This window comes from Paenibacillus sophorae (assembly GCF_018966525.1).
Taxonomy (GTDB): domain Bacteria; phylum Bacillota; class Bacilli; order Paenibacillales; family Paenibacillaceae; genus Paenibacillus_AQ; species Paenibacillus_AQ sophorae.
This window is the reverse complement of record NZ_CP076607.1, coordinates 3,392,679-3,508,021: the sequence shown is the minus strand read 5'-3', so window position 1 is coordinate 3,508,021 and position 115,343 is coordinate 3,392,679. Positions and strand designations below refer to the sequence as shown.

Annotated in this window: 113 protein-coding genes, 2 pseudogenes and 1 riboswitch (2 of these 116 cut by a window edge); of the genes and pseudogenes, 37 read left to right on the top strand and 78 right to left on the bottom strand. The window is 51.5% G+C overall.

Translation table 11 applies throughout. The features are described from left to right. Both KP014_RS16565 and KP014_RS16560 read right to left on the bottom strand, forming a co-directional pair. Positions 1-602, bottom strand: the 5' portion of a protein-coding gene (locus KP014_RS16565; protein WP_036599153.1) for an acyltransferase family protein. Its footprint begins 508 nt before the window's first position; 602 of the gene's 1,110 nt are visible here — the first part of the coding sequence; the start codon lies at positions 600-602; its stop codon lies beyond the left edge, outside the window. A 205-nt stretch (positions 603-807) separates the two neighbouring features. Then, positions 808-1,704: a LysR family transcriptional regulator gene (locus tag KP014_RS16560; RefSeq protein ID WP_036599151.1), complete on the bottom strand. Its 897-nt coding sequence runs from the start codon at positions 1,702-1,704 to the stop codon at positions 808-810. 150 nt (positions 1,705-1,854) lie between these two features. On the opposite strand from KP014_RS16560, the gene KP014_RS16555 reads away from it, so the two are divergent. Next, entirely contained in the window at positions 1,855-3,060 is a 1,206-nt protein-coding gene (locus KP014_RS16555; RefSeq protein ID WP_090833942.1) for an MFS transporter, read from the top strand. A gap of 147 nt (positions 3,061-3,207) precedes the next feature. Here KP014_RS16555 and KP014_RS16550 read toward each other — a convergent pair whose 3' ends face one another. The 13 genes from KP014_RS16550 to KP014_RS16490 form a co-directional block, all read right to left on the bottom strand. Then, the gene (locus KP014_RS16550; RefSeq protein WP_051499637.1) at positions 3,208-4,428 is read right to left on the bottom strand and encodes a 2-hydroxyacyl-CoA dehydratase subunit D; all 1,221 of its coding nucleotides are present in this window, start codon (positions 4,426-4,428) and stop codon (positions 3,208-3,210) included. Between the two features lie 27 nt (positions 4,429-4,455). Further along, positions 4,456-5,340, bottom strand: a complete 885-nt coding sequence (locus tag KP014_RS16545; protein WP_051499635.1) for an acyl-CoA dehydratase activase — start codon at positions 5,338-5,340, stop codon at positions 4,456-4,458. Positions 5,341-5,382: 42 nt separating this feature from the next. Beyond that, complete coding sequence (locus KP014_RS16540; protein WP_051499633.1) at positions 5,383-7,413, bottom strand: 2-hydroxyacyl-CoA dehydratase; 2,031 nt, start codon at positions 7,411-7,413, stop codon at positions 5,383-5,385. Between the two features lie 70 nt (positions 7,414-7,483). Continuing rightward, positions 7,484-8,266 carry an ABC transporter permease gene (locus tag KP014_RS16535; RefSeq protein WP_216700376.1) on the bottom strand — a complete coding sequence of 261 codons (783 nt, stop codon included), beginning with the start codon at positions 8,264-8,266 and terminating at the stop codon, positions 7,484-7,486. 50 nt (positions 8,267-8,316) lie between these two features. After that, positions 8,317-9,312 (bottom strand): ABC transporter substrate-binding protein, encoded by a 996-nt coding sequence (locus tag KP014_RS16530; RefSeq protein ID WP_216700375.1) that lies wholly within the window; start codon positions 9,310-9,312, stop codon positions 8,317-8,319. 61 nt (positions 9,313-9,373) lie between these two features. Further along, positions 9,374-10,228 (bottom strand): ABC transporter permease, encoded by an 855-nt coding sequence (locus KP014_RS16525; RefSeq protein WP_216700374.1) that lies wholly within the window; start codon positions 10,226-10,228, stop codon positions 9,374-9,376. A gap of 222 nt (positions 10,229-10,450) precedes the next feature. After that, positions 10,451-11,329, bottom strand: coding sequence for a nitrogenase iron protein (gene nifH / locus KP014_RS16520; RefSeq protein ID WP_036591639.1), 879 nt, complete (start codon positions 11,327-11,329; stop codon positions 10,451-10,453). Between the two features lie 79 nt (positions 11,330-11,408). Beyond that, complete coding sequence (locus tag KP014_RS16515) at positions 11,409-12,284, bottom strand: ABC transporter ATP-binding protein (RefSeq protein ID WP_090833941.1); 876 nt, start codon at positions 12,282-12,284, stop codon at positions 11,409-11,411. A gap of 18 nt (positions 12,285-12,302) precedes the next feature. Beyond that, positions 12,303-13,841, bottom strand: coding sequence for a nitrogenase component 1 (locus tag KP014_RS16510; protein ID WP_090833940.1), 1,539 nt, complete (start codon positions 13,839-13,841; stop codon positions 12,303-12,305). Between the two features lie 46 nt (positions 13,842-13,887). Then, positions 13,888-15,228 carry a nitrogenase component 1 gene (locus KP014_RS16505; RefSeq protein WP_036591562.1) on the bottom strand — a complete coding sequence of 447 codons (1,341 nt, stop codon included), beginning with the start codon at positions 15,226-15,228 and terminating at the stop codon, positions 13,888-13,890. After that, complete coding sequence (gene cysK / locus KP014_RS16500) at positions 15,225-16,181, bottom strand: cysteine synthase A (protein WP_036591558.1); 957 nt, start codon at positions 16,179-16,181, stop codon at positions 15,225-15,227. Before cysK ends, KP014_RS16505 begins: the two co-directional genes overlap by 4 nt. 597 nt (positions 16,182-16,778) lie before the next feature. Further along, on the bottom strand, positions 16,779-17,759 hold the full coding sequence (locus KP014_RS16495; protein WP_036591555.1) for an aldo/keto reductase: 981 nt from the start codon (positions 17,757-17,759) through the stop codon (positions 16,779-16,781). Between the two features lie 69 nt (positions 17,760-17,828). Next, entirely contained in the window at positions 17,829-18,701 is an 873-nt protein-coding gene (locus KP014_RS16490) for an AraC family transcriptional regulator (protein WP_036591553.1), read from the bottom strand. 127 nt (positions 18,702-18,828) lie between these two features. Between KP014_RS16490 and yiaY the strand changes: the two genes are divergently transcribed. After that, positions 18,829-19,983: an L-threonine dehydrogenase gene (gene yiaY, locus KP014_RS16485; protein ID WP_036591550.1), complete on the top strand. Its 1,155-nt coding sequence runs from the start codon at positions 18,829-18,831 to the stop codon at positions 19,981-19,983. A gap of 162 nt (positions 19,984-20,145) precedes the next feature. Here the strand turns inward: yiaY and KP014_RS16480 are convergent, their stop codons facing one another. From KP014_RS16480 to KP014_RS16470, 3 genes are all read right to left on the bottom strand, one after another. Continuing rightward, the gene (locus KP014_RS16480) at positions 20,146-20,487 is read right to left on the bottom strand and encodes a YrdB family protein (RefSeq protein ID WP_051499627.1); all 342 of its coding nucleotides are present in this window, start codon (positions 20,485-20,487) and stop codon (positions 20,146-20,148) included. A gap of 251 nt (positions 20,488-20,738) precedes the next feature. Then, a complete protein-coding gene (locus KP014_RS16475; protein ID WP_036591548.1) occupies positions 20,739-21,518 on the bottom strand; it encodes a DODA-type extradiol aromatic ring-opening family dioxygenase in 780 nt (259 codons plus the stop codon). Between the two features lie 36 nt (positions 21,519-21,554). After that, positions 21,555-21,956, bottom strand: a complete 402-nt coding sequence (locus KP014_RS16470; protein ID WP_036591546.1) for a DoxX family protein — start codon at positions 21,954-21,956, stop codon at positions 21,555-21,557. Positions 21,957-22,176: 220 nt separating this feature from the next. On the opposite strand from KP014_RS16470, the gene KP014_RS16465 reads away from it, so the two are divergent. Continuing rightward, positions 22,177-22,728 carry a helix-turn-helix domain-containing protein gene (locus KP014_RS16465; protein WP_036591544.1) on the top strand — a complete coding sequence of 184 codons (552 nt, stop codon included), beginning with the start codon at positions 22,177-22,179 and terminating at the stop codon, positions 22,726-22,728. 113 nt (positions 22,729-22,841) lie between these two features. After that, positions 22,842-24,527, top strand: a complete 1,686-nt coding sequence (locus tag KP014_RS16460; protein ID WP_036591542.1) for a methyl-accepting chemotaxis protein — start codon at positions 22,842-22,844, stop codon at positions 24,525-24,527. A gap of 117 nt (positions 24,528-24,644) precedes the next feature. Here KP014_RS16460 and KP014_RS16455 read toward each other — a convergent pair whose 3' ends face one another. Genes KP014_RS16455 through KP014_RS16445 form a run of 3 tightly spaced genes read right to left on the bottom strand, consistent with a single transcriptional unit; the run spans position 24,645 to position 27,660 of the window. Then, positions 24,645-25,649 carry a FecCD family ABC transporter permease gene (locus KP014_RS16455; protein ID WP_139210575.1) on the bottom strand — a complete coding sequence of 335 codons (1,005 nt, stop codon included), beginning with the start codon at positions 25,647-25,649 and terminating at the stop codon, positions 24,645-24,647. Continuing rightward, positions 25,649-26,659 carry a FecCD family ABC transporter permease gene (locus KP014_RS16450; RefSeq protein ID WP_090833937.1) on the bottom strand — a complete coding sequence of 337 codons (1,011 nt, stop codon included), beginning with the start codon at positions 26,657-26,659 and terminating at the stop codon, positions 25,649-25,651. The genes KP014_RS16455 and KP014_RS16450 overlap by 1 nt, the downstream gene beginning before the upstream one ends. Positions 26,660-26,670: 11 nt before the next feature. Next, the gene (locus tag KP014_RS16445; RefSeq protein WP_036600662.1) at positions 26,671-27,660 is read right to left on the bottom strand and encodes an iron-hydroxamate ABC transporter substrate-binding protein; all 990 of its coding nucleotides are present in this window, start codon (positions 27,658-27,660) and stop codon (positions 26,671-26,673) included. Between the two features lie 250 nt (positions 27,661-27,910). On the opposite strand from KP014_RS16445, the gene KP014_RS16440 reads away from it, so the two are divergent. Together KP014_RS16440 and KP014_RS16435 are read left to right on the top strand one after the other, a co-directional pair. Then, a complete protein-coding gene (locus KP014_RS16440) occupies positions 27,911-28,330 on the top strand; it encodes a GNAT family N-acetyltransferase (RefSeq protein ID WP_036600660.1) in 420 nt (139 codons plus the stop codon). Positions 28,331-28,370: 40 nt separating this feature from the next. Further along, positions 28,371-28,811, top strand: coding sequence for a GNAT family N-acetyltransferase (locus KP014_RS16435; protein WP_036600658.1), 441 nt, complete (start codon positions 28,371-28,373; stop codon positions 28,809-28,811). A 13-nt stretch (positions 28,812-28,824) separates the two neighbouring features. Here KP014_RS16435 and KP014_RS16430 read toward each other — a convergent pair whose 3' ends face one another. From KP014_RS16430 to KP014_RS16385, 10 genes are all read right to left on the bottom strand, one after another. After that, positions 28,825-29,373 carry a GNAT family N-acetyltransferase gene (locus KP014_RS16430; RefSeq protein ID WP_036600656.1) on the bottom strand — a complete coding sequence of 183 codons (549 nt, stop codon included), beginning with the start codon at positions 29,371-29,373 and terminating at the stop codon, positions 28,825-28,827. Between the two features lie 153 nt (positions 29,374-29,526). After that, complete coding sequence (locus KP014_RS16425) at positions 29,527-30,729, bottom strand: ABC transporter substrate-binding protein (protein WP_051500436.1); 1,203 nt, start codon at positions 30,727-30,729, stop codon at positions 29,527-29,529. Positions 30,730-30,835: 106 nt separating this feature from the next. Next, positions 30,836-31,969 carry a glycosyltransferase family 2 protein gene (locus KP014_RS16420; RefSeq protein WP_036600654.1) on the bottom strand — a complete coding sequence of 378 codons (1,134 nt, stop codon included), beginning with the start codon at positions 31,967-31,969 and terminating at the stop codon, positions 30,836-30,838. 66 nt (positions 31,970-32,035) lie between these two features. Next, positions 32,036-32,623 (bottom strand): TetR/AcrR family transcriptional regulator, encoded by a 588-nt coding sequence (locus tag KP014_RS16415; RefSeq protein ID WP_036600652.1) that lies wholly within the window; start codon positions 32,621-32,623, stop codon positions 32,036-32,038. A gap of 123 nt (positions 32,624-32,746) precedes the next feature. Then, the gene (locus tag KP014_RS16410) at positions 32,747-34,372 is read right to left on the bottom strand and encodes a methyl-accepting chemotaxis protein (protein ID WP_036600650.1); all 1,626 of its coding nucleotides are present in this window, start codon (positions 34,370-34,372) and stop codon (positions 32,747-32,749) included. 39 nt (positions 34,373-34,411) lie between these two features. Then, the gene (locus tag KP014_RS16405) at positions 34,412-34,864 is read right to left on the bottom strand and encodes a chemotaxis protein CheW (RefSeq protein WP_246590517.1); all 453 of its coding nucleotides are present in this window, start codon (positions 34,862-34,864) and stop codon (positions 34,412-34,414) included. A gap of 261 nt (positions 34,865-35,125) precedes the next feature. Beyond that, on the bottom strand, positions 35,126-35,674 hold the full coding sequence (locus tag KP014_RS16400; protein WP_036600649.1) for an HXXEE domain-containing protein: 549 nt from the start codon (positions 35,672-35,674) through the stop codon (positions 35,126-35,128). Between the two features lie 113 nt (positions 35,675-35,787). Continuing rightward, entirely contained in the window at positions 35,788-37,020 is a 1,233-nt protein-coding gene (locus tag KP014_RS16395) for an aminopeptidase (protein ID WP_090833935.1), read from the bottom strand. A gap of 44 nt (positions 37,021-37,064) precedes the next feature. Then, on the bottom strand, positions 37,065-37,823 hold the full coding sequence (locus KP014_RS16390; protein WP_036592910.1) for an exodeoxyribonuclease III: 759 nt from the start codon (positions 37,821-37,823) through the stop codon (positions 37,065-37,067). A 23-nt stretch (positions 37,824-37,846) separates the two neighbouring features. Continuing rightward, a complete protein-coding gene (locus tag KP014_RS16385) occupies positions 37,847-38,455 on the bottom strand; it encodes a DUF1349 domain-containing protein (RefSeq protein WP_036592909.1) in 609 nt (202 codons plus the stop codon). 162 nt (positions 38,456-38,617) lie between these two features. Here KP014_RS16385 and KP014_RS16380 point away from each other — a divergent pair, with 162 nt between their 5' ends. Continuing rightward, positions 38,618-39,289, top strand: a complete 672-nt coding sequence (locus KP014_RS16380; RefSeq protein WP_036592915.1) for a DNA alkylation repair protein — start codon at positions 38,618-38,620, stop codon at positions 39,287-39,289. Positions 39,290-39,349: 60 nt separating this feature from the next. Here KP014_RS16380 and mtnN read toward each other — a convergent pair whose 3' ends face one another. From mtnN to KP014_RS16350, 6 genes are all read right to left on the bottom strand, one after another. Beyond that, positions 39,350-40,390 (bottom strand): 5'-methylthioadenosine/S-adenosylhomocysteine nucleosidase, encoded by a 1,041-nt coding sequence (gene mtnN / locus KP014_RS16375; protein ID WP_246590515.1) that lies wholly within the window; start codon positions 40,388-40,390, stop codon positions 39,350-39,352. Between the two features lie 287 nt (positions 40,391-40,677). Continuing rightward, the gene (locus KP014_RS16370) at positions 40,678-43,140 is read right to left on the bottom strand and encodes a glycoside hydrolase family 31 protein (RefSeq protein ID WP_036592907.1); all 2,463 of its coding nucleotides are present in this window, start codon (positions 43,138-43,140) and stop codon (positions 40,678-40,680) included. A gap of 82 nt (positions 43,141-43,222) precedes the next feature. Beyond that, a complete protein-coding gene (locus tag KP014_RS16365) occupies positions 43,223-44,062 on the bottom strand; it encodes a sugar ABC transporter permease (protein ID WP_036592906.1) in 840 nt (279 codons plus the stop codon). Continuing rightward, entirely contained in the window at positions 44,059-45,405 is a 1,347-nt protein-coding gene (locus KP014_RS16360; protein WP_051499754.1) for a sugar ABC transporter permease, read from the bottom strand. The genes KP014_RS16365 and KP014_RS16360 overlap by 4 nt, the downstream gene beginning before the upstream one ends. A 77-nt stretch (positions 45,406-45,482) precedes the next feature. Next, the gene (locus tag KP014_RS16355) at positions 45,483-46,781 is read right to left on the bottom strand and encodes a sugar ABC transporter substrate-binding protein (RefSeq protein WP_090833934.1); all 1,299 of its coding nucleotides are present in this window, start codon (positions 46,779-46,781) and stop codon (positions 45,483-45,485) included. Between the two features lie 40 nt (positions 46,782-46,821). Next, the gene (locus tag KP014_RS16350; protein WP_036602293.1) at positions 46,822-47,832 is read right to left on the bottom strand and encodes a LacI family DNA-binding transcriptional regulator; all 1,011 of its coding nucleotides are present in this window, start codon (positions 47,830-47,832) and stop codon (positions 46,822-46,824) included. Positions 47,833-48,300: 468 nt separating this feature from the next. On the opposite strand from KP014_RS16350, the gene KP014_RS16345 reads away from it, so the two are divergent. After that, a complete protein-coding gene (locus KP014_RS16345) occupies positions 48,301-49,173 on the top strand; it encodes an ornithine carbamoyltransferase (RefSeq protein ID WP_246590514.1) in 873 nt (290 codons plus the stop codon). A 180-nt stretch (positions 49,174-49,353) separates the two neighbouring features. On the opposite strand, the gene KP014_RS16340 is transcribed toward KP014_RS16345, so the two are convergent. The 4 genes from KP014_RS16340 to KP014_RS16325 all read right to left on the bottom strand — a co-directional run bounded on the left by KP014_RS16340 (position 49,354) and on the right by KP014_RS16325 (position 53,992). Next, positions 49,354-50,976: a glycoside hydrolase family 13 protein gene (locus KP014_RS16340; protein WP_175491812.1), complete on the bottom strand. Its 1,623-nt coding sequence runs from the start codon at positions 50,974-50,976 to the stop codon at positions 49,354-49,356. A 120-nt stretch (positions 50,977-51,096) separates the two neighbouring features. Next, the gene (locus KP014_RS16335) at positions 51,097-52,065 is read right to left on the bottom strand and encodes a sugar phosphate isomerase/epimerase family protein (protein ID WP_090833932.1); all 969 of its coding nucleotides are present in this window, start codon (positions 52,063-52,065) and stop codon (positions 51,097-51,099) included. Between the two features lie 30 nt (positions 52,066-52,095). After that, complete coding sequence (locus KP014_RS16330; RefSeq protein ID WP_051500042.1) at positions 52,096-53,229, bottom strand: Gfo/Idh/MocA family protein; 1,134 nt, start codon at positions 53,227-53,229, stop codon at positions 52,096-52,098. Beyond that, the gene (locus KP014_RS16325) at positions 53,222-53,992 is read right to left on the bottom strand and encodes a sugar phosphate isomerase/epimerase family protein (protein ID WP_090833977.1); all 771 of its coding nucleotides are present in this window, start codon (positions 53,990-53,992) and stop codon (positions 53,222-53,224) included. The genes KP014_RS16330 and KP014_RS16325 overlap by 8 nt, the downstream gene beginning before the upstream one ends. 276 nt (positions 53,993-54,268) lie before the next feature. Here KP014_RS16325 and KP014_RS16320 point away from each other — a divergent pair, with 276 nt between their 5' ends. Then, a complete protein-coding gene (locus KP014_RS16320; protein ID WP_036595152.1) occupies positions 54,269-55,102 on the top strand; it encodes a helix-turn-helix transcriptional regulator in 834 nt (277 codons plus the stop codon). A gap of 125 nt (positions 55,103-55,227) precedes the next feature. Here KP014_RS16320 and KP014_RS16315 read toward each other — a convergent pair whose 3' ends face one another. Continuing rightward, on the bottom strand, positions 55,228-55,701 hold the full coding sequence (locus KP014_RS16315; protein ID WP_036595149.1) for a Fur family transcriptional regulator: 474 nt from the start codon (positions 55,699-55,701) through the stop codon (positions 55,228-55,230). Between the two features lie 273 nt (positions 55,702-55,974). Here KP014_RS16315 and KP014_RS16310 point away from each other — a divergent pair, with 273 nt between their 5' ends. The 6 genes and pseudogenes from KP014_RS16310 to KP014_RS28850 all read left to right on the top strand — a co-directional run. Beyond that, positions 55,975-56,844 (top strand): AraC family transcriptional regulator, encoded by an 870-nt coding sequence (locus KP014_RS16310; protein WP_036595147.1) that lies wholly within the window; start codon positions 55,975-55,977, stop codon positions 56,842-56,844. 76 nt (positions 56,845-56,920) lie between these two features. After that, positions 56,921-57,496, top strand: a complete 576-nt coding sequence (locus tag KP014_RS16305) for a hypothetical protein (RefSeq protein WP_036595144.1) — start codon at positions 56,921-56,923, stop codon at positions 57,494-57,496. A 99-nt stretch (positions 57,497-57,595) separates the two neighbouring features. After that, positions 57,596-58,258: an S-layer homology domain-containing protein gene (locus tag KP014_RS16300; protein WP_036595141.1), complete on the top strand. Its 663-nt coding sequence runs from the start codon at positions 57,596-57,598 to the stop codon at positions 58,256-58,258. A 389-nt stretch (positions 58,259-58,647) separates the two neighbouring features. Continuing rightward, on the top strand, positions 58,648-59,505 hold the full coding sequence (locus KP014_RS16295; protein ID WP_036595139.1) for a pentapeptide repeat-containing protein: 858 nt from the start codon (positions 58,648-58,650) through the stop codon (positions 59,503-59,505). Between the two features lie 27 nt (positions 59,506-59,532). Continuing rightward, the gene (locus tag KP014_RS16290; RefSeq protein ID WP_063619480.1) at positions 59,533-60,546 is read left to right on the top strand and encodes an aminoglycoside phosphotransferase family protein; all 1,014 of its coding nucleotides are present in this window, start codon (positions 59,533-59,535) and stop codon (positions 60,544-60,546) included. Between the two features lie 81 nt (positions 60,547-60,627). Continuing rightward, positions 60,628-60,765 (top strand): annotated as a pseudogene (locus KP014_RS28850) (S-layer homology domain-containing protein); the annotation flags it as partial. Between the two features lie 285 nt (positions 60,766-61,050). On the opposite strand, the gene KP014_RS16280 reads toward KP014_RS28850, so the two are convergent. After that, complete coding sequence (locus tag KP014_RS16280; protein ID WP_036595136.1) at positions 61,051-62,004, bottom strand: alpha/beta hydrolase; 954 nt, start codon at positions 62,002-62,004, stop codon at positions 61,051-61,053. A gap of 615 nt (positions 62,005-62,619) precedes the next feature. On the opposite strand from KP014_RS16280, the pseudogene KP014_RS16275 reads away from it, so the two are divergent. From KP014_RS16275 to thiE, 7 genes and pseudogenes are all read left to right on the top strand, one after another. Beyond that, positions 62,620-63,063 (top strand): annotated as a pseudogene (locus tag KP014_RS16275) (pentapeptide repeat-containing protein); the annotation flags it as partial. Positions 63,064-63,150: 87 nt separating this feature from the next. Next, positions 63,151-63,254: riboswitch (TPP riboswitch) on the top strand. Positions 63,255-63,367: 113 nt separating this feature from the next. Beyond that, on the top strand, positions 63,368-64,129 hold the full coding sequence (locus tag KP014_RS16270) for an ABC transporter ATP-binding protein (RefSeq protein ID WP_036595133.1): 762 nt from the start codon (positions 63,368-63,370) through the stop codon (positions 64,127-64,129). Next, positions 64,110-64,883, top strand: coding sequence for an ABC transporter permease (locus tag KP014_RS16265; protein ID WP_090833930.1), 774 nt, complete (start codon positions 64,110-64,112; stop codon positions 64,881-64,883). The genes KP014_RS16270 and KP014_RS16265 overlap by 20 nt, the downstream gene beginning before the upstream one ends. Further along, positions 64,883-65,938: an ABC transporter substrate-binding protein gene (locus KP014_RS16260; protein ID WP_036605085.1), complete on the top strand. Its 1,056-nt coding sequence runs from the start codon at positions 64,883-64,885 to the stop codon at positions 65,936-65,938. Before KP014_RS16265 ends, KP014_RS16260 begins: the two co-directional genes overlap by 1 nt. A gap of 18 nt (positions 65,939-65,956) precedes the next feature. Continuing rightward, positions 65,957-66,748: a hydroxyethylthiazole kinase gene (gene thiM / locus KP014_RS16255; RefSeq protein ID WP_090833929.1), complete on the top strand. Its 792-nt coding sequence runs from the start codon at positions 65,957-65,959 to the stop codon at positions 66,746-66,748. 32 nt (positions 66,749-66,780) lie between these two features. Then, positions 66,781-67,605 (top strand): bifunctional hydroxymethylpyrimidine kinase/phosphomethylpyrimidine kinase, encoded by an 825-nt coding sequence (thiD, locus tag KP014_RS16250; protein ID WP_036597895.1) that lies wholly within the window; start codon positions 66,781-66,783, stop codon positions 67,603-67,605. Positions 67,606-67,655: 50 nt separating this feature from the next. Further along, complete coding sequence (gene thiE, locus KP014_RS16245) at positions 67,656-68,324, top strand: thiamine phosphate synthase (protein WP_090833976.1); 669 nt, start codon at positions 67,656-67,658, stop codon at positions 68,322-68,324. Between the two features lie 144 nt (positions 68,325-68,468). Here the strand turns inward: thiE and KP014_RS16240 are convergent, their stop codons facing one another. Both KP014_RS16240 and KP014_RS16235 read right to left on the bottom strand, forming a co-directional pair. Next, a complete protein-coding gene (locus KP014_RS16240) occupies positions 68,469-69,419 on the bottom strand; it encodes a methylenetetrahydrofolate reductase (RefSeq protein WP_036590451.1) in 951 nt (316 codons plus the stop codon). Positions 69,420-69,725: 306 nt separating this feature from the next. Further along, positions 69,726-70,670, bottom strand: coding sequence for a nucleoside hydrolase (locus KP014_RS16235; protein WP_090833928.1), 945 nt, complete (start codon positions 70,668-70,670; stop codon positions 69,726-69,728). A gap of 242 nt (positions 70,671-70,912) precedes the next feature. On the opposite strand from KP014_RS16235, the gene KP014_RS16230 reads away from it, so the two are divergent. Beyond that, entirely contained in the window at positions 70,913-72,244 is a 1,332-nt protein-coding gene (locus tag KP014_RS16230; RefSeq protein ID WP_036590721.1) for a DUF2252 domain-containing protein, read from the top strand. A 91-nt stretch (positions 72,245-72,335) separates the two neighbouring features. Here KP014_RS16230 and psiE read toward each other — a convergent pair whose 3' ends face one another. After that, a complete protein-coding gene (gene psiE / locus KP014_RS16225) occupies positions 72,336-72,743 on the bottom strand; it encodes a phosphate-starvation-inducible protein PsiE (protein ID WP_036590718.1) in 408 nt (135 codons plus the stop codon). Between the two features lie 222 nt (positions 72,744-72,965). Here psiE and KP014_RS16220 point away from each other — a divergent pair, with 222 nt between their 5' ends. Further along, a complete protein-coding gene (locus KP014_RS16220) occupies positions 72,966-73,175 on the top strand; it encodes a hypothetical protein (protein WP_036590714.1) in 210 nt (69 codons plus the stop codon). Positions 73,176-73,275: 100 nt separating this feature from the next. On the opposite strand, the gene KP014_RS16215 is transcribed toward KP014_RS16220, so the two are convergent. From KP014_RS16215 to KP014_RS16205, 3 genes are all read right to left on the bottom strand, one after another. Next, a complete protein-coding gene (locus KP014_RS16215) occupies positions 73,276-73,446 on the bottom strand; it encodes a hypothetical protein (protein WP_175491810.1) in 171 nt (56 codons plus the stop codon). A 169-nt stretch (positions 73,447-73,615) separates the two neighbouring features. Next, the gene (locus tag KP014_RS16210) at positions 73,616-74,416 is read right to left on the bottom strand and encodes a hypothetical protein (RefSeq protein WP_139210566.1); all 801 of its coding nucleotides are present in this window, start codon (positions 74,414-74,416) and stop codon (positions 73,616-73,618) included. After that, a complete protein-coding gene (locus KP014_RS16205) occupies positions 74,325-74,843 on the bottom strand; it encodes an RCC1 domain-containing protein (protein ID WP_036590709.1) in 519 nt (172 codons plus the stop codon). Before KP014_RS16205 ends, KP014_RS16210 begins: the two co-directional genes overlap by 92 nt. Positions 74,844-75,479: 636 nt before the next feature. On the opposite strand from KP014_RS16205, the gene KP014_RS16200 reads away from it, so the two are divergent. Next, a complete protein-coding gene (locus KP014_RS16200) occupies positions 75,480-76,151 on the top strand; it encodes a tetratricopeptide repeat protein (protein ID WP_036590706.1) in 672 nt (223 codons plus the stop codon). A gap of 98 nt (positions 76,152-76,249) precedes the next feature. Here KP014_RS16200 and KP014_RS16195 read toward each other — a convergent pair whose 3' ends face one another. From KP014_RS16195 to rpiA, 7 genes are all read right to left on the bottom strand, one after another. Beyond that, positions 76,250-76,978 (bottom strand): hypothetical protein, encoded by a 729-nt coding sequence (locus KP014_RS16195; protein WP_090833927.1) that lies wholly within the window; start codon positions 76,976-76,978, stop codon positions 76,250-76,252. Further along, on the bottom strand, positions 76,975-77,319 hold the full coding sequence (locus tag KP014_RS16190; protein WP_036595892.1) for a PadR family transcriptional regulator: 345 nt from the start codon (positions 77,317-77,319) through the stop codon (positions 76,975-76,977). The genes KP014_RS16195 and KP014_RS16190 overlap by 4 nt, the downstream gene beginning before the upstream one ends. Positions 77,320-77,518: 199 nt before the next feature. Continuing rightward, the gene (locus tag KP014_RS16185) at positions 77,519-80,680 is read right to left on the bottom strand and encodes an MMPL/RND family transporter (RefSeq protein ID WP_090833926.1); all 3,162 of its coding nucleotides are present in this window, start codon (positions 80,678-80,680) and stop codon (positions 77,519-77,521) included. Then, positions 80,677-81,129: a MarR family winged helix-turn-helix transcriptional regulator gene (locus KP014_RS16180; RefSeq protein WP_036603833.1), complete on the bottom strand. Its 453-nt coding sequence runs from the start codon at positions 81,127-81,129 to the stop codon at positions 80,677-80,679. Before KP014_RS16180 ends, KP014_RS16185 begins: the two co-directional genes overlap by 4 nt. 158 nt (positions 81,130-81,287) lie before the next feature. Then, positions 81,288-81,728 (bottom strand): GNAT family N-acetyltransferase, encoded by a 441-nt coding sequence (locus tag KP014_RS16175; protein ID WP_090833925.1) that lies wholly within the window; start codon positions 81,726-81,728, stop codon positions 81,288-81,290. A gap of 6 nt (positions 81,729-81,734) precedes the next feature. Next, the gene (locus KP014_RS16170; RefSeq protein ID WP_036593229.1) at positions 81,735-82,190 is read right to left on the bottom strand and encodes a VanZ family protein; all 456 of its coding nucleotides are present in this window, start codon (positions 82,188-82,190) and stop codon (positions 81,735-81,737) included. Positions 82,191-82,192: 2 nt separating this feature from the next. Beyond that, the gene (gene rpiA / locus KP014_RS16165; protein WP_036593228.1) at positions 82,193-82,870 is read right to left on the bottom strand and encodes a ribose-5-phosphate isomerase RpiA; all 678 of its coding nucleotides are present in this window, start codon (positions 82,868-82,870) and stop codon (positions 82,193-82,195) included. A gap of 81 nt (positions 82,871-82,951) precedes the next feature. Here rpiA and KP014_RS16160 point away from each other — a divergent pair, with 81 nt between their 5' ends. Continuing rightward, positions 82,952-83,149, top strand: a complete 198-nt coding sequence (locus KP014_RS16160) for a hypothetical protein (RefSeq protein ID WP_036593226.1) — start codon at positions 82,952-82,954, stop codon at positions 83,147-83,149. 11 nt (positions 83,150-83,160) lie between these two features. On the opposite strand, the gene KP014_RS16155 is transcribed toward KP014_RS16160, so the two are convergent. After that, the gene (locus KP014_RS16155; RefSeq protein ID WP_090833924.1) at positions 83,161-83,643 is read right to left on the bottom strand and encodes a GNAT family N-acetyltransferase; all 483 of its coding nucleotides are present in this window, start codon (positions 83,641-83,643) and stop codon (positions 83,161-83,163) included. 336 nt (positions 83,644-83,979) lie between these two features. Between KP014_RS16155 and fsa the strand changes: the two genes are divergently transcribed. Next, the gene (gene fsa / locus KP014_RS16150; RefSeq protein WP_036593224.1) at positions 83,980-84,642 is read left to right on the top strand and encodes a fructose-6-phosphate aldolase; all 663 of its coding nucleotides are present in this window, start codon (positions 83,980-83,982) and stop codon (positions 84,640-84,642) included. A gap of 160 nt (positions 84,643-84,802) precedes the next feature. On the opposite strand, the gene bcbE is transcribed toward fsa, so the two are convergent. From bcbE to KP014_RS16135, 3 genes are all read right to left on the bottom strand, one after another. Further along, positions 84,803-86,086, bottom strand: a complete 1,284-nt coding sequence (bcbE, locus tag KP014_RS16145) for a bacillibactin exporter BcbE (RefSeq protein ID WP_036593223.1) — start codon at positions 86,084-86,086, stop codon at positions 84,803-84,805. A 166-nt stretch (positions 86,087-86,252) separates the two neighbouring features. Next, positions 86,253-88,601 (bottom strand): RNA polymerase recycling motor HelD, encoded by a 2,349-nt coding sequence (gene helD / locus KP014_RS16140; RefSeq protein ID WP_036593222.1) that lies wholly within the window; start codon positions 88,599-88,601, stop codon positions 86,253-86,255. A gap of 192 nt (positions 88,602-88,793) precedes the next feature. Next, entirely contained in the window at positions 88,794-89,828 is a 1,035-nt protein-coding gene (locus KP014_RS16135) for an FUSC family protein (protein WP_036593220.1), read from the bottom strand. Positions 89,829-90,002: 174 nt separating this feature from the next. Here KP014_RS16135 and KP014_RS16130 point away from each other — a divergent pair, with 174 nt between their 5' ends. Further along, a complete protein-coding gene (locus KP014_RS16130; RefSeq protein WP_036593219.1) occupies positions 90,003-90,503 on the top strand; it encodes a hypothetical protein in 501 nt (166 codons plus the stop codon). Positions 90,504-90,592: 89 nt separating this feature from the next. Here KP014_RS16130 and KP014_RS16125 read toward each other — a convergent pair whose 3' ends face one another. Continuing rightward, the gene (locus KP014_RS16125) at positions 90,593-91,240 is read right to left on the bottom strand and encodes a phosphatase PAP2 family protein (protein ID WP_036593218.1); all 648 of its coding nucleotides are present in this window, start codon (positions 91,238-91,240) and stop codon (positions 90,593-90,595) included. A gap of 112 nt (positions 91,241-91,352) precedes the next feature. On the opposite strand from KP014_RS16125, the gene KP014_RS16120 reads away from it, so the two are divergent. Further along, positions 91,353-91,574, top strand: a complete 222-nt coding sequence (locus KP014_RS16120; protein WP_025691020.1) for an RNA chaperone Hfq — start codon at positions 91,353-91,355, stop codon at positions 91,572-91,574. A gap of 125 nt (positions 91,575-91,699) precedes the next feature. Here the strand turns inward: KP014_RS16120 and KP014_RS16115 are convergent, their stop codons facing one another. Further along, on the bottom strand, positions 91,700-92,797 hold the full coding sequence (locus KP014_RS16115; RefSeq protein WP_036593215.1) for a lactonase family protein: 1,098 nt from the start codon (positions 92,795-92,797) through the stop codon (positions 91,700-91,702). Between the two features lie 173 nt (positions 92,798-92,970). On the opposite strand from KP014_RS16115, the gene KP014_RS16110 reads away from it, so the two are divergent. Both KP014_RS16110 and KP014_RS16105 read left to right on the top strand, forming a co-directional pair. Then, positions 92,971-93,309: a hypothetical protein gene (locus KP014_RS16110; protein ID WP_036593213.1), complete on the top strand. Its 339-nt coding sequence runs from the start codon at positions 92,971-92,973 to the stop codon at positions 93,307-93,309. 196 nt (positions 93,310-93,505) lie between these two features. Next, positions 93,506-94,618, top strand: a complete 1,113-nt coding sequence (locus KP014_RS16105) for a peptidylprolyl isomerase (protein WP_051499797.1) — start codon at positions 93,506-93,508, stop codon at positions 94,616-94,618. Between the two features lie 171 nt (positions 94,619-94,789). On the opposite strand, the gene KP014_RS16100 is transcribed toward KP014_RS16105, so the two are convergent. Continuing rightward, on the bottom strand, positions 94,790-95,389 hold the full coding sequence (locus tag KP014_RS16100; protein ID WP_036593212.1) for a nitroreductase family protein: 600 nt from the start codon (positions 95,387-95,389) through the stop codon (positions 94,790-94,792). 195 nt (positions 95,390-95,584) lie between these two features. Between KP014_RS16100 and KP014_RS16095 the strand changes: the two genes are divergently transcribed. Further along, positions 95,585-97,003: a metallophosphoesterase gene (locus tag KP014_RS16095; RefSeq protein WP_090833923.1), complete on the top strand. Its 1,419-nt coding sequence runs from the start codon at positions 95,585-95,587 to the stop codon at positions 97,001-97,003. Positions 97,004-97,116: 113 nt separating this feature from the next. On the opposite strand, the gene KP014_RS16090 is transcribed toward KP014_RS16095, so the two are convergent. From KP014_RS16090 to KP014_RS16060, 7 genes are all read right to left on the bottom strand, one after another. Next, complete coding sequence (locus KP014_RS16090) at positions 97,117-98,631, bottom strand: copper amine oxidase N-terminal domain-containing protein (RefSeq protein WP_090833922.1); 1,515 nt, start codon at positions 98,629-98,631, stop codon at positions 97,117-97,119. 89 nt (positions 98,632-98,720) lie between these two features. Next, positions 98,721-99,389, bottom strand: coding sequence for a TraX family protein (locus tag KP014_RS16085; RefSeq protein ID WP_036592227.1), 669 nt, complete (start codon positions 99,387-99,389; stop codon positions 98,721-98,723). Between the two features lie 44 nt (positions 99,390-99,433). Then, positions 99,434-100,423: an aldose 1-epimerase gene (locus KP014_RS16080; protein ID WP_036592225.1), complete on the bottom strand. Its 990-nt coding sequence runs from the start codon at positions 100,421-100,423 to the stop codon at positions 99,434-99,436. A gap of 82 nt (positions 100,424-100,505) precedes the next feature. After that, the gene (locus tag KP014_RS16075) at positions 100,506-101,228 is read right to left on the bottom strand and encodes an MgtC/SapB family protein (protein ID WP_036592224.1); all 723 of its coding nucleotides are present in this window, start codon (positions 101,226-101,228) and stop codon (positions 100,506-100,508) included. Between the two features lie 239 nt (positions 101,229-101,467). Beyond that, positions 101,468-102,262: an ABC transporter ATP-binding protein gene (locus KP014_RS16070; protein WP_036592221.1), complete on the bottom strand. Its 795-nt coding sequence runs from the start codon at positions 102,260-102,262 to the stop codon at positions 101,468-101,470. Next, on the bottom strand, positions 102,246-103,175 hold the full coding sequence (locus KP014_RS16065) for an ABC transporter permease (protein ID WP_090833921.1): 930 nt from the start codon (positions 103,173-103,175) through the stop codon (positions 102,246-102,248). Before KP014_RS16065 ends, KP014_RS16070 begins: the two co-directional genes overlap by 17 nt. Before the next feature lie 65 nt (positions 103,176-103,240). Continuing rightward, a complete protein-coding gene (locus KP014_RS16060) occupies positions 103,241-104,302 on the bottom strand; it encodes an ABC transporter substrate-binding protein (RefSeq protein ID WP_036592220.1) in 1,062 nt (353 codons plus the stop codon). Between the two features lie 325 nt (positions 104,303-104,627). Between KP014_RS16060 and KP014_RS16055 the strand changes: the two genes are divergently transcribed. Then, positions 104,628-105,551: a C40 family peptidase gene (locus tag KP014_RS16055; protein ID WP_036592219.1), complete on the top strand. Its 924-nt coding sequence runs from the start codon at positions 104,628-104,630 to the stop codon at positions 105,549-105,551. A 52-nt stretch (positions 105,552-105,603) separates the two neighbouring features. Here the strand turns inward: KP014_RS16055 and KP014_RS16050 are convergent, their stop codons facing one another. Next, positions 105,604-106,014, bottom strand: a complete 411-nt coding sequence (locus KP014_RS16050; protein WP_090833920.1) for a DUF2500 domain-containing protein — start codon at positions 106,012-106,014, stop codon at positions 105,604-105,606. 169 nt (positions 106,015-106,183) lie between these two features. Between KP014_RS16050 and KP014_RS16045 the strand changes: the two genes are divergently transcribed. The 3 genes from KP014_RS16045 (at position 106,184) to KP014_RS16035 (ending at position 108,367) form a co-directional block, all read left to right on the top strand. Continuing rightward, the gene (locus tag KP014_RS16045) at positions 106,184-106,561 is read left to right on the top strand and encodes a hypothetical protein (RefSeq protein ID WP_036592218.1); all 378 of its coding nucleotides are present in this window, start codon (positions 106,184-106,186) and stop codon (positions 106,559-106,561) included. 63 nt (positions 106,562-106,624) lie between these two features. Further along, positions 106,625-107,119: a cation:proton antiporter regulatory subunit gene (locus tag KP014_RS16040; RefSeq protein WP_036592217.1), complete on the top strand. Its 495-nt coding sequence runs from the start codon at positions 106,625-106,627 to the stop codon at positions 107,117-107,119. A 3-nt stretch (positions 107,120-107,122) separates the two neighbouring features. Continuing rightward, a complete protein-coding gene (locus KP014_RS16035) occupies positions 107,123-108,367 on the top strand; it encodes a cation:proton antiporter (protein WP_036592216.1) in 1,245 nt (414 codons plus the stop codon). 130 nt (positions 108,368-108,497) lie between these two features. Here KP014_RS16035 and KP014_RS16030 read toward each other — a convergent pair whose 3' ends face one another. The 4 genes from KP014_RS16030 to KP014_RS16015 all read right to left on the bottom strand — a co-directional run bounded on the left by KP014_RS16030 (position 108,498) and on the right by KP014_RS16015 (position 113,586). After that, complete coding sequence (locus tag KP014_RS16030) at positions 108,498-108,785, bottom strand: stage VI sporulation protein F (RefSeq protein WP_036592228.1); 288 nt, start codon at positions 108,783-108,785, stop codon at positions 108,498-108,500. A gap of 65 nt (positions 108,786-108,850) precedes the next feature. After that, positions 108,851-110,902, bottom strand: coding sequence for an ATP-dependent DNA helicase RecG (gene recG / locus KP014_RS16025; RefSeq protein WP_036592215.1), 2,052 nt, complete (start codon positions 110,900-110,902; stop codon positions 108,851-108,853). A gap of 13 nt (positions 110,903-110,915) precedes the next feature. Then, positions 110,916-111,776 (bottom strand): DegV family protein, encoded by an 861-nt coding sequence (locus KP014_RS16020; RefSeq protein WP_036592214.1) that lies wholly within the window; start codon positions 111,774-111,776, stop codon positions 110,916-110,918. Positions 111,777-111,807: 31 nt separating this feature from the next. After that, positions 111,808-113,586 carry a DAK2 domain-containing protein gene (locus tag KP014_RS16015; protein ID WP_036592211.1) on the bottom strand — a complete coding sequence of 593 codons (1,779 nt, stop codon included), beginning with the start codon at positions 113,584-113,586 and terminating at the stop codon, positions 111,808-111,810. Between the two features lie 189 nt (positions 113,587-113,775). Here KP014_RS16015 and rpmB point away from each other — a divergent pair, with 189 nt between their 5' ends. Next, a complete protein-coding gene (gene rpmB / locus KP014_RS16010; protein ID WP_025334690.1) occupies positions 113,776-113,964 on the top strand; it encodes a 50S ribosomal protein L28 in 189 nt (62 codons plus the stop codon). 85 nt (positions 113,965-114,049) lie between these two features. On the opposite strand, the gene spoVM is transcribed toward rpmB, so the two are convergent. The 3 genes from spoVM to rsgA form a co-directional block, all read right to left on the bottom strand. Next, the gene (gene spoVM, locus KP014_RS16005) at positions 114,050-114,130 is read right to left on the bottom strand and encodes a stage V sporulation protein SpoVM (RefSeq protein WP_036592208.1); all 81 of its coding nucleotides are present in this window, start codon (positions 114,128-114,130) and stop codon (positions 114,050-114,052) included. A gap of 125 nt (positions 114,131-114,255) precedes the next feature. Beyond that, a complete protein-coding gene (rpe, locus tag KP014_RS16000) occupies positions 114,256-114,915 on the bottom strand; it encodes a ribulose-phosphate 3-epimerase (protein WP_036592206.1) in 660 nt (219 codons plus the stop codon). Positions 114,916-114,918: 3 nt separating this feature from the next. Next, a protein-coding gene (gene rsgA / locus KP014_RS15995) for a ribosome small subunit-dependent GTPase A (RefSeq protein ID WP_036592204.1) crosses the window boundary here: on the bottom strand, positions 114,919-115,343 show its 3' portion. Its footprint extends 481 nt past the window's final position; the window shows 425 of its 906 coding nt (coding positions 482-906); the start codon falls outside the window, past its right edge; it ends in the stop codon at positions 114,919-114,921.

Below are 115,343 nucleotides of genomic sequence, written 5' to 3'. Positions count from 1 at the left end.
TCCATGGGACCCGTGCCCAACGGAAATATAAACCGAGTAAGGAAAGCGGCGAGCCCGCTTCCAAGCGCGAATCCCAAAAGCCTTGCTCCTGTCGGGAAAGCGATGGAACGTGCTGAGGCGTCTTCACTTTTTTTGAAAATCATAAGGTAAAGCACATAGAAAAAAGCGAAATAAATCAACGCCTCCGCGAACCAGAGGGGTCCGAAATTAATAATCTTAAAGTGCAATATAGATTCCCGGAAAAATTCAGTATACGTTTGTTCATGCCGATATTCGGCAAGATAAATGGTAGAAGGGCCTATCCATAACATATAGAGCACCATGGGAATGCCTAACCGTAGCAAGCGGTCAGACAAAAATCGGAATGGCCCTTTTCGGTCATACGATTTTGGCGTAAAGTAACCAGATATGAAAAAGAACAGCGCCATAAAGAAAGCTTGGCAAACCGCCGTGAAAATAGTCAGAATGACCATCGTTGCATTTAATTGGGATTTATCTACATCCTCAAAATACCAAGACCCAGATCCGCCATATGCGATAGACGTATGAAAGACGATGACAAGCATAGTCAGAAAAACACGAAGATTATCGAGATAATACATTCTTTTTAGCATAAATCCTCGAGCGATATGTATCCTTCCCCCACGAACTATTGTCGGGTATATTTCCAAATATATCAAGCTGAAATTTAAGACGGTTGAGAAAAAGCCCATCCAGCTTGATGATCCGATAAGCAAGTATTTTCCGCATCAAAAGGGTGCGGGGCAAATAAATTCGGATGGCGGCTTTTGGGGCTAGGACTTGGCCTTATATATATCCGCATTGTTCCTTCGAATAATAGTCCAGCACAAATTGTTTGAACCGTTCTGCCGCCGGGGACAGAAACCGGTCTTCCATCCACGCGATTCCTATTTCTCTGCGGCAGGATTGGTCTTCTATTGACACCCAGAATAACTCTTCCTGATCCAATCCGCTGTATTTTGGCAAAATGGCAACGCCAAGTCCCGCGGCGACCAGCCCGGCGACGGTATCGACATCTTCCCCCTCAAAAACGATAGGCGGAGATATGCCCGACTCTTGCAGCAGATTATCGGTTATGATGCGTAGTCCGTACCCCTCTTTAAAAGAGATCAAAGGTTCCTGACCTATTTCGCACAACGCCACCTGCGATGAACCTGCAAGCCGATGTCCGGCTGGCACCGCTATGAATAATTCCTCCGACCACAATCCGGCCCAGCGCATACGCAAGTTGGCATCCTGAGGCGAAGCCATGCACAGATCAATCTCGCCGGAGATGAGTTGTTCCAGAAGATGCTGTGTGCTGCTCTGATAAAGCTGAAACCGGGTATGGGGATGAGTACGCCGAAACTTGCCGATTAAATCTGGGATGTGGTGAATTCCTAGCGTGTGCAGAAACCCCAGAGAGACTTCTCCTTGCGACGGATTCAGCAGAGCGTCAATCTCATCCTTGGCCATCCGGTATTCCTCAAGAATACGTTCAATATGGCTTAGAAAAAGCTGGCCATAGCGGTTAAGCCGGATCGACCGCCCCTCCCTTTCAAAAAGCGGAATGCCAAGCTCCGTCTCAAGTCTGGCGATGGACCGGCTTAGAGCCGGCTGCGTAATGTTAAGCGTCTGAGCCACCAACGTCATGTGCTGCAAACGCGCGGTTGCTTCAAAATATTCGAGCTGCTGCCATTCCACGGTCTTATTCCCTCACTTCTATTACATAAAATATATGAAAGCAATGAAAATAATGCATTATACATTTAGGTTCTCTTCATTTTATACTTGCTTTGGCTAACTAAGAAAGATGAAAAAAGCCAGTATGTAGACGGACGGGAGAGAATATGCATGAACGTGATCGAAATCGGAAGCTCTGACCATCGCAGGGCTTCGGCAAGCATGTTGATGGGAAGCATTGTAGTTTTCGCTGTTTTATACAGCCCGCAGCCGCTGATCAGTCTCTTTTCCAAGGAATATCATATTTCGCCGGCAACGGCGGGAGCCTCTATTTCCCTCGCCACAATCGGTCTGGGTATCGGCCTCATTCTGATTTCTGCGCTATCCAGTGCTCTGGAGAGAAAAAAATTAATGAGCTTATCCCTGCTGCTGACATCCTTCCTAACGGTTTTATCCGCTTTTTGTCATCAATTTACCATATTTCTGATCATCCGGTTCTTGGAAGGCGTCTGTATTTCAGGGTTCCCCTCAATTGCGATGGCGTATCTAAATGAAGAATTTCATTCGAAGGACATCGGGAGAGTCATGGGGAGCTACATTGCCGGAACGGCCATCGGCGGATTTGTCGGACGCATCGTTATCGGAGCATTAACCGACTTATTTGATTGGCAGATCGCGATGATGATTCTTGGTATGATAAGCTTGCTGCTCAGCCTCTCCTTCTGGATGTATCTTCCGGAATCGCGAAATTTCCATTCACACAGGCAGTCTTTTAAACTGTGGAAGACAGGGATGATCGGCAACTTGCTTCACAAGCGGCTGATCATGCTGTTCATCACCGGATTTTTGTTGATGGGCGTCTATATCATGATTCTGGACTATATCGGCTATCCGCTTACATCCAAGCCCTACTATTTAAGCCAAACCGTCTTCGGATTTCTGTTTGTCGTCAATTTGGTCGGAACATGGAGCTCCGTGTGGTTCGGCAAATTGGCGGATCATCATCCGCGTTCGCAAATCATCGCCATAGCGATCGCAATTTTTGCGACGGGGACACTGTTTACTCTGATTCCAAATTTGGCCGTCAAAATATTAGGAGTCGCTTTGGTCGCCTTTGGCTTTTTTGCCGGACATTCGATTGCAAGCGGATGGGTAGGATTGGTGGCGGATTCCGAGCACAAAGCGCAGGCCTCCTCTCTTTATTTGCTCTTTTATTACGGAGGTTCCAGCGTGGTCGGATGGTCGGGCGGCCTGTTTCTTCACCATTTAGGCTGGACTGGCCTGGTTTATTATGCCTGTGTTCTACTGGCAGCCGCTATTGTAGTTTCCTCGCTTGCGGGAGGAGCCATCCACCTGCGGCGTTTGCAGTTAAAGTAGAAACTTCACACATTCGGCCCCGGCTTTATAATCGGATAAGTAAAAGGGACGTGCCCGATACCAGGCCGTCCCTATTCTCTTACACTTGCACATTGGTCAAAATGGCTGTGCCAAGTCTCATACCCGCGAACCGTTCCTCTCTTTTGATCAAGACAACATCTCGATAAAGGCTCTAATGCGGGTTAGGATTTGTCCGCTTGGCGGTCCGACCTGGAAAGTTCCTTCCAGATTAATGCTCGGAATGCCTTTGTTATGGAAATACTCTCTGTACATCTCCCTGGTGACACTGCCGAACGAGCAGCCCAGGTACCCGTACAGAATCAGGCCGCGGGCGCCAATTTTGTCAATCTGCTGCTCGATGACGTGACGCCGGTAGATCGAGGCTCCAGCCATCTGACTCTCAAGCTGGAAGCGGGCGAGCGATTCGATCGGATCGATATCTTCGTTATAATCCTTGGCATAAGGTGAGCTTACAAATCCGAGCAGCGCCCCGCCAGCATTATCAATGGCGTCGTAAATCCCGAACTCCTGTCCGTTGCCTCCTGTCCAGATCAGCGGAATGGCCCGTCTTTGATCGGCCTCGTTCGCCTCAAGCTGCGATAACTCCTCAACCAGACTGTCCAGAACCTCGGTATATTCTTCGGGTTTGCCGAAGTAATGGGTAAGCCCGTTCAGCAGATACATGATTCCGAGGCTTTTTACATAGAACGGGTGATTCAGCCGCAGGTCCATGATTTCCCGTATTCTGCGCATGAGATAGTTCTTGCGGATAATCTCCCGCTGCAGGCTGTCCTTATCAATCTCCTTAGTTCCGGTCAACCATTCATTGAATTCCCGGATTTCGTCCACAAAATAATGGACCAGCTCCTCGTAACGCTCACCATTCACCCCCGGCGCCCGGTAGACCACATCGCTAGTATAGACGTCGAAGCCTTCCTTCTTCATCACTTCCCAAGCCAAGTTGTACGGCTCGCAGGCGGAGGATGAACCGAAAATACGTGTGATTGAGGAGCCTGCCTGCTTCCGCAGATACCACTCGCCCGCGGTTGCTTTGACCATCGAGCAGGTCTCGGCAGGCATCTGATAATGGTCCTCCGAGATCGTTATCGCTTCTTGTCCGCTGATCCGGCCCACCTCCGAGAAAGCGACCGGGATGGCTCCGGTAGAGTAGATCAGCGGCATCGCCCAGGGCACACCGGCCCATATGACTTTTTTGCCGCTACGTCCGGCTTTCTCCGCATCGTCCACATAATCGATGACCAGATTGAACAGCTTTTGGATCGCAGGCGAATAAGCATGAACGACATCCCGGCTGTGGCGGATATGATTGAGCTGTTCCTGGGCCTCGCTTGTCAGTATCGTCGACATTGACATTTTCCTCCTCAAGAAAATGATTTATTTTGTATTCAACAGGGCAAAATCGTTCAAATCCGATTCGCTGCGGGATGCCGCCTTCTGAGCGAATATGGCCGCTCCGAGCGCTCCTGCATAGATCGTGTCGAGCTTGACCTTGCTGATCGGATGCCCGAGCAGCTCCTCCAGCGCTTTCGTCATACCGGGGTTGTTCGATACCCCTCCCGAGAAGACGAGATCCGGTTCGAGCCCGATCCGATTGACGAGATTGCGGACGCGGCGCGCCGTAGCCAGGTGGATGCCGGCGGCAATATTGGCGGCGGATACGCCTTTTGCTTTCAGGGAGATTACTTCGGATTCGGCAAAAACTACACATTGGCTGCTGACATCGGCGGGAGCATCAGCATTCAGCGCTTCAGCACCGAGCTGCTCCAGCGTCAGATCCAGCAGGTGAGCGACTTTCTCCAGAAACCGCCCGGTTCCTGCTGCACATTTGTCGTTCATAATAAATTCGATAACCTTGCCTGTAGCCGGGTCAACCCGAATCGCTTTGGAATCCTGGCCGCCGATATCCACAATCGACCGCACCTTGGCATTCAGGTAATGAGAGCCCATGGCGTGGCAGGAGATTTCGGTCACGATTTTGTGCCCGATCTCGCCGAAGCTCAGCGCAACACGGCCGTACCCCGTGCCGACAATGTAGGCAATATCCTCCCTCGCAACCTTCGACTGCTTCAGCAGTCTGTCCAGCAGCTTGTCCGCCGTCTCTTGCATGTATACACCCGTGGGGGTAATCGCCGTATACAGCTTGCCTCCGGCCAGCAGCACGCCTTTTCCCGTTCTGGACCCCAGATCCAGCCCGACCGCGATATCTCCGGTAATCGTAGACACCAGGTCTCCGTCGATGATCTCTTTCCAATCGCTCATACGTTCATCTCCCTTTCAAAAATATGCGGTTCATATTGTTCCTCAAGCCGTTCCGATTGCGGCCAGACCTTTACGCTCCCTCAGCACTTCGATAAAAGCCTCAAGCCGGGTCTTGAGCTGGCCCTGATCGCTCTTGGAATAATCGATCGGCAGTTCAAGAACCGGAAGACCAAGCTGCTGATAGTGCCGGAAGAATTCATTCTTGACCTGTCCGTAGCACGGGCAGAATTTGAGATAAGCGTACAGCACGCCATCCGCTTGATACTCGGTTGCCAGCGCTCCCGAAATCTCCACGCGTTCCTGGAGCGGCTTCATTCGGGCGCATGGAGTCTGATCGATATATCCTTCCGCCAGAGCCCGGTAAGGATCACCTTCCTCACTGATATAGCCGGAGGCGATTTTCAGCCCGGTGCAATGATCCTCGGCGACAATTCTGGCCCCGAGTTCATCCTCGATCAGCTCAATCAGCTTCCGGTCGCCGTCCGCGATTATGCCCCCCGCCATGAACAGGCGGATCGGCCGGTCTTCACGGACAGGCACCGCAGCCAGTTTGTCATAGATTCCCTGGTACAGCGGGAGAAGCTCTTCAGCGGGCAGATAATAGAAGGCTTTGATCAAGTCGAGGTAATCTTTGCCCGAGATCGGCGGATTGGGACGTTTGCGCAGTTCGGAGATTTGGGTCAGCAGCTTGCGCACCTGGTTATACAGCCGGATCTGTACGCTCAGCTCGCCGTCAGTGATGATATTGCCTGACAACTGCTCTAAATCGGCTTTGAAGCTTAGAATTTGGGAATTGTAGAAATCACGTGAAGACGGCTTGTCCTTAATCCGGGGGAGTGTATAAATGTCAGCCGACGTAAAGAACTCCCCTATGGCTTCACCAATGGTTTTGATGCAGTCGCAGGTGTAGAAGGTGTAGATTTTATCCAGCGAAGTGTACAATGGATCTTCCTCTTTGAAGGCGCCGAGAATGCTCTTCGTGAAATCGCAGAATACGCTTTGCGTGATCTGTTCGCCGCTTGCCACCGTTTCAGTATTGCCCGCTTTGAACAACCGGATATGGTTGACACCTGCGGCGCTGATCATTTCAAGCGGCGTATAGGAGCACAGATAACCGACTTTTTTGCGGTCGTCGGCATTGGCAACCAGTTGTTCCTGCCGTTCGGCAATCCGGTTCTCCACGCCGGTGAGGTCAACCCGGAACACGTCCTCCGCTTCTTTGACCGAAGTGACGGCAGCCTTGGAATAATTAAGAGCATGAATCGAAGCTCCCAGAGCACCTGCAAAGATCGTGTCGATTTTGGCTTCAATCAGAGGATGGCCGGAAAGCTCCTCAAGCGCCTTCCTCATGCCGACATTATTCGAGACGCCTCCGGAGAAGATCAGGCCCGGTTCGATCCCGACCCGTTTAAGCAGGTTGCGGACGCGCTTGGCCGAGGCGAAGTGAATACCGGCGGCGATATCCTGCCGCGTCGCGCCTTTGGCCCGGAGGGAAATGACCTCCGACTCTGCAAACACGACGCATTGGCTGCTGATTTCGGAAGGCGCATCAGACTTCACTGCTTCTTGCCCAAGCTCATCGATGGACAGCTCCAGAATTTCAGCGACCTTCTCCAGAAAGCGTCCGGTACCGGCTGCGCATTTATCGTTCATGACGAATTCGACAACGCTTCCGGTCAGCGGGTCTACCCGAATGGCTTTGGAGTCTTGACCCCCGATATCCACGATCGTCCGGACATCCGTGTTCAAATAGTGGGCGCCCATAGCGTGGCAGGAGATTTCGGTTACGATCTGGGTCGGAATGTCAGTATACTGCAAAGCGATTCGTCCGTATCCCGTACCAACGATATAGCTAATGTCCGAACGTTCGAGACCCGATTTGTCCAGCAAATCCTCCAGCAGCTCGTCGGCCGTATCCTGCATATTGATCCCGGTATAGACCGAGCTCGTGTACACCTCCCCGCCGGACAGAAGCACCGCTTTGCCGGTTCTCGACCCGATGTCAATGCCAATCACAGTGCCGCCGTTTAACGTATCCAGCAGCCTTTCATCCACTACATCTTGAATCCGCATGTTTAACACCTCGTATTATGGAATTGAAATACAGTTACTGCGTTGTATGGTACGGAACTTCCGGGACGTATCACGACCCGGAAATTTCCTGTTTCCAGCGTGTGATTCGCTTCTCCCAACGGACCAGAAGGAAATTGACAAGCACTCCCAGAAGGATCAGGACAATAATACCGGCATACATCTGTTCCACCTTGTAGTTCTGTTCGGAGGAGAAGATCAGAAACCCGAGACCCTTGTCCGCTCCGAGCATCTCGGCAGCGACCAGAATGATGATCGAGCGGGAAGCGCTGAGCCGAATGCCGGTAAAAATGAAAGACAGAGCAGACGGCAGAATAATCCGGAAGAACAGCGTCAGCGGCGAAGCGCCCATGGAGCGGCCGGACTTGATAAGGAGCGGATCTGTTCGGTTGACTCCTTCCACCGTATTCATGAGGACGGGCCACACCCCGCCCCAGAAAATAATCGCCACCTTCGACAATTCGCCAAGCCCGAAGACAAGAATGAACACGGGATAGAGTGCCAGTGTCGGCGTATTGCGCATGAACTGCATGACTGGGTCCAGCACCCGCCGGACTCTCGGCGACCAAGCGGTCAGGAACCCGAGCGGGATAGCGACCAGAACCGAGATCGCGAAGCCGGAGGCAGACCGCTGCATGCTGGCCCCGATGTCGGGCCACATCTGGCCCGTAACAAGCAGCTGGAACAGCTTATAAACGACCCGGGTGAATGGAGGAAGGATGAAATCCTTGACCATGCCGCTCCGGGAAACGGCCTCCCAGGCAATACATACCGCCACAATCGCCGCCCACCGTTCGGAAGCGGACTTGAGCCTTGTTATGGCTTTTATTTTCACTGACGGACCTTCCTTTCCTTATTGGTGTGCAGCAGGTCAGGCAGGACGGATCATTTCAGCGTATCGTTGAATTCGTTGGTGAAAATATCCTCAGGCTTGATGCCCGGCTTGATCTCATTGAATTTGGTCAACAGGTCGATCCAGACCTTTGCCGATTCTTCTTTGATTTCACCGTGGGGGGCGTAATAGTTCGCCCTGATTTTGGCCGGATCAATATCGCCTCGTTTCGCTGTAATCTCAATCGCTTTTTCCGGATTCGCATTGACATAATCATTGGTCTTGCTGATGACATCCACGAAGCGTCTGACCACATCCGGCTTCTCCTTGATGAATTTCTGGGAGAAATAGAGAGGTGTGGCGCCTCCGATGGTATTCCAGACGTCATAATCTGTGAAGACGACTCTCAAATTGCCACGCTTGATAATTGTCGACGGATTCTCATGCAGACCGATAAGATCGACATCGCCCTGCAGCAGCGCCTGCTCCAGCTTGATTTCGGGCGCAATGACAATTTCGAATTTGCCTTTGGGGTCCTTGATGCCATTTTTCAGCAGATAAGCATAAGGCGTATACTCATTGCAGCCACCAAATTTGGCGATGCCCACCTTCTTGCCGACAATATCCGCCGCTGACTTGATCGGGCTGTCTTTGGTGGTTACGAAGCTCATATGCGGAACGGCCTCAGTCGTTTCGGTCTGGGCTACAACCGCCTTGATTTTGGCTCCCGCGCTGATACCGGCAATGGTTCGGTTGATATGAGCGCCGCCGACATCAAGCTTGCCCGCGACTACCGACGCAACCAACTGTCCGGGTTCAACGGCTCCGATAAAATCGAATTTCAGTCCGGCATCCTTCGCAAATCCCAGCTCATCAGCCACATAGTAGGTGGAGATGCCGGTCAGATTGGTCGGTGTGGCCAGCCGCACGACATCCAATTGTTCTCCAGAACTTCCCGCTTTCGCGGAATCCGTGTCATTGCCGCAACCCGCAAGAATGGTCGCCCCGGTCATCAGCAAGAGAAGCGCTCGCAGTGCAATCGGTTTCACAGGTCTGATTCTTTTTAGATTCAGCATGCTCTCCTATCCCTCTTTTCCTGTTCTAGTCTTGCTAACCTTTGACTGTCCGCTCCTTCCAGCGGGTCATCCTGCTCTCCAGACGGACTAAACAATAGTTGATCAGGACGCCCAGGACGGAAATAAAGATAATGCCTCCGAACATTTCGGGGATGGCGTATCTCTCCTGGTAATAAAAAATCATGAACCCAAGCCCCTTATCCGCGCCAAGCATTTCGGCGGCCACCAGCATCAGAATTGAGGTAGCGGCACTGAGACGGAGTCCTGTCAGAATGGAGGGCAGCGCCATTGGCCAGACGACCCTGAGAAACAATCCGGTTCGGGAAATACCCATGGATCTCGCCGATTTAATGAGCAGCGGATCCGCTTCCTTCACGCCGGATATCGTGTTCAGCAGAATCGGCCATACGGTCCCCCACAGGATGATAGCGACCTTTGATGTCTCACCCAGACCGAAGAACAGAATAAAAACCGGATACAATGCAAGAGTCGACGTGTTGCGGCATACCTGAAGCAGCGGATCAACGATTCGCTCGATCCGTTTGTTCCAGCCCATGAAGGTGCCGACCGGGATGGAGAAGGCAACGGCAGCGATAAATGCGAGTCCCGAACGTCCAAGGCTTATAGTGATATGCCGGAACATCTCACCCGACTGGAACAGGCGCAGCAGGCTTATGACGGCTTCGCTGAACGGCGGCAGCAGGAACGGATCAACAAGTCCAAGACGCGGCAGCGCCTCCCAAACCGAGATGATCAGCAGCATGATAGCGGATTTCTCGGCGGCACCCTTCAGGAAAGTGAGGGCGGCTGTCGTTGTGCGGGCAGACTTATGATGAATCCGGTTTCCCTGATAAGACCGGAGCCTGGTTCCATCGTCGATCTCTGACATTTAACATTCACTCCCTTTTTGTAAAATTAAAAAAGGTTAAGCTCGCCGGTTGGGGAACGGCTGCTTAACCTCTTTTGGAAAAGTGGGTTGCAGTACGAAACTTGCTGCATTTGCACCTGAAAGACAAAGAGGTTAAAACTCCGCCGTTAAAGCGTCGTTTTAACCTCTTCCTAAAAAGTCGGTTTAGAGAATATCGATTATTCAATTGATATTATTGATATCTTACAAATTGCCTGCCGCCGCTGGAGATAACACGCCGGCTTCCAATTCCACCAGTTGTTTACCCCAATTGGAAGCCCACTCTCGCAGTTCGCTGGTTTCCAGAGGAACTGGAACTTTAGACTCGGTATGGTTTACGATTTTCTGGGCCAGGGATTTGTAAATCTGCGCTTGCTTGGAGTCCGGGTCCGCTTCAATGGTCGTCTTCCCTTGCAGCTCAGCCTGCGTCACGGATACCGAACGCGGTACATACTCCATCACCTGCGTATGCGTACGGGCAACGAAATCATCAACGATCTCCTTGGCGTAAGGAGCGTTGATCGAATTGGCAATAACCCCGCCAAGCAAGGCACCGCCCTCGGTAGAGTATTTATGAATTCCTTTAAAAAGGTTGTTAGCCGCATAAAGTGCCATAAAATCGGCGGAGGTAACCGTAAATACGTGCTCGGCAATGCCTTCCCGTACAGGAACGGCAAATCCCCCGCAAACTACGTCCCCAAGGACATCATAAATGACATAGTCCAGATCAAGCTCTTCGAAGACTTTCTGCTGTTTAAGCAGAGAGACAGATGTGATGATCCCTCTTCCCGCGCAGCCGACACCCGGAGCCGGTCCGCCCGCTTCCACGCAGTAAATTCCATTAAACCCTTCAAAAATAACGTCATGCGCTCTCACAATCTGCTTATCCCTTAACGTATCTAGTACAGTGGGAATATATTCGCCGCCGCGCAGCGTGTTGGTAGAATCACTCTTCGGGTCGCAGCCGAACTGCATTACCTTGTAGCCTGCCACCGACAGAGCCGCGCTAATGTTGGAGGTTGTCGTTGACTTACCTATTCCCCCCTTGCCGTAGATTGCGATTTGTTTTATTTTTTTAGCCATGAAGTAGCACTCCTTCTTTGTTATACGCATTTTAAACATTGGAATGGGACAACGCCTTACTGTTATTCCCCTTGCCGGATTATAGTGCCGCCGATGAGGAGAGCTGCTCGGCAAGCTCAAGCGGCGCTTGGGCCACGGCTGGCTTGGCCGGCGGTTTGGCTGCGGCCGTCTCTCCCTGCAGCAGTTCCCATACCCGGTGCCGGATCCAGCTGAAATCGGCGGTGGATTGCACATCTCCTACACTTCTCGGACGAGGCAGAGAAACGGGAACGATTTCGCGGACCCTGCCGGGATTCGGAGACATCACCACAACACGATCGGCAAGAGCGACAGCTTCATCGATACTGTGGGTAACAAAAATAATCGTCTTTCCGGTCTGTTCCCAGATCCGCAGCAACTCATCCTGAAGCGTCTCGCGGGTCTGGGCATCCACTGCCGCAAACGGCTCGTCCATAAGCAGAACTTCAGGATCATAGGCCAGAGCCCGGGCAATGGCTACCCGCTGCTTCATCCCGCCTGACAGTTCATACGGGTAACGGTCTCCATAATTGCTTAACCCGACAAGCTCCAGAAACCGGTCACTGATGGCTTTCCGGTCTTTTTTGGGAACCTTCTTGATTTCAAGACCAAACTCCACATTGCGGCGAACCGTCCGCCAAGGAAATAAGGCGTAGCCCTGCATGACGATTCCCCGATCCAGAGCGGGGCCGGTAATTCTTTTTCCATCAATATACAGTTCGCCTTCCGTCGGTGTGGCAAGCCCGGCTATAAGATCCAGCAGTGTTGATTTTCCGCAGCCGCTGGGTCCTACGATGGTCAGGAACTCACCGGGTCTTACTTCCAGATCCACGTCCTGCAATGCGGTAAACTGCTTCTTCTCCTCATCTTTATTCAGCCGGATCGAATATCTGCGGGTGACCCCGCTCACCGTAATTTTTGCTTCAGTTGCGGCCATTTCCCATTCTCCTCTCTGTTATCCAATGCGGGCGGCTACACTAGCCGAATCGTCAATATACGTGAACGGGTCCTGCTCATACCAGCTATCCCGGTAAGGCAATCTCGTGTTGCTGCCAAGATTTTTGTTAAAAGCCGGATTTTTCAAAATGCGGCTGACCCGTGTAGCTACTTCAAACACGCCCTTGTATCCAAGGTAATCGTCACTTTGCCCAAACAGCGGGAAAATCGGATATCCCTGCTTGGCTGCAGAGCCGTTAACGCCGATATGGCCAACGAATAAGTCAGGAGTGATCTTGCTGAGCAGATTGGCCTGCTCGAACACTTGGCCCGAACCGATATTAAAGATCGCTTTTTCCGAATTAGGAACATCTTCCAAATATTCATCCAGGAGAATCTCGCCGTATTTGTCGAAATGATAGCCCCGCAGGCCCAGGATCTCAAATCCGAGATTATGCAGCAGCTCCGCTGTGGTCAATATCCGAACCTCACCGCCGGTAAGAAACGCCGTTTTCCCTTTGAACTCAGCTTTAAACGGTTCAATCGCCTTGTTCAGCTCCGCCGTCTCTGCGGCAATCAGTTTCTCAGCCTGTTCTTCGATGCCGAAGAAGGAAGCGATATCGCGCAGCCATTTATTTGTATTGGCGATACCGATTGGAATCGTCCGCATTACATAAGGAATACCGTACATTTGCTGGAAATGCTCCACGAAATAATCATCATGCGTTGCGCAGATGCTTACATTGAGGGCCGCTTCATGAGCATAGGTAAAATCATCGGGATGCGAATAAGAAGGCAGGATTCGTACATTGAGATCAAGAGCCTTGAGCAGCCGCACCAGTTCCTCCTCATCAATGCGGCTCATCGACCCGACATTGAGCAGATTAACCGTCTTGCTGATTACAGCCTGGTGTTCGGCTTCTTCCTCTAGCGTGCGAACGACTTCCGGCTTTGAGCCTTTGTCTTCACCGACGAGATTGCGGATCAGACCGTGATAGACGGAATCATAGGCGGTTGCCTGAATTTTGGTCTTGAAGCCTTCGCAGTGGATCGGGACGATCTTGGCCGATACCTGCTTCTGCAGATCATCCAGAATACCGTCAATATCATCGCCGATCAGGGCCGGCACACAGCTGTTAAATACAAGAATGGCGCTCGGGCGGAATTCCCGCTCGGCTTTGAGCACGGCCTGCCGCAGCTTGGCTTCGCCTCCGCTGATTACATCCACTTCGCTAAGGTTGGTGTTAATCCAGCGCAGGCCAACCGCCGATTCCTGACGAAGCTTCTGAAATACTTTATTAATCCCGGCGTTCTGGATTAGATTGCCGCCGCAGCCTATCGGACTGTGAATGACCATCACCGCGTCGCGCATCGAGCTGATCATACCCAGACTAAGGTTCAGCTGGCAGCCCTGGGTCTGAGAGAAGGTGCGCTTGCTGGCGTAAAGGCAGCCTTTCTTGGAATCTTTGGATAGATCACCACAGGTTCCTCCATAAGCTTGGCAGGCCATCAGGCGATCTTCACGCACCGGCGGTACTTTATGTTTGATATAATCCACTTTCGCAAACCTCCTAATGTATATGAAATAAGAAACAAACCGCTTGTTAACGATGCGCGACAACCAGACTCAGAACATCCTCGGCAAGAGTAAGTCCGCCCGTATATCCGGCGTAGGCCCGATTCAGCACTACTCGGTTTGATATAGGGTAAGTGACCGGCAGCAGCGGCGCTTTGAATTGTTCCGCCGTGTCGCGTTCCATGACGCTTCCCAGAATAACGCCGGGCGCAAACCCTTTATAATATTTCTGCCCCTGATTCTGCGGCCAGTGACGGTTGATGTATCCGCCGACACTTGAGGCATCCTCATCGAACACAATTTCCGGACGCAGCCCGGATTCGTAATCGCCGAACGTGGCAAGAACGCGTTCCTTCTGTTCCTCCCCCAAAATGTCGGTAATCACAACCAGCTCCGGCAGCCAGCCCAGATCGTCAGCAAGAAACCGCGTCAGCGCCTGTGTGTAATTGGGATCGCCGACCACGGTGGCATAGCGCTGGAAATCGAGGTCATTGTACACATCAGCCAGTCGCTCCAGGTAAGGGTAATACGCTTTTCTTTCTTCCTGGATCAATTTCTCGATCTTGATGTCATCGACGCCGAGAGCCTTGCCCACTGTACGGAGGAAACGCGAAGTGCCGTGATCGCCAACCGGCAATTGAACCGTCAGATAAGGAACACCGTGTACCTCTTCGAATACTTTAGCCGCTTCGATCCCGTATGCGTCCGACACAACGATGTTGAGGCTTGCCTTGGCGGCATTTTTCAGGTTGTCCAAAGTCTCGCCTTGACCGAAGAACGTATTGGTCTCAAAGCCCAGCTTCTTAAGCAAATTCTTCAGCACACCAAGATTGCCTTTCCAGAACACATCCTGCATCGGAACGACGCCCCACAAATTGACCGTCTTAGCGTCTTTTTCCGTGGTCTTTTCCACAAAATCTCGGAATAAGGTCTCAAGGACCAGCTCGTAACCGTAATAGGAGTTTCCTTTGAAGCTGACCGTTTCCGCTGCCAGTACTGGTAATTCTCCGCCCTTGAAGCGTTTGGTTACCGCATGAACATTGTCGCCGATCATTTCAACCATGCAGCCCGTAACTACAAAATACAAATCCCCATCCATTACCTTCAGCGTGTTCTCGATCTGCTCCTGCAGCCGGCCTTCGCCGCCGAACACAATGTCCCGCTCGGATACGTTGGAGCTCGGGAGCGCCTGGCCGCCGCAATAATTGCCGCCGTTATACCCCGAAGCTCCGCTTAAGGCTCCCGCCAGATTTCCGCCGCAGCCGGATGAGGAATGAAGAATCGGAATCGCCCGGGGCAGTGACTGGATGGTGCCGATCGCGCCGCCAAGGGCGCATACATAACGCGGTCTTTCAATTACTTTACTCATGATAAACCTCCTGTTTGCGCCGGTTCCTGAAACAACACGGTCGATAAGTAGCGTTCGCCGGTATCCGGCAGCAGTACGACAATATTTTTACCCTTGTTTTCTTTCCGTTTGGCCAACTGAGAAGCTGCAAAGACCGCTGCGCCTGAGGAGATGCCTACCAGCAGCCCTTCGCTGCTCGCCAATTCCCGCGCTGTTTCCAGAGCTTCTTCGTTCCGTACCTTGTACACCTCGTCGATGATTTCCCGGTTCAGAATGAGCGGAACGAATCCGGCGCCAAGTCCCTGAATTTTGTGCGGACCCGGATTTCCGCCCGAGAGAACCGGAGAATCAAACGGCTCTACAGCCACAATCTTCACATCCGGATTCCGCTCTTTCAGGACTTCTCCTACTCCGGTTATCGTCCCCCCGGTTCCGACTCCGCTGACGAAGATATCTACTGTTCCGTCTGTATCCCGCCATATTTCCTCGGCAGTCGTCTGACGGTGGATTTTAGGATTGGCCGAATTATTGAACTGCTGCAGGATGAACGAATTCGGGGTAACCGCCGCCAGCGCTTCCGCCTTGCGGACAGAGCCCTTGATGCCCTCCGCACCAGGAGTCAGCACCAGCTCCGCGCCCAGCGCCTTCAGCAAATTGCGGCGTTCTATACTCATCGTGTCCGGCATCGTCAGGATCAGCCGGTATCCGCGGGCCGCAGCTACAAAAGCAAGCGCGATTCCGGTATTACCGCTTGTAGGCTCTATCAGAACGGTCCCAGGACCGATCAGGCCCTGTTCCTCCGCATCCTTGATCATCGCATATCCAATCCGGTCCTTTACGCTCCCTGCCGGATTGAAGTATTCCAGCTTTGCAATTACCGACGCACCCAGCTTATTTTCCTCACTGAAGGCCTTGAGCTCTAGCAGCGGAGTGTTGCCAATCAGATCCGTAAGTTTACTAGCGATTCTTGTCATTCCATGTTCCTCCATTTCAATTTGCACAACAAAAGTTGCAGGTTATAAAAAAGAGACTTGCCCCCGCCATCAATGGTCAAGTTCAAGCCTCCAGTGAACTGGTTGGCATACGAGTGTAAATGAAACAGCAATATATGTGATAATAATCACAATCAAGCGGATAAAAAAAGGAAGCTAAGCGCTCCAAAGTCATTGGAGGCTCAGCTTCCGGGGGTCCGGTCAGCTTATTGCTAAATTCATATTATTTCAATGTGAATTAATGGATAATGTGGATTATAGAGAAGATTGCCCAGTCTGTCAATGAACTTTTTTCAAATTCTTTCAATTATGGTTTCAACTAAAGGGAATTTTGAAAATATCGCGAAATACAAAGTAAATCGAACTGAGAGGTGTCGCTATGGGTTCATGGAAATTATCGGCAACTGCTGTATTTATATAGACGGAACCAACGGAGAGATCGGTTATTGTAATAGGCATGACGAAAGAGGGGCACTCGAGAGAGCATATAAACATAAGAGGAGTGTGGCAGGACTCTTATCTCTATTCGAATGAGTAACGCAAAAAAGCGAGGCAGCGAACAGCGGCCCCGCAAAATTTTTATAAGTTCACGCCTTTCATGGCCGTCTCCGGGTAGCGTTCCCCGGATGCGGTGCCTTTAGGGAGCGCTTCTTCGATGAGGGCCAACTCTGTTTCAGTCAGCATTATGTCGAGAGCGCCAACATTTTGCTCCAAATATTTTCTGCGTTTCGTACCTGGTATCGGCACGATATTCTCTCCTTGGGCAATCAGCCAAGATAGCGCAAGCTGAGATGGCTCGCAGCCTTTTTCTTTGGCGATTTCCCGAATCTTTGCGACGAGATCGAGATTTTTCTGAAAATGTCCTCCCTGGAAACGGGGAGAGAACCGGCGGTAATCATCTTCCGCCAAATCTTCGAACTTCTGAATTTGTCCAGTCAGAAATCCCCTTCCCAGCGGGCTGTAGGCAACGAAACCTATGCCCAATTCACGGCAAGTCGGCAATATTTCGTCCTCCACTTCCCGGCTCCAAAGCGAATATTCCGTCTGCAAAGCTGTGACCGGATGAACAGTGTTAGCGCGCCGTATCGTAGCCGGAGCCGCCTCGGACAGCCCGATGTACCGGACCTTTCCCTCGCGCACCAAATCCGACATTGCGCCGACTGTTTCTTCGATAGGGGTATCGGGATCGACCCGGTGCTGGTAGTAGAGGTCGATATAATCGGTGCCAAGACGGCGCAGACTTGCCTCACAGGAGGATTTGATATACTCCGGCCGGCCGTTTGCGCCGAGAAACGCATCGTCAGCACCGCGCACAATGCCAAATTTCGTCGCGATGACCGCTTCGTGGCGGTGCCCTTTCAACACTTTTCCGAGGAGTTCCTCGTTCTTCCCGATTCCGTAGTCAGCGGCCGTATCAAAGAACGAGACGCCCAGTTCCAAAGAACGGTGAATGGTGCGAATGGACTCTTCTTCGTCCCGTCCGCTGTAAAAATCCGACATGCCCATGCATCCGAGCCCAAGTATGGAAACTTCAAGTTCGCCGAGCATTCTTGTCTTCACTCACAATCACTCTCCATTCTATTTTTTCGCTCCTACTATCACGATGTTCAGAACACCTGAGAGGTGCAATTATAGCACATTTTCAGGCTGGCGGCTGATCTGGTACTGCTTTGGCGTAATGCCGAACTGTCTTTTGAACAAGGCGATGAAGTGGGAAATGTTGTCGTAATTCAGGTGCATCGCCGTCTCCGTAACCGTGCGCTCCTGAAGCAGCTTACTAGCGAGTTTCATTTTTTCGCGGGTGATGTATTCGAGTGGGGCAAGACCCGTTATCTTTTTGAACAGATGGGTAAAATGAGTGTGCGACATATTATAGCTGCCTGCCAGCTCTTTCACAGATGCAAGCGTTAACAATTGCGAGTGAATGTCGCGGATGGCGCGGAACACGGGATGCTTGCTGTCGTTATGCAGACTCAGCCGGAAGGCCCGGATGCGCAGCAGATGATAAGCCAGCTCCTGCGCCGCAAGGTCGACCAGAAAGATTTTGCTGTCTCCTGGGTATGCCATGTAGGTCTTCATTCTGCTGATTGCCTTGACCACAGGGTCCATCTCATTGGTCTTCAATCCGCACCGTACGACATCTCCGACCGTCGCTTTCTCCGCAAGCCCGAACTCTTCGCCCACCACCGGCTCCAGGCGCTCGATCAGCTCGTCACCCAGCTCGAACACAAGCGCTTTCGTCTGGCGCTCTATGGACATTTCGACCGAGGAGTGCGGCGGAAGCAGAATCATTTCATCAGATCCATATTGAAAGCTCTCCGTTTTATTAATCCGCACTTCCTTCTCCCCGTCCAAAATCGTGCACAGCTTGGAGCATTCATACGAAGAATACTGCTCGTAATAACGCTCCGGCAGATCATAATATAAAATCCGGATCAAATCGGTTTGAAACCCATAGTGCAGTTCATCGTACCGGCTAAAGTTCTTCAAAAGCTTTTCCATGCGCTCCTCCAGAAATTCCGTGTATTTTACCGCAGTTTCGGTTAGTTTTTTGGTGATCAAAACCTTATCGTATTAATAGAGCAAGGATAACACAATATTTTCCAACCAACAAATAGCGAGGTGCCAAATGACAGGTAAAGCGAAATTTATGATGCCGGGAATGAGCCTGATGGGATCTGGAGCGCTCTCGGACGCAGGTGAAGAAATCAGTAAGCTCGGTTACAAAAAAGCGCTTGTCGTCACCGACAAGCCGCTCGTAGACATCGGACTTGCCGCCAAAGTCACGGATATGCTGAATCAAAATGGAATCGGCTCCGCTGTATACAGCGGAACACAGCCTAATCCCACAGTAACGAATGTGCGGGAGGGTCTGCAGCTCTACAAGGATTCCGAGTGTGACTGCGTCGTCTCGCTCGGAGGCGGTTCGCCCCATGACTGCGCTAAGGGCATCGCCCTTCTGGCCGGGAATGGGGGACAAATAGGAGATTATGAAGGCGTGGACAAGTCCGCACAGCCCGCCGCTCCGCTAATCGCCATCAACACGACGGCCGGAACAGCCAGTGAGATGACGATGTTCTGTATCATCACCGATGAGGAACGCCATATCAAGATGGCGATAGTCGACAAACATACGACGCCGCTGATCGCGGTCAATGATCCCGACCTGATGATGGCGATGCCAAAATCCCTGACCGCCGCCACCGGCATGGATGCGCTGACGCATGCGATCGAAGCTTATGTCTCAACGAATGCGACGCCGATTACCGATGCTTGCGCCCTTAAGGCGATTAATCTTATCCGGGATTATCTCGTCCGGGCCGTAGATGACGGATCAGACAAGGAAGCGCGAGAGCAGATGGCGTATGCCGAATTCCTGGCCGGCATGGCGTTCAACAACGCAGGCCTTGGCTATGTCCACGCGATGGCGCATCAGCTCGGAGGCTTCTACAATTTGCCGCACGGGGTCTGTAACGCCATTCTTCTGCCTCATGTGGAGCGGTATAATTCGGTCAAAGCCGCGGCGCGGCTGAAGGATGTGGCGCAAGCGCTTGGCCGGAATGTCGACGGCGTCACCGCAGAAGAAGGCGCGGCGCTTGCGCTTGAGGCCATTGAAGTGATGGCGGAGCGGGTCGGCATCCCGTCCGGACTGTCGGTGCTGGGTGTGAAGCGGGAAGACTTCCCGGTGCTGGCGGCGAATGCGCTGAAAGATGCATGCGGCGTCACCAATCCGATCCAAGGCTCGCACGACGAGATCATGGAAATTTTCGAGCACGCCATGTAACTTCGAGCACGCCATGTAACGATGTAAGCAGTACTTAAAACAGCTCGTCCTCCTCTCTAATATATATATGGACGAACCCATCCTCCGCAAATGGGAGGATGGTTTTTTTCGAGTGACCGAACCTTGAAAAGAAATTACCCAGCCGGGAGTAACCCTTCCGTTTCACTGATTCCAGACGATCATCAGCACCTTATTGGCGAGGACAACGGCTCCATATAACACTGCAAGTGCAGGATGGTTCATTCGGAACAGCAGAATCACCGGCAAACCGAACATCATCAGTTCCAGCAGTTGATGCAGCGGGGCCGGCAAAGCAAAAGTCGCCTTGGGAGAGCCCAACAGTCCCCAGAGAACAGCCGCAGACAGCGGCAGACCGATGCAAAGCGCCCTTGAACTCCATGCACTCCACCCTATCCGGTAACCCCAGAATCCATAAACGGTCAAGACAATCAGTTCCAGCAAAAAACGAAGTCCAAGGTTGAGCATTTGCAGCATTTCAATCATGATATCATTCCTCTCCAGTCTTCTTATTGATGAAAAATTCCGTATAAAAAACAAAAACTAATGATATTAGTTTTAATATAAACTAATAGCATTAGTTTTGCAAGTCTATTTTTATCAGGTTGAAGGTCATCTCATTGCGGAGTGAATCCCCGAGCCGCCGGTACAGGTTTGAGCGGCCTCCCCTGACAGCTATGAACCACTCTTGTTCTGCCAGGGGCGGAAGGCGAAATGGCCTCTGTCTTCGTTCCCTCTTAGTTGAATCTCCATGCCGTCAGACTCAAGCTCCCCCATTGGTAGCTTCGGTGAAGAAGCTCCGCTTTCCGGACCGCATCCCCGCTTCCCATCGCCAGCAACAGCGGAATGAAGTGCTCGGTTGTCGGGACGGCCCGGTCGGCGTGTGGCGCAAGCTCCCGGTAGCGGAACAGCTCCTCCAAATTCCAGTCCTCCAGGCGCTTCTCAATCCAGGTGTCGAATTCCGATGCCCATGCATCCACGGATTCGGGTCCGGCGCCCCACTTGATTTGCCGAAGATTGTGGACGATTCCTCCGCTGCCGATAATGAGAACGTCCTGCTCCCGCAGCTCGGCGAGCGCTTTTCCAATCTCATACTGCTTTGCATTGTCCAGATACCGGTTCACCGACAGCGCCACGACGGGAATGTCCGCGTCCGGGTAGATTAGCTTAAGCACCGCCCAGGAGCCATGATCGAGCCCCCGGTTTGTGTCTGGTAAGGCTGGAATTCCCGCGCTATTCAGCAGCGACAACACCTGTTCGCTAAGCGAAGCGTCCCCGGAAGCCGGATACGTCATCCGGTACATTTCCTCCGGAAATCCGGAGAAATCATAGATTGTACCGTGCGTGTTGACCGAACTGACTTGCTGGACCTTATGCTCCCAGTGGGCGGAAAAGATGACAATTGCCTTCGGCTTTCGCGGCAGCGTGGCGGCAATATTTTTCAAGAACGATGTATACTCATGATCTTCAATCACAAGCGACGGCGCGCCATGCGCAAAAAAGTAAGACGGCATCATATTGGTTCACCCCTTTTTATTCGTATGGGATATCCATCAGTTTTGTTCACTTTTGCGAAAGAGTACGCGGTCCAGCGACAAGCCTGATGAGCCCGCAACAGCCAGATACAAAGCGATCAAGATATAAGTCAGATCCAGTTCATATCCTGCGGATTGTCCATTGCCGAGCAGACCTGCTGACAGCTTCGCGGTAAAGACCGCGCCAAGGAGCACGATAACCAGCACGACCGATACGTAGCGTGTGAGCAGACCCAGGATCAGCATGATCCCGCCAACGAGTTCAATTCCCGCCACAACATAAGCCAAAAAGCCGGGAAGGCCAATGCTGTCGAACCAACCAGCAACGTTGTCCAGTCCCATCTGAAGCTTGCTGACCCCATGAGCCAGGAATAAAACGCCGAGTACCACTCTCATCAAAATCGTCACTGTGTTTTTCATTATTCTTTTCTCCTCCCAAAATATAAGTAATATGAATTATTATTTTATGTAAATAAACATAATCGAAGAAATGCGTTTTGTCAATAATAAATATAGTTACTGATTATTTGTAATCTATTAACCGATTTTCCGAGTGCTTATTCAATTGGATTGGTCTTACCGCAGCCGAAAATGCTAAAATATTTGAATCACTACATAACTTGTAACGAGGTGACTGCCTGTGGATATCGGTTCCACGATCCGCGCCATACGCAAGCGCAAAAATATTACAATCGCTCAAATATGCGAGCAGACCGGGCTGTCGCAAGGATTCATGAGCCAGGTTGAGACGAATAAAACTTCTCCGTCCATCGCGACACTTGAAAGCATTGCCCTGGCGCTCAAAGTGCCGCTGGCCTACCTGCTGCTGCGAAAAGAAGAAAAAATGCACATCGTCCGGAGCCAGGAACGCCGGGAAACTTCCAGCGGACCCGAGCAATTAAAAGTATCCCATTTGAGCAGAACGAAAAATATGCGGATGGTGCTCGTCGAGTTCCCTCCCGGGGCATCCACCGGCGAAGCCCCCCACGCCCACGAAGGCGAGGAGACACACCTGGTTATCCGGGGCAAGATTCTTGCTGAACAAGGGGAAGATACGGCCGTGCTGGAAGAAGGCGACGCATTCAGTTGGAATGCCTGCACTCCCCACAAGGTCCAAAATATAGGTGAAGATACCGCCCTTGTGCTGGTCGCCGTATATACCGAGGAGCAGGAGGACTGGAAGCTGATGTAGCGAGCGCCTTGAAGCGGGTCGGATGCTCTGATGAATCTTTCAGCGCTGTGGTGTAACAAAGCGGGTAACACCTCCCGATATAAATAAGAGTATTAAGACCGGGAGGAATGGAAATGAAAGTCAGGAGTAAATTAATCGTATTGGTGGCACTGCTGATTGCAGCGCTCGCCGGAAGCAGTATTTTGGCTGTAACATCAATCCGTGGAATTGCGGAAGAAGCACAGAATCTGCGCGAGCTAAATGAACTGCAGCGGGACATGAAGCAGGTTCAATATCTGCTTGCCGGTCTGGCAAATGACGAGCGGGGATATTTGCTTACCGGCCAGACGGAATTCACCGGGGAAATGCAAACGAAGATGGGCAATATTAACAAACTGCTTCAAACTATGACCCCGGCTCTTAAGAGCAAGTATGGCTCCGCGATGCAAGAGATCGAAGGCGCTCTGACGAAACTGTTCCAATTGAACAGCGAAATGGTGCGCCTGCGCGGCAGCGGCTCTGTGCAGCAGGCCGAAAATTTACATTTCGAACAAGAGCGAAGTCTGCGGAAACAAAATGTAAATCCGGCCGTCGAAAAGGTGGTCAAGCTTCTTGCAGAGGAGGCTGCTCCGGTCGAGCAGCATATTAAAGAAAACTCTGCCCGCTCTCAAACCATTTTGCTGACGGTCGCCATTTTAAGCGTGATTCTCGGAACGGCCGCCTCCATCCTGCTTCTGCGAATCATTTTGAAACCTTTAAGACTCCTTAATGAGCAGATGAATGAAATCGCGGCGGGTGAAGCCGACCTTACAAGAACGATTCGGATCGCTCAAAAAGATGAATTTGGCATGCTGGCGGGAAGTTTCAACGCTTTTATCGCATCCTTAAGGGAGATCGTCGGAAAAGTCAGCGAAGCCACCAGCCATCTCTCTTCTGTATCGCAGCAATTCTTCGCAAGCGTCGAGCAGTCCAGGTCCACATCGCAGCTTATCGCCGGATCCATGCAGACCATTGCCGACAGAGCTTCCGAACAAAATAGACTTGCTGCCGTTAATGCTAACCAGACGCGTGAATCATTGGAACGGATTGAGTCCATTTCTCACCACTCCTCGGATATGGCCTCCGCTTCACTCAGCATGCATGAACGGGCCGGTGCCGGCGAGCAGACCATTGCGCGGATGGTTGAGAAAATGAATGATATCAAGCGGGCGGTTAATGAAGCCGATTCGAGATTAACCCTGCTCTCCGGGCAGACGGTGAAGATCGCGGAAATCACCTCGCTGATCAACGAAATTTCCGAGCAGACCCATCTGCTTGCTCTCAACGCATCGATCGAAGCAGCACGAGCGGGTGAAGCTGGCCGCGGATTTGACGTAGTGGCCGGAGAAGTGAAAAAGCTGGCCGGATATTCTGCCGAATCGGCCAAAGAAATCAGTGAATTGATCGGGAATATTCGCGAGAATGCAAATCTGGCGCTCAGCAGCATGACTGACGTCAAAGCCAGAACCGCCGAAGGGAACGAAATAACGAGCCATAGCTTGGATCAGTTCCAGGAGATCCTTCGATCTATCAGCGAGGTATCCGGCAAAACATCGGAAATCTCCGGCTCGGCGCAGCTTATGCGCAGCCAGTTCACAGTCGTATCGCAATCCATGGAAACCGTCGGTATAGGAACAAGCGACATTTCGGCGGGCACTCAAGAGATTGCCGCGGCAACCGAGGAGCAATTGGCTTCCGGAGAAGAAATGCGTTTCGCAGCCGAATCTCTAAGCGCCATGGCAGGAAACCTCCAGTCGCTGATTTCCCGCTTTAAAATTTGATGGCCGCACCCCTCCATTAAGGAGTAAAAGCGAAAGGCTGCGCCGCGTTAGAGTACTCTATCGCGGCGCAGCCTTTTATGATTCTGTGTAGCTCCGGGCGCAGCCTTTGCCCAGGAGTTATTTTCGCAACAGCAAATAGGCAAAATACGGCGCGCCGATTAAAGCGGCCATAACACCGGCCGGAATGCCGTCCGGAGCTGCAAGGTTATGGCCGACAAGATCGGCGGTCAGCAGCAGCCAGCCGCCGAGCAGCAGCGCGACCGGGACACACAGCTGATGCCGGGGACCGACCAGCGATTTCGCAATATGCGGTGCAACAAGTCCAATGAAAGCGATTCCGCCTGTTATGGAAACCGCTGCTGAAGCCAGCGCAACCGCAGCAGCCAGCAGTCCAAGCCGTTCAGGGGTGAGTCTGACACCTACCCCGACCGTTACCTGCTCGTTCAGGGCCAGCAGGTTCAGCGTCCGCGATTTGTAAAAAATGTAGGGGATCAGGATGACGAGCCAGGGTACAAGCGCGGTTATGTACGGCCAATCCGTACCCCAAATGCTGCCGGCCAGCCATTTGGCGATAAATTCATACTTCCGCCGGTCGGTGGATGAAATGATGAAGATCATTGCTCCTGACAATGCCAGTGAGCAACCGATCCCCGTCAATACAAGCCGGATCGGCTGAAGCCCTCCGCTTCTGCTGTAAGACAGGAGATAAATCAGCGCCGAGGCGAGAAATCCTCCGGCAAATCCGACGATCGGCAGCACATAAGCAAACGAACCGGCGTCGACCGGAAAATAGAGGAAGAAAACCGCAACCGCGACCCCGGCTCCCGAATTAATCCCGATGATGCCGGGATCAGCCAGCTCGTTCCGGGTAATGGATTGCAGAATCGTTCCGGACAGCGACAACGCCATTCCGGACAATAGAGTGACGAGCATGCGCGGCAGCCGGATCGAGAACAGGACAAATTCATCCTTGAAGGAGCCATCACCGAGCAGAGTCGGCAGAATACGGCCGTAAGAGACGGATGAGCTGCCTGTCCCCATACCGATGAACAGCGTTGCCGAGATCAGCAGAAACAGCATCAGAAGCACTGTTCGCTGACTTCTGAGTTTAGAACCCGCGATCATGACAGAAACTTCGCTCCTTTCCGCACGGTGATCAGGAAGAACGGCAATCCCATCATCGCAACAATCGCCGCGACTGGCGTTTCAAACGGCGCGTGAACCATCCGTCCCAGCGTATCGGCCAGGAGCATGAATGCCGCTCCGCAGATGGCAGACAGCGGCACAATAGTCCGGTAATCGGTTCCGGCGAATGTCCTGACAATATGCGGAATCATTAGCCCGAGAAACGCCATATTCCCTACAAGTGCGACCGAAGCCCCCGCGAGGACAATGATCATCGCATAGAGCGCGGTCTTGATTTGTGTTGTTCTCATACCAAGGCCAACCGCGGATGTTTCGTTCAGGCTGAGGATCGTAAGCGACCTGGATAGAGCCGCTGAAACCAAAACTCCGACAATAATAAACGGGGCGATGGTGCGAACCTGCCCCCAGGAAGTGCCGACAAGACCTGACGCCGTCCACATGGATACATCTTTGGAAATTTTAAAGTACAATGCGACTCCTTCGGCTATGGCAGTCAGCAATGCCGACATCGCCGCGCCTGCAAGCACCAATTGAACGGAGGAAAGACCGCTCCTCGAAGCGGCCCCAAGTCCGAATACGAGCAGGGCTCCGCCGGCGGCTCCAAGAAAGCAGGCCACGGTCATGCCGAAATAGTTCAATGAGGGAATGAATGCGAGCGCGCAGGCCAGTGCCGCGTTTCCGCCTGAGGTAATGCCGAGCAGGCCGGGATCAGCCAGCGGATTCCGCGTCAGTCCCTGCATGACCGCTCCCGCTACGGCGAGCGCGGCGCCAACCAATATGCCCGCCGCTACACGCGGCAGGCGGATTTCACGGATCATGGTGATATTGTCACCGGCGGCCTGCGATGTCAGCGCGAGCCAAGCTTCGTGAAGCGTTGTGCTCTTCGCCCCGACAATAAGAGAAACGGCAAAGGACAGGATAAGCAATAGAGAAGCCGCCAGCAGCTTGCCCCAAATCGCTCCGGAATGTGCAGATTCAGCTTTCATCGCCGGCCCGCTTACTTGCCCAGAAGATTCCGGGTGATGAAATCAAGCTGGTAATCCAGCGTCAGCGCGTCATTGAAGTAGAAGGCTTTGGCGTCCACTTCATAGACCTGATTATTCTTGACCGCCGGAATATTCTTGTAGGTTTCGGTCTGCTGGAAGGCATTGTCCATAGCGGAGCTGCGGCTGAAGATCACATAGTCGCCCATATATTCCGGCATCACTTCCTGCGAAAGCGCGTACCATCCGTCTTTAGCCACCGCGTCCTTCACCTTTTGCGGCATATTCAGCTTCATGCCCTGATACAGAATCTCCGTGCCGCGTCCCCAGTGATCGCCGAACACATAGAATTGCTTAGCATCGTTTTCAATGACCGAAATAGTCTTGTTGCCGATTTTTGCACGGATCTCCTCGCCTGCTTTTTCCATCCGATTCTTGAAGTCGTCAACCCAAGCCTGAGCCTCTCTCTCCTTATTCAGCAGCTTGCCGATTTCCAGATGCTGAGTCAAATAATCAACTTTGGCGTAAGTGTAAACTACGGTTGGGGCAATTTGCTTCAGCTTGTCCACATTCTTGACATTGTCAAGCCCGATGATCAGGTCAGGTTTCAGCTCGATAATCTTTTCCAGGTCCTCATCGGATACGGCTTCCACATTTTTCAGCTTATCCTCAAAGTTCGGGTTCATCTTGCTCCACGAATCAACGCCGACCAGGTTAACTCCCAGCGACAGTACATTACCTGCAAATGACGACAGCACGATAACGCGCTGCGGATTCGCCGGAACTTCAACCGGACCGCTCTCGGACTGGTAAGTAATCGTGCCTGTGCCGCTTTCCGTACCGGTTTCAGCCGTTGCGGAGCTTTCGGGACTTGCCGTCGCCGAAGCATTGCCTGAAGTTGGACTGCTCCTCGCCGCCGCGCCGCCGGAATTACCGCTGTTACTGCCGCATGCGCTGACAATAATCGTCATCAGAATCAGAACCGGAAACCATAATTTCTTCATTTCTCTTTCCTCCTAGGGTTGAATAATAGATATGTATTAGTGATAATGATTATCACTATCAATTATATAAACTTTAAATTCTTTACTTCTGGCTGTCAATAAGTAAAAGACACTTTTTTTGCGGATTTCCTCCGGCATACCTTGAGTCCGCCATACAGTTGAAGCTAGCGCGGCTCACGTGGTAATTTATAACTGGTAAGTATAGCGGTTATTTGGAATTCGCAGGATGCTGCATTGGGAGGAAGAGTGCATGAACAACTTGGCTATAAAGACCTGTTCGGAGACCGATTTGGAGCTGCTGGCGGAACTTAACCGGCAGTTGATCGAAGACGAGAAGCATGATAACAAGATGGATACCGTTCAACTAAAGGAGCGTATGAAGAATTTTTTGGATGGGGATTACCAAGCGTATCTGTTCTTGGAGGACGATGATGTCAAAGGCTACGCCCTTGTCCACCATGGCAGCAGCCCGCTGTATGTTAGGCATTTTTTTATTTGCCGGCACTGCAGAAGACAAGGCTACGGCCTGGCTGCTTTCCGTAAGCTGTCGGGGTTTTTGGACACGGACAGGCTGGATATCGAGGTGATGTACTGGAATGAACGAGCCTATGCATTTTGGAAGTCGCTCGGATTTAGAGAGAGAAGCGTTTATATGAGGTTGGAACCTTGAGACTGACGAGGCAATTCTCTGGGAGGAGCTGATACTTTTGATGAAACAGATTACTCTTCGTCAATCCCAAAATTCAGATGTTGAGACAATTGCTAATTTACGAGTAATTGTACTGCGTAATGATTTATCCAGATTAGGAAGGTTTGATGAAGAGAAGGTTCGGCAACGCTTCCGTAATACATTTGACCCCGATCATACTTGGATCATTGAGATAGATTCTTCTTTTGTTGGCTGCATCGCTTTAAAACCGGCGGTCGATGGTTATTTACTGGAGCATTTTTATATTCATCCTAATTACCAAGGTAAAGGGATCGGCAGTCAAGTATTAAAAAATCTGCTTGAACAAAATCATGTAAAAGGAAAAAGTGTAGTATTAAATGTCTTGCAAGGGAGCTCCGCCAGACATCTTTATGAACGGTTTGGTTTTAAAGTTGAAAGTGAGGATCTCATAGACGTTTACATGTCTTTGGAAGTAGAGTGAAATTCCAGATTCATCAGCCATTAAATCTTCCCATAACAATGGTGTTATAGTATTTACCGTCCGAAAGAACTTTGTCCTTTTTTAAAATCCCTTCGATTTCAAACCCAAACTTTTTATAAAGTTCAATGGCTTTATCATTTGTTTCCAGCACACCATTTAAAGTTATTTTTTTAATACCGTTTGAGTCAGCCCAAGAAATCGATTCTTTTAACAGATTTTTCCCAATGCCATATCCCCAATAATCTTTTAATACGCATATTCCAAATTCTACTTTATGAGAGAATCGTTTCAACTGATTTCCTTCGCATCTTGAAAATCCAACGATCCTGTCCTTAACTGCCGCCACTAAAAAAAGGTTTCTCATGCTTTCGGTATCCGTCTTAATAATCTGTTCAAAACCGGGTATATCAATGAACGCCTCCCCCGGCTCTCTGTCTAAATTTTCAGTCTCTCCGTCGATCTGCACTCTTATTTCGGACAAAGCTTGTGCATCGTTAACATTTGCAGATCTAACTGTATAGCCCAGCCCATTTACGCTGAATTCCTGTGGGTTAATTTGCATTTCATACTCCTTTTAAACTTTAGTGGATGGGAAAAATTGAACATAACAGCGATTGGAGTAACGTTCCGCTTGAGGAGTGCCCGCAAAAAGAGTGTCTTAACCGCCATTCGCATGGCTGCTGAGATACTCCCTTTTAATCACACAGTATACTCCTTATTTGGAAATCTCCACGCGGGAGTTTCTCTTCCAATTCTGCTGAAAGAGCGATTGGGTATGGCCCTTCAGCTGCTGAAGGTCGATGGAACGCAGGTATTCCCAGCCCAGCCATTTCATCTTCGCATGCGCCGGCAGTCCGTTGTCCACCTCGGCATTAAGCGCCGGGAAGGAGCAGGCGGCAACCTCGCGGCCAAGCTGCGGACCGGTCATATAGCGCGCAATCGGCTCAAGATCGCGGTAACGGTCCTTACGGACCAGCATGAACAGCGGATTCGAGATCGCTCCGTCCTCCGGCCACACGATGGTTACTTTATCCGGTCTCGGACTATACCGGGCAAAACCTAAAGGCAGCACATAAATCGCCGCGCCTTCTGTGGAACCGCTGCCCGCGGTCTTCGCCATCTTGGAACCATGCCATCCGTCCTTGATTGTCACGCCGAGCCGGCGTATCCCTTCGTCGCCATGCTCTTTATGCGTGTACATCAGCAGCAGCTCCGATACTTTTTCGGTGGAACCGATGACAATGACATTATTTTCGTAGACGGGATTCATCAAATCGGCCCATTCTCTCGGACGCGGCAGCGAACCGATCCGGGTCTCGTCGATCATCATCACATAGGGATAGATACCATACAGCGTGTAAGCCCCAAAGGGATCAATCAGTTCCTGGGAAAGTGAAGCATTGATCGGCATGTCGACGGATTGGAACACATTCTTTTTCAGCAGATTGTCCCGGAACTCGGCACGGAAAAAATCGCTAAAGCCGCACCCGCTCACAATTCCCGGGAAGTCACGGACGTTCTCAGCCAGCCATACGTTCCGGTACGGATTGCCGCTTCCGCAATTTCGGGGCAGGTAACAATTGAAGGCTCCGCCTGTCTCTTCCCTGTAATCCGTCATCCAATCATCAAAACAAGCCTGAAACCGCTGGCGCATCAAACAGATGGTCATTCCCAGAAAGTCCAGGTCTCCCGCTGCCGGCAGCGGCCGGTCTTCCTCTCCCTCATTAAGCAGCGATAGCAGGGTATCCGCGGGTTTCGCTTCGCTCTTCAGCATCCGGTTCAGGTAAGAATCCGCTCCGTAACGGGTAAGCAGTTCCTCTGACGAGCCCGCATCAAAAAATTCCTTGAGCACACCCTCTTTGTCCGGATAACGTTCCAACAACTCGCCAAGCTTCAAATACGTTCTGATTGCGCCCATTTTCTGGCCTCCTTTAGCTTGTTATGCCTCCTCTATGATGACTTTTCATGTTTCATTAGATTTTCTTAAAAATTTTACAAAAAGGGCGTGATTAATATCACAAAGCTCAGGATTTCAGATTTTTCAAATCATAAGTGGTGCCGCGCCAGGTCATGCCGCCTCTTCGGGAAGCACGGAAAGCGCCGCGGAGTCCGCCAAACATAAGGCAAAGCCCGATTAGCGGGTGGGCGATGCCGTACCACCGGCCGCCGCCGGCATGGCGCGCATAAACGAAGTACAGCCAAAATACCGACAGCAAGCTCACCGCGCAGAGTATTCTGGGAACCATAGGACCGATAAAGAGACCGGCCCAAGGGTAGAGCATCGTCAGCAGACAGGATAAGGTTGTGGTTAGCGCGTTCCGAAAGCTGAACACCGACTTTTCCACACTCCCGATTAACTGTCCCAGACTCTCATACCAATTCCAGACTACGATCATCCGAGTACCGTACACGGCATCCTGGCGGCAGCCCGCTTGTTTGATCTTTTTGCCGAGTGCATTGTCGTCCGTTGTGACGTAGGAGAAAGACGCATGAGTTCCGATTTTCTCGTAAGTGCTGCGCTTGACCAAATTAAAAGCACCGACGCCGAGCGATTGCGGCGCTTTCGGATTCTTCACCTTCCAGAGCATGCCGAAGGACGACGCACTGAGAAAGATAAAGGCGCCGTACAACTTGGAGAACAAATGATTGCCGTGGAAATCGGGAATAAGGGTTAAATGATCGAGGCTCCCTTTTCGGCAGTAGGCCTCCGCCTTGGATACACATTCCGGTTGAAATAGGATATCCCCATCCGTAAAAAGCAGCCATTCCCCGTTCGCCAGCTTCACTCCCTCGTACAAAGCATGGCTTTTTCCCATCCAGTGCTCCGGCAGCTCTTGAATGTATACTCCGGATACATTAGGGTACTTGGCTGCCATCTCTTCGATAATCGCCTGGGTGTTGTCTGTAGAGCGGTCATCTACAGCGATAATTTCAAGGTTCGAATAGGTCTGACCGGCAAGCGAGCGAATGCAGCGTTCCAGCGCTTTATGCTCATTTCTGGCGGCAATGATCACCGAGATCAGCGGCGGCTCTTCAATCGGCATCGCCTCCGTCTTGTACAGCTGGCCGATCTGTCCCACCTTGGCCGTATATAATAACGCCACGCCTCCCCACATCAGCGCATTCAATCCTGATAGCAGCCAATACAACCATTCCATGCGGCATCCCCATTTCACCCTAAATTTGTACGAACGTTCTAATCTTCCGAAAAAAATACGGGATTCCTACTCGGAAATCGCCCGTAAAAACAAGGACGCCGTCTCCCTGTACAGATCTTGCAGCGTCTCCTTGTCCAGCGTGTGCACATACACATTAAGCCCGCCGAGCCATCCGCCAAACAGCAAGCTGAGCCGATCCGCGTCCCCTCGTTTGAAGTCGCCGTTTGCCATTCCTTCCCCAATGATTTCGCGGTAAGCCCCCATCGGCGTACTTGCCAATCCATATAGCGCCTGCAAGGTCGACGGCTGTACATCAGGGAGCGCCGCCAGCTCCTGCCCCGCTTTCAGCAGATCCTGCTTATAGTTGTTCATCACGAAATCGGCAATGGCGTACAGTTTATCCGAAGGTGAGGAGCAAGTTAGAGCGCGCTCCCGCCAGCGCTCCCCCCAGCTTCGCATCGTCTGCTGTGCCAAAGCAACGAACAGCTCCTCTTTACTCTTGAAGTGATAATATATATGACCTTTGCTGTGCCCAGTCGCCTTGGAAATATCCGCGATCGAGGTGGCGGTATACCCTTTTCGCGAGAACAGCCCTTCGGCTTCCTTCAGCACATCCTGCCGGACCCGTTCGCTGTCGTAGCTTCTTTTGGCCACTATTCCTCACTGCTCCCCTTAGATATAGAACGATTGTACTAAAGTGATCATAAAATAAATTCCGCTTTTTGGCAAGCTGGAAGTAACCGGGAGACTTCCCGCCTCCCATCCCTTCCATTATTTCTACTGCGATTCCCGCTCAGTCTCCTCATGACGGTCAATCTTAAAAATACTGACAGATTTCTGCAATTCATCCGCCATTTGAGCTAAGGTTTGAGCGGTCGCCGCCATTTTTTCACTAGCTGCTGCCGCTACTTTCGTTGCCGCCGTGATACTCTCAACAGCATCCCATGCGCCAGCAGCCTGAACGGATTGCTCTTCGCTTGCAGCGGCGATGTTCGTCACCTTCGCTCCCGTTTCACTGACTATTTTTTGAATATCCCCAAAGGTCTCGGCAGTCCTATGGGAATAAGTCACGCTTTCCTCTACGGCAGCTACACTGAGCTTTATTTTTTCCTGAAGGCCCTTAATCATGCCGATGATCTCTTTCTCAGCCGAACTGCTGCTTTCCGCAAGCTTCCGAACCTCGTCGGCAACTACTGCAAAGCCTCTTCCCTGCTCTCCGGCTCGGGCGGCTTCGATAGCCGCACTAAGGGCAAGCAGGTTGGTCCGGTCGGCGATATCCTCAATCATTTCGACAATGCCGCCGATCACAAGCGAGTTTTTCTCAAGCTCCGCCATATGGACACGAACGTCATTCATGCTGTTCATCGAGATGTTGACTACTTCCGTACCCTTATCGATTATTCTGGCGCTTTGTTCGGAAAGCTCGGCAGCCTGTTTAGTATTCTGCGCTACCGAGTTAATGACATCGGTCAATTCTTTGAACAATACATTGATCTTGCCTTCAGACTCTGCCCGATTGCTATTGCTTCCGGCAATTTCCTTACTCGTAACAGAGATTTGCTTCGAAGCGGCCTCCAAGCTTTCAGCGTTGAGAAGAATACGGTCTACTACTTTTCGCACATTTAGGATCATCGTATCCACAGCGTTTGCTATTACTCCAACCTCGTCTGTTGTGCCAATGCCTGATGCGATTCCCAGTTCTCCCTCTGCAGCTTGCTTGGCAACGCTCCCTATTTTTCGAAGAGGTCTAGATATAATGCCGGAAACAAAAATACCCGTAACGATAGTTACAGCCAACGCCGCTGCAGTAATCCAATAAACAAGCTCCCGGCCTGAGGCAAACGCCTCTTTCCCTGCCTGCTCGGCCCTTTGTGCTTCGCCTGCGTTGATATCAATCAGCTTATCGAGCGCGGCTAAGGTGTCGTCTCTTCCTTGGGCATATACTCCGTTAGGATCATTAAGCAGTTGAATCAGCTGGTTGTTTTGATGGCTTGACGCCATTTGAATGATTTCATCAACAGACCGATTGTAGCTGTCCAGAGCCGTTTCCAAAACCGGCAATTGTTCCTGGGATTCCGCAGTAAGCTCTGTCCTCTTGAATTCCTCCAGTCTCTCGCTGGCAGCAGTCATGTCGTCTCTCAGTGATTTGATCGTTAATGAGCTCTCGCTTCCGCTATTCATATATAATTTACGTAATTCATTTCTCGATTGGTTGAACAAATCTTTAGTTTCCATGAGCGGCTTGATTGCCAGGAGATGATTCTGATACATGTCATTCAACCGGTTATTCATTTCCTCCTGCTGCTTAATACCGTTTAGACCTACGAACACTACCATAATGCCAAGAACGGAAAAAGCAAGCAGGAGCTTAACAGCGGTCTTAAAATTATAGAACCATTTCATATGATTTCCTCCCAGGCTAATCACTTTGTTGAATTATTTCTAACTCCCTAGTAGCCCTTCCAGCTTCAGTATGCCAATAAGCTGCTCGCCTCGGCTCGCAATTCCTTGAAACACTCCATGACTGCTTTCTTCATATGCCGCGCTCAACGGAGAATGAATCTCTTCATATGTCGTGATGTGATTGACTTTGTCTACAATTAATCCAATGAGCTCTTCATGACGGCATATAATGATTATTCGTGTTGTTTTGGTGAAAGACTCATCCGGCATCCCCAGCAGGTTCCTAAGACTCATTACCGGAACGATCCCGCCCCGAAGATTTATTACGCCTTTGACTGCGGGTTTGCTGAATGGAATCTCGGTTACGCCCTGCATTCTGATTATCTCGTGAATGTCTTTAATACGAAGTGCGCATGTTTCTGATCCAACTGAAAGCTCAATAAACTGCTCGCCCTGTAAAGTGTCTATGTCTTTTCCCTCCCTTTTAATCAAGACCTTTCTCAGACTGATCTCAAATTTTCAGCAATTCATATTGTTTTAGGGATGGCCTTCAGCCCTAAAATATGATTTAGCCGATGAATTTGTGAAGATCGTGAAGATCGCTTCCTCGAAATCTTGAAAACCGATTTATTAGCGGACACCTGCTGCCGAGTATGTGCGGCTGGGCTGCTAAATTGAAAAAGGCAAGCCGTCCATACAGACATCTGTCTGTAATCGGCTTGCCTTTGATAATATTTGGTATCAGTTGATCGCCTACTGACCAGCAGCCTTCGCTCTCCCTTTTAGTAGCAGCCAGAGTAAGGGCGGCCCGGCAATCGCTAGTAAAATCAGGCTCTGGCCGATATCCGCCCAATCAACGATGTTTGCGGCAAGATACCGGTAAAAAGTGTACGCTGAATAGGGAAGCGCGATGAGGACGGCGCTCCAGACGCCGGGCGTATACATTTTTAAATACAAGGCCTGAAAAGCATGCGTAAACGAGTGGATGAAGAACAAAGATAGGGCCGCCAGAAACGGCAAGTAGAAAGAGAAGAACACGGCGAGCACGGTTGAAGCAACGATGACGGTAAATACATAAAGCACATCTTGGGCAAATTGGCGGGTGTCACAGTTGAACGAAGCGGACAACGCCTTGCGGGCAAAGGGCGGCATTGCAGGGAGCACCTTGTCCCTATGTTTTACGGCCCATGCTTCAACCGTCAAGATTTCCTCGAAATCATGGAACATAAATAATACGGGAAACAGCCACAGCAGACTGGGCCAACCAATCGCCTCATTCAGGTGTTCTATCAAGCGAATCACTCCTTATCCTCGAAAAGGCAAGCCGTTATCGCAGACCTTGTCTGCAATACGGCTTGCCCTTATTCAAATTTCGTATTTATCAACTGGCGTTTCTTAGCTGTGTACCGCCCCGCTTACGCCCAGTTTCCTTGTCTGAATACCGGCTCGACCGTTCCGTCCGGCAGCTCGCCGTCAATATCCAGCTCCGCCGATCCAATCATAAAGTCCACATGCGTCAGGCTGATATTTGCCCCCTTCGCCAGCAACTCCTCCCGGCTGAGCTTCGTTCCTCCCTCGATATTGACGGGATAAGCGCTGCCGAGAGCGAAGTGGCAGGAGGCGTTCTCGTCGATGCCCGTATTGTAAAAAATCCGGTTCAGCCGCGATATCGGCGAATCATACGGTACAAGCGCCATCTCGCCCAGGTAGGATGCGCCTTCGTCCGTCTCCAGCAGCGAGGCCAGATGCTCGCGTCCGGTGGAAGCGTCAAATTCTGTTACCTTGCCTTCCTTGAACGTCAATTTAATGCCGTCCACAAGCCGTCCGTTCAGATTAAGAGGCATTGTACTGCTTACGGTTCCGTTCACTCCGGTGCGGTGCGGCATCGTGTACACTTCCTCCGTTGGCATATTCGCGACAAAATATACGCCTTGTTCATTCTCTCCGCCTGCGGCCCGCCATAAATGTCCTTCCGGCAGCTCGACGCGCAGATCGGTTCCCGGGGCGCGGTAATGCAGACTTTTGTAACGCTTGGCGTTCAGCTTCTCCTGGCTTTCTTTCAGATTGGCGATATGCTTCTGCCAAGCGGCGACGGGATCACCCTCCGCTTCAACCCGGTTCATCAGGAAGATCGCCTTCCACATGGCGTCTATGCGCTGTTCTTCCGGCAGATCAGCGAACACTTTGTCGGCCCAGGCCCGGGTCGGCGCCTTGACCAGCGACCAGCTGATCCGGCTGTTTCGGGTATAGGCCTGGTACTTCTGGCGGGCGACCGCCGCCGCTTTGACCGCTGCCGACACTTTGGCCGAATCAATGCCGCGCAGCAGCTCCGGATCGGGTACTTTGATATGCAGGATCGCGCCGCCCTCTTCAGCGAATTTCTCCAGCATATCCGCATGCCACTGCGGGTAATACCCAAAGGAGTCCTCCGGCGCTTTCTCGTAACGGATTCGGGACACCGCTTCATCGTCCCAATCCATGATGACGTATTTGGCGCCCGCTTCATAAGCCTTGGCTACAATCAGCCGGGTCAGCGCGGCGGTCTCCAGCGGAGCATGGACCATTAGTACTTGCCCGGGCTGAATGTTCACACCCACTTTGATAACCAAATTCGCGTATTTGTCCAACATCTGTTCAAATGAAGTCATACTTGCTCATCCTCCGATTGTTCTGTTTTGAACCGCAAAGTTTCTTAAAATCCGTTCAGCTCCAGCACGACCGGACAATGATCACTGCCCATGACCGCGCACTCAATCCGGGCATCGGCAATAGCAGGAGCCAGCCTTTCCGATACAAGAAAATAGTCAATCCGCCAGCCCACATTCCGCTCCCGCACCTTCGGCATGTAAGACCACCAGGAGTAGACGTCTTTTGTATCCGGATGCAGATGCCGGAACGAATCGATAAAGCCCGAGGCCAGAAGCTCGGTCATCTTCCCCCTCTCCTCAAGCGTAAAACCGGAGTTGCCGTTGTTAGACTTCGGATTCTTCAGATCGATTTCTTGATGCGCGACGTTAAGATCCCCGCATATCACAACAGGCTTTTGCTTGTCGAGGCGCTTCAGATGGGCGCGGAAACGGTCTTCCCATTCCAGCCGGTAGGCCAGCCGCGAAAGGTCGCGCCGGGCATTGGGGCTGTATGCGTTAACGAGATAGAAGCCCTCGTATTCCAGGGTGATGACTCTCCCCTCCGTCTCCTCCACGCCCTCAATGCCGATGGAGACAGAGAGAGGTTCTTTTTTGGTGAAAACGGCGGTTCCAGAGTACCCTTTCTTCACGGCATAATTCCAGTACTGTCTATATTTCTCCCCGTGATCCAGAGAAATTTGCCCTTCCTGAAGCTTCGTCTCCTGCAAGCAGAAGATATCCGCGTCTTCTTCCGCAAAATACTCATTAAATCCTTTGTTCACACAGGCTCTCAGCCCGTTGACATTCCATGATATCAGCTTCATGATTTCTTAAGCTCCTTAGTTTCTCATGCTTCTGCGGGCGGATCGGTGTGGATGTCCTCATCGGGACTTGTGAGCACCCAGCGGGTAAATGTAACCTGGAACCCCGATCTGGTGGGCGCGCATAGAAAAGGACCGGCCTGAACATCAGCCAGATAAGGAAAACGGGCAACCCTGACGGTTCGCCAAGCATCCCGATCCGCTCTCGCTCTGATGATTACGGCATCATTCAGCCGGGATGCACGAATGGTGATCTCTTGTCCAGCCCACTCAGGAACAGGGGACAAAGACCAGTCCGAGTATGTATCGGTGACAACGGCGCCAATATGGGGAACGCCATCGTTTATTTCAATCCCCGATTTGATCCACTGGGACGGGCTATGCCATAACATTAATCCCGCCTGATCGTATAATTCGGAGAAATGGTCCAGCTTAAAGCTGGCCTCAGCAGCATATTGCCTCTCCCATGAATGAAGCAGCGCATGGCCGCTGTCATGCTGAAAGCCATACATCGTTTGCTGCCAATAGTCGCTGTGCTCCGCGGCTTCAACAATCAGTCTTTCGCGGTCAACGCGGCTGGATACAGGCTGGTTCGTCCAGATTCCGTCCGGCCAGTTTATTGTTTGGATGGTCATCTTACATTCCCCCTGACCCTATTAAGAATAGCAGTTTTCCATTGTTACTTCCATTATCTGTGGAATGCTGGAGTATGGCAATCACACCCGCTCATGATACAATAATTGAACTATGCCAATAAGGAATACACCGAACTCTTCATGGAGAAAGGAACGAAAATCATGAACGAAGACCTTAAGCTGCTGGCCCGGGAACTGGAGGAATTGCGGGACCCGGACGCGGCGGCGGCTATGAGCGCGTATCAGCGGAATCAATTTCCTTTTTTGGGCGTCCGAACTCCCCTGCGAAGACAAGTTCTGAAATCCTTCCTGGCGGCGCATCAGCCGAAAAAGGAATGGATTCCTCTGCTGTGGGAAATGCCTGAGCGTGAGTATCAATACTGCGGGGTGGATATCGCGCAATCCCTGCGAAAAAAGCTGGAACCCGCCGACCTCCCTATGATCGAAACCTGCATTACTCGGCACTCATGGTGGGATACCGTCGATCTGCTTGCCGCGAGCGTCGCAGGGTTCCTGCTGCGCAAATACCCCGAGCTGCAGCCGGAATATGGCGAGAAATGGCTCTATTCAGACAATATGTGGCTCAACCGCACGGCAATCCTGTTTCAGCTTCATTATAAGGAAGCGACGGACGAGAGGCTGCTGTACAACTATATCCGCGAGCATGCGTCGTCCAATGAATTTTTCATTCAGAAAGCGATCGGCTGGGCTTTGAGGGAATATTCCAAGAGTAATCCGGCGTCAGTCGCGGCGTTTATCGAGCAAGAGGAACTGAAGCCGCTGAGCCGGCGTGAAGGCCTGAAATGGCTGATGAGAGCCGAAAAAACAAAGTAGAGCCCTCCCGGGAGGGAGAGCTCATCATGAACCGCAGAACGGTTAGGACGTGAGTATCAGTTATTCATAAATGTATACACTCGAACCAAGGACATCTGTCTTCACCCCGAATATCTTTTGCAGCGAGTCCACTTCGATCCATGCTGTGCCCTGCTTGACCATCGTCTCGCTAGCTTTGACCGGAATGTGCTTGCCGCTGTGAACGACATGGATTTGCTTCTTGGCGCTGTCCCATGTCACTTCCGATCCAAGGCTTTCCAGAGCACCCCGCAGCGGAACCAGCGCTTCACCGTTCACATATTGTCCGAGAAGCCCAACCACTTCTTTGCCATCCGCATACACCTGCAGCTTGTCCGAGAAGGTCACGCCGCTCTCGATTTCTTTGATCACTTCAATGACGAACTCGGAGCAGTAATCAGCCGACTTCGGATCGAAATCCTCTGCATACAATTCGGAATTCGACAAGATCCGGATACCCAGAAAAGGAACATTGAACGTTTTGGCTACCTCGGCAACCGACGCGGTCTCCATCTCTTCCGCACTTGTGCCCAAAGTATCATGCAGTTCCTTAATGCGGTCGAGTTCTCTGTTCCATGCATCCGAGGTGCCAATTACTCCAGAGACCACTTTACCATGTTGATACCGGTCCGCTACGCTCATTGCCGTCTTATATAGTTCAGGGTCCGGCTCGACCGGCTCCGTAAGCACCTTCCAGTTTCCGGTATCAACTCCCGCCCCGGCGTCCCGATGTGCAGATTGGAACCAGCCGTAATTAATGCTTTTCGCGCCAACCACGATGTCGAACTTATGGAGTGCCGGGTCGTGGCCGCCCGCCGTTCCCTGATTGATGATCGCTTTCGGATGATATTTCTCGATTAAGAGCGTGGTCGAAGCGGAGGCGTTAACCATACCGATATTTGTTTGGGAGACGACAACCGGAACGCCCGCGATTTTGCCGGAATAAAAATGATATGAACCGAATGTTTCCGTCTTATAATCACCCATTTGCTTCAGGAAGTAAGCGACTTCCATGTCCATCGCGCCTTGAACGGCGATTGGCCGAACCTCTTGACTGCTCGCGGCCTGGACTTGCAGAGGCATAAGGATCAAAAGGAACGCGGTACTCCATAACAACCATTTTTTCATCTGCGATCACCTCATAGAGTTATATTTTCAACATCTAGAAGATAATCGCACGTCAGCTTTAGCGTCAATTACATAACATGCTTTATGTCAAGCCGCACAAAAAAACAGGTATATTTTGTTATTCAATCTAAACTTTGTTGTAAACTTATGGATTATTATTGTTTTCGTGTAATTTTTATTCACGCAATAATGCGCAAAAGTTAACACGTCTGATTAGCACAGGCCGCGTTCATTCCGGCTTTTTATAGAGCATGAATGACCAGCTCCAATTCCTCCAAAGGCTGATTCATAACTACGGTCAGTTCTCTGGCAGCTCTATCGAAATGCCATCCCTCGGCGAGCGCCTCCAGTTCTTCACTTTCCAACGCTTCTGTCCCGAAATCCAGATGGCACCCGGCAAACCGGAGATGCTTGAACGTTACGGTCCATCTCTTCCAGCCCTCGGCGTAGCCGTGACTAGCGGGATGAATGCGGAATTTGACGGTTCCATCCGCCCCTTCCACCGTCAACCGGTACAGATTGTAGGAGTTTTCCTTAAATGCATAAGTCGTTCCATCGTCATCGTACAGATCAAAGGCGCCTGCGCCATTCTCCGGTGTATAAATATCCAGCAGCAGCTCCTGCGACCGAAGAAATTCTGTCGATGCGGCAGATGCGATACGGGGGATCATTGCTCCTTCTTTGACGTACAACGGCAGAGTATCCAAAGGAGCATGGGCCATAAGGTGGCTGCCCCCTACCCTTCTTTCACCCGTCCAGTAGTCGAACCAGTTTCCTTCAGGCAGATAGACGACACGGTGATACGTATCGGGGCGATAAACGGGAGCAACCAGCATCTGATCTCCCACCAGGAATTGATCGCACAGATTCGCTGTATTGGGGTCGTCCGGGTATTCCAGCAGCAGCGGCCGGATGACCGGCATCCCCGTTTCGGCAGCTTCCCGGAATACGGAATACAGCAGCGGCATCAAGGAGTAGCGCAGGCTGATGTAATCCCGGCAAATATTCTCCACATCAGTTCCGAAGGACCAAGGCTCCTGGCGAACGGTGTCAATCATGCTGTGATTCCGGCAAAAAGGGAACAGCGCTCCCATCTGAGTCCATCTCGCCAGCAGTTCTCCCGTCGTATGGTGACCGAACCCGCCTATATCGGGGCCCGCGAAGGCTACGCCCGACAGCCCCAAATTGAGCACCATCGGTATGGCGAGCGCCATATGCTCCCAATAGCTGCGGTTGTCGCCCGTCCAGACGGCCGCATAACGCTGGATTCCGGCGTAGCCGGCGCGCGACAGCACGAATGGCCGGCGACCGTCCAGATTATTAGCCATTCCTTCCGCGGTCGCTTTGGACATCATCATGCCGTAGAGATTGTGAATCTCTCTATGCGTGACCGGATGGCCATTGTTGCCTTGAAGCGTATCCGGCTCGATCGTCTTGCATTCGTTGAAGACCGAAGGCTCGTTCATGTCGTTCCAAATGCCCTCGATCCCCATCTCCGTAAAGAAACGATGGAGACTCCCCCACCATTCGCCGACCTTCGCTTCCGAGAAGTCGGGGAATGCGCTTTGACCCGGCCAGACCGGACCGATAAATAGAGTGCCGTCCGGCTTCATACAGAAGAAACCCGAATCCGCCCCTTCTTGATAGACGTGGTAGTCCGGATCGAGCTTGACCCCCGGATCAACGATGGGCACAATTCGGATGCCAAGGCTTTTCAATTCCGCAATCATCGCTTTCGGATTGGGGAACCGGACCAGATCAAACGTAAAGACACGGTATTCGTCCATATAATGAATGTCCAGGTGGATGACATCGCACGGAATTTCTTTCTCACGAAAAGTGCGGGCCAGCTCCAATACTTCCTCCTGATCCATGTAGCTGTAGCGGGATTGGTGATATCCAATGGACCACCTTGGCGGCAGTTGAATCCGCCCGGTAAGGGCGGTGTAGCGACCTACCACATCCTTGATTTGCGGTCCGGCGATAAAGTAATAATCCACCCCGCCCGTTTCCGTATGGATCGTGAACGCCTGCTTAGAGCCTCGCATGTCGAATACCGATCTCCCCGGATTATCCAGAAAGATCCCATAGGTATTCCCCGGCTCGCCCACGATTAAGAAAGGAATCGACTGGTACAGCGCTTCAATTTCCGGCACATGCGGGGAAAAGTTATCGGAGTTCCACATTTCGTAGCGCTCTCCCCGTTTGTCCAGAAAGCCTGTCTTCTCGCCCAGTCCGTAATAATGGGTATTCTCCGTTGCCTGGAACAGAGCAGCAGCAGCCATCTCCTCGTTCCAGGCGAGCAGTGGATTATGAGCCAGGATCTGCCTTGACTCATTCAGGAACCGGATACTGCTGTCTTGTTTGGCGACTTCAACCGTTATGCCGTCCATTTCAATTATATAGGCGGATTCGGTGTCCCGTACTTGCAGTTCCGCTTCTTTCCCGCCGGGATTCTCCTCATACCCGATAACCGCCTCCGTGGTGCGCATATGAATCGGGTCGCCAGAATCGGCGCCGGCGAACAGCTTGATCCGGATGATTCCTGTACGAACCCTGCCGACAGCGAGTTTGCCTTTTTCAGAAGTAAAAAGTACAAGCCCGCCTTCCACAGTAACGGCCTGAACGCGTCCGAGCGTCTGCGTGAACGCGGCTGCGTAATCGGCCTGTATTTTATCGGGACTGATCTGTTCGCTGGTTAACATGTCTTGATCCTCCTGAACGTTAGTTGAACGTTAATATCCTTGAAATTCACTTCATGGTTAAAATTACATTTGGAGCATGTACTCATCCTTTATCGGCCCCAGCCGTTAATCCTTCTACCAGAAAGCGCTGCATCAGGATGAACAAGATGGTAACCGGAACGGCGGCCAATACGCAGCCTGCGGCAAACATCGTAAATTCATTCGAGAACCGGTCGCCGATCATGTCGAACAGACCGACCGCAAGAGTCTTCTTATCCGGCGAACGCAGGACCAGCTTGGCGAAGATAAAGTCGGTGAAGGCCCCGGTGAAAGTCATAAGCGCGGTGTACACAATCAGCGGGGTCGACAGCGGAAGCACGATTCGAAAGAAAATCGGCATATGTCCGGCTCCGTCAATCCGCGCGGCTTCAACAAGACTTCGGGGAATCGTGTCGAAATAGCTTTTGGCGAACAGAAAATACAGCGGCGCTCCCGCCGCATACACGATGACGACGGCGGTGTGCGTGTTCAGCAGATTCATTTGATTGAGCAGAATATAGATCGCGATCATGCTCATAAATCCGGGAAACAATCCGAGCACCAGCAGGATGCTCATCAGATTTTTGCGTCCGGAAAAACGGAATACCGAGAAGGTGTAACCGGTGAGCAGGGTAAGAATCGTCCCGAGAATCATGCTGGAGACCGCAATTTTCAGCGTATTCATGTACCAGACGCCGAACGGATGCTTGGCGAACAATTCGGTATAATGGCTGAAAGTGTATGAGGTCGGCAGGATCGTATCGCTGAACAACGCGTCTCCGGTACGAAAAGAAGACATCAACACCCACAGGGCCGGATAGGCGCAGAAGGCTGTAAGAAGAATAAGCGCGATATAGCTGAATGACAGCCGGATCGTCGTTCTCGCTTTGTTTCCGGGTCTCATGAAGCATCCTCCTCCTTGAACGCTTTGGTGCGGCGGACATTCCATATGGCGAATACGGAGAGCACGATAAAGATGAAAATCCCGATTACCGACGCATAGTTGTATTTCCCCTGCTCCATGGACAGCTTGAACAGCCAGGTGATCAGGATATCGGTATGCCCGGCGAACTGGAAGTCACCGTTAAGCGGCTTGCCGTTCGTCAGCAGATATACAATATTGAAGTTATTGATATTAGCTACGAATTGCATAATAATCAGCGGCGCCATCGAATACATCACCATCGGAAAAGTGATCAGCCGCGTCTTCTGGGAGCCGCTCGCACCGTCGATATCCGCCGCTTCATACATATCCTTCGGTATGGTGGACAGGATTCCGATAATCATCAGCATGGAGACCGGGAAGCTCAGCCAGAAATTAACTATGATTAGCGTGATTTTTGCCCAGAGCGGATCGGACAGCCAGGGAGCCTTGGCGATCCCGAGCATCCCCAAATATTGGTTGACAGGTCCAAATTGGCCGTTAAAGATGTTGCGCATGATCAAGGTGGAGACGAACATCGGGATGGCAAAGGGCAGGATGAAAGCCGTCCGCCAGAAAGATTTGAACCGGATTCCCTTGGACTGAACAAGCAGCGCCGCCGCGAATCCGCCGAAATAGCCCGTGATTGTCGCAAAAAACGCCCAGATAAACGTCCATAGCGTCACACTGTAAAAGGTATGGCTCCATGCCTTGATGCGCAAAAGCTCCTTGAATGCCTGAAGTCCCTCCCAGTTGATCAGATGGGCAGGCGGCATGGTGTCTCGGGTAAAGTCGGTAAAAGCTACCAAGATCATAAAGATGATCGGCATCACCGTAAAGAACACGACACCAAGCATCGGAATCGCCAGCACGATATGCGGGAAGCGGTATGCCGCCACAAAGCTAAGCGTCTGCTTGAACGTATTGGGCCTAACGCCTTCTTCCCGCAGCTTGCCAGTCCGGTAAGCATCCTTAATGCCGGCTATATAGAGCCAAACCATCACAAGCATGATAAACACCGTGATCAAGCCCTCGATCATCAGAAAAATCGAATGGTCGCCCATGACCTGCTTATACAATCTTCCGACTTTCTGCAGGTGGGTCTCCGTTTCGCCAAGCGTGGCGAGCGCCCAAAGCGCATGGGGAAGACTCGTCACTGCGGTATATATTCCGTACACATAAAAGGCCAGCATGAGGAACCCTTTGGCATACTGCCGGTTATAGATCTGGCCCAGTCCCATCGCGATAACCGATAGCAGGACGGCCTTTTTTCTGAACTTCTTGGAATGTTCGGGATACTTTCGTTCAATCGCCAGCTGCTGCATCTCCTTTCAACTCCCATCTAAGTTAGGGGGATCACCCGGATAGCCCCGAATGACCCCCTTTTTTCATTTATCTCCGACTACTTCGTCCCAATGCTTGTCTTCATGCCTTCCGCGGCTTTGTCAAGCGTCGCCTTGACGTCCGCGCCGTTCCAGATCTCATCAAACGCAGGGCCCATATAGTTCCAGAAAAATTCCATTTCCGTCCGGTTCGACATCATCCGGCTGTGTTCCATCTGTTTGAAGAAGCCCTGCATGATAGCATCCTTGCGGATATTCGGATCATTATCGATGCCCTCTGCCGCCGGAATGATACCGGTCATTTGGTTGTCTTTAATCTGCATCTCTTTGGATGTGATGAAATTGGCGAACATCTTGGCTGCATTCGGATATTTGGAGTACGAGCTTACATAATAGGAAGTGTTGCCCGCAAGCACGATGGTGTCGCCGCCTCCCGGCATGGCCGGCAGGGGAAGAACTTCCACTTGGAACGGTAGTTTGCCGTAATTGCCGATGTTCCAGCTGCCGTCCATATTGATCGCAAGCTTGCCGTCTTCCCATAGTCCCGTCTTGACGTCCCGGGTAGCATCGGACAATTTAAGCGGCATTATCTCTCTTAGCTTTTGGAAGAACTCCATGCCTTTTATCGAGCCTTCATTGTTGACCCCGATATCATGCGGATCGGTCTCCTCGCTGCCGAACACATAGCCGCCGTAGCCGGTCATAAACGCAACATCATAGAAGGCATTGCTTCCTTCGAACATAAATCCGTATTTATTATTCTTCACGTCATTAAATTTCTTGGAGAAAGCGATGATATCATCCCAGGTTTCCAGCTTGGCGTCTTTTACGAGATCTTTGTTGACATACAGGGAGTACGTATACACATTCCGCGGATATCCGTACAGAATTCCGTCGATTGTGGAGGCATCCACAGCCATTTTCCGGTTGATGCTTCTCGTCTCTTCTTCATAATAGTCGTTGGGCAAAATAACGCCCGCTTTGACGGCTCCACCCAGCCCGTCATTATTGATACCGAGCACATCCGCCCCCGTACCGGCCGGACCGTCCGTCGTCAAACGGGCCACACTATCCCAGTAGGCCACATCTTCAACCGTTACCTTGATGCCATATTTCTTCTCGAACTCCGCAGCCGCATAATCGGTAAAATCATCCTTGATCGTCCAGAAAGTCAGCGCCGCGCCCGGTTCCGGCGTTAATTCTTCCGTCCCTTCCGCTGCCGCTTCCTCCCCGCTGTTACCGGTTGTATTGGCTGTATTGGTTGTAGTTTCCGCCCCGGAACCGGTCTTGCCGCCGCACGCCGCGAGCATTACCATCAACATCATACATAGTACGAGAACTCCCAATTTCTTAGTCATCGCTTATCTCTCCCTCGGATTGTAAAATGGATATGAAAGGTCAGTTATTCAGCACCCGGCAGCTTTCTCTTTCAATGATCTCATGAGGAAGAATTTTAGCTTCCCGAATATAATTATCTTTTTCACGAATCTGTTTGAGCAGCATCTGCGCCGACCCAGCACCAAGATCGTAGACCGGTTGGCGGATCGTTGTGAGCGCTGGCCGGTAGGCTCCGGCAATCGGGATATCGTCAAAGCCCATAATGGACACATCCTCCGGAACGCTGACTCCGCTGTCTTCCGCCGCCCGGATCGCCCCGATCGCAACCATGTCGCTGACACAGCAGACCGCCGTAGGCTGATCCTCCTGCGCGAACAGCTCCATCCCGCTCTTGTAGCCTGACTCAATGTTATAGTCTCTAGCAAAAAGCCATTTTGTCTGGAACTCAATCCCGTAATCGGCCAAAGCCTGCTTATACCCGTCAAACCGCCGGATCGTCTGGTAGTACTCCATCGGTCCGCAGAAAAAGGCGATGCTGCGGTGACCCAGTCCGATCAGGTACTTGGTGGCATCATAGCTGGCTTGGTAATCATCAATATTAATGCATGGGAACCGGCTGTCCTTGTCTGTATGACTCGAAAAGATAACGGGAATATCATGATTGTTAAAGAAATCGATTTGCTCCGGCTTTGGAGCGGAGGTTAACAACACAACACCATCTACATACTTTTCGCGAAGCAGATTCAGATAGTGGAGTTCAACCTTCGTATCACTGTTCGTATTGCAGAGCAGCGCCGTATACCCTTGCTGGAAGAGTTCTTTTTCAATGCCGCGTACGAACATTGAGATAAATGTATTGGCGATATCCGGGATAAGAACGCCGATCAGCATACTCTCCTTCATAATCAACGTTCGGGCCACAGGATTCGGATTGTATCCGAGCTCGTCCACCACTTTCATGACTTTTTCACGCACTTCAGGACTGACAGGCTTGCTCCGGTTCAGCACCCGCGATACCGTGGCAATCGAAACATCGGCCAGTCTGGCCACATCCTTGATTGTAAATGACATGCTTTCACCCCCCCTTGTCATAATCAGGAAAACCTTTTCCTCGTTCTCAAAAAAAAGAGAGAACCTTTGATGAACTTCTGCTTAGTAAATCCGGCGGAACGAGTTTAACCCAACCAGGAAAACCTTTTCCCGAAAACGAAAACAACCTTTTTGAATTTTACTTCTTCGTTGCAGCTGTTATTAGCGATAATAATACTATCGAGCATAAAAGAATGTCAATATAAATGACACACTTTAATTAAAATTTTAAGTTAATTCAGAAAAAACCTCTGCATCACAACTGATTTGTTATCTTTTATAACATATATTGATAGGGAGATAATGCACGCAAACTAGCCAGCGGGAATGGAAGATACGGCATCGGCGCCTCCGATTTAATTCGGAAAACAGGCTGAAAATAGTGTATACTAATACATATATTTGTATATTATTTCATTGTTCAGACTCACCCATCTTGTATAAAAGGACGTGATCACCCTGAATTTTCTGGATATTGAGGAGTGGAAGCCGGAACAGATCCAAGATATTTTTGGCTTGACCGACCGGCTTTGTCAGAACCGCGAACAGCCCCTGCTGCAAGGAAAAACGTTCATTTTATTTTTTCCCGAATCCAGTCTTCGCACTCGGGTAAGCTTTGAGAAAGGCATCCGCGATCTGCGGGGTGAGTATATTTGCATGTCCCCAGAAGCTCTGAATAAGAGAGAAGATCTCGCTGATGTCATGGGCTATATGGAGAATTGGGCAGACGCGGCCGTAGTCCGGCATCCGGAACTCCATAAACTTCGGGAACTGTCGCGGTGTGCTTCGATCCCTGTCATCAATGCCATGACTTCGGAGAACCATCCGTGCGAAATCATGTCCGACCTCTATGCAATTAGCAGACGGAGACCGGATTACAAAGACCTGGTCTATACCTTTGTGGGTCCGGCGGGCAACATCAGCCGAACATGGATGAGCATGGCGAAGACGATGAATTTAAACTTCCACCATGTCTGCTCCGAGGGCAATGCGCTTGGGCCGGAAACCGCCAATTATTCGTTTCATACCGAACTTGACGGGATTTTGCCGGACAGCGACATCCTGCTGACCGATTCTTTGCCGGAGGAATACCGTACTGCTGAATACATAGGGAAGTACCAGCTAAATTTACAGCGGATGCAGACGGCCAAGCCCGGTGCACTGCTCAATCCGTGTCCGCCCTTTTTCAGAGGGGAAGAAGTCACAGCGGATGCCATCAACTCGGATTATTTTGTCGGATATGAATTTAAAAAATGTCTACTGTATGTCCAGCAGGCCATAATGCTGTATTGCCTTTATCACTCTGGGCATACGGCTTCTTGACGCTGCCAAAAAGCGCCGGTCCTCTTAGCAAGGCTCGGCGCTTGTTCCGCTTTACGGCGATGACTGCGATCAAATTATAATAAAGATCATACAGCTCTTTGCGCGCCTGTACGCCGGGACTGTCGAATACGACGCCATATCCCTCGCGAAAGGCTTCCGAATTTTCAAACTTATTCAAACTTATTTCAGCAGGTACATTCTTGCCTCATAAGGACGCAGCGTACCGACGGAAGCTTCATCACTATAGTTGGAGATCAGCAGTTCCTTTTCTCCAGCCAATTCTTCGGGGAGTTCGAATGAAACGGTATTTCCATAAAAATTGCACAGCACGAGCAGCGTGGTATCACCCAGCGAGCGGGTATAACCGAACAAGTCCTTATCTTCAGGAAATAGCAGCTTGTAGTCTCCGTATACGATTACGTTATGTTCCTTACGCAGCCGAATCAGCTTCTTATAGTAATGAAATATGGAGTCCGGATTGTCCAATTCGGCTGCCGCATTGATCTCCGTGTAATTCGGATTGACCCGAATCCAAGGCTGGTCCGCTGTAAATCCCGCATGTTCGGAAGCATCCCACTGCATCGGCGTACGCGCATTGTCGCGGCCTTTGGTGTAAATCGACTCCATGATATCTTCGTGGTCGTATCCGCCTTCTATCCGCTCTTTGTACAGGTTCAGCAGCTCGATGTCCCGGAAATCTTCAATAGGATAGCGCACATTCGTCATGCCCAGCTCTTCACCCTGATAGATATAAGGGGTGCCCTGCATGCCATGAAGAAGGGTGGCCAGCATTTTGGCCGACTCCACACGGTATTCTCCGTCATTCCCCCAGCGGGAGACGATACGCGGCAGATCGTGGTTGTTCCAGAAGAGGCTGTTCCAGGCTTCGCCCTTCAGTTCCGTCTGCCATTTGGACAGCACCTGCTTTAATTTCAAGAAATCCAGCGGCGCAAGATCCCACTTCCCTTTCCCTTCCTGCTCATCCAGCATGATATGCTCAAACTGGAACACCATGGAAAATTCACTGCCGTCCGGATTGCTGAACAGCTTGGCGATCTCTGGAGTAGCGCCCCAGGTTTCGCCTACCGTCAGCAGATCTCCCTTTTGAAAAGTTTCCCTGCTGAGCTCTTGAATATACTTATGAAGATTCGGACCGTTGGCGGTAATTTTCCGGTCGGGCTCTTTGGCGATCAGGTCGATTACATCAAGCCGGAAACCGCCCACTCCCTTGTCCATCCACCAGTTGATCATGTCGTAAATCTCCTGCCGGACCTTGGGATTATCCCAGTTGAGATCCGGCTGCTTCACGGCAAACTGATGCAAATAATACTGTCCCAGCTCCGGAACCCATTCCCACGCGGACCCGCCGAAGCAGCCCCGCAAATCATTAGGCGGCGTTCCTTCCACCCCGTCTCTCCAGACGTAGTAATCATGATACGGATTGGCCTTGCTCTTTTTCGCCTCCAGAAACCACGGATGCTCATCGGACGAATGATTCAGCACTAAGTCCATGACAATTCGGATGTTTCGTTTCTTGGACTCGTTAATAAGCGTCTCCATGTCCTTAAGCGAACCGAACATCGGATCGATATCCTGATAGTCGGATATATCGTAGCCATTGTCATCCTGGGGCGATTTGCATACCGGGGAAAGCCAGATGGCCCCGATTCCAAGCTCCGCCAAATAATCCAGTCTGGAGATAATTCCTTTCAGGTCCCCGATTCCGTCTCCGTTCGTATCCTGAAAACTGCGGGGATAGATTTGATAGACTACCGTTTCTTTCCACCATTTATTATTTCCCACTGTAATCCTCCTTACTACCTGAAACTCTCGAAATAGAAAGCACACCGGTACCAAATCTGCTTTGGCCCCGGTGTGCTCGAATACGCCTCCGGCTAAATCAGTCCTGTCAGGATCAAATCCTTACAGCCACCACATTTCGCCGAGCTGCTCTTGAATCAGCACCTGATTCAGATTGTCGACTGCTTTGGAGAAACCTTCGTTGATCGACATCAGCCCGTCTTCATGCTCAATGCTGACGACGTAATCATATCCAACCAGGCGAAGCGCGCTGACAATATCCGCCCAAGTCTTCAGATCATGGCCGAAGCCGACGGTGCGGAACTGCCAGGCGCGGTCCAGCATGTTGTCATAGGTCTGCATATCAGTTAGACCGTACTTGTTCACATTGACTGGATCAATGACCGTATCCTTGGCATGGAAGTGATGAATCGCTCCGGCACGGCCTAGGATATGAATAGCCTGTACGGGGTCGATACCCTGCCACCACATATGGCTCGGGTCCAGATTCGCGCCGATCACTTCGCCCGCCGCTTCTCTCAGGCGGAGCAGAGTTGCAGGTGTATGGACCGAGAAGCCGCCGTGCAGCTCAAGGCCGACTTTGACGCCATGCTCCGCCGCAAAAGCCCCCGTCTCCGTCCAGTATGGAATGATTTTATTCTCCCACTGCCATTTCAGCACTTCCTGAAAATCATTCGGCCAAGGTGCAACCGGCCAGTTCGGATATTTCGCATCCTCATGGTCTCCGGGGCAGCCGGAGAACGTATTGACAACCGGAACTCCCAGCTTCTCTGCCAGCTTCACCGAGTTCAAGAAATCCTCGTGATCCTTATGCGCCAGCGCTTTTTGCGGATGCAGCGGGTTGCCGTGGCAGCTGAGCGCGCTGATGATAAGCCCTCTCGACTCCACCGCATGCTTGAATTCCTTAAGTGCCCGCTCGTCTTCAAGCAGCAGCTTCGGATCGCAGTGTCTTTTTCCGGGATTGCCTCCCGTGCCGATCTCCACCGCTTTAACTCCTTTTTCCGCCACATAGTCCAGTGCATCCTCCAGCTTGCGGCCCCCGAACAGTACCAAAAATACGCCAAGTTTCATGGATTGTGTTTCCCCTCTCCGTTTATCGTCTTATTTATGCAGCACCGCTTGAGCGGCTTCCTGGGGCTCATTGTCCTGGGTTCCGTCAAAATATACGGTCCGTCCTGTGCGGGCGGATTCGTAAATGGCCTCCAGAATTTGCGTAACCACAAACGCCTGCTCCGGCTTAACCAGCGGTTCCTTATCCAGAGCCACCGCTTCGAGCCACAGACGCGCTTCGCGGTCCGCCTCGCTCTCTTCATCGCCCGAATAAAAAGCGACTCCGCCCGGAGTAAGCTCGATATTCGTCTCATACAGACGGCCGGAGCGTTCGCCGTTAATGCGAAGCCCGTCGGTCATGTCCGCGCCTGCTTCGGTTCCGCACAGCAGCGTCTTCGCTTCGCCGTACTCGGCAACGTTCAGCGCCCAGCTCGATTCCAGCGCAATCGTCGCTCCGTTCTCCATCGTAATGAAGCCGAACGCGGAATCCTCAACCTTGAACTTCTCCGGGTCCCACGGTCCGAATGCATTGGCGGCGTTCTCCCGGTGTCCGAGCTTATGGAACACCGAGCCAGTTACGCTGCGCGGCTTGTAGTTGTCCATCATCCACAGCGTCAAATCGAGCGCATGCGTGCCGATGTCGATCAGCGGGCCTCCGCCCTGCTTCTCTTCGTCCAGGAATACGCCCCAAGTCGGCACCGCGCGGCGGCGCAGTGCGATTGCCTTGGCATAGTAAACCTCGCCCAGCTCTCCGTTCTCGCACATTTCCTTCAAATATTGGCTGTCGTTGCGGAAACGGTTCTGGTAGGCGATAGACAGCTTCTTGCCGGTCCGGCGGGCGGCGTCCAGCATTTCCTGCGCCTGAGCCGTCGTCTTCGCCATTGGCTTCTCGCACATCACGTGGCAGTCGGCTTCAAGCGCGGCAACCGTAATTACCGAGTGGCTGTCGTTCGGCGTACATACATGCACCACGTCGATGCCGCCGGCTTCAAGCAGCTTGCGGAAGTCCGTATACACCTTGGCGCCTTCCGCGCCATACTTTTCTGCGGCTTCCTGCGCCCGCTCTTCGATAATGTCGCAGAAAGCGACCAGTTCGGCGTTCTTTTGGCGCGAGAGACTTGGCAAGTGCTTGCCCTTCGCGATACCTCCGCAGCCGATAATTGCGATTTTAAGTGTTTTAGACATGAATATTGCCTCCTTGTTTATAGTTTGTTTCAAGCCACTTTATACTATCCGCCACGCTGTCCAGCGGCGGTCGGCTGCAGAAGTCTTGCTCCACAATGGCCCACTTGACGCGAGCCTGTTCCGACGCTTTCAGAATAGCGGCAAGATCCACTTCACCTTCGCCAAGCACCACCGTTTCAGCGGAACCGTCTTCCAACTGCTTCATATCTTTCAGATGAACCAGGGGAAGCCTTCCCGCGTACTTGCCGATATACTGCACGGGATCGTAACCGCCGTAATACACCCAGCAGGTATCCATTTCAACCTGGAGAAAATCTTCCGGCACTTCCCGGTACAGATAGTCGAATGCCGTCAATCCGCCGCTCTTCTCCCGCAGTTCAAAATCATGGTTGTGATATAGCAGTATGGCGCCTTTCTCCTTACATTTCTCTCCGAGAGTCCGTAAATTGGCCGCAACACTGCCCCAATCGCTCCGCTGTTCCTCAGTTAGGTAGGGCACGATCAGATAAGGGCTGCCAATCTTCAGTATGTAGTCGATCTCGGCATCCGCATTCTTGAGTAGAACATCATAAGGTCTGTGCGCTCCTATAGCGGTCAACCCGGTTTCCTCAAGCAGTGCTTTAACTTCTGCAGCGCTCCGGCCGAAATAATCAAAAAATTCGACGCCGCTGTAGCCCAGTTCGGCCACCTTGCGCAGAGTGCCTTCGAAGTCCCTTTCCAGTTCTTCTCTGAGCGTATAGAGCTGCAAACCGATCTTCACCATTTTTGTAATCACTCCCGCAGAATGTAATTGAGCATTGTTGTCTACCTGAACAAAAAGAGCTAATCTATACGGCATCAGCACTCTTGATCCTCCCGGGAGCAAAACGCCAAGGCACGCAGGTTCCCTTGGATTTTTGGGCAGTTTTTGCGTTTTTTTGAATTTTTTTCGCTGCCCGAGAACTAGTATCATCGTAATCTGAAAGCAAATATAATAAAATGAATAATATGATTAAAACATGAACAATCTGATTATCTTTTAACTAAATTAGGAGGACTTATGACAAGCGACGCACCTTGTACTATTTTAACCGCCGGATTCTCCTTCCATCATAAACCTTTCCAGATGTCGGAAGCGGAAGGCTTCCCCCATTATCTCATTCGTCTTCAGACCGAAGGGGGCTGCAGCGCCCTGATTGACGGCGAGATCACACGTGTGGAGAGCGGCGGCCTGATGCTCATTGCGCCAGGCGTTCCGTACAATCTGATTATCGACAAAGAGAAATATCCGCTGGGCGAGCCGCGCGTTGAAAGCGGGGATTATCATATCTTTTGCCGGGGGGAATGGATTGACCGGTGGTGGAACAGCCGCCTTCGGCCTTCGCTTATGCATATCCCGCTGAATGACGCATTAATTGGACTATTCCGCCAGCTCGTGCTGGAGCAGCGCCGCCTGTCCGATTTTTCCCCGGAAATTTCAAGCTGTTACCTGCAAATTCTGTGCATGGAAATCGACCGTCTTACCGTGGACCGCCCCTCCGTCTCTACAAGGGGATATCTGGCTTACCGGATGAAGCAGTTTGTTGAGGAAAATGCGGCACTTTCCTTCCATCTGGAAGACGTCGCGGACTATGTCGGCATCTCCGTCTCGCGTGCCGTCCATCTGTTCAAGGAGGCCTTCGGCACAACCATCGTCAAATATGTAAATGAAGTCCGTCTGGAAATGGCTCGGGAGCGGATCGTATACAGTCCGATGCCCTTGGAGCATATCGCAGAAGCCTGCGGTTTCGTGAACTATACTTATTTCCACCGGCAGTTCCGCAAACGGTATGGCATGTCGCCAAAACAGTTCCGCACGCATAGCAGGGAGATGGATGCGCCTGCGCTTATGTAGGGTAGGATGGGCCAGTGATTTTAAATAGGCAAAAAAAAGGGGGCGTCCTAGCCTTTCCGGCCGAACACTCCCTCTTCCTCATAATCTTCAAGTATCGAATGATGGCTTCTCCCGGTTATGCCTGCTTACGATATCGCCTGACCTTCCTTCGGGCGTTTGCATCCGCTGCCGGTGCAGATCCGGTAAGTGCCTTTGAAATCGAGGCGGTGATCAGTTACGGAGAAGCCGTATTCTTTCTCCAGTTTCTCCTCCAGCTCCGCAAGCCAGTCGTCCTTGATCTCAGCCACCTTGCCACAGGAATCGCAGATTAGATGATGATGCATATGATCATGATCTTCGCTGCGCAGGTCGTATCTGGAGACACCGTCGCCGAAGTTCATTTTCTCAACGAGATGAAGTTCGCATAACAGTTCAAGCGTCCGGTATACTGTCGCTAGTCCAAGCTGCGGATAGCTCCCCTTAACGAGCATATATACCTCTTCGACACTTAAGTGATCCTTCTCGTTGTCTAGAAGCACCTTGACGATGGCTTCGCGCTGCGAGGTCAGCTTATAGTTATGCGCGGTAAACTGCTGGGTGATCGTATCCATAGGATTCATGACAAATTCCTCCCTTTCGGACGGTAAAGTCTTGCTCGCCTCTGACGAAGCATGTTTTAGTCTGGTTAAATTTCCTAATGTCTAATCGTAAAACTTTAATCGTAAAACTTCCTAGATAAGAATTATTATAATAAGCATATCAAATGCACAGCAAAAAGGAAAGAGGCAAGCCGCAGCAACCGCTCTAAAGGACCGCATTTCAAGTCAAAAAAACCGCGAGCGCTCCGCTTATAATGGTCCTAAATCCAGAAAATCGCAGAAAGGACTGCCGCCATGCATTACTATCAGCAAATTCAAAAAGCCGTGGATTATATCGAGCGGAATCTTCAAAAGGAAATCGGGATGCGGGACATCGCTTCTTCGGCCTCCTTCTCCCCCTTCCACTTTCAGCGACTTTTTCTCGCTATATCGGGCTTTACCGTACAGGAGTACATCCGCAAACGCAGGCTCACCGAAGCGGCCCGCCTTCTATTGGATTCGGATGAAGGCATTCTCAAGGTTGCCCTGGCCTATCAGTATCATTCGCAGGAGGCCTTTACGCGCGCTTTCGAGAGCTTTGCCGGGATGACGCCAGGGAAATACAGGAAGAAGAATCCGACCTTCGCCGGGCAACCTCCGATCAGCTTCCTGAATGATCCCGGAAGTAAAGACCAAGAATTCGAGATGGGCAAACCGGAAATTGTCCATTTGAACCGCATATGGGTCATCGGATGCGAATATTCAACTGATCTGAATGAAGGACGGCATTACCGGGACATTCCCGGCTTTTACGATGAATTCGGAAGGAACGGCCGATATCTGCATATCCCGTACAGACTGGCGCCCGATAGGGTCTACGGGATTTCCTGCAGCTTTCAGGATGATGGCGGATTCTCCTTTATTGTAGGTGAGGAAGCCGGGGAATGTGCGGACGCGCCGGACAGTCAATACGTCAAATTCGATCTGCCGGAAGGAAAATACGCCGAATTCAAAGCCTATGGCCCGGCAGGGCAAATTCAGAAGATACGGGACTTCATCTACGGCGTATGGCTTCCCCATTCCAATTACGATCGCGGGGAAGGACCTGATTTTGAAGTGACCGATGTGCGGAACTCCACGTTCCCAGATGACATGAGGATCAAAATATTTATTCCGCTTGCTTAAGCAAAAGCCCATACGGATGTGTACCCGGAGCCCATACCTTATAACAGATCAGTATCTGTAAGGGAGGATCAACCGGATGCTTTTTAAGAAGACGAAAAAAAATGATGCGTTCGTTACAGCGGACATATTGGTCAAAGTAGCGAGGGGCATGCTGCCGTTCTACCGGGCAATCGCCGGGAACCGGAGCTATGCAAACGCTTGGTCCCGCGCGGTCGTCGGCGCCGACTTGAGACTTATGGCTTCTCTGCTGAAGCTTGTGGCGCCTTTGGCTGCACGGCAGGGGTACGGTACGAACGCCATCGGTTATTTTATTACCTATACATTTCCGCTGCCGATTGCGTCATATACGAACGGTACTACCATCCCGCCGGGATTGGTTCAGTTTACGTTCAGTACTAAGATTCACCGCCGGATTGCCCGCGCTGTCCTGCCGCTGTACCGCGAGCTGGCCTTTAACCGGAATTTCGCCGCCGCTCTTGCCCGGGCCATTCGCCGGGGTGACCGCAAGGCTGTTGCATGCATGGTTCGCGGCCTGGTCTGCACCCGCTCGCTGCGGTCGGTGAAGATTGAGGAGTCGGGAATTGCTCTCCTGTTTAAATACAGCGGTTCCCCTTACCCTTATCGAAATCTTTTGTTCCGGGAGTTGGATTAATTAACCTTTCCGGGCTCCCTCCCGCAACCTTTCCGGCCTGTCCTCCGTTTAGGGAATATGACGGCTTCCTAAGCCGTACTCAGCAGGAGGTGCAGCAATATGTTATCGACAAAAAAATCTTTCGCAGCCTTTTCAATCAGCGCAATAATGATGCTCTCGGCAGGAGGCGCGAGCTTTGCCGCCGGCAGCGAATTCACTGATATCGATTCGATTCAGGGTAAAGCGAAGATCGCAAGTCTGAAAGACCGCGGACTCGTTAAAGGAGTATACGGATTGTATTTTATTCCCAAGTCTGTCATAAGCTCGGCGGAGGGCATCCAGTTTATTTCGGGCGGTCTGGAGCTTAATCTTGACGCCATTAAATTCGTAAAGGCTCCCGTAGCAAGCGATATTTTCACCAAGGTCAAGGATGACTCGTGGTATGCCCAGGCTTTTATTAACGCGTACTATAACGGTGTTGAAATCCCTGAGGATATCGATCCCAAGGAACCGATGACCAAAGAGCAGTTCACCGTTCTTCTCGTTCAAGGGCTCGAAAAAGGCAACATTCTGCCGATGATCAAAATTGCTCCGGCGGAAATCACCGATGAAGACCAAATCAATCCTTCGAACCAAGGCGCTATTCAGCGGTCCCTCGTATACAAGATCAACACGCTGGATAAGGATGGGAAATTCAATCCGGGAAGCAAGCTGACACGGGCCGAGGCGGCCGTTATGCTCTATAATGCGCTGGAGTATTTTAAGGCTCACGGGAATAAGTAACTCGTATGGATAAGGCTAATCATTTTCATTTTATTTTCTTACGAAACATCAATTAGGAAATCGCCGAACCAAATATTTGACCTGTATTTTTTGGATTCCTTATTATGCGCTATATATTTATATCTTTGCTTCGTTATTTCCAATTACGAATCCCGGAGAAAAGCCGCTTCCAGCAGTTGGATTGGTATTGATTGGTGCATGTATAGTTTTTCCTTTTTATATTACTTTGGTAAATCTAATTTCCGCTAAAAAAAGTGCATAAAAAACCTGTATGGCAGCTTCAGAGGGTCTCTCTCATCTTCTGTTCAGGAATAAATGAAAGATTGTTTACTTCCAGCACTATTCCTTTATAAACTATAAAGTAGTTTCTCATAAAGGAAGTGTTGGCAATGTCTAATCAAAGAACTCCTAGCGGCAACACGATTAATCATTTAAGCGCAGATTGCGAACAATGCTTTGGTTTGTGCTGTGCAGCTTTGCCGTATGCCAAATCGGCCGATTTTGCCGTGGATAAAGCCGGGGGCACTCCCTGCCCAAACCTTCAGTCCGATTTCCGCTGCGGTATTCATAAAGACCTTAGAACAAAAGGCTTTCGAGGGTGCGCCGTATATGAATGCTTTGGTGCGGGTCAAAAGGTATCCCAAATCACCTATGCGGGAAACGATTGGCGGGATCATCCGGTGTTGGCTCAGGAAATGTTTAAGGTATTCCCTATTATGCAGCAGCTGCATGAAATGCTAAGTTACTTGGATGAAGCGCTCGGTTTGGAAGAGACTCTGCCGATTCATAAAGACTTGCAGAATGCTCTCGAACAAACGGAAGATCTCACCCGTCTGAATCCACGCTCGATTCTAGAGCTTAACGTCCCCGCCCATCGGGCGATTGTTAATGTTCTGCTCCTGCAAGTAAGTGAACGAGTACGGGCAAAAGCTGCACCGGGGCATAATAAAAGCCAAAAAATGCAGAACAAAATACGCAAGGGAACTGACTTAGTTGGTGCAAATTTAAGAGGGACGGCCCTTAGAGGAGCTAACTTAAGAGGCGCTTTGCTTATTGCATCCGACCTGAGAGATGCTGACATGAGAGTGACGGATCTGATCGGCGCTGACTTTAGAGATGCCGACTTAAGCGGCGCTGATCTCACAGGAAGTATTTTTCTTACGCAAGCACAAGTTAACTCAGCTAAAGGCGACATGAATACCAAGCTTCCGCCTTCTTTAAGGATTCCTGATCATTGGTCAAAATAATGGTGCGATCGAAGGAGGCTCCAAACGATGGATGGCAGTGTTGCAGAAAAAACACTTCGCAGCATTCCTTTTTTGCACACCGGAGCAACCATCATACCGATAAATAAAGGTTATTCCGGCGATCATAAATATCGGGTGATGCAGAACGGCAGCAGCTATCTGCTGAGGATCTTCGATGGCGGACTATATCGGAATAAGCAGACTGAATTCGAGGTGCTGAAAACGATGGAAGCCTACGGCGTCAAATGTTCAAGGCCGCTGGAAATCGGACGATTACCGGACGCCGGGCTCGGCTACTATGTTCTTACATATATAGAAGGCGCAGATGCCGAGGATCAACTGCCGCTTTATTCGGCTGAAGATCAATATCGCATCGGATACGGAGCGGGAAATGAACTAAGAATCATTCATCAATGCAAGGCGCCGCCCGGAATGTCCTCGTGGGCCGAACGAAAAACGGCAAAGCATCGGCGCTATATGGAAGAATACGATAGACTCGGGCAGCGTATCCGCGGCGGCGACAAAGTGATGGAGTTCATTGAGAGCCGCCTTCCGCTGATGAAGGAGTCGGCCAACCTGCTTCAGCATGACGACTTCCATACGGGAAATCTTATCGTCCAAGATCGGCGTCTGGCGGGCATTATCGATTTTAACCGGCTGGACTTTGGCGACCCTGTGCATGAATTCATCAAAGTCGGTTTATTCAGTTCGGAGGTCAGCCACCCTTTTTGCATAGGGCAGATTAAAGGATATCATCAGGGACAAGAACCGGATGAAATGTTCTGGCAGCTGTATTCCCTCTATATGGCGATGGCCCTTATATCGTCCGTGGTATGGAGCATTAAGTTCGTACCTGAAGAGACAGACGGTATGATGGCCAGAATCCATCGCGTGATGGAGGATCATGCCGGTTTCGGATCCGTTAGACCCAAATGGTACATTGAATTGTCTGCTGCCGCTGGAGATCAAAGGCCGGACCGGCAAGGACGGAGTGCCCAGGGTATGGGACATGATGGAGCGTTTCGGACTCGCCGGGTATGAACTGGCCTACCCGTATGAGTAGTTCGGCGGAATGTACCAGCGGGCCGCTTTTCTCCGCACATTTTCATACCAAGGCGGCATCAGCGTTCCCTCGTCTACAAGATCAACACGCTGGATAAAGACGGGAAATTCAATCCGGGAAGCAAGCTGACTCGGGCCGAGGCGGCGGTTATGATGTATAATGCGCTGGAGTATTTGAAGGCTCACGGAAATAAGTAATCCATATTAGTATTACGATTCGCGGGCCGCGAAAACGGCCTGATTCGATGTCCGCCTAGATAAATAAGGCTTGTCTTTCCTGAAATTCGCAAAAATCGCGACCATCATAGTCATTTTTCAATTAGGATGAAAAAAACTGATACAAACAGACCTGATAAGGAGTTTCCTCATCAGGTCTATTGTTTATGAAGGACTACTAACACTGAGTTATTAAAAAATTGTAGCCTGTTGGTCCGAATTTATTGCACCGATGCAAGTTAAGATACATCCCCCTCATTGGCAGGGTTATTGAAACCCGTCTTTTAGCCAAGCGCTGGCCAGAGATATTGCACTTTTGGCTGCGGCAGTGTCTGATAATGCATTCAACATAACGAAGTCATGGATTATTCCTTGATAACGTACCGCAGTGACATCAACACCAGCCTCTCGAAGTTTATTCGCATAAGCTTCACCTTCGTCCCGCAGGACATCAGCTTCGGCTGTAATGATCAGAGCCGGCGGAAGACCGCGAAGCTGCTCGGTAGTTGCCCTCAGCGGGGAGGCCGTAATCTGGTTTCTTTCCTCAGAATCGCTTGTATACTGATCCCAGAACCACTTCATCCCGTCCCGGCGTAAAAAGTATCCTTCGGCGAATTGATGATAGGATTCCGTATCAAATGAAGCATCCGTAACCGGGTAGAAAAGGAGCTGTTGTCCAATAGCAGGACCACTGCGCTCTTTGGCCAGCAGCGTGATTGCCGCAGTCATGTTGCCGCCGACACTATCGCCGGCTACGGCCAAGCGATCCGAATCAAGCCCGTGTTCTTTGCCGTGCTCTGCGATCCACTGCAGCACAGCATAGATTTCTTCAATAGCCGTAGGATACTTCACTTCAGGGGACAGACTGTAATTCGGGAATACAAGTGCAGCTCCACTCTTCACAGCCAATTCACGGATCAACCGATCATGGGTGTGTGCGTTGCCGAACACCCAACCTGCACCATGTATGTACAGAATGACAGCCAGGTTCTTCTCAGCAACGTGTTTCGGACGTAGAATCCGAATGGATACGTGGCCGCTTGGACCACCTGTAATACTGATATCTTCAATGTCCACGTCTGGCTTTTGAACCTCGCCCGCCTGGGCTTCATCGACCGCAATCCGCCCCTGTTCAGGTCCTAAATCAAATAAAAATGGCGGATTGGCTGTTGCCTTAACAAAATTTTGTGCTTCCGGTTCAAGAACAGGTTTTTTCTCCATGTTTTTTCATTCTCCCTCTATCATTTTATTTTGGCTAACTAGCTTCTTGATGAATGTTCCAAGCCAATCCGGCTGAGAAAGCCCCGTTAGAAACTGAAAATCAATGGCACCAAGTCCCATTCCGGCGGCGATCATTTTGGCGAACCCACTGGAGACAAGAGGAAAAGTATAGTGTACCGAATGAAGCTGAGAATATCGTTGCGGAAAGATAATCAAGTGCCAACATTAACTCGGAAACAGCGAGCAGGATTAACGCTAATCCCTTGTATCTGTTATTGTTCATGTTTAAACTTCCTTTCTTTTTTTGAATCAGACCATCAGAAACGTACAAGTACGGAGTTGTTACAGGAAGGTAATTTCCCACTTTTATAGATCAATCAATCTAAAATGACTAAAATATTGGTAGCTTGTTTATCGCTTCAACTACAGATGCACTAAAGAAAAGACAGCGCTCAGGATCAGACCATGTATGACCGGCTGATGTCAGCCGATCCTGCGAAAGCGGCAAAGATTGATGATAATGCGGCTTTGCAGCTTTAACTTGAAGACCGGATAAACGAGAAATGCCATTTAAAGAGCACCCACAAGACAGTAGAGCGTTCATTTTGGTCATAGCGGAATGTTCTTGAAAAAACGGAAGAGCTCACCCGTCTGAATCCGCGCTCGATTCTGGAGCTTAACGTCCCCGCCCATCGGGCGATTGTCAATGACCTGCTTCTGCAAGCAAGCGAACGGGTACGGGCCAAAGCTGCGCCAATGCCTAATAAAAATCAAAAATTACAGAACAAAATCCGTAGGGGAAGCAACTTTATAGGCGCAAATCTAAGAGGAGCCGGCCTTAGAGGCGCTAACTTGAGAGGCGCTTTGCTCATTGCATCCGACCTGAGAGATTCCGACATGAGAATGACTGATCTGATCGGCGCCGACTTTAGAGATGCCGACTTAAGCGGCGCTGACCTCACAGGAAGCGTTTTTCTCACGCAGGCGCAAGTTAATTCAGCTAAAGGCGATATGGCTACCAAGCTGCTGCCTTCCGTAAGCATTCCCGATCATTGGTGACTTCGAATCCGTTAGACCCAAATGGTACATTGAGGGAACGGCCCGGAATATGGTATAGTTGATAAGTTCATAACCGAATAAAGACCGCAATTTCACTAGGGGAGTCGTCCGACTGAGACGAAGCCGCGAGCTTCGGACCCTTGGAACCTGATCTGGATTATACCAGCGGAGGGAAGTGGAACCTGAAGCTTACCTATCTACGCCCCGTACGGCCAGCGCTTGTACGGCGGATAATTGGGGGCCCGTCCATTTCCTTCCGGATTTGGACGGGCCTTTATTCATTTATAAGGAGGGTTGACCGACTATCGAAGAGCTTTTATCTCTCCGCCGCCTTTCTTTTTCGTTTCCGCAGCAGAAGCTCGTATTCTCGGATCTTTCGTTAACGGTCCGCCAGGGTGAATTCGTCAGCATTATTGGCGCCAGCGGCTGTGGCAAAAGCACGCTGTTCAAAGCGATAGCCGGACTGCTTGCCGAGGCGCAGGGAGAAATCGCGCTGCAAGGCAGCGCCCGCGGTGAGAACCGGCTCGGCCAAATCGCCTACATGCCTCAGCAGGACCTGCTGCTGCCCTGGCGGACGGTGCTGGACAACTGTCTGCTGCCGCTAGAGATCAAAGGCCGGGCCGGTAAGGGCGGAGCAGCTACGGTATGGGAAATGCTGGAGCGTTTCGGACTCGCCGGTTATGAGCTTGCCTATCCGCATGAGCTATCCGGCGGGATGCGCCAGCGGGCCGCTTTTCTCCGTACACTGATGACCGGCGGAGAGCTGATGCTGCTTGATGAGCCATTCGGCGCGCTTGACGCCATGACGAAGCGGGACATGCACCGCTGGCTGCTGGAGCTGTGGGGAGAGCTGGGGCGGACCGTTATGTTCATCACGCATGATCTGGAGGAAGCTATTCTGCTCAGTGACCGCATCTTTCTGATGCCGTCCGGCAGCGTCGGCCCCCTTCAAGAGCTGAACGTGGGACTGCCAAGACCCCGGCGGCTGGAAATGAATTACGAGCTTGGCTTTGTCTCTTTGCGGGCCGAGCTGGAGCGGAGGCTGTATGAAACGCGCACCGTTTAAGGAAGGATCTCGCCGCTACGGAGCCTTCCTTCTCCTGCTGCTGTTGATTCTCGCCGTGTGGGAAGCTTCCGTACGCTCAGGATATGTTCCGTCCTTTATCCTCCCTGCACCCTCCGTGGTCTGGACCGCATTGGTACAGAACGCCGGACTGCTGCTGGGCACGCATCTGCCAGCCACGCTTGAAGAAGTGGCTGTCGGCTGTCTGATGTCGCTGGTTGGCGGCATTCTGCTCGGGATCGGCATGCACCTTTCCCGGACATTAGAAAAAGCGCTCTATCCCTTTATCATCATCAGCCAGACGATTCCGCTGATTGCGCTCTCCCCCATTTTTATTATGTGGTTCGGTTATTCGCTGTGGAGCAAGGTCGCCGTCGTCTTTCTGACCGCATTCTTTCCAGTCGTCGTCGGCGTATACGACGGGCTCGCCAAAAGCGGCGGCGCCTATAAGGAGCTGCTGCTGACTATGGGCGCGAACCGCAGGCAGCTGCTGGTCAAGGTCGGCATTCCGCTTGCGCTCCCCTCCTTTTTCTCGGGGCTGAAGCTGTCGGTGGTGTACTGCGTGATCGGTGCAACCATCGGAGAATGGCTGGGAGGAACGCGCGGACTTGGTTACTACAGCCGCCGCATGGCGGGAAGCCTGCACAGCGCCGAGATGTTCGCAGCGATTGCTCTCCTGTCGGGTCTCGGTGTAGTACTTTTCCTGGCCGTACGGCTGCTGGAGCATCAGATTCTTAAGAAAAGAGGTTCTAATTGATGAAATCTTTTACCCGTATTAAAAATTTATTGCTTCTGCCTGCTATCTCGCTTCTTCTGTTAACGGCCGCTTGCGGCGGCTCCGCGCCATCCGGCGATTCCGCGGCCTCCGCTTCTCCTTCGCCTGCCGCTTCTCAAACCGAAAGTCCGGCGGAGCCTGCGCACAAGCTGACGCTTATGCTCGACTGGTACCCGAACGCCGTGCATTCTTTTTTGTACACCGCTCAGGAAAAGGGCTTCTTCGCCAAACGGGGAATTAATGTGGAGATCCAGATGCCGGCGGACACGAATGACGCGCTGAAGCTCGTCGCGGCAGGCAAGGTCGATCTGGCGCTGAGCTACCAGCCGCAGGTGCTGATGGCCCGGGGGGAGAAGATTCCCGTGAAAGCACTGGCCTCCATTGTCCGTCATCCGCTGACTCACCTGATGGTCCCTGCGGACAGTTCCGTACATACGCCGAAGGATTTGGCTGGCAAAGCGGTGGGGTATTCTTCCATTCCACTGTATGAAGCGATGGTTAAGACGATGGTCAAAGCCGATGGCGGAGATCCGGAGAAGGTGAACTTTGTGGATGTGGGCTATGACTTAATTCCGGCCATTTCCACCGGGCAGACTGACGCCATAATGGGCGGTTTCATCAACCATGAACAGCTCATTTTGCAAAAAGAAGGCCATCCCGTCACCTCCATTGACCCTGCAAAATATGGCGTGCCGGATTATTCCGAGCTTGTGCTGGTTGCAAGCGATGAGGGAATTAATCAGCATAAAGATGATTTCATCAAGTTTCTGACAGCGATGCGGGAAGGCCAAGCATACGTGAATGAGCATCCCGATGAGGCGCTGTCCATCCTGCTTGCGCATGAAGACGGGACCGCTCCGCTCGACAAGGAAATTGAGACGCAGAGCCTGAAAGTGCTGCTGCCGCTGATGGACGCGGGAGATAAGGATTTCGGATTTCAGGATGCGGAAAGCTGGGATAAAGTGCATCAGTGGCTGGAAGGCAACGGACTGCTGCCTGCGGATATTAAGGCTGAGGACGCTTTTATTAATTTATAAAAATAGGAGGAATTCCAAATGTCTTTCATCACTAAGCTTCGGGAAAATAACCCGCTCATCCACAACATCACGAATATTGTCGTCACTAACTTTACCGCCAACGGCCTGCTGGCTCTGGGAGCTTCGCCGTTTATGGCGGATGCGCATGAAGAGGTGGCGGATGTCGCCGCGATGTCCGGCGCTGTCTTGATTAACATCGGAACGCTTAACGATCACTCCATTAAGGCTATGCTGCTGGCTGGCCAGTCGGCCAACAAACACGGTGTCCCGGTGGTTCTCGATCCGGTAGGAGCGGGCGCTACTGTCTACCGGACGGAAGTAACGCATCGGCTCGTTTCCGAAATGAAGATAACCGCGCTTCGGGGCAATGTAGCCGAGGTTGCCAATGTCATCGGGGAAACATGGTCGATTAAAGGCGTGGATGCAGGCGCAGGCGACGGCGACACGACCGCAGTCGCCCAAAAAGCGGCGAAAAAGCTCGGATGCATCGCCATTGTTACGGGGAAAGAGGATATTATCACCGACGGTAACAAAACGTATATCGCAGCCAACGGCAACCCCATTTTGACCAAAGTAACCGGAACCGGCTGCCTGCTAAGCTCTGTCGTAGCCGCTTTTCTGGCAGTTGCCGGGGATTCCCCGCTGGAAGCAGCGGCCGAAGCCCTCTCCTTTTACGGAGTCGCCGCCGAAATCGCCGCCGCCAAGACGGCTGAGCAGGGTCCAGGCAGCTTCCAGATCGAACTCCTGAACCAGTTGGCGCTTCTTACGCCGGAGGAATACGGGAAGTTGTCGAGAATCCGGGAAGTTTAAACAGGAATGATCCAGCAAGGGAGACGAAAAATATGAACGTATACAAGGCGTTAACAATCGCCGGCTCTGACAGCGGCGGAGGTGCGGGCATTCAGGCTGACCTTAAGACGTTTCAGGAGCTGGGGGTCTATGGCATGTCGGCGCTGACCGCGGTAACGGCGCAGAATACGCTCGGGGTCCAGGGCGTGTATCCGCTTGATACGGAAGCTGTGGCGCGGCAGCTCGATTCCATTGGCGAGGATCTGACCCCGGATGCGGTCAAGACCGGTATGCTGTTCAGCGGGGAAATTATCCGGACCGCCGCCGGCAAAATCCGCCAATACGGATGGGACAATCTGGTTGTAGATCCGGTCATGGTAGCCAAAGGAGGGTCCTCCCTTCTTCAGCGGGAAGCGGTGCAGTCTCTGATCCAGCATCTGCTTCCACTCGCTCTTGTAACAACGCCGAATATTCCGGAAGCGGAAATCATTGCCGAAATGACGATTGCCAGCCTGACAGACTGCGAGGAAGCGGCCAGAAGGATCGCGCAGATGGGTTCGCGTTATGTCGTCGTTAAGGGCGGCCACGGCAGCGGGAACGGCGCCGTTAGGGATGTGATGTATGACGGTAAGAATTTCGTCTACATGGAGAGTCCCCGCATCGATACCCTGCATACGCATGGAACGGGCTGCACCTATTCAGCCGCGCTGACGGCGGAGCTGGCAAAGGGCCAATCGGCGGAGGAAGCCGTTCGGACTGCCAAGGCATTTATCCGGGCGGCGATCGAGGACGGACTCGGCATCGGGGCGGGACACGGGCCGACCAATCATTTTGCGTACGGCCGCAGGCTGCGCGCGGAAGGGAATGAGATACGATGAGCGAACGGGATGCATTCTCCAGCTTACCTTTGATCGGCTCGGGCGATCCTATGACTGGAAATGACAGCAGACTGGATAGCGAATACGTGCGCAGCCAGCTTCGGGTGTATTTCATTATGGGCAGCGTCAACTGCCGCCGTCCGGCCGCCGCAGTGCTTGAGGAAGCGATTGCCGGAGGGGTCACTATCTTTCAATTCCGCGAAAAAGGCCCCGGCGCGCTAACAGGCGAAGACAAGTTTAATCTTGCACGGGAGCTGCAAAGAATATGCCGGGCTCACGGCGTTCTCTTTATCGTCAACGACGATATCGATCTGGCGATTGCGCTGAATGCGGACGGGGTGCATGTCGGTCAGGACGATGAGCCTGCTCGGGTTCTCCGTGAGCAGCTAGGCGGCGGTAAAATCATCGGCGTATCCGCGCATACACCGGAGGAGGTGCGGCAGGCGATTGCCGATGGAGCTGACTATCTTGGAATCGGACCGGTCTACCCTACAGCCTCCAAAGACGATGCAAGACCGGTACAGGGCACGATTCTGATCAGCGATTTGCGAAGAGAAGGAATTACCATCCCTATTGTCGGCATTGGCGGCATTACCGCGGACAATGCCTCACCCGTCCTTGCCGCAGGCGCGGACGGTATCTCGGTCATTTCGGCCATTGCCGGGGCCGAGCATCCGCAGGCAGCGGCGGCGGCGTTTGCCCGGCTTGCCGCCCGGTAAGTCGGGCTGCCCGGCAGGGCCGCAGGGGATCATTGATCTTCCATTCGTTCCGCTCTCGTGAGGAACTATAATTTGACAAAAAAATGACATTCAAACCAACAACGGTTTGAATGTCATTTTTGCGTTTGCGGCGGCTTGTCCAACTTAGATTACAGCGGCTGGGCTCAGCTTTTTCTCTATGATCGATTTGATATCCTTAACCAGTTGTACTGATGCTTCTATTTCTACTTTCCTTGTCGAAACACTCTCTACACTGCATCCGACAGGTATCCCCTTCTCCAATCCAAATTCCAATAGTTCCGCAAAGATTTTTTGAGTCAATCTTATCGACTTGTCCAATACATCACTGGAGTATTTCAGGTCGTTCTCCAACCATTTCGGAATGCTTATGCCCAACCATTTCATAAATTCCAGCGTTTTTGGGGAACCGCAAGGTGCGATATTAAATAAAATAGGCACCATTTCCAGCCCGTTATTTGTACAGTAGTAAAAATAATCAGACAAGAAATTTTTCGATGCCTCTACATCATAAGTAGCCTGTGATACGAAAAAGCTGCATCCGCTTTTTACTTTATTGGCAACGCGTATATGCTCATCATTCTTTTTCATATGTCTTTCAGGAATCACAACTCCCCCAAAAGTTAAATCTTGATTATGTTGTTTGCTTAAACGATAGGCTTCTGTCAAATCCAATTTAACCTCTTGCTGACTGGAAGAACTGCCTACAAACACAGAAAATCTGTCCTGATCCAAGTCGGATTTTATCCAATCCACCAATTGCGCTTCAGAATACTTGCCAACGCAGCGATAAATAATTTTTGGAACGGATAATGTGTTTAGAAATACATTACTATACGTAGTCGGGTCAATGGTCGACAAATAGGGAAACGGTCTTTCTTGTTCAATTCGATCCGCTTCTTCCTGAACATCGTAAAGAATTAAGGCGTCTATGTCCAGATCTCTAATTCTTTCACACTGCTTTTGTGAAATTTCTGCAATCTTTTCCGGGGGATGAGTTGCCTTGGGCGGCGTCATTCCATATGTTAAAATGCCGGTCTCTTTATTCATTATTTTTTCTTTCAACCTATTCTCCATATCTTTAACCTGCCAATCTCTTATTTAGATGAACTTTAAGATTTTCTCATCAGATATCAGTCGTAACTACGAGGAATGTTTGAACTTCCGGCCGCTGCCCATCTCCAGATTTCTTGTTTGAAACAGTTCCAAACTTCCCCTTCGTTACTCCTTACCCTGATGTCATTATTCAAGTTCATCAATAATAATTCAACTCAAATTACTCATATCCTTTGATTGTCGCATTATTCAGGCCATTTGGACTCTACTTATGTTATCATGACAAATGAGAGAATTTGGAAGCTAAGATTCCTAGTTATTTATATATCACCGCTGCTTCAGCAGCGAAAATACCATCTCCCGGAACAGCTCAAGGTCCGCCTCAAGACACACCTCGGCATTCGGCTCTTTTTTTAGAATATTGTTCTGGTCGACAAGGCTGTAGCCTTTGGTCAACTCGCTCTTATGTTCTACATCAATATAGAAGCGCTTTGACCGGGCCATGACCCGGTTGTCGATAGCCATGGCTACCGTAAGCGTATCCGGATGGGACAGCCGGCGATATCCGTACTGCTTAAGCCCCCGTTCCATATTGGTCCGCAGCACCTTCATGTAGAAACGGGCGAACTCGGTATCCATGGCCTCGATCAAGCGGAGATGCTCCTCCGCCATGACCGGCAGCCGGTGGCACACATCCCAGCCGACCATCGTCAGATTGAAACCGGCATGAACAACGATATGCGCCGCTTCAGGATCGACGAGGAAATTGAATTCCGCCGCCGGGCTGTCATTGCCTATATAATTATTCGCTCCGCCCATCACCCAAAGATGCTTCAGCTTTCCGGCAATGGACGGATCAAGCGAATAGGCAAGCGCCAGATTTGTCAGCGGCGCCTGCGCGATCATCTCGATTTCACCCGGATACTCATTGATCAGCCGGACAATCGCGTTGGCCGCATGCTCCTCCAGGGGCTTGAGCGAAGGCTCGGGAAAGTTCGAGCCGCCCATCCCGTCAGGGCCATGAACATGCTCGGCTGTGAACAGCCCCCGCATCAGCGGTTTAACCGCGCCGGGATAGACCGGCACATCGGGACGCTCCGCCGTTTCCAGCGTGGTCAGCGCATTGCGCGTACACAAAGACAGCGGAATGTTGCCCGCAACCGTCGTGATGGCCTTAACTTCCACTCCCGGCCAGCGAAGCGCCAGCAGCAGAGCGGTGCAATCATCGCCGGCTGTATCGGTATCAATCATCAGCATTTTACGTTTATCCATGTATTTCTCCACTCCATCCGATTAATATCAGCATCTCTCCTGTAATAAAATGTGACATTTACTACAGTTATCTCTATGAATTTTTGCTCAATCGAAGCCTATTATAGCAAGGAACGAATAGTTTATAAACTATTTTGCTTAAAAACCAAATACATGTGAGCTTATATAGCACCTACTATCTTTTTGCGAAATAAAAACAAAAAGGATACGATAGATTCAAACTACTGTCAGGGAGGTCCCGCATGATCGACAAAAACATCACCGAGGGAGTCATTCGCACACGCACAAAGCTGCGGCAGCAAGCGCTAATCTCAGTTTTTAATGAGTTTGACGGTAAGATTATGAAGCTTGATGCCGTCAATCGAGCGGAAAAATACAACAAAATGCTGCTCAGTCCTTTCTCTTTTTTTCGGGGAAGCGCATATTTGTTCTATTTTGACGCTACACGCCAGTATTTCCCCTACCACTCCTCTCCGGAGCGCCCTACCTGGATTCAGGGAGACCTGCATTTCGAGAATTTCGGCGCTTTTCGGAGCGAAGACGGAAATCTGGTCTATGATGTCAATGATTTTGACGAAGGCTATGTGGGCTCCTACCTCTACGACCTCCTGCGGATGTCCGTCAGCATTTCGCTAGTCTGCCGGGAGCTCGGCTACACCCTTGAAGACCAATGGGACTGCGTTGAAACGTATATTAAGGAATATTACAGACAGATTCAGGCCTTTAGTGATGAAAAGGATGATCCGGGCAAATTCATCATAGATGAGGATTCGGCCAAAGGACCGGTCAAGAAGCTGCTGAAGAAGCTGGAGAAGCGCAAGGCGGCACATTTTCTGGACAAAGTGACCTCGCTAATGCAGGATGACCGGATATTCCTTGAAACGGAGGAACTGAAAGTGCCCGGCGCGGCCGAACAGGAGATGCTGGAGCATGCTTGGCCGTTCTATCAAGACACGCTGAATTCCCGAAAAAAGGCTCCCGAACATTACAAAATCAAGGATATCGCGGTGAAGCACGGTTCAGGGACGGCATCGATCGGATTGGACCGCTATTATATTTTGATCGAGGGTGAAGGACAAAAGGGCGCGGAGGACGCGGTTCTGGAGGCCAAAGAGGTGCGCGTCCCGGTTCCGGCTTATTTCATGCCCTATTCAGAGTCCTTCTGGCATTATTTCGGGCATCAGGGCAAGCGTGTCACGGCAACACAGCAGGCCATGCATCATAAAGCCGACCCTTACCTCGGCTTCTTCACCATGGATGACAGACATTTCTATGTCAGAGAGCGTTCGCCCTACAAAAAAAGAATTAAGCTGGAGGATATCGAATCGTTCGAGGACATGGAGCGCACACTCATTCTAATGGCCCGGCTTACGGCCAAGATGCACGCCAGGGCGGACGCCGATGTGAACAAAGGTCTCCTCCCCTATCACAGCGAAAAAGAAATTGCCAGAGCAATGGGACCTGACCCCGATCTCCCCGCCCGCCATCTGTCGCATTGGGCCTCCGCCTATGCCGACCAGGTAGAGATAGATTTCGAGCTGTTCAAGGAATGGGCGGAAGCAGGCGGCTATTGATCGTGTAGCGAATTGGAATACAAAAAAACAGAACGCATACCAGCTCCGGTAAGCGTTCTGTTACAAATATGCGGCGTTTATAAGCGTCTTGTCAGCTCTCTCGCTTAAGGAGTTTGCTGTTGGCAATATACAGCGTGACCACCAGCACCAGGATCGCGCCGGAGTAGATCAGTGTGTCCGACGGACTTTCATGGTCGACAATAATCAGACGGATCATCGCCGTAATGCCGATATAGACGAAGTAGCGGAGCGGAAAATGATAATGCGCTTCAAAGTACTTGATTATCAGGGCAATGAACTCGAAATACAAAAAATAAATCAGCAGAGCCTCCAGCAAGTCCAGTTTGGTCAGATGCTCGCCATCGTTGATGAAGCCGAAAATATAAATCGTCTCCTTGCCGAGAAGGATGACAAGGATAATCGCTAATACGACTAGCGCCGCATTCAGTGCCCATTGCAGAATAATAGGAATGTACGCGATATTATTTTTTGTCTTCACAAGATCACCTCCCGCCTGAAAGTTTCCACAAGTATAAAGGAGATTTCGTTTTCAAAGCAAGTTTATGTTCACACGCGGAATGAGGTGAGGGCTTTTGATATCCAATTTTTCTCTGGCGGATGCAGCGCGGTTTACAGGCAAACTGGCATTGCGGACGGTTCGAAGATATACTGGTTGTACCTTTCAAATGCTCATTATCACGTCAAAAGGGGAACTTTATTTATGCCGATTAATCGACCTTTGATCACCGACCACGACTTTCAGGAAGCGATGGAACGGCAGCTGCCCGTCCGCGTGTTCCAGAACGACCACTTGATCAATTCAGGTGCGACGGTGATCCGTTTCACGGATACGGACGTTATCATCCAGTCAAGAGTCAGCGACCTGACCTATTACTCGAGAAGAGACTGCGAGTTCTTCGAGGTAAGGTAGATTATGTAGGAAAGAGGCCCGCAGTCTGCGAATGATGCGCTGGACAGCAAAAAGCCGACGGTCCGCCATCACAGCGGGTCGCCGGCCTATTTATTTGAGTTTACCGATTATTCTTATTCAAATCTGCCCCGCCAGAGCGCATCTTCTCATTGAGGATGTCCTGAAAGCTTTGGCTTTTATCATTGATGATTTCCCGCTTTTGGGCGACAGATGGATGCGGTCTGAAATACTGCTGATTGAATGCCGTAATGTTATGTACCGATAGGTTCATTGCCGTCGACCTCCTTTGATAATCGCTCCCTGCTTGCGTTGTTATTACCCGATTATTTCCAATCCTAAACATTTTTAATGCATATCCGGAAAAATAGTTGCATAGTCACAGACACCGTATTGCAGCCTGTCCGCGAGTCCTAGACCCTCTTTCCTGGGCGGTTAGTCGGTTACTGGGCGCCGGTATTAGTAAAGGAAATTTCATAGCTTTTGCTGTCCCATTTAAGCGAAGAACCAAGGCTTTGCGCCAGCTTTCCTGCCGGAACAAGCAGCGTATAGCTGACCTTAAAGGACCCGGCGGCCGGCACAACGACGCTCCGACCATGCCCTGTTAGGGCAATAGATCCGTCATTTGCGGCTTTGACCGTAAGACCCAGCCCATCAGCGACGTTACGAAGCGGAACGAACACCTTTCCGTCCCTATAGAGGGGCGGCTGTGTTGGATTCAGCAGTACACCGCCTACCCGAAGCGAAACTGGCTTTACAATCGGTGAAGCCGTAAAAGGACGCGATTCGTTCACGCCAATACCTAGCTGACCGAACAGATTCGTTCCCCAGGACATTGCCGTTCCATCCGCAAGTACGGCGTAGCGGCTGTTCTCACCTTCCGCGAAGGAGACAGGCTCGTAAACCCCCTTCATTTGACGGGGTCTCGTAAAGGCCAGCTTGTCAGATAAGTAATCCCGTTTCCAGGTCCACAGCGAGCCGTCCTTCCTGACCGCCGCAAGCCCTCCGAAATTTAGCGTCAGCCGGGAAATACCGCTTAAGGCGGTCACTTTCTGCAGTGACTTCTGGTTCGTCCCCGCTTCCCAGAGCCGGTATTCGCCTTTTCCATTCTTCACAAGGTTGAAGCCGTAACCGGTCTGGATCGATACTATTTCAGATAGTCCTGGCACTTTCTTCAACCGGTTCAGAGCCGCATCCTCCGCACTTAACGATGCCCAGACCGTCCCGCTCTTCGTTAATGCCAAGATGCCGCGTTCTCCGATCACAACGCTCTGCACATTCTCCGGTACGCAGAACAGCACCCCATGCCTTCACGGTACCGTTCTGATTGAGCGCCATATAGTAATTTCCTCCAAGGACAAGCTTCTTCGTGCCTTCAAGTCCGGCGACTCTATGCGGCGCATTGCTCCAATTCGCCGGCCCTGCGGTTCCGTTCGCAAATTGACCGGAATAATTGCTTCCCCATGACCAGACTGTGCCGTCTATACCAAGAGCAAAGGCGCTGCCGCCCCAAAATCCGGGCTCAGCCGCAATTTCCTTGATCCCTGACAGCTTTGCCGGGGAGTACGCCTGAACCTGCGCCGCCTCCGTAGAAACCGGCAATGCGGAAAATATTACGGCAGAGGCGAGCAGCAGACCTGACAGATGTTTCATCCGATTCTTTATAAACATCTGTCTCTCTTCCCTCCTTTACGCCATTGCAGCAGGAGTTGCTTTAATCTGTAGACGCGGCGAAGCGGAACAAGTTTCCCGATTCAGCGCAAAACCGTTCTTTCGGCTCATCAGGAGCCGACAAATGAACTACGATCAATGATCAGGGCAATGGGATTCGGATTTTTTTGAGGGTAAGTTTTCACAAGATAAGATGGTACATTTGTATGAGTAGAGGTCCTAACCGGAAACAACTAAGGGTGGAGTAACCGGGATGATGTCAAGTTGGTCGTTATTCTATGTGCAGTGTCTTGCAAAACAGCTATAGTACAGGTTTTTTCATCGAAAGCGATTGTGAGCAGGGAATTCCTGCCATCTTACAGGCATATGTAACTGTGCTGACTGAAATGAGGATTGAACGGGGCAAAAAACTGCACTTTCTCAGGTATGTTATTCATTAGAGTGTTGAAGACGATAAAAAGATGTACCGTTTCAGGTTTTCTGCATTATTCTACTCATCGCTCCCCGCTGCAGTTGGAATCGAAGCTATGGCCGCAATTACGGTTACCATTTTCTGCCGCTGAAAAGGATGATATAATGATGTGAATTATTGCCTATCGCAGGTAAACCGGCATCACTATTTTTTGGAGGGAAATCATGGTTAAATTTATCGGTTTTATGCTTCTGTGGAATTTGGTGGGGAATCCGTTTCTCGCGCTGATTATCCTGCTTGCGGTGCTGTATTTTATCGACCGCCGTTATGTGGGGATCTTCCCGAGTATCGCCCGTCCTTTTCGCAGAGCAAGACAGAGCTCCAGACTCCGCACGCAAATCTCGCTTAACCCCAATGATGTTTCTTCCAAGTTCGAGCTGGCCCGTCTATTGGCCGAACGCAAGAAATTCCGGGAAGCGCAAGAGCTTCTGCTGCAAATAGGGGACCGCTACGAGCAGTCCGCCGAATATTGGGTCGATCTCGGATATGCGAATATTAAGCTTGGGCAGCTCGCAGAAGGGGAAAGCCAGATGCTTCGCGGACTGGAGATCAACCAGAGAGTGCAGTACGGACAGCCCTATCTCCGGCTTGCGGAGGGCTTCCGGCAGAGTGACCGCGATAAATCGCTCCATTATTTGCACGAGTTCAAGGAGATTCAGTCTTCCTCCAGTGAAGCGTATTATTTGCTCGGCTCGATGTACAAGGCGCTCGGCCAGAGTGCCGAAGCGAAGCAGGCTTTTGCCGAGTCCGTCGCCGTCTACCGTTCGCTGCCGAAATACAAGAAGCGTCAAGAGCGCGGCTGGGCGCTGCGCAGCTTCTTCGGAAGAATAAGCTAGTCCTTAATCCGTTGATCAATCCGTTACAACACACAAGAACCTCCGCTGCCTCGCCTGAGGCATTTGCGGAGGTTCTTGTTCGTCATCAGCCATACCGGCTATGATTTAAAGCTGCGCAGCCACCTGGCCACACCTGGAAAGGCTTCCTCCAGCAGCCTGCGGAACTGCTCCAGCGAGAATCCCCCGGGATCGGCTGCGCTTAAGGTATACTTTCCGATTACGCTGCCTCCGATGGCGATCTTGCCGATGGCGAGGCCCCCCAGCGCTATCTTCCCCACCGCTACTCCGCCGACAGCAAGGAGGCCTACGGCAGCTCCTCCGGTCGCAACGGCCCCGGCTGCGGCTCCTCCCAACGCAAGGACCCCGGCAGACAAACCTCCGATACTGATTCCGCCTGCCGCTATCCCTCCGACGGCAAAAGCGCCGAGCGCCACATCGCCAATAGCAATGATTCCTTTGGCGACCGCAGGCGCCCCCCCAAAGAACCAGCCCCGTCTGCGGAGCTTAATATGCACCAAAGGCAGATCAAGAACCGTTAACGAGGATTTGTATTCGTAATAATCGCCGGAATCTATGCCGAGATCATCGTCAGGAAATTGATTACCATCAGACCCCGGCCCGGCCCCGATTCCGTACAATCCGTCCATATAATCACGGGCCATTTCCCCGGGCGCTCCCGACTCGGCCAGCACCCGGCCGACGCTGCTGCGCTCCGACCTTTCATTTAATGTAGTCAGCAAATCTTCCGCAATTCTTCGTTTCGTTACAGGGTCCGCATCAATTCCCGCCATTACTTCGCTAACATAGAGCTTCAATCTTTGGCTCATAAACTCTCATCTCCCATAATCTTGTAAATGGAATGATAAAACAGCGCAAGCTCTCCGGTCATTTCCTGCAGCCAAACTTTACCCGCTGCGGTGATCCGGTAGTATTTGCGGCGGACTCCGCGCTTGCCTGTGTCCTGCTCCCAATAGCTCTCCACTAGACTGGAATCTTCCAGCCGGTACAGAACCGGGTACAGGGTCCCTTCTTTAAGCTTGAAATAACCGCCGCTTCTTTCATCCAATTCGCTGATCAACTGGTATCCGTACAGATTTCCACGGCTAAGCAGATGCAATACCAGGATCTCAAGAACCCCCTTCTTAAGCTGGCTTGCCGGATCGCTCATCACATCACCTTGCTAACCTTATTATTTAGTATTACTAAGTATAGTCTGCATTCAATTTATTTCAATGTCAATATGCAATTTCCGGAGTGTAAATGAACATTTGAACAAGCGGATGCAATGAAAAAAGCCAGCCCGAAGGCTGGCTGAATCCCGCCGCTTAAACAGGCGGCGGGCAACAGAATTTTGACTGGCGCTAATGTTACATCTGGATATTTCGGTCCGCCGCTGCCTCCGGCTCCTTTACTCCGAACGGCCACCAGTTGGCTCTGCCGAACATTTTTACCATGACAGGCACGAAGAACGGCAGGAACAGGAGCGCATACAGCGCAAGACCCGACAGCACGACGGTGGCAATCTGCATCATTGACAGCACGCCCGAAGGATACATCGAAGCGAATGTACCCCCGAGAATGATGACCGCCGACAAAATGACAGTGCCCATATTCCGCATCGCGTGCAGTATGGCGTCCTTGACATCCCAGGTTTGAGTCTCGTTAAACCGCGCCATCAGGAAGATGCTGTAATCGACGCCAAGGGCGATTAGCATGACGAAGCTGAAGAACGGAGTCGTCCATGTAATTCCCGAATATCCCAGCAGATTGACAAAGATCGCTTCCGTTACACCCATCGCCGTAAAGTAGGTCAGCACAAGTGACAGGATCAGGTAGACCGGCATGATGACAGAGCGGAGCAAAAAGACCAGAATGATGAAAATACCGCCCAGCATCAGCATAACCGTCCGTGAATAGTCCGCATTGGAAATGGCCTGCAGGTCGCTGAAGGTGCTAGTTACCCCGCTCATGGCCACTTCCGCATTTTCAAGCTTCGTGCCCTTGACTGCCCGGTCTACCGCCGCCTGGATATCGTCCACCTTATCGATGGCAGCGGTACTGTACGGATTGTCGGCAAAAACAACGTCTATTGTCATCACCTTGCGGTCGCCCGACAAATAATTATCGAAGACCTGCTTGATATCATCCGACTCCAGCGCTTCCGTCGGAATGAAGAAACCGCTCAGCTCGTCGTCTCCGGCGGCCTGAACCTGACTCAGATAATCCTGAGCGGAGCCGAGACCGCTTGTAATCTGTTCCAGACCTTTCGCACTGTCGCTGAGACCCTTCGTGAGCTCGCCGATCTGACCGCTCAGCTCACCGAAGCCATCCGCAAGCTGCCGCTGTCCGCCCTGCAGCTCGTCAAGCCCGCTTGTAATGGATGGAATCTTGCCGACAATTTGAGCCTGCCCGCTGGCTGCCTGATTCAGACCGGACTCCAGCTGTGCGATGCCGGATACCAGCTTCTGCAGCCCCTGCGCCAGCGCATCCTGCCCGGCAGCAGCCTTGGCATAGCCTGCGTTGGCTTGGTCCAGCCCCGCCGCGGCGCCTTTCAGCTGCTCCGAGATTTGTCCGAGCCCGGCTGCAAGCTTGGCCGCTCCTTCACCGGTCTGGGTAACCGTCCCTTTGATGGTCTGATAGTCCGCGTCCTGCAGCAGCTCGGGGTGGCTTCCCTCCAGACCGGTAAAGTTCGAACCGAGCCCGTTCAGCGCCGCCGCTACGCCGGACAGCTGCTGCTGAATCTGACCGATGCCGCCGTCCAGCGCATCCAGACCTCCGCCAATCTGCTTATATCCGGCCAGCAGCTTTTTGTGGGCATCCGCCAGCTGTTGCGCGCTCGCCGCGGCCTGCTCAAGTCCGCTCTTGATCTCGCCCGCTCCCGCCGATCCGCTCTCAATGCCTTTCTGGATGCGGGTCAGACCGTCTCCCAGCGCGGTAATACCCGATTTCAGATCCGCCGTACCGCTTACGAGCTGTTCCGCTCCGGAAGCGGCCTCTGTCAGCTTCGGTTCATTCTGCTTGAGCTGGTTGCTGGCATCCGACAAGCCGCTCTGGATTTTATCCAGGCCCTCGCTGCTCTTGTCCAGCCCTTCCGACAATGTTCCGACCTGCGTCGGGATCAGGAAATCGTTGATCTGCTCGCCAGCCGGACGGGTCATGCTGCGGACTGTCTTCACTCCGTCGACCTGCTCAACCTCGCGGCTGATTTTCTCGGCGAGCCCCATGTATTCCGCGTTGTCCATGCGGTCATCGTTCTTGATCACAATCTTGCCCGGCATCGATTCGCCCGGGCCGAAGCTGTCCGCGATAATATTGAAGCCTTTGACCGATGCGTAACGGTCGCCGATTTCCTCCAGGCTGTTGAACGACAGCTTGCCGCTGTAGGTCAGCAGAAAAGGAAGCACGACGGCCGCCACAATCAGCAGCGCCGCCCAAGGTCTTTTTAAGGAAAAAGAACCTGCCGCGCCCCAAATCCGGCTTTCACTGTGCTCCAGACTGCCGCGTGACGGCCAGAACAGCTTCTTGCCCAGCACCGCCATAAAGAATGGCACCACCGTAATAAGCGCAATCAGCATAACCGCGATTCCGACGGCGACCGCCACGGCCGAACGGTATAGAATGAATTTAGACAGACCGATGACGACGAAGCCGACAAATACGGCCAGGCCGGAATAGAACACCGTTCCGCCCGCCTTGCGGTACGTCTCAATAATGGCGGATTGAGTATCCTCCGAGGCGGCCAGTTCTTCTTTAAACCGGCTGATCAGCAGGATGCAGTAATCCGTCCCGATACCGAACATGACCGCCACCATGAAGATTTGCGTGAATGTGGAGATCGGGAAATCGAACCGGTCCACAAGAAACGCCACGATCGACTGCGAAGCGATATAGCTGAGCCCCACAGTCAGCAGCGGCACGAACGGAGCCACGAATGAACGGAACACAACGAACAAGATCAGCAGAATAAAGACGACGGTAATGTATTCCGACTTCTTGAGCCCCGTTTCGGAGCTAAGGATCGTATCCTCGGTAATCAAGCCTTCGCTGGTCAGGTAATGATCGGTGTCCACGTCTTTCAGCAGCGCATCCACCTTCTCAGGCAGCGCCTTGACGACATCATCCCCGCCCTTTACCGACAGAGCAACCATAATCGTCTTGCCGTTCTTGGCAATCAGGACATCCTTTAAGGCCTCCTGGGAAAAAGGGTCCGTAATGCTCTCCACACTGAGCGACTCCTTGTTCTCGCTAAGCTTCTCCACTCCTTGGCGGATGCTCTCCGTCTCCTCCTTGCCAATTCCCTGCGGCCTGTTGAATACAAGCGCTACCTGGTGAAGCGTTTCTCCGCCTTTGGCGTTGGACACTTCCTGCAGAATCTCGGATGCTCTAGAGGACGTGTAACCCGGGGGAACCGAAACTTGGCCTTTTTCCCGAACCAGATCGGGGAACGACGGAGCGGTCATGACCAGAACCACAGCCGCTGCGAGCCACACCGCAATAATCACCCATCTTGCTTTCAAAATACCTCTCATTCGTTTCTTCCTCCCGGGTCCTGCATTAATTGCGCCAATCTCTCGAACATGGTGATAAACTGCTCGATCTTGTCCTTATCGAAGTTCATTAAATAGGGAGAGATGACCTCCAGCACCTTTTCTTCCGCTGTTTCATATATGGCGCGTCCATTCTCACTGATCGCCAGATAAACGAGCCGCCGGTCGTTCTCGTCCCGGGTCCGCTCAATGATGCCCGCCTCCGCCAGCCGGTTGATCATTGCGGTAATGGAACTTTTGCCCACGCATAAAGCTTCCGACAGATAAGTCGAGGTGCAGCCGGGCTGCCCGTCAATCAACCTGAGAATCTGGAACTGTTCGCTCGTCAGACCCAGGTCAAAGCTTTCTCTCATCCGGGCGTTGATTCGCCGGGTAACAATCTGATAGGCGTCGATATAGCGATTAATCCACTGTTTGGCCTCGTCGTTCAAAATAATCGCCTCCTCCCGATAATAGTTCGCTTGTAGAATAGTTTTATTGTAAAACTATATTTCGATCAGCTGGAAAAGTCAAGCGCAGTCCTATCCGGACACAAAAAGGGACTTCCCGCCGGCCATCGTCGATGACATGCGGGAAGTCCCCTAAAACCTTATTCTTCGTCCTCCGAATCCTCCACCTCGTAAACGCAGCGAAGCAGCTCGATACCGGAACCGGTCTCTCCCAGAGAGTACACCATAAAGCCCAGACTGCGGTAAAAATCAGCCACCGTCGCGTCCTCGGTTTCAGCGATCACATACCGGGGATTGCGGGCTGTCAGCAGCTCCAAAATCATACCGCGAGCATAACCTTTTCCGCGGTTCTCCGGGAGCACGGCAATGTGCCGGATATCGATAGAGCCGTCCTCGGTCTCTTCAAAGCCGATCAGGCCGACCAGCAGTTCCTCATCCTCCCAGCCATACAGTTGGAGGGCTGCTTCAGCCCTGTATTCCGCACGGGCCGATTCGAGTTCTCCGGGATCGGATATGACGGCGTAAGACAATAATTCTTCCACCTCAATAGAATCCAGCCTGGATTTAATATCGGTAAGCATCTCTATTCACAATCTCCTTCTTTTCATTATGCAAGGCAGCCGCAGCAGTCCGAAGCCGGTCCACACTCCCAGCAGATTGAGCAGAATGTCATCGACATCAAAGCTCCCGGCGCGCAGTAGCATTTGCAGAATCTCAAGCGCAGTAATGCACGGGATAAACAGGACGGCCAGACCAGCGGCCGAACGCAGCCGGCCAGTGACCGCAGGCATCAGTATGCCAAAAGGAATGAAGACGGCGACGTTGCCCAGCAGGTTGACCAGCCGTACGGATAATGGCATTTTACCGCCAGCCGAAAGATAATACCATATCGTTCTTAGCGGAACAAGACTGTATTGCATGGGCTGGCTATAGCGCGCAGTTCGGCCAAAGCCGAGGAACATCCAGTAAAGCAGGCAGGCGGAATAGACGATGAGGCATGCTGTCGCGGCCCTCCTTATCCAGACTTTATAAGAGATGAACATGCTTATGCTGTTCCGCTATTGATGATTTGCAGACTTCCGTCGCTTTTTCCGACTATCGCCATATCCGCTATCCCAATAAACAGGCCATGCTCAACAACACCTGGAATGGACTGAAGAGCCAGAGCCAGCTCGGGAGCAGATTCAATGATTTCAAACCGGCAGTCTGCTATGTAATTTCCATTGTCACTCTTATATAAGTCTCCCCCGTCGCGCCGAAGCTCCGGAACGCAGCCGAGCTTTGCCAGATCCGCGACAGTCCATTCCCAGGCAAACGGCACGATTTCCACCGGCAGCGGAAATTTCCCAAGCGTCCGGACCACCTTGCTCTCATCGGCGATTACAATCATCCGGTCGCTGCCTTTTGCTACAATCTTCTCCCGCAGCAGCGCTCCGCCTCCGCCTTTGATGAGCTGAAGCTCTCCGTCCAGTTCGTCCGCGCCGTCGATAGTTACGTCCAGACGGTCAATCTCGCCAAAAGACACGAGCGGGATGCCAAGCTCTCTTGCCTGCTGCTCCGAAGCGCGTGAAGTCGCGACTGCAGTTATCTTCAATCCTTCGGCGACGCGTTCGCCCAGCTTGCGGATTGCCCAATAGGCCGTGGACCCCGTGCCGAGTCCGACCTTCATACCGTCCTGTATATATTCAACCGCCGCTTCCGCCGCCAACTGCTTCGCGTTCATTTGGTTACACCCCTATTTGCCGTTATAATAGTTTAGTATCTGAGTATTGCCTAATTTCATCACTTTCAGGAGGATTTCCGGATGAGAACCGAAAATCAGATCAAATCCAAAATTAACGAGTTGACGCTCCAGCGCAGATCTTTGGAATCGCGTATCGCTCCCTTAAAGGAAGACGATTCGGGGCGTGCGGGTCTGACCTCACAGCTTGCCCGGCTGGATGATATGATCATGATGCTGGAATGGGTACTGAACGAGCCTGTCGGCAAATATCACGCCTGACGGACTGTCGATCAATCCAGGCTTTTGCCGAAGCAAAGACAAGCCGGATCATCCGCATAAGGGCCGAACCGGTCAATCGGCCGGTAGCGGTGCTTCATATATAACGCAATCGCTTCCGGCTGCTCGCTGCCCGTCTCCAGCCTCATTTCGCGGAAACCGGCCGCGCGTGCCCGGTCCTCGAGGAATCTCAGCATGCCGGCGGCAATTCCCAGCTTGCGGCTGCTGCGGTCCACGAAGAACCGCTTTAGCTCGACTGCAGACGGTTCCGCGCCTTCCAGCGGACGGATTCCTCCGCAGCCAATCGCTTCACCCTGACAGCGTGCGATAACAAAGGTTATCCTGCGGACATCGGGATGATCGAAATCGACCCCGTAAATCCGCTCCTTCGGATATCTTTCCAGAAGCTCCTCGTCCAGCCTGGCGACTAAATGCCGCAGATCGGGATCGCCGGAGTCTACAATTACATATTCCACTTCGGTGTTAACCACTTCCATCTTCCTTTCCGCCGTCTCTTAACGGAATTAGCCATGCCGATTAATCTTAACACGACAAGCCCCGGGCGAAAATGCCCCTTATGTCAAACGGCGATTTTTTTCTGCAAAAAATGTGTTTTTTTCCCCTTTCGCACCGTCTCGCCGCTCTACTCCCATTCCTGCGCAGCGGGCAGTCTCTGCAGAATATCCGGTCATCAACATGAAAGCGATACCTATATTATAAAAGTTAGTTTGAGATAATCAAAATAACAGTTGAATCTTTCACTGCCATGTCTCATAATGTAGTTATCCAAACTGCTTTACATTCTATCTGGAAATCAGAGGAGGATACAGGAAATGAAATTTTTCTTGGACACCGGAAATATTGATGAAATAAAGCGGATTACACGCCTTGGCTTGGTGGACGGCGTTACGACAAACCCATCGCTCATCGCCAAGGAAGGCAGACTGTTTAAAGACGTTATCAAAGAAATTGTTGAAATCGTTCCCGGTCCTGTCAGCGCCGAAGTAATCGGTCTGAAAGCGGCGGAAATGCTTGAAGAAGCATACGAAATCGCCGAATGGGGCTCCAATGTGGTAATCAAGCTGCCGATGACGGAAGATGGTCTGGAAGCCTGCTATGAGCTCACGAAGAAGGGCATCAAAACGAATGTAACCCTGATCTTCTCCGCAGCCCAAGGCCTTATGGCCGCCAAGGCGGGCGCTACCTTTATCAGCCCGTTCGTCGGCCGTCTGGACGACATCGGAGTGGACGGCATGAAGCTGATTAAAGACCTGAAGACCATCCTTACCAACTACGGTCTTTCCTCGGAGATCATTGCCGCCAGCATCAGAAATATCGCTCATGTAGAGCAGGCCGCCCTCGCCGGAGCGCACATCGCCACGATTCCGGGTTCCCTGCTGCCTTCTTTGTGGAAGCACCCGCTGACCGACAATGGCATCGAACGTTTCCTTAAAGACTGGGAGACGGTTCCCCAAGTTGCCAAACAGCCGAAATAATTACTGAACCGCATTCCAAAAAGCTCTTGCCCGAACCGCCGGGCAAGAGCTTTTTATGTCGAGTTCACAATGTACCTGAAAAAAAGCATCATCGCAGTGTCACGGAACTTCGGGCCATGAGAAAACGATCTGCCCGCGATACTAGCGATGTTCCCGAAGCTTAGACCGGGGACCGGTTCTTGCGCCCAAAGGCAGCCTTTGGAACGGTCGGGTCCGCCTTGTAACGGGAGATTTTCTCTCCCTTTTCCCCTTTGCTCGGTTTGATGGCGAATAAGGTTAACAGCCCTCCTACAGCTCCGACTGCCGCCATAGTGCCGAAGAGCGCCCAGTGACCGGCGCCCATCAGCAGAGAAACGGCCGGAGGCCCTAGCGACACCCCGATAAACCGCATGCTGCTGTACAGGGAGGTTATAGTGCCGCGGTTCTCTTTTTCAATACTTTCGGTGATCAGAGCGTCCAGGCAAGGGAGTGCGGCGCCAATGCCGATGCCGGCAAGTCCAAGAAATCCCACCATATAGTAAATCCCTTTATTAAAGCCTGTGATCACCATGGATGCCGTGAGCAGCACCATACCTCCAAATCCGATCCATTTCATCAAGTTTTTGTTTTTGCCGATTATTTTTCCGGCTCCGTAAGAGGACAGGCATAACAGTGCGAGCGGAATAGCCAGCACAAGGCCTTTCAACACACCGCGCAGCCGGTACACCGATTCAAGCGTCTCCGACAGGTAGAAGAGAACGCCGAACGTGACGAACATGCAGATGCAGCCTACGGCAAATATGGCGTACAGCCAGCGGCCTTTTTCATGCAGCACGCTTCGGATGCCCGCGAGAAACTGTGGAACAGTGGAGGTTTCGCTTTCTTTTATCTTTGGACTTTTGACCAAAAACACGACCAGGAGAAAAGACATCAGACAGAGCGCAGGAATGGCGATAAACGGCAGGAACCATAGAAGTGTCCCCAGAAAAGCGCCGAGAATAGGACTGAGCACTTTGCCGAAGGTATTGGAGGTTTCAATCAGTCCGAGCCCTTTGCTTACCTCCTCTTCATCCTTGAACATATCTCCGACAAAAGGCAGCACGATGGGAAATGCCCCCGCCGCTCCGATCCCCTGCAAAAATCGCCCGCCCAGAATCACCCAGTACGCGGAGATCCCATCCATTAACCATGCGGCCACCGCAGACACGCCTCCGCCGAGAGCGGCGATTATCAGACTGGGAAGGATGACGGCTTTGCGCCCGAACCGGTCGGAAAGATACCCGGCAACGGGGATCATAATAATCGCGACGACACCGTATACCGTTATGATCATGCTGACCTGAAAGGAACTGATCGCAAGCTTTCGGGATATTTGAGGAAGCACGGGCAACAGCATCGAATTTCCAAGCGTCATGATCAGAGGGATAGACGCCAGCGCCAGCAGATCCCATTTTTTATCTTTCATCTTCGGACCACCTTTGCTCTTGGTTCAAAACATTATTTATTGTGGTTCGTTCCGGCCCAATTATTCATATTGCATTTGAGGGCATGAAGCGGGACCCTTCAACAGCAAGAAGGCCGTTCCCGAATAATCAGGAACAGCCTTATTTTGCAGCTTGAGAAACCCCGGTTTATTGGACATGAGTACCGGTCTCCAGCGATTTGACGGGTATAAATCGGCTCGGTTTCCCAAGGTAAAAAATGTGCAGGATATGCATCGCCCGTGTGCAGGCCGTGTAGAACAGCTTCCGCTCGCTCTCTCTGCCATAGCTTTCCTCGGAGCCGTCGCAAATAATCACCGCGTCGAACTCGACCCCTTTTGCCAGATAAGCCGGCAGAACCAGCGTTCCTTTCTGAAAATTCGGCGTATCTTTGGTCACAAGCTGTATCGATAGTTTATCTTTAAGACCCCCATATATTCGGGCGCTTTCCTCAGCCGTCTTGCAGATCACCGCAACGTAATGATAGCCTTGGGAGTGCAGGTCCAGAATATCCTCTTCCACCCGGGAGATCAACTCTTCCCTATCGGATACTTCCATTAACAAAGGTTCTTCCCCTCTTCGGTTGAATGGAATAATCCGGTCGCCGCCAGGGATCATCGAACGAGTAAACTCAACAATTTCATAGGTGGAACGATAGCTTTGCGTCAGGGACACAACTTCCGTATTTTCTTCCCCGTAAATGCTCACCAGTCCCGCCAGCTCGCCAAGCGCCTCTCCCTGGGCATAAATCGCCTGGTTGAGATCGCCCAGCACAGTCATTTTGGCCCTTGGAAACATGCGCCGCATAAATTCCAGCTGGAACGGCGAGTAATCCTGTACCTCATCCACGAACACATGGCGAATGACGGTATTGGTATGAAATCCCTGACTGAGCTCTTTCAGATATAAGAACGGCGTGGCGTCCTCGTACGAAAGATTGCCATCCGCCAGCGCATTCATTGTCTGTCTGCTGATCACATTCCAGCTCTCCGGAAGCGCGGTGCCGCCGTTCAAGCTTTCGAGCAGCTCTCTGTCTTGAAACAGCCGGGAATATAACCCTTTGGCGTCGACAAAACGGCCGCGCTTGACCCAACCCCGCAGCGGCTTGAGGCGCTGGCTGACCACATAGCGGGCGAGCATTTCCTTTTCCATCTCAAAATCGTCGAACGTCTCCTCCTTGCCCCGCTGCTTACGCCTCATCATTTGATAAGCGCGGTGGTACTCACCGGAGTCCAGCAGCTCGATCTGATCCTCTACCCAAGCCGCACTGCGCTCCTCACTGCTAAACACAGCGATCTTCTTCAGCAGCCAGCCGGTCATAAGGTCGATCCGGTTCGCCAGCCTGATGGAAGGGTCATAGCTGTAGAACTTTCTCTCCATCTCATCTTTCCCCACAATGGCCCGGCCCTGGAACATCAATGGCTTGAAGAGCATCCCTTCATGCTCCAGCCTGAACGCATAGCTGCGAATGACATCAAGAAACGCAACCGAGGACTTATAGGCGATTCCGTCCCTCCGGGCGTCCGTCTCGGGGCCTTCCGGGCTGTTCAGCAGCGTTTCCGTCTGGGTGAATACATCCTCTAGCTGAAATTCTTGACCCAGTCGGTGCTCCAAATATATCTGGAAGGTCGTCTGCTGCATATTGTCCTCGCCCAGTTCGGGTAGAACGGTGGACACATAGCTGTTGAACAGCGGATTCGGAGAGAACAGAAGGACTTGATCGGCCTGGAGGGTGTCGCGGTATTTGTACAGCAGATAGGCGACCCGCTGGAGCGCAGCGGATGTCTTGCCGCTGCCGGCAGCCCCCTGGACAACAAGCATTCGGCTGCGGTCGTTGCGGATAATGGCGTTCTGCTCTTTCTGAATTGTGGCCACAATATTCTTCATCCGGTCGTCTGCGCTGTGGCTGAGCACCTGCTGAAGCAGCTCGTCTCCTATCGTAACGCCGGTATCGAACATCACCTCAATCTTTCCGTCCACGATGACGAACTGGCGCTTTGTGCTCATTTCTCCACTTACGGTCCCTGCCGGGGTCTCGAAGGATGCGGCTCCCGGCGCGCCGTCATAATACAGACTTGAAATCGGCGCCCGCCAGTCATAGATCAGAAAAGTGCCGTCATCTTCCATGAGGGAGCCTATGCCCAGATAAATGCGTTCCGTCTCCCCTTCAGGCGCTTCAGCGAAATCGATGCGTCCGAAGTAAGGGGATAGGACAAGCTTCTTATATTTTTTCAGCGCTTTGCTGGATTGCAAATGATGGCGTTCGCGCTCCGACAAGACCTGAGCCTGCTGCCGCAGACTTGTGGAGGTCTCGCCGAGATCGTCGGGGCTGCTGAAGTTGACGGTTACCTCTTCCCAGAAATCCTTGCGAAGCTCAACCACATCGCTGCGGTGCAGTCCCAGCTCCTCCGAGAGGGCCCGGATATGACGTTTCAGAAGTCCGGTAACGCGGTCTACCCGATTCTGTTCTTCTTTCCATTCGGTTTCGTTAATGGACACTGCGACTCATCCCCTTTTATAGGTTGACACCACATATAAAGCATGTTATAATCTTTAAGAGTATCTATGTAAAATAACTCTCGCTTTATATGGCATTTTTCCATTTTAACAATTTTCACCGTTCTAATCAAGTGATCCGGTCCCCGATGGGAACCGGATTTTTTTAGCATAGTTTTAGCTGCTCCCGCTCAATCACAGCTTGTCTTTTTCCTCTGAGCCCCGGTTAATTTGATCCGCGACCCTGTCGAGACGTTCCAACTGGTAGCCGTAATCATAGACCGCACCTGCGACAACCGCCAGCCGAAGCCGGCTTGCGTTGCCGTGTTTATTACCCTGAACCACCGACTCCAGAAAGCTGTCATTATCATCCCCAAGCGGCCCCGTCTCCGAAATGCCCGGTTTGATCTTATCCTGAAACTTCAGCAAAATATGCTCATGGTATTTGATCAGCAGCTCCAGGTGCCGGTCGAATACTGCATTGGTCTCCACGCTCCGCTCCGCCTGAAAGTAATGTCTGTCAATCGCATCCAACACTTCATAGCCTTTTTGCAGGGATGAAAGCAAATTTTTATAAACCACCATTTGTCTGGTCTCACTGTACTTGGGCTTTCGCAGCTGTTTCTGTTCTTCTTCAAAGAGGGCGTATTTGTCCGCTAGAGAGCGGATCGAGCCTTCGAGGGCGTTCTTTTCATCCCGGAACACGCTCTCTTTCATTTCATGCGAGACGGCGGTCCGCAGCAGCAGGGACAGGCTGGAAAATACATTCTCGATCTGATTGATATACTGTTTCCGCGGCTTCGGAGGAAAAACCAAGATGTTAATAACGAAAGAGGACACGACCCCCGTCATCAGCAACAAAAACCGGTTAAGCGCAAACTCCCACTGCCCGGATGCATCCATCACGGATATGACTGTGACAAGGGTCAACCCGATGGTGTCCGCCCGGTTCATCTTCATGCTGAGCATGATAACCAGAATGCAGACAATCCCTACCGCAATAGGCTGATTGGATAGCAGCATGCCGCCAAGCAGCGCCATAACCGCACCGATTGTACTGGTCTGAATCTGATCGACAAAATGCCGCCAGGACCTGTAGATGGACGGCTGTAATGCGAATATGGCCGCTATTCCCGCACCTGTCGGCGAGGGGAACTTCAGCAGCGTGGCCAGATATAGGGCAAGCGTTACCGCAAGCCCCGTTTTAAGTACGCGGGCGCCAAAATTCACGGCCCATCCCTCCTCTTGTTTCTTGTATCAGCTTGTGCAAACGTGATCTTATTATTATTACCCATGAGGTAAGATGGCGAAATTTAACGGAATTTAAGTATTTTTTCAGTGTCTCTTCAGGTTTCTGGAAATACTGAAAGCGTAAGATCATTTTCAAGCAAAAGAGGTGAAACTATGAGCGCATTTGTCAAAAAAGCGCTGGCGCTGTCTGCCGCCTTGCTGATCGGGCTGTCCTATAGCCATTACGCCCCCGTCGCGGGAGCCGAAGGGGCACCCGGCAGCGGCCGGACCGCCGCAGCTCCTGCGAGTCCGAGCGGCGATACGCATGAAGGCCATCAGGGTAAACGACACGGCAAAGGACATTTCATCCTTAAGGAAAGCGCCAAGCTGTTCGATATGGACTGCTCCACTCTCTCCGAAAGCCTGAATTCCGGAAAAAGCCTGGCCGGTATCGCCAAGGAGAAGAAAGGCTGGAGTGAAGAGCAGTACGTGCAGAAGCTTGCGGAAGCGGCCGGTGAACGCATTGACAAAGCCGTTGCCGAAGGGCGCTTCACTCAGGAGCAGGCCAAGAAGCTTAAGGATGAGCTCCCTGCCCTGCTGAAAGCGCGGGTAAACGAGAAAGGTTCGTTCCCCGAACATCTTCCATCCCGGAAACCGCCGGAAAACAACGGGTAATACACCGTATTCCCGCTTGCTTGCGGCTAGATAGTTAAAGCCGGATATCCTTCCCCCGGGTATCCGGCTTTTTCGCGTCTCATATTGCCTTATTTCTTGTGCTTCTTCAGGTATGAGCGGAGAGACTCGAACAGGGCGATGGACAGCATCAGCCAGGCGCAGCTGGCGGCGTATCCGCCGATTACATCGCTTGGAAAATGCACGCCGAGATAAATTCGGCTCCAGCCGATTGCAGCCGTCATAAGGAAGCAGGCAGCGACCAGCAGAACCCTGGCGGCGGAGGAATGCAAATGGCTCCATAGCAGAAAGGTCAGCGCGCCATACACCGAGAAGGCGGCCATCGAATGGCCGCTGGGGAAGCTGAAGCCCGTCTCCTCGATAATCCGATGGATACTCGGCCGCTCCCTGTGAAACCAATTTTTTAGTATGGTGTTGAGCAGATTTGAAGTTACACCCACCCACAGAAACAGCAGCAATTCCAATCGGTGCTTGAAAAATAGGAACAGGGCAGCCATAATAACGAGCGATAGATTGATGACGATTTTTGACGATCCGACCAGCGACAGAGCCTTGGCCGCAGAGGTAAGAGCAGGCGATTCGCCGGACTGGACGAAATGAATAATCCGTTCATCAAACACTGCCGTGTAATTATATGCGACCAGAACGGCAATCAGCCCGAAGATGCCCGCAAACAGCAGGAAAAGCTTGAAACCTCTGGACCAATGCCAAGAAGTCATTCTCTATTGCCTCCTAAATACATATAACGAACGGAGCCCGTTTCCAGTGGATACCTTCTCCATGCTATACTTAGTGAAGTAGTCAACTATAAAAAGATGGAGTGCTGCCAAAGTGGAAATCCAAAAGCTTCAGGAACGCTTGTTGAGCCAGTTCGTTCAGACTAAGGTTCCGCTAACAATCTTTACAACTAACGGAGTGAAAATCCAGGGCATTTTGACCGCGTATGACGCTTACACATTAACCTTGCAGGGTCAAAACGACGGCAGACAGAATGTGCTGTTTAAATCTGCTGTATCCACCATTGTGCCGTTAAGGCCGGTATCACTAAGGTAGCGTTCCTTGCGTGCCATCTTACTCTCTTCTGTTGTTTCATACAGTTTCAGCAGGAAACGCCGGTCTTATTAGTCCGGCGTTTCCTGCGTTGTTCTACAGCATGCTGCCAATGATTGACGGGTTTCCTAGAACAAAGCCGGTTTTACGCAGACGGGCTTTGATACCGCAGCTTCATTTCCGGTAAAGGTCAGCCGCCCGCTTTCAATGTCCCGTGCAAAGACGACCAGATTATTGGCGTCCCGGTTGGCAACGATGAGATAATCGCCGTCCGGCGTCACCGCAAAATGGCGAGGATGGCCGCCGCGGGTGGACACATGCTCAACAAAGTCAAGCTCTGCCGTTGCTGGATTGACCGCAAATACGACAAGGCTGTCATGCCCGCGGTTTGATCCATAGAGGTATCGTCCGTCGGGGGAAAGCGCGATCTCCGCGCATGTATTTTCAAGGGTGTAGTCTTTCGGAAGAGTAGGCACGGTGAGCACGGTTTGAAGCGCGCCGCTATCCGCCTCATATGTAAAGGAAGTAATCGTTGAATCGACTTCGTTGATGACATATGCCGAATGCCCGTCCGGGTGAAAGGCAAAATGACGGGGACCAGCACCCGTGTGCAGCTTAGTGTCCCCGTGCAGTTCAAGGGTTCCCTTCTCATAGTTAATGGAGTAAGCCCTGATCACGTCAAGCCCCAAGTCGCAGACAAACAGAAAACGTTCATCCGGACTGAACGTCGCCGAATGCGGATGAGGCCGATCCTGCCGTTCCGGATGGGGACCATGCCCCGTATGAACAGCGCTATCGGTCAGCCGCACCGTTTTTCCTTCGCCGTCAAGGGAGACAAGTCCAATCATTCCACCATGATAGCTTGTTACGATGAGATACCGGTCGTCTGCATCCCTGGTAATATGGCATGTGGTCGTCTGCGTCTTTCCTTCGGCTGGCATCGTTCCCGTCCGGCTGATCTCCGTCAATGTCCCGGATACCGGGTCGATTGAATATGCAGCCACTTCCCCTTCCTTTACTCCTTCTTCGTTCAGCTTCTCGCCTATGGCATACAGAACATGTCCCTTCGCATTAACATTGACAAATGTCGGATTCGCGATCCCCTGTACTTCGTCAAGCAATGTCAGGGCGCCTCCGCTTGGGTCCAACTGAAATACGTGAATACCGCTCTCCCCGGCCCCGGAGTAAGATCCTGTGAACAGCAGCAGCTTGGATGGTTCAGTCATATTATTAGTCCTCCTCTTTGTTTGAGCTTTGCTTTTTATAATTTACATTTTTTCTTCCTGAATGACAAATCGTATGGGTATAATTACAACAATTATTTTAAAAATAAACCTTCTCAGGAAAAGAACCTCATGTTATAATGGAAGCGCTAACATCACTAAAAGGGGGAACAGGAATGAACAGCATTCTACTGGAAGCCGGAAATGTATATGAGGACTTCGAGGTGGAAACGAACGTTCTGTTCTTTAAGGTCGGCAATCATGACCTGGTCATCTTTCACGGCAGAAACTATAATATCAAAAAAAGAATGTCTGCCGAGCAGTTGAACCGGCTGCTAAAATCTTCGAGCTATTTTCATGTCCAGGGCGGAGTTTATGTCAATCTGAACAAGATCAGCTCGATTGAGGACGACTGCATCTATTTCGGGGAAAAGGGCGGATACGCTAAGCGGGTACGCATCCCAAAAAGAAAGCAGGAGTCCATCCGCCAGCTTCTTGGCGACTGGGTTTCTTGAAGCAGCTGCCGTATTTAACCTCTTAAGGCCGGAAAATCATGGGAAACCGTGGTTTTTCGGCTTTTTTGGCGTTTATTAAAGCTTTCTTAAAAAGAAAATCCGTTTTTTTATGCTTTCTTAAGGTTTGGAGCGCTGAATTCTGGTAAAGTTGTATGAAGACAGGCAACACCTATAACTGAAGGGAGTCATTGTTACAATGGATGAAAAGAATTTGAACGAGAGAGAACATCAGGATATCCCCACGGAAGCGGAGGAAGTTGCAGTCGATAATACTGAACAGGAAATCCCTGTTATGGACAAGGTCGGCGAACCGCCGGCGAACGTACCGGTTGCATCCAAGGGCGGCAAAGGCTGGATGATCGCCTCGATCGTGCTGGCGGCCGCGCTTATTATTGTATTGATTTATCCGCAGTTCCAGAAGGCGGACGGTGAAGCTGCAGTCGCGACCGTAAACGGCCATGATATTACCAAGAATGAGCTGTACGACAAGCTGGTGCAAGCCGGCGGAGAGTCGACATTGCAATCCATGATTACCGAGCAGCTTGTCGATCAGGAAGCCGCGAAAGCCAAAGTTACCGTTACCGATGCCGATATTAACAATGAAATCGAAGACCTCAAGAAGCAGTTTGGCGGCGAAGAAGGACTGAACTCCGCACTTTCCCAAAGCGGTATGACGATGGACGCTCTCAAGGAGCAGTTGCCGCTCCAGGTTAAGGTACGCAAGCTGCTTGAGCCAAAAATCACGATTACCGATAAAGACATCCAAACGTATTTTGATCAAAACAAAGCATCGCTCGGTTCGGAAGAGCAAGTTCGCGCTTCCCATATCCTAGTTAAGACGAAAGAAGAAGCCGATGCGATTGAGAAGCAGCTCAAAGCTGGCGGAGACTTCGCAGCATTGGCCAAGGAGAAATCGGGAGATACAGGCTCCAAGGACAAAGGCGGCGATCTTGGTTTCTTCAAGCGTAGTGATATGGTTGCCGAATTCTCGAACGCAGCTTTCAAAATGAAGGTTGGTGAAACAAGCGAGCCTGTTAAGAGTGAGTATGGCTACCACATCATCAAAGTAACGGACCACAAGGACGCCGTTACACCAACATTGGAAAGTTCGAAGGAAGAAATCCGCAAAACGCTGATTTCCCAGAAAGTGAACGAAATGTCCGGTACTTGGATGCAGGATTTGACCACAGGAGCGAAAATTACGAACACGCTGACCGACGCCAAGAATGCGGAAGCCTCTGCAGCGCCTGATGCCTCTGCAGCGCCTGATGCCTCTGCTGCGCCGGAAGCAAGCGCCGCTGCTCAATAAGCAAGCCCATTACGAAAAAGACAAGCGATCCGTCGCCTGTCCTTTTTTGCATATTTTATACTGAAAATCCTAAGCGAGGTAGCTTAATCAATGCTGCTCTTTCCGGATTCTCTTGCCGAGATGTTCGCCCCACTCTTTGGCCTGCGCGGTAGCAATCAAAATCGCCCGGTCTTATTTAAACACCTTTACACGTTCTTCCACAGGTTGGAACTCTTTCTCGCCGGGAGCGGTCACGATGCCGCCGAAAGGCATTTGAGCGATCAGCTTCCATTTTTCTGGTAATCCCCATGTGGACTTCACTTCTTCGTCGATCAGCGGGTTGTAATGCTGAAGGGAAGCGCCTACGCCGGCTTCTGCCAGAGCGGTCCATACGACATGCTGCAGTATACCGGAAGATTGATTTGACCAGATAGGGAAATTATCCGCATAGGCAGCAAAGTTCGCTTGCAGATGCTCAACAACGGCCTGATCTTCAAAGAAGAGAACCGTACCCGCTCCGGCTTTGAATGCAGCCATTTTTTGTGCGGTGCCTTCAAATTGGTCGGTGGGCACGATTTGGCGCAGCGTACTGGAAGTGATGTCCCACAGTTTGTCGTGCTGCTCGCCGAACAGGACAACGGCTCTGGCGCTTTGGGAGTTAAAGGAGGACGGGCTGTGCAGAACCGCCTGCTCTACGATTTCCTGTACTTTTTCTGCGGATACCGGCAGTTCCTTGCTGATCGCGTATACGGAGCGTCTTTTTTTCACAGCATCAAAGTAATTATTAGACATAAGATTAATTCCTCCATTTTGTTTAGTTACTTACTTTTATATATCTTAATACATTTCTTGCGACAATGCAATGCTTCCGTCTATTTTTTTAAATTTACATAGCGGCCTTTATTTTTCTCCTGCATCTCAATATTATGCGAAGTCTCCTGTACACCTTTTATAAAATTCGGATACAATAACAACTACGTTACATAGATGGAGGTTAACCATATGCTATACTCTCTAACCCATATTCGGCACAAAAGAAACAGGCGCCTCTTACTTGCCATTCTTCTGCTCTCCGGTTTATTGAGCGGCTGTGAAGGTGGGACCTTGGAGAACAGTGCAGCTATTCCTGCCGGCGGCTCCCTGAGCACAGTTCAATTCTGGGAGGCCACGGATTTGCACTATCTCGATAAAAGCCTTCATGACGGCGGAAGCGCTTTTCAATCGTTCGTATCTTCGGGTGACGGCAAGCAGCTTCCCTATATGGACGAAATTTTGGATGCATTCGTCTATGAAGCCAGCATTAAGAAACCGGATTTTATTATTTTAAGCGGTGACTTAACTAATAATGGGGAACGCGCAAGTCATAAGTCGCTCGCAAGAAAGTTGGCGCGTATTGAGGAAAAAGGAACATCTGTATACGTTATACCGGGCAACCATGATTTGTTCAATCCGTGGGCTAGGGCTTTTAAGGGTGATCGGCAAATCATGACGGATAGTATCACTGATAAAAATTTTACAGAAATCTACGGGCGCTTTGGCTACGATGAGGCCCTATCCCGCGACCGGCAAAGTCTGAGTTATGCTGTCAGAGCGGCTCCGGGTCTATGGCTGCTTATGATTGACAGCAACCAATATGATAACAACCGGAGGCTTGGACATCCGCAGACGGACGGGCGTGTACTCCCCTCCACTCTTGCCTGGATTGACAGCTGCGTGCAGATGGCAGCTAATGAGAATGCCAGGGTCCTTACGGTCATGCACCACAATATTTTGGACCACAGTGATATCGATATTCCCGGATTCAAGGTTAATAACAGCGGACAGGTGCTGAAGAAACTGCAGAAAAACGGGCTAAACCTCGTATTATCCGGCCATATCCATATGCAGGACATCCGCCATGACTTAACGGACGGCGGCACCGAAATTACGGACAAGACGGCCGTATACGATATTGCCACGAGCGCCTTGGCGGTCAATCCGCATCAATACGGGGCAATGACCTTTGATCCGATGTCCGGCAGGACGACTTACCAATCAACACCTGTAGATGTGGAAGGCTGGGCTGCGTCTGCCGGTCTTACCGACTCCCGCTTGCTGTCGTTCAAGAAATATGCGGAGCAGAGCTTCATCGACGACTCTTACAAGAAGGCTTATGAGAGTCTGAAGGGCAGCAAGTTCAGCGACCAGGACAAACGGGAAATGGCGGATGCGATGGCCCAATTGAACGTGCGATACTTTGCCGGTACAGCAGGCGGCGGCATCGACGATCTGCTAAAGCTTCCCGGATTCAAGCTGTGGTCAACCGTCAATGACGGTTTTCTTCCGCGATATATCCGCAGCATGGCACAGTCTAAACCGCTGAGCAATACCTCACTTGAGATTATTTTGAACCGTGAGCAACCGTAGGCCTCATTACCTGTGCCGCCATGTTACTTCACCCCCATAATAAAAAGCCCTGCCGCTTCAACGCATACTGCGTTAATGAAGAGGCAGGGCTTTTTGGGCTCCCGAATAAAAGACTAATCGCGCGTAATATAAATCAGGCCGTCGCCGTCCACTTTCACTTGGGCATGAAGCGCCTCGGCTACGCTGCGCAGCGGCACGTAGCCTCTGCCGTATCGGTCAAAATAGACCGGCTGGGACAGCTTGACTTTCGCACCGTCCACAACGGCATCCTTCGAGCCTGCTTTCAGTTCGATGGTCGTTCCATATATATCGTCGGTAACTGTAATCTGCTTGGATGCCGCATCCCATTTCACCTGGGCATCCAACACGGCGGCCAAATAACGAAGGGGAATCATGGTCGTCGTCCCTTTTACAACGATATCGGAATAATCCGTTTCCGGATCAATTACAATTGATTTTTTAGTAATGCCAAGATCGTTCTTAAGCACACTGTAAGCTGTGGAATCTTCGTTGAAATTACGCAGAATAACACCCGGTGAAAGCGGCGTCTCCAGAACGTTCAATGCGCCCTCTGATGCGATCGGGTCGGCCTTAACCGAACCGTTAATGTTCCACACCTGAGTTTCCGTCTTGAGGGAAATGCTCCGGATCGGAATGCTTCCGTCATTCGGCAGTACCACATTCAGATTCAGGTTCTGCTTGCGGACGTGCAAGGCGCTGTCCACGAACAGATCAACCTGAAGCTTCGTATCCTTGCTAAGTACAGTCTTTATTTCCGGCGTCGATTGATACAGTTTATCCAACTGCTTGTCATACAACAGAAGAGCCGTATCAACTGCCAGCTTCGCCGCATCATGAAGTACAGTAACGACTTCGGCTTTATTATCGAGCGGGACGTCACCCAGCCCAATGCTGCTCAGCATGTCCGTTGTCGACTGCTGCTTCAGCACCGGCAGCAAATAATCGTACAGACCGCTGATCAGTTCGGTAAAGCCTTCTGTATCCTGCGACACGGATTTCAGGAATGCTTTTAGCAGTACAGGCAGCTCATCTCCCGTTACTTCGGCGTGCAGCTTCATCAGGTTCAATGACTCGCCATATACAGCTTCGTTAACCGGGGTTACGTTAATTGCGGACGGATTGGGAAGATTCTTAATAACAAACTGGCTCAGCAGCTTGCTGACGCTTTCCGCCTTCTCCAAATCAAGTCCGGCTGCCGACAGTTCCTGATTGTAACCATCCATCGGGAAATAAAACGGCTTTTTGGCTCCTTGAACGTTCAAGGCGAGCACCGTCTTGCTCATATAAAAGGTGAATGGAATGCTGGCCTGCTTAAAGCCGAGCGTCCCACTGGCAGAAATGTCACCGCCCTCTTGAAGCTTCAAATGACTTACGTTTAATGTAAATGAATTGATAAGATCGATGATTTTCTGATCTTCGGCGCTGATTCCCGTTGCGGGGACCGCGTTCAGAGCGATAGACACGCTCTCCTCCGCCGATTTCACGTCGAGATTGCCCAGCAGTGCCTTATTCAGATCCAGGCCGCCTACCGTCTGACATCCCGCAAGCACGAGCAGCAGCGCCAAGATCGGCAGGAGCCACTTCGCTCTTTTTTTCACATGTTTCATTCAATCCCTCTTCTCTCTCTCGATTTAGACATGCAAAATCATTATCTCAGCTAAGGGATATTCTGTAAATAGATAGGGTATGCCGCTTTTTACATAACGAAAATACTTCTCCAGTCCATCTCCGGTAAATCGCCATAGTATAATAGCCGGATAATGGCTAGCACAGCCAAGTGCCCCGGGTAAAATGACCACCACACCCAGCGCGGAATGCGCCGCTTTCGGAGGTGTTCCCACAGCTCAGGTCCGTATGCGATCACCAGGGTCGGCAGGAGACTCAACATTTGAACAGTCCAGCCATAATAGAACATATAAATTACATTCAGCGCCAAATGCGCCAGAACGAGCCTGTACGAACGGGCATAGCGGAAGATCAGCACCAGCAGCAGTCCGTAGGCATTATAATCAAGCGGAAAATAGTCCATCAACCACAGGACCGGAGCTGCAACCACAATGCCCATCCACAGCTTGGGCAGCTTGTCGAGCGCAATCAGCACGAGTTCGGAAAGGAGCAGCGTAAAGACGACATTCAGTCCTCGCGGATCAAGGGCCAAATTGTACGGAATTTGCGCGATCAGTGCGATAATCAGCAGCCGCAGAAAATATCGGGACTTGGAGGAGGTATAGAGATGCCCCTGGACAAGCGCATAACAATATATGGGGAACGCAATTCTACCGATATACCGCCAACCAAGGTCCTGAGGAAAAAAGATATATCCGATGTGATCAATCAGCATGGTAAGCATGGCAATAAGCTGCATGTCAGTCCTCCAATAGGTTCCGCGGATAAAATCCGGTACTATGCTTACTTAAGATACAATCTCGCGGTTTCTTCCCAATATTCGCCCGGCTGAAGACTGAACAAGCCGATTTCTTCGCCCGGCAGCTCCACATTCGGCGCATTGATCAGATTGATCTGTGGCTCGGGGCAGAAAAAGCCTTCTGCCGCGCCGTTGTTCCAGATCATCCATTGCTTGTAAGATGTGCCTACATCATACACCAGAGTCACGCCAAGTCTGGTATCGGTAAGTTCCATCCGGTTTCGTCCATTTTGCGGGACGGCCGTATAATGGTTGTCCAGCGGGGCAAAGAACGGGTATACTCCTTCTTCCCGAAGTTCTGTCTCTTCCGGTATAAGAGGCTGATAACTCCCCGTCGGAAGCATCCGTTCATTAAGCTGCCATCGCTTCCCGATGGTTAACTTCACCCGGTAATCGCTCGCATTACTTTCCTGAGCAAAAGGAGCGTTGACCGCCGTATGAAAAGCAAGCAGGCAGGGCATCGCCTCATCCCCGTCGTTGCGAATCAGAACCTGCTGGGACAGTCCCGCTTCCGACAAGCCGTAGCGCAGCTTAACGGTGTATTTATGCGGCAAATATTCGTAAGATGGATGATTCTCGTCCACTTTGACCGCTATGGTAACATAGCTCTCGTTCTTTCCGGTCCCAAAGTCTTCCACCTGCCAAGCCGCCGTATATAAAAAACCGTGTATGTGGTTGCCGGTCGCTTCCTCGTTAATCGGCAGACGATATACTTGTCCGTTCCAGGGAAATTTTCCGTCCTCGTATCGGTTCGGCGGGAACAGCACGGGAATCCCATACACTCCAGGACTTTGCTTAAAAACTTCCATACCTTCCGTTCCCGGTTCGCGCAGGAAGCGATAACCGCTCTGCGTATCACGGAAGGCGATCAAGTTGCCGCCGATTCCCGGCAGCAGCGCCGCTTCATAACGGCCGGCTCTGAGCCATACCGCGTCTTCACCCTCAAATTGTCCTTCGTATGCTTGGATATCCACTGGGTCACCCCTTCTCCTAAATAATGTAATTGCTTTCACTAAAGATAGATTACCATATATCTATTCCGTGTGTATCTTTTTCTTACAACTGTTCCACTTCGACATTCAAGATATACTCAATATCCTTTAAATCATAATAGATTTCGGTGCAAAAGTTGCGGTCGGGGGCGGACAGGACCATATCGATCATTTGTCTTCCATCATCCAGGTCCTTGATTTTCATCCGCCGAACTATTCTTTCTCGGAATTTCCCTTTATTCTTTTTATTACCATTCCCCACCCGATTTTCGATTTTGTCGATGACTTCAGCCATGGCCTCATCGCTCGCCATAATAATCTTGACGGAAACGTCGTGATTGTTAAGCGACTGCGGACCGACGGTGCGGATAAGCCAAGGAACCGCATTGACCGCAAAAATGAGCAGCACTACAGCAATACCCGCTTCGACATAGAAGCCGGCCCCCACCGTGATGCCGATTCCCGATGCCGTCCATATGAGCGCCGCCGATGTCAGGCCGGAGATCGCGTCGCCGCCTCTGCGTAGGATAACGCCTGCACCCAGAAAACCGATGCCGCTTACGATTTGCGCCGCCAGCCTCATCGGGTCCATGTTAGGATGATCCGGACCTGAGAATTTTTCAAAGGCTTGGATAGATACGATTGTGACGAGACAGCTGGCGATACTAATGACCATACTGGTTCGTATTCCGAGCGGTTTCTGCTTTAACTGCCGGTCGATCCCGATGAATAGTCCGAACAGCATGGCAATGAGCAGCTTAATCATAGATACAATATGTTCATCCATCATCCGACCTCCTCTCAAAGGTATAAGTTATATTATATAGGGCAACAAGATACGACACTAATCTAGTGATGAAAGCAAAAGGCCCCACTGGCGTGGAGCCCATGCTCTTAGTGAGAACCTCTTGTAATACTTATGCCTGCTCGCTTCTGCATAGAATTCCAATACATAATAAGCTCAAAAAAAGGATGCAAGCACCGATAAATCGGAACAAGCATCCGGGTAATACCGAAGCTGGCTGCTTAGCCCAGCACTATTCGGTCATCCGCCAGTTTATGTCCGCTGATGGCTTCGAATTCGCCAAGAAGACGTTCCACCGTCAAATCCTTTTTACGCTTCTCGTCAATATCAAGGATAATCTGTCCTTTGTCCATCATAATGAGCCGATTGCCAAGCCGGATGGCTTGCTCCATGTTATGGGTCACCATCAGAGTTGTCAGCTTCATCTCCCGTACGATGGATTCGGTCAGCCGCGTAATCAGCTCCGCTCTGGCAGGGTCGAGCGCTGCCGTATGCTCGTCCAGCAGCAAAATTTGCGGCTTCGTAAACGTGGCCATCAGCAGACTGAGCGCCTGTCTTTCTCCCCCCGACAAGAGACCTACCTTCGCCCGCAGACGATTCTCCAGGCCGATGCCAAGCCGCTGAAGCTCTTCGCGGAACATCGTTCGCTTCGAGGAGGATACGCCGATGGACAGGCCTCTGCTCTTGCCGCGCTTGTAAGCCATTGCCAGATTCTCTTCGATGGTCATACGCGGCGACGTGCCGGCCATCGGGTCCTGAAAGACCCGCCCGATCCAGCGGCTGCGATGATGTTCGGCCAAATGGCTGATCGAGCTTCCCTCGATGAGGACTTCGCCAAGATCCGGCTTCATGACGCCGGAAATAATATTCATCAGCGTCGACTTCCCGGCTCCGTTGCTGCCGATTATCGTTACGAAATCACCCGGATTCAGCTCCAGGTCGATGCCAAGCAGTGCGATCTTCTCATCAGGCGTGCCCGGATTAAACAGCTTGGATACATTATCGAGCTTTAGCATCGGCAGCGCCTCCTCTCTTGCCCTTCAAGGCTAGCTCGGCCAGCTCAGCCGTACGCTTGCGGGCGCTGTTCTTTTGCTTGAGGAAGCGCTGCACTGATGGGAATACCAAGGCGATTATGACGATAATTGCCGTAATCAATCTCAGGTCGGAGGCGTCCAGCCAATCCACCCTCAGCGCCAGCGCGACAACGATCCGGTACAGAATCGAGCCAAGCACAACCGCGATCGTCGCACGGAACACACTGCCCGAGCCGAAGATCGCTTCCCCGATTATAACGGAGGCGAGGCCGATAACGATCATCCCAATGCCCATTGAGGAATCGGCAAAGGCCTGATATTGGGCAATGAGCGCTCCAGAGAGCGCCACAAGCCCGTTCGACAGGCTGATGCCGAGAATCGTTGTACTGTCCGTGTTCACACCGAAGCTGCGAATCATCCGCGAATTGTCTCCCGTCGCCCGCAGGGCAAGGCCCAGATCGGTGCGCAGGAACACATCCATCAGCAGCTTCACGGCGATGACCACGAACGGCATGACATACAGCGGATTCATCATGGAAATCAGCGTCGTCTCGCCCATCAGCGACACATTGGGCTTGCCTAAGATCCGCAAGTTGATCGAATAGAGCGCGATCATCATCAGTATCCCCGATAGCAGCCCGTTAATCTTCCCTTTGGTATGCAGCAGACCTGTGCACAGCCCGGCAAGCATACCGCCGGCAAGCGCCCCGAACGTAGCCAGCCACGGCGAATAGCCATGAGTGATCATGACGGCGGCGATTGCACCGCCTGTCGTAAAGCTGCCGTCCACCGTCAAATCCGGAAAATCCAAAATCCGAAACGTAATATATATACCTAAAGCCATAAAAGCATACAGTAGCCCCAACTCTACCGCTCCAAGCATTGACCCCCACATAGATGCCTTCCTCCTTCAAACGGCAAGGGGCGCCTGTTAAGAAAACGCCCCGGTTCAAATCTTTGTTATTGAATGATATCGTTGGTCTGATCGGCTACTTCTTTCTTCATCGCGTCGGTTACTTCAATGCCCTGAGCCGCGGCAGCCTTCAGGTTAAGGATAACGTCCAGCTTCTGCTGCACCGTTACCGGCAGATCGCCGATTTTCTTGCCGTTCTTGAGCACTTCAACAGCCATTTGTCCGACTTGATAGCCGTGATCGAAATATTTAAAGCCGACTGTGGCAAAAGCGCCTCTCTCGACAGTGTCGCGGTCGCTTGAGAAGAATGGAAGCTTGTTCTCATTGGCTACCTGAATAATGGAATCAACCCCGCTTACAACCGAGTTATCAAGTGTAATGTACAGCGCGTCCGCCCGTCCAACCAAAGATTCGGCGGCTTGTTTGACCTCGGAAGTATTGGTCACCGGAGCTTTGACCAGCTCAATGCCATGCTTGTCCAGGGCAGCCTTGGCTTTGTCCGCCATTACAACGGCGTTCGGTTCGCCTTCATTGATAATTAGTCCCAGCTTCTTCACATTTGGGAACTGAGCGGCGATGAAATCCATCAGTCTGATAATCGCCTCAGGATTCGTATCGGATGCACCTGACACATTTCCTCCAGGATGATCAAGATTGGTTACCACTTTCGCATCAAGCGGGTCCGTTACGGCCGCAAACAATACCGGCGTATCGTTCTTGATTGCCTGTACAAGCGCTTGGGCCGACGGCGTTGCGATTCCAATGGTCAGGTCATTCTCTTCACCCGCAATCTTCTGGGCTATAGACAAGTTGTTGGCTTGATCCGCCTGAGCGTTCTCAAAGTCAACGGTGAGGTTCTGTCCTTCGACGATCCCCGCATCCTTGAGTGCGGCTATAATGCCGTCGTACGTCGCATCCAGCGACGGGTGCTCAACATACTGCGATACAGCGATCTTGTAAGTTTTGGTATCAGCGCTCGCGGTGCTCTGGGCGGTGCTGCCCGGGGAGGCCGTGGCGCCGGTATCCGCCGCTTTATTATTGTTACCGCAGCCTGCTGCTGCGAGCATGACACACAAACTGAGCCCCAACCAAATTTTCTTTCTCTTCATGTAGAAACCCCTCTTCTATTTTAGTTTATCAGCTCTTGGCATGAATCGTACGCCACAGCCTATCGCTTTTACAGATAAAAGCAATAAAGCGAATGCGGGCGGCAAACACATCCGTGCCAGCTATCTATGAAACCATATTATACATAGGTTCAATTTCCGTCAATCCGAAAAAATAACCTCGCCAAGCCTGGCGAGTCGCATGTTCCCATGTTCCGGGGGCTATTCATCCTGATCATTCCTGACAGCCATTTCCTGAAACCCGGCCACATAAAAAGATGGCGGCTGAGCATACTGAGTTTACAATTTTGAAAATGGAGCGTGAGAGATGTTCGCGAATCGAAAAAAAATATTGTTCATGACCTCCGCCCTGTCTGCAGCCGTTCTGGCCGCATCAGCCTGTGGTAACCTGAGAAACGACGGACAGCTCCGGACAAATGCGGTCAAGCCTTCGGTTCAGTCAAGAAGTTATATCGAAAAGCTGCCTGTTACTGATCCATCCGGCAAGACATGGGTCCCTCTAGAGGCAGCGGCCAATTCACTTGGCTACCGTGTTGAAGAAGAACCCGGTGGGGGCGGTTTTGCCAAAATTGGATACAGCGATGTAATGTACAGAGTGCGCCCGGGATCAGCAAGCGCTTTCTCGCTCGGTGAAGGCTGTACCCTCCCGGATGCACCGAAACAACAAAACGATAAAATTTACATGACGACTGAAGCGCTGGCGAAATTGTTCAATACGGAAGTCAGTTGGAATCCGGGAAGCGGCGAAATTTCTATTGATACCCCAAAAGAACAAACCACGAAAGGGCAGCATACAGAGGTTAAATCAGACAAACCGTTCCGCATTCAGAGCCTGTCCTCGTCAGAAATCGGCGAGCTGATCACCTACGCTAAGAAATATCTGGGCGTTCCCTATGAATTCGGAGCGGCTCCTTACGAGGAATCCAAGACATTTGACTGTTCTTCTTTTACCCGTCATGTCTTCGAGAAGTTTGGTGTCGATTTGCCCCGTCTGGCCAGAGATCAGGATAATGTCGGCAGATCCGTCAGCCGGCAGCAACTGGAGCCCGGTGATCTGATTTTCTTTACCGTCCCCGGAAGATTCGAGAAAGACAGCATTCCCGGGCATGTCGGCATTTATATCGGAGACGGAGAATTTATTCATACCTGGGGCGATCCCGGAGTTCAGATCAGCAAGCTGGACAGCGGGTATTGGAGCAACGTCATTCTGCATATGCGGCGCGTCCTTTAGGACGTGCCTGCATGTGCTTTTTCAATATACCAAAAATATTTCAGCCAGCCGCTTATCTCATACTGTCTCGGCCGGATTCCCGCTCGAACCCTTTGAATCTCGTCCCTTGATACGTCAGCTCTCCCCGGTCGCCCTCAACAATCAACCCATACAATCGGTCAGGCACTTCAAGTTCAACCCTGTCGCCGTTCGGAGTTTCAAAAGTTACATAATAATCCGTGCTTGCGCTTGTATCTCCCGAACCTCCACGAACTCTGAACCGTTTGGAAACTGCCGTGCAGGAAACGGTGAGCAGTTCGCTTGCATTGTTAACCATCCACTGTTTGATTCCTTTGAAGGTGGCATAAATAATTATAAATAAAAATACCAAGGCAAAGATTTTGAAGAATATCGGTGTATCATGCCAAAAGAGTTCAAAAGCGCTGGGTTGTGCAAACGTGGCTGACCCGATCCATTCGATCATATTCATTCCCCCGTTCTTATCGGACTTTGCTTATCCAATCTAGCTGCCCGAATTGTTTACATTATGTACGCAAAACACACGGCAAGGGTTGCGCTCCACCTCGTTCATTTGGATCTGAGCAGCCGCTATGTTATGATTTTAATACTAAATCGGCTATGGAGGTACCTGTTTGACTCAATATATAGATCTTAGAACGCGAAACGGGCTAATCCGGCTTGCTTTGGCCATCATCCTTGCATTTGCCTTGCCGACGTCTGCCTTCGTGGATTGGAGCAGCCAGGCAGCTCAGGAGAACGGCACAAAAGGCATCGAACAGCAGGAGCGCCATTTTGCGGTGACGTCCGCTCGCCTGCATCCGCAGCAGCATTTTCCCGCCGCCTTATCGCGTCTTCCATATGAACAAACCGCTCTTGTCTCGCTGGAACCTTATCTTTTGCCTTTGCTGTTCGCGTTATTTTATCCGCTTATCTATAATCTGTTGAAGCGCTTGCTTCTGTATCCGCTTAAATTCACCTCAAATTATGTGGTTTTCACATTCGGTGGCTGAATACATTGTGGACGAAATAGTAAACTTACAAATACATCCGAGTTATTGGAGGCTGGATTTATTATGAACTTTAGAGAATGCGATTTGCCCGGAATCGGGAGAAAATTTGTGCTGCAGACCCGCAGCGGCGATAAGCTCGCTATTATTGTACATGATGATGGACGGCGGGAGCTGTATCATTTTGAATATGACGATCCAGATCAAAGTATTTCCATGGTAACACTGGACGATGAAGAAGCCAGGTATATTTCGGCTATTATCGGGGGCGTCACATACAAGCCAAGGTCGCTCGAATCCATTGATGTTGCGCTGGACGATCTGATTATTGAGTGGTACCGTCTAGAGCCGGGGTTCAGTTGTGTGGGCCGTACGATCGGTGAGCTTGATATCCGCGCCCGTTCCGGTGTGACCATTATAGCGGTCATCGAAAAAAATCACACCAAACATATCAGTCCTGGACCCGAATTGAAACTGCCGCCGGAATGCATCATTGTTGCCGCGGGGGAGAGAGAACAGCATAAACAATTTAGGGATATTTTGCGGAATGGATGTGGTTGATCGATGAGCCATATCGTATTTGAGGTCGGACTGGCGATAGCACTTGTGGCGCTGTCCGGATTACTCGCCGCGAAATTCCGCTTCTCCGTCATTCCATTTTATATACTTGTCGGTATGGCGGTCGGACCGCATGCCTTTCAAATTTGGCATCTGGATTTCCGGTTTATCGAAAGCGCCGCTCTAATTGAATTTATGGGCAGGATCGGCGTCCTGTTCCTACTGTTCTATCTCGGGCTGGAATTCTCCGTGGGCAGGCTGGTCAAAGCGGGGAAATCGATTGCAGCAGGCGGAACAATCTATATTCTGATCAACTTCTCCCTTGGTCTGGTACTAGGCTGGGGACTCGGATTCCCGCTTGAAGAGGTTCTGGTGGTGGCAGGCATTACGACCATTTCCTCCAGTGCAATCGTGGCTAAAGTTCTGGTAGACCTGAAGCGTACCGCCAACCCGGAGACCGAAATGATTCTCGGCATCATCATGTTCGAGGACGTGTTCCTGGCGGTCTATATCTCCATTCTTTCCGGCCTGGTGCTCAGCGGCTCCTCCTCCCTTGGCGGAGTGCTGCTGTCGGCTCTGATTGCGCTGGTCTATATGCTGGGACTCCTTATCGTCGGCCGAAAACTGGTCCCCCTGCTTAACAAGGCGCTTAATATCCGCTCAGGCGAACTGTTCGCTCTAGTCATATTCGCCATTCTCTTCCTGGTGGCGGGCTTTTCCGAGACGATTCACGTCGCGGAGGCGATCGGAGCGCTGCTGGTCGGCTTAGTTCTTGCAGAGACGGAACATGTCAAACGGATCGAGAAGCTGATTATTCCGTTCCGCGATTTTTTCGGAGCCATCTTCTTCTTCAGCTTTGGTCTTACGATCGACCCGCGCACTCTCGGCGGAGAAGCCCTATGGTATTCGCTTGCGGCTGTGGTCGTCACGCTGCTGGGGAATTTCGTCGCAGGTATACTTGCCGGGCGCAGCGCCGGCCTGAGCCCGCGCGCTTCTTCCAATATCGGCCTTACCATCGTGTCGCGCGGCGAATTCTCCATCATTATGGCCAATCTTGGCAAAGCGGGCGGACTGCTCGCCATTTTGCAGCCGTTCGCGGCCATGTATGTGCTGATCCTGGCAATTCTCGGTCCGCTGCTGACCAAAGAATCCAAATGGATTTACAGAGCGCTGGATAAAGTATTCAAATTTGAAAGCAGGCACGTCAAGCGGATGGCCCAGAAGCGCACCCCTGCCTCCGAGGAACGATAGGCTTAGGAGCATTGATCTGGTTTGTTTCTTTACAGCAATTAAAAAAGCGTTCCCGGCACTTAAAGCCGGAACGCTTTTTTACTTCCTCAGCGTGTATCCGCCGCTTGCTTGTACGGTCTGTCATCCACGGCTAACGGAACATCCCCCATAAGCGAATCAAGTGGAACGTATTATTCGGATCGATTTTTTGGGCGATGACAAATCTGACTATGCTGTCCTCCTGAGCGGAAGTAAGTCTTTCCCCCATGATACCCGAAGCATTGTGTACCAGTCTGCGCACCACACCGGGGTCTTGAAGCTGCTGTTTGCTGACGCCGTTAATCAAATTCTTGACCCGTTCCTTGACCGCCGGATTTTTCATCTTAAGCTTGATTCGCTCCACCAGTTGCGGGCTGATTCCATATTGCTGATAACTCAAGCTTGACGCACCTCCCGTCATATCCAATCTTTCTCAGTATATGACGGGACGTGTCTCCATGTGCCTCAATCGATCAGATCGCCCTGAAAAATTTGTTCTTTTTGGAGATAGCTTTGCAGCGGAGCGAACTCGGCGGATGTCCAGAAGGTGCCATCCTGGAGCAGCTCGGCGGCATCGCCGCGCGCCTGCTCAAGAACGGCAAAATCGGCCGCCATATCCGCGAGGCGGAACTCCGGCAGACCGCTCTGCTTCGTGCCGAAGAAATCGCCCGGTCCCCGCAGCTCGAGATCGCGCCGGGATACTTCGAACCCGTCGTCCGTTTCTGTCATTGCGGCCATGCGCTCGCGTCCGACCTCCGATTTGGGATCGGCCACCAGCACGCAGTAGGAAGCATGCTCTCCCCGTCCGACGCGTCCGCGAAGCTGATGGAGCTGGGACAGTCCGAACCGGTCGGCATCCATGATAATCATCAGGGTGGCATTCGGCACATCGACGCCTACCTCGACAACAGTTGTGGACACGAGCACCTGTACTTCATTATCGTAGAAAGCGCGCATGACCTCGTCCTTCTCACCGGGAGTCATCCGGCCATGCAGCAGTCCCACCCGGTAATCGGGAAAAGCCTGAGACAGCTGAATATGCAGATCAATCGCGTTCTGCACATCCAGCTTGTCCGATTCCTCGATCAGCGGACAAATAAGGTACGCCTGGCGCCCCTGCCCCACCTCGCGTCGGACCAGATTCAGCACCCTCTCCATCATGTCCGGTTTCACCCAATAGGTTGAGATCGGAATACGCCCTTTCGGACGCTCGGACAAGGTGGAGACATCCATATCGCCGAAGACGGTTATCGCCAGCGTTCGCGGGATGGGGGTCGCCGTCATCGTAAGCACATCCGGATTGTAGCCTTTACGCCGCAAAATACTGCGCTGATTCACTCCGAACCGATGCTGCTCATCCGTTACAACGAGGCCAAGCTCCCTGAAGAACACGTCCTCCTGAATCAATGCATGCGTTCCAACGACAACATCGACTAGGCCCATTTGCAGCGAGGCGAGCAGATCCTTGCGCTTGCGGCCGTTAACGCTGCCGGTCAGCAGCGCTACGGAAATGCCGAACGGCTCGAACATCGTCTGAAGCGATCTGCTATGCTGTTCGGCCAAAATCTCCGTCGGCACCATCAGCGCTCCCTGAAAGCCCGAGCGGACCGTCGCGAACAGCGCGATTGCCGCGAGCGCCGTTTTGCCGGAACCCACATCGCCTTGAAGAAGTCGGTTCATGCAGTAAGCGGAACGCATATCCTGCAAAATCTCAAGCTCAGCCGCCTTTTGGGCATTCGTTAATTCAAACGGGAGGCTGCGTACGAATTGGCGGACGGTCGCATTATCCACCGTATGAACCATGCCGTCCATCCTGCCCCGATTGAGCGTACGGAAAGCCTGAACCTTCAGTTGGAACAGAAACAGTTCCTCATATACCATCCTTCTGCGGCCCTGCTGGCCTTCCCGTGAATCCTCGGGCTGATGGATCGTGGCGATCGCTCGTTTGCGCGGCACAAAATCGTATTTATGCATAATGGGCTGCGGCAAAATTTCAGGGATCATATCCCCAAATTGCAGCAGCGCCTGGGCAATCGTCTTGCGAAGCCAGCTCTGCGTAATTTTGCCGCCGACGGAATACACCGGCTGCAGCGTTCCGGTCTTTCCTTCCCCGCGGTCCGGAAATTCATAATCGGTGACTGTAATTTGCGACCGCTTCTGATCCCATTTTCCGCTGATGACAATTTGGCGGCCCGCCGTCAGCTGCTCACGCACATAATGCCGGTTGAACCAAGTAGCCGTAAACATCCACGGCTCCGCCATCATTTTGCAGCTGAGCCGCGACTTCCCGCCAAAACGCTGAAGCACCGGGATGCCGATGACTTTGGCCTCAACCGTTACTTTATCCCCGTGCTTCACCTCGCTGAGCGATTTCGGACGGTAGTCCTCATAGCGGAAAGGATAATACTCCAGCAAATCTTTCACCGTAAATATGCCAAAGGCGTGAAGCTCAGCCTGCTTTTGAGCGCTCACGCCACTAATTTGTTTTACCTCTGTTGTATCCAAAGAAAGAGTCATATTCATCCCTCATCTACGCGGGCCATATAAATACGGCAAGCGTGCCGTTGCCGACATGACTTCCGACAACAGGCCCTACGTTAGTCAGCACTTTGTCTTCCAGTGTAAAATACGCTGAGAGTTCCTGCAGAAATTCTTCACCGGCAGCAGGCTGGGCCGTATGTCCGACAGCCACATTGATTTTGTCGATACCTTGCAGATCCTTCTTGAACAGCTCGATCATGCGGGCTACCGCTTTTTTTCGTCCTCTGACTTTCTCTACCGCATAGATAACGCCTTCCTCGTCGATTGACAGAATCGGCTTAATATTGAGCAGTGTGCCAAGGATAGCCGAAGCTTTGCCAATCCGTCCTCCCTTTTGCAAGTATTCCAGTGTATCCACCAGAAAATATAGCTTACGCGAGCGGCGAAGCTGTTCGACCGATTTCAAGATTTCCTCCGGACCTTTCCCTTCAGCAGACAAACGCGCCGCATGAACCACCAGCAAACCGAATCCGTAAGAAGCCGACAAGGAATCAACTACGGTTATCCTTTCGCCTTCTTCCTCCAGCATTGATTTGGCGAGCAGCGCCGATTGGTAAGTTCCGCTAAGTCCGGAAGAAATATGGAAGGACAATATCGGACTATCCGGATATCGCTCCAAAATATTTCTATACACATCCATATATTCAACCGGCGACGGCTGTGACGTGGTCGGCAGCTGGGAGGAACGGGGAAGTCGCTCATAGAACTGTTCCGGCGTCATGTCGACCCCGTCGCGGTAAGATTCCTCTCCGAACATGAGGGTAAGCGGTACGACATGGATGCCATAAGCTTCCGCCATGGACGGTGGGATATCAGATGTGCTGTCGGTGACGATTACGGTATGATTCATGGTAAACCTCCCCTTCGTACAGTTAATGGGCTTAAGATTCTACCGAGAACAAATAATAGTACAGCGGCTGACCGCCTTCGTGAATTTCAACCTCTGCATCGGGATAATTCGCTCCTAGCCAGCCCTCTAATGCATCCGTATCCTCAGGGTTGGCTTCTTGCCCCGTTAAAATCGTAATAATCTCGTCTCCGCTCTCCAGCATCTTGGACAGCAGCGCCTGGCTGGCAGACAGCAGATCCTCGGCGGCGGCGACGATTTTGGAATTGGAAATACCGATATATTGCCCCGCCTTAATGTCCATTTCCTCGTATTTGGTATCCCTTACCGCATACGTGACCTGTCCCGATTTCACCCGACCAATGGCCTCCAACATTCTGCCGGTATTGCTGTCTGCCGATTCTTCCTCTTGGAAAGCGAATGCAGCGGCAATGCCCTGCGGAATGCTCTTACTCGGAATAACCGTAATCTCACGTTCGCCTTCAAGGAGTTCTTTAGACTGCTCAGCGGCAAGAACGATATTGGAATTGTTCGGCAAAATATAGATATGCTTCGCTGAAATTGACGATATGGCGTTTACGAAATCCTCAGTGCTCGGATTCATCGTCTGGCCGCCTGCCAGCACTACATCGATGCCTAAGCTTTTGAAGATTTCAGAAATCCCGTCGCCGGAGGAGACTGCGATAAAGCCATATGGCGCCAAATCATACGCCGGGGGCACCGCTGGTGCCTCTATGCTGCTTTTTTCTTGGGGAATATCTGCAAATACTTCAGGACTCGGGGCGATGTCCATCCCGGCTGTCAGCAAATCACGGTGCTGCTCGCGCATATTCAAAATATGAATCTGGGTAATCTCCCCATAGAGAAGTGCGAGATTCAACACTTCACCCGGAGCCTTGGAGTGAACATGCACCTTAATCGTGTCATCGTCAGAAATGACGATAATGGAATCGCCATTCACCGATAACGCTTTCCGGAATTGAACCTCATCAAACGCCTCAGCATGGGAACCGCCCAACTGGCGGTTGATAAAGAACTCCATGTCATATAAGAACTCGATATCTTCCGTCGACAGCCGCGATTGGGCCGATACCGGCACATATGCCGGCTTTACCTCCGACTTGGTCAGCACAACTGCCGGCTCTGCGGGCACCGCCTCTCGGACGGCTTGTCCCTGTTCGGAATCCGCGAACCGCCCATTCATTAAAGATTCTAAAAAACCTTCATATATATAAACTAAACCTTGACCTCCCGAATCCACTACGCCCACCTGCTTGAGCACCGGCAGAAGATCCGGCGTTCCCGCAAGCGCCTCTTTGGCTTTGGCCAGCACATCGGTCATCAGTTCATTAATATCAGTTGTCCGCCGCGCCAGGAAAACAGCATGTCTTGCAGCCTCCTTGGCCACAGTCAGGATGGTCCCTTCCACCGGCTTGACTACCGCTTTATACGCGGTATCCACACCAGTCTGCAGCGCAGCCGCAAACTGAAGAGAATTCATTTCTTCGTATGCCGCGGCATAACGACCGAATCCACGGAACAGTTGGGACAAAATAACGCCGGAATTACCGCGCGCGCCCATCAGCAGGCCTTTGGACAGGACGCCGGAACATTGTCCAATGGAAGACGAATGATTCTTCCGCAATTCGCCCACCCCTGCGGTCATCGTCAAGTTCATATTGGTCCCCGTATCCCCGTCCGGAACCGGAAAAACATTCAAGGAATTCACGTGCTCCGCATGCTGCTGCAGTTTATCAGCGCCGGCCAATACCATCGCTGTAAAATCTATTCCATTTATAGAACGCTTACTCAATGAAAATTCCCCTTCCTGCCTTCATGTCTCTCGTAGCTAACACAAACTAGACACAATGCACTAATATATATTGTACTATAAGCAACTTAAGAAATAAATGTTTTTGAACCGGTTGACGAGGCATTTTTTACTGTGATATTATATTTAAGTATTGTTTTATGCAGGTGAACGCAACAAGGAGGTGTAATGATGTCCCGTAAATGTGCTGTAACTGGTAAGAAGCCGAGCAGCGGCAACCACGTATCCCACGCCAACAACCGTAACCGTCGCTCCTGGGGAGTTAACGTTCAGAAGGTCCGCATTCTGGTGAACGGTAAACCGAAGCGTGTATACGTAAGCACCCGCGCCCTGAAGTCCGGTAAAGTAGAGCGCGTCTAGTTTCCGAAACTTAATCTCAAACAAAAAGCACCCTTTACATATGTAAGGTGCTTTTTTTCATGTTGCTTTATTCTGCTTACGGCCCTCAGCTCTTCTGAAATGTGTTCAAGATCGCCTTGACAACCCCTCCCAAAAACTTCGGCAGCTTAAATGTATAAAATTTCATGTTTCACCCTCCGATCAATGCTGCAGCCCTCATTAAGACACAAAAAAGGCTACATGAGATTTCTGCTCATGTAACCATATTTATGCGACCGTAACTTGGCCTATACCTCTTGACCTTTACTCCTGTTAACGAGCTGCAGCAGCCGCCCGAATCGCGGAAATGGCCGCCGCCCGGTCGCTTTGGCCGAACACGGCATTGCCGGCGACCAATACATCCGCCCCTGCCTCGCATACGACACGGGCTGTCGCTTGAGCAATCCCTCCGTCCACCTCGATACGCAGATCATGGCCGATCTCTGCCGCCCACTGGCGAATTTCCCGGATTTTGTGCACGGTGCCGGGGATGAACGCCTGTCCGCCGAAGCCGGGATTCACGGTCATGACGAGGACCATATCGACATCCGCCAGTACTTCCTTCACAGCTGAGGCGGGCGTCGCAGGGTTGATCGCCACACCGGCGAGCAGACCATATTCCTTAATCTGATGAATCACCCGGTGCAAGTGGACGCAAGCTTCGGCATGAACGGTTATGACAGCCGCTCCGGCCGCCGCGAAGTCGGCTATGTAGAGTTCCGGCTTCTCAATCATCAGGTGGACGTCCAGCGGTAGAGACGTATGGGCCGATACCGCCTTGACGATTGGCGGACCGAGTGTAATATTAGGCACGAAATGGCCGTCCATCACGTCCACATGAATCCAGTCTGCGCCGGAGGCTTCAACCTCGGCCACTTCGGAGCCGAGTGCGGCGAAGTCCGCCGATAGTATGGAAGGAGCAATTTTGATCATGTGTCAATACCTCCGCTTCTTGTCTTTCATTTCATTAAAAAACAGCTTGTAGTGCTCATAGCGGCTGTCCGAAATCTCTCCGGCCTCCCAGGCCTCGATTACTCGGCAGCCCGGTTCGTGAAGGTGGCTGCAGCCGCGGAATTTGCATTCCGCTGCATAGGGTACAAACTCACGGAAGCAGGAAGACAGCTCCTCCACTCCAAGCTCCAGAAAATCCAGCTGGCTGAAGCCAGGCGTATCCGCAACATAGCCCCCATTGCCGATATCCATCAACTCGACATGCCGCGTCGTGTGGCGTCCCCGCCCCAGCCGCATACTGATCTCGCTGGTCTCCAGAGAAAGACCGGGAACAAGCCGGTTAAGCAGCGAGGATTTGCCTACACCAGACTGGCCGGCAAACACGCTGATTGTGCCTGCTAGCCGCTTCC

What these genes read in the sequence shown, in the direction of transcription:
- KP014_RS16555 (WP_090833942.1), top strand. Translation starts at nt 1,855, where the DNA reads ATGAACGTGATCGAAATCGGAAGCTCTGACCATCGCAGGGCTTCGGCA.
- KP014_RS16550 (WP_051499637.1), bottom strand. Translation starts at nt 4,428, where the DNA reads ATGTCGACGATACTGACAAGCGAGGCCCAGGAACAGCTCAATCATATC.
- KP014_RS16545 (WP_051499635.1), bottom strand. Translation starts at nt 5,340, where the DNA reads ATGAGCGATTGGAAAGAGATCATCGACGGAGACCTGGTGTCTACGATT.
- KP014_RS16540 (WP_051499633.1), bottom strand. Translation starts at nt 7,413, where the DNA reads ATGCGGATTCAAGATGTAGTGGATGAAAGGCTGCTGGATACGTTAAAC.
- KP014_RS16525 (WP_216700374.1), bottom strand. Translation starts at nt 10,228, where the DNA reads ATGTCAGAGATCGACGATGGAACCAGGCTCCGGTCTTATCAGGGAAAC.
- nifH (WP_036591639.1), bottom strand. Translation starts at nt 11,329, where the DNA reads ATGGCTAAAAAAATAAAACAAATCGCAATCTACGGCAAGGGGGGAATA.
- KP014_RS16515 (WP_090833941.1), bottom strand. Translation starts at nt 12,284, where the DNA reads ATGGCCGCAACTGAAGCAAAAATTACGGTGAGCGGGGTCACCCGCAGA.
- KP014_RS16505 (WP_036591562.1), bottom strand. Translation starts at nt 15,228, where the DNA reads ATGAGTAAAGTAATTGAAAGACCGCGTTATGTATGCGCCCTTGGCGGC.
- cysK (WP_036591558.1), bottom strand. Translation starts at nt 16,181, where the DNA reads ATGACAAGAATCGCTAGTAAACTTACGGATCTGATTGGCAACACTCCG.
- KP014_RS16490 (WP_036591553.1), bottom strand. Translation starts at nt 18,701, where the DNA reads ATGGAAAAGCTTTTGAAGAACTTTAGCCGGTACGATGAACTGCACTAT.
- yiaY (WP_036591550.1), top strand. Translation starts at nt 18,829, where the DNA reads ATGACAGGTAAAGCGAAATTTATGATGCCGGGAATGAGCCTGATGGGA.
- KP014_RS16480 (WP_051499627.1), bottom strand. Translation starts at nt 20,487, where the DNA reads ATGATTGAAATGCTGCAAATGCTCAACCTTGGACTTCGTTTTTTGCTG.
- KP014_RS16475 (WP_036591548.1), bottom strand. Translation starts at nt 21,518, where the DNA reads ATGATGCCGTCTTACTTTTTTGCGCATGGCGCGCCGTCGCTTGTGATT.
- KP014_RS16470 (WP_036591546.1), bottom strand. Translation starts at nt 21,956, where the DNA reads ATGAAAAACACAGTGACGATTTTGATGAGAGTGGTACTCGGCGTTTTA.
- KP014_RS16460 (WP_036591542.1), top strand. Translation starts at nt 22,842, where the DNA reads ATGAAAGTCAGGAGTAAATTAATCGTATTGGTGGCACTGCTGATTGCA.
- KP014_RS16450 (WP_090833937.1), bottom strand. Translation starts at nt 26,659, where the DNA reads ATGAAAGCTGAATCTGCACATTCCGGAGCGATTTGGGGCAAGCTGCTG.
- KP014_RS16445 (WP_036600662.1), bottom strand. Translation starts at nt 27,660, where the DNA reads ATGAAGAAATTATGGTTTCCGGTTCTGATTCTGATGACGATTATTGTC.
- KP014_RS16440 (WP_036600660.1), top strand. Translation starts at nt 27,911, where the DNA reads ATGAACAACTTGGCTATAAAGACCTGTTCGGAGACCGATTTGGAGCTG.
- KP014_RS16435 (WP_036600658.1), top strand. Translation starts at nt 28,371, where the DNA reads ATGAAACAGATTACTCTTCGTCAATCCCAAAATTCAGATGTTGAGACA.
- KP014_RS16430 (WP_036600656.1), bottom strand. Translation starts at nt 29,373, where the DNA reads ATGCAAATTAACCCACAGGAATTCAGCGTAAATGGGCTGGGCTATACA.
- KP014_RS16425 (WP_051500436.1), bottom strand. Translation starts at nt 30,729, where the DNA reads ATGGGCGCAATCAGAACGTATTTGAAGCTTGGCGAGTTGTTGGAACGT.
- KP014_RS16420 (WP_036600654.1), bottom strand. Translation starts at nt 31,969, where the DNA reads ATGGAATGGTTGTATTGGCTGCTATCAGGATTGAATGCGCTGATGTGG.
- KP014_RS16410 (WP_036600650.1), bottom strand. Translation starts at nt 34,372, where the DNA reads ATGAAATGGTTCTATAATTTTAAGACCGCTGTTAAGCTCCTGCTTGCT.
- KP014_RS16395 (WP_090833935.1), bottom strand. Translation starts at nt 37,020, where the DNA reads ATGACTTCATTTGAACAGATGTTGGACAAATACGCGAATTTGGTTATC.
- KP014_RS16390 (WP_036592910.1), bottom strand. Translation starts at nt 37,823, where the DNA reads ATGAAGCTGATATCATGGAATGTCAACGGGCTGAGAGCCTGTGTGAAC.
- KP014_RS16385 (WP_036592909.1), bottom strand. Translation starts at nt 38,455, where the DNA reads ATGACCATCCAAACAATAAACTGGCCGGACGGAATCTGGACGAACCAG.
- KP014_RS16380 (WP_036592915.1), top strand. Translation starts at nt 38,618, where the DNA reads ATGAACGAAGACCTTAAGCTGCTGGCCCGGGAACTGGAGGAATTGCGG.
- mtnN (WP_246590515.1), bottom strand. Translation starts at nt 40,390, where the DNA reads ATGCCTCTGCAAGTCCAGGCCGCGAGCAGTCAAGAGGTTCGGCCAATC.
- KP014_RS16370 (WP_036592907.1), bottom strand. Translation starts at nt 43,140, where the DNA reads ATGTTAACCAGCGAACAGATCAGTCCCGATAAAATACAGGCCGATTAC.
- KP014_RS16365 (WP_036592906.1), bottom strand. Translation starts at nt 44,062, where the DNA reads ATGAGACCCGGAAACAAAGCGAGAACGACGATCCGGCTGTCATTCAGC.
- KP014_RS16360 (WP_051499754.1), bottom strand. Translation starts at nt 45,405, where the DNA reads ATGCAGCAGCTGGCGATTGAACGAAAGTATCCCGAACATTCCAAGAAG.
- KP014_RS16355 (WP_090833934.1), bottom strand. Translation starts at nt 46,781, where the DNA reads ATGACTAAGAAATTGGGAGTTCTCGTACTATGTATGATGTTGATGGTA.
- KP014_RS16350 (WP_036602293.1), bottom strand. Translation starts at nt 47,832, where the DNA reads ATGTCATTTACAATCAAGGATGTGGCCAGACTGGCCGATGTTTCGATT.
- KP014_RS16335 (WP_090833932.1), bottom strand. Translation starts at nt 52,065, where the DNA reads ATGAAACTTGGCGTATTTTTGGTACTGTTCGGGGGCCGCAAGCTGGAG.
- KP014_RS16330 (WP_051500042.1), bottom strand. Translation starts at nt 53,229, where the DNA reads ATGTCTAAAACACTTAAAATCGCAATTATCGGCTGCGGAGGTATCGCG.
- KP014_RS16325 (WP_090833977.1), bottom strand. Translation starts at nt 53,992, where the DNA reads ATGGTGAAGATCGGTTTGCAGCTCTATACGCTCAGAGAAGAACTGGAA.
- KP014_RS16320 (WP_036595152.1), top strand. Translation starts at nt 54,269, where the DNA reads ATGACAAGCGACGCACCTTGTACTATTTTAACCGCCGGATTCTCCTTC.
- KP014_RS16315 (WP_036595149.1), bottom strand. Translation starts at nt 55,701, where the DNA reads ATGAATCCTATGGATACGATCACCCAGCAGTTTACCGCGCATAACTAT.
- KP014_RS16310 (WP_036595147.1), top strand. Translation starts at nt 55,975, where the DNA reads ATGCATTACTATCAGCAAATTCAAAAAGCCGTGGATTATATCGAGCGG.
- KP014_RS16305 (WP_036595144.1), top strand. Translation starts at nt 56,921, where the DNA reads ATGCTTTTTAAGAAGACGAAAAAAAATGATGCGTTCGTTACAGCGGAC.
- KP014_RS16300 (WP_036595141.1), top strand. Translation starts at nt 57,596, where the DNA reads ATGTTATCGACAAAAAAATCTTTCGCAGCCTTTTCAATCAGCGCAATA.
- KP014_RS16295 (WP_036595139.1), top strand. Translation starts at nt 58,648, where the DNA reads ATGTCTAATCAAAGAACTCCTAGCGGCAACACGATTAATCATTTAAGC.
- KP014_RS16290 (WP_063619480.1), top strand. Translation starts at nt 59,533, where the DNA reads ATGGATGGCAGTGTTGCAGAAAAAACACTTCGCAGCATTCCTTTTTTG.
- KP014_RS16280 (WP_036595136.1), bottom strand. Translation starts at nt 62,004, where the DNA reads ATGGAGAAAAAACCTGTTCTTGAACCGGAAGCACAAAATTTTGTTAAG.
- KP014_RS16265 (WP_090833930.1), top strand. Translation starts at nt 64,110, where the DNA reads ATGAAACGCGCACCGTTTAAGGAAGGATCTCGCCGCTACGGAGCCTTC.
- KP014_RS16260 (WP_036605085.1), top strand. Translation starts at nt 64,883, where the DNA reads ATGAAATCTTTTACCCGTATTAAAAATTTATTGCTTCTGCCTGCTATC.
- thiM (WP_090833929.1), top strand. Translation starts at nt 65,957, where the DNA reads ATGTCTTTCATCACTAAGCTTCGGGAAAATAACCCGCTCATCCACAAC.
- thiD (WP_036597895.1), top strand. Translation starts at nt 66,781, where the DNA reads ATGAACGTATACAAGGCGTTAACAATCGCCGGCTCTGACAGCGGCGGA.
- thiE (WP_090833976.1), top strand. Translation starts at nt 67,656, where the DNA reads ATGACTGGAAATGACAGCAGACTGGATAGCGAATACGTGCGCAGCCAG.
- KP014_RS16240 (WP_036590451.1), bottom strand. Translation starts at nt 69,419, where the DNA reads ATGGAGAATAGGTTGAAAGAAAAAATAATGAATAAAGAGACCGGCATT.
- KP014_RS16235 (WP_090833928.1), bottom strand. Translation starts at nt 70,670, where the DNA reads ATGGATAAACGTAAAATGCTGATGATTGATACCGATACAGCCGGCGAT.
- KP014_RS16230 (WP_036590721.1), top strand. Translation starts at nt 70,913, where the DNA reads ATGATCGACAAAAACATCACCGAGGGAGTCATTCGCACACGCACAAAG.
- KP014_RS16220 (WP_036590714.1), top strand. Translation starts at nt 72,966, where the DNA reads ATGCCGATTAATCGACCTTTGATCACCGACCACGACTTTCAGGAAGCG.
- KP014_RS16215 (WP_175491810.1), bottom strand. Translation starts at nt 73,446, where the DNA reads ATGAACCTATCGGTACATAACATTACGGCATTCAATCAGCAGTATTTC.
- KP014_RS16205 (WP_036590709.1), bottom strand. Translation starts at nt 74,843, where the DNA reads ATGTTTATAAAGAATCGGATGAAACATCTGTCAGGTCTGCTGCTCGCC.
- KP014_RS16200 (WP_036590706.1), top strand. Translation starts at nt 75,480, where the DNA reads ATGGTTAAATTTATCGGTTTTATGCTTCTGTGGAATTTGGTGGGGAAT.
- KP014_RS16195 (WP_090833927.1), bottom strand. Translation starts at nt 76,978, where the DNA reads ATGAGCCAAAGATTGAAGCTCTATGTTAGCGAAGTAATGGCGGGAATT.
- KP014_RS16190 (WP_036595892.1), bottom strand. Translation starts at nt 77,319, where the DNA reads ATGAGCGATCCGGCAAGCCAGCTTAAGAAGGGGGTTCTTGAGATCCTG.
- KP014_RS16185 (WP_090833926.1), bottom strand. Translation starts at nt 80,680, where the DNA reads ATGAGAGGTATTTTGAAAGCAAGATGGGTGATTATTGCGGTGTGGCTC.
- KP014_RS16175 (WP_090833925.1), bottom strand. Translation starts at nt 81,728, where the DNA reads ATGCTTACCGATATTAAATCCAGGCTGGATTCTATTGAGGTGGAAGAA.
- KP014_RS16170 (WP_036593229.1), bottom strand. Translation starts at nt 82,190, where the DNA reads ATGTTCATCTCTTATAAAGTCTGGATAAGGAGGGCCGCGACAGCATGC.
- rpiA (WP_036593228.1), bottom strand. Translation starts at nt 82,870, where the DNA reads ATGAACGCGAAGCAGTTGGCGGCGGAAGCGGCGGTTGAATATATACAG.
- KP014_RS16160 (WP_036593226.1), top strand. Translation starts at nt 82,952, where the DNA reads ATGAGAACCGAAAATCAGATCAAATCCAAAATTAACGAGTTGACGCTC.
- KP014_RS16155 (WP_090833924.1), bottom strand. Translation starts at nt 83,643, where the DNA reads ATGGAAGTGGTTAACACCGAAGTGGAATATGTAATTGTAGACTCCGGC.
- fsa (WP_036593224.1), top strand. Translation starts at nt 83,980, where the DNA reads ATGAAATTTTTCTTGGACACCGGAAATATTGATGAAATAAAGCGGATT.
- bcbE (WP_036593223.1), bottom strand. Translation starts at nt 86,086, where the DNA reads ATGAAAGATAAAAAATGGGATCTGCTGGCGCTGGCGTCTATCCCTCTG.
- KP014_RS16130 (WP_036593219.1), top strand. Translation starts at nt 90,003, where the DNA reads ATGAGCGCATTTGTCAAAAAAGCGCTGGCGCTGTCTGCCGCCTTGCTG.
- KP014_RS16125 (WP_036593218.1), bottom strand. Translation starts at nt 91,240, where the DNA reads ATGACTTCTTGGCATTGGTCCAGAGGTTTCAAGCTTTTCCTGCTGTTT.
- KP014_RS16115 (WP_036593215.1), bottom strand. Translation starts at nt 92,797, where the DNA reads ATGACTGAACCATCCAAGCTGCTGCTGTTCACAGGATCTTACTCCGGG.
- KP014_RS16110 (WP_036593213.1), top strand. Translation starts at nt 92,971, where the DNA reads ATGAACAGCATTCTACTGGAAGCCGGAAATGTATATGAGGACTTCGAG.
- KP014_RS16105 (WP_051499797.1), top strand. Translation starts at nt 93,506, where the DNA reads ATGGATGAAAAGAATTTGAACGAGAGAGAACATCAGGATATCCCCACG.
- KP014_RS16100 (WP_036593212.1), bottom strand. Translation starts at nt 95,389, where the DNA reads ATGTCTAATAATTACTTTGATGCTGTGAAAAAAAGACGCTCCGTATAC.
- KP014_RS16095 (WP_090833923.1), top strand. Translation starts at nt 95,585, where the DNA reads ATGGAGGTTAACCATATGCTATACTCTCTAACCCATATTCGGCACAAA.
- KP014_RS16090 (WP_090833922.1), bottom strand. Translation starts at nt 98,631, where the DNA reads ATGAAACATGTGAAAAAAAGAGCGAAGTGGCTCCTGCCGATCTTGGCG.
- KP014_RS16085 (WP_036592227.1), bottom strand. Translation starts at nt 99,389, where the DNA reads ATGCAGCTTATTGCCATGCTTACCATGCTGATTGATCACATCGGATAT.
- KP014_RS16075 (WP_036592224.1), bottom strand. Translation starts at nt 101,228, where the DNA reads ATGGATGAACATATTGTATCTATGATTAAGCTGCTCATTGCCATGCTG.
- KP014_RS16070 (WP_036592221.1), bottom strand. Translation starts at nt 102,262, where the DNA reads ATGCTAAAGCTCGATAATGTATCCAAGCTGTTTAATCCGGGCACGCCT.
- KP014_RS16065 (WP_090833921.1), bottom strand. Translation starts at nt 103,175, where the DNA reads ATGTGGGGGTCAATGCTTGGAGCGGTAGAGTTGGGGCTACTGTATGCT.
- KP014_RS16060 (WP_036592220.1), bottom strand. Translation starts at nt 104,302, where the DNA reads ATGAAGAGAAAGAAAATTTGGTTGGGGCTCAGTTTGTGTGTCATGCTC.
- KP014_RS16055 (WP_036592219.1), top strand. Translation starts at nt 104,628, where the DNA reads ATGTTCGCGAATCGAAAAAAAATATTGTTCATGACCTCCGCCCTGTCT.
- KP014_RS16050 (WP_090833920.1), bottom strand. Translation starts at nt 106,014, where the DNA reads ATGATCGAATGGATCGGGTCAGCCACGTTTGCACAACCCAGCGCTTTT.
- KP014_RS16040 (WP_036592217.1), top strand. Translation starts at nt 106,625, where the DNA reads ATGAACTTTAGAGAATGCGATTTGCCCGGAATCGGGAGAAAATTTGTG.
- KP014_RS16035 (WP_036592216.1), top strand. Translation starts at nt 107,123, where the DNA reads ATGAGCCATATCGTATTTGAGGTCGGACTGGCGATAGCACTTGTGGCG.
- recG (WP_036592215.1), bottom strand. Translation starts at nt 110,902, where the DNA reads ATGACTCTTTCTTTGGATACAACAGAGGTAAAACAAATTAGTGGCGTG.
- KP014_RS16020 (WP_036592214.1), bottom strand. Translation starts at nt 111,776, where the DNA reads ATGAATCATACCGTAATCGTCACCGACAGCACATCTGATATCCCACCG.
- rpmB (WP_025334690.1), top strand. Translation starts at nt 113,776, where the DNA reads ATGTCCCGTAAATGTGCTGTAACTGGTAAGAAGCCGAGCAGCGGCAAC.
- spoVM (WP_036592208.1), bottom strand. Translation starts at nt 114,130, where the DNA reads ATGAAATTTTATACATTTAAGCTGCCGAAGTTTTTGGGAGGGGTTGTC.
- rpe (WP_036592206.1), bottom strand. Translation starts at nt 114,915, where the DNA reads ATGATCAAAATTGCTCCTTCCATACTATCGGCGGACTTCGCCGCACTC.